This window comes from Richelia sinica FACHB-800, assembly GCF_014698825.1.
In the GTDB taxonomy this organism is placed as follows: Bacteria; Cyanobacteriota; Cyanobacteriia; order Cyanobacteriales; family Nostocaceae; genus FACHB-800.
In genome coordinates, this window is sequence record NZ_JACJTT010000008.1 from 1 (window position 1) to 115,343 (window position 115,343).

Consider the following 115,343-nt stretch of genomic DNA (forward strand, 5'->3'; position numbering starts at 1 on the left):
ACTGTTATTCAAATGTCTTTTTACACTCAATATGTCTGTTTTTATTCTCAATTAGATGTTTTCTCTCCGTAATTTCCCTCTGTGACAGTTAGGGGGCGGAAGGTGGGATTTAAGCAAGTCGCCTCACCATAATACGGATCATGGCAAGGTAGATAAAAGTCTCAGAGGTTTCGGGTAATAACTCATAATCTCTGACTATATGACTCCTACGTCGTCACGCTGCGCTATCGCCGATAACCCATCAACCAACCGTAAGTGCGTTCCACCACAAAGACGTTTTTTGAGTAAGGTAAAGCCCTTGGTCTGTTCTGGTCGAAGAACTACTTCCACCAAAACATAGAAAATCGCGTTCAAAACTTCCCAGATATCGACACTCCTGTTCGCGTAGCGTGCCGTAGGCATACTCCTGAACTTCTTCCCGAATCCCTACACCCATTAACCAACCTTTGCACTGTCCACAGAAGCTTCCGCGGCCGCTGCTAATCTATCCATAACGGCTCTACCAATGATTGCCACTTCACTGAGTGGCATCGATTTGATGTGCTTAACCATCTGGTTAACATCGGTAGTTTCCGCGATCGGTTTCATTCCCAAATAGTTGAGCAGTTCTTCCATCGTATAACCTGCTCTGGCTGCAATTTGAGCCAAGTTTTGGATGTCAGGTACAGATTCTCCCTTTTCCCAAAACTGTACCGCAGTAGCCGAAACTCCCAGAAGCTTCCCAAAAGCTCTTTGACTCATGGAGCCACGAGCAATTTTTACGACTTCAATTAGTTTGTTTCTAGCTTCTAATTCCACGGGTGTAGTATCTCTTTAGCTGAAATGATGTGTATACTTTTTAACTTGTAAAGATTTTTATTCGGCATTTACAATGTCACTTGTAAATGATAAATTTTATATAGACTTTAAATTTTAAAATTTACCTGTAACTTTTCTTCACTACAAATCAAACATACCTATTTATTTTAACTCTTATATTGCTGACAGCAAGTTAGCTGTAAAATTCCAGGGTAACGGTGCATCATGTCTCGCCAGCTACGTCATAAAATTAACAAGTATCGCCGTCAGCGTAAAAACCTGATTAGCACTCATAAGATTAAACCAGAACATTGGCAGATTTCGGAAGCAGAAGCAAAATTAGCTTTAATCGCCAAGGGTTTTAAGGTCAAGGAAATTAAGAAAATTCATTGCCTCAAGTATCAGGTCAGTATTTCCTTCTGGGATATGCAAGGAAACATTTGCTGTAGCTTCTTCAGCTATCGCATTTTTGCCCTGTGGCAGAGGGAAGTGGAAAAGTTAATTGACAACTGCCAAAGTCTCAAGGCTTGGGCAAGGTTAAATTATCTCATGAGTTATGAATTTGCCTATTACCATTATCTTGGTGAAACAGAACAGGCCCTACATCAGGCATTAGAAAACCGCTTTCTTGTGTTAAATTCAACAACACAGTCGGCGGCTTTCTCAGAGGTTGAATTACAGTAATTAGCCAGCAGCACCAGAGGCGGCTAATTCTGCTAAACGCTCTTGTTGGTCTTGGGAGATACAAGATTGGATAACTGTTTCTAGATCACCTTCCAATACAGGGTTGAGTGAATAGTTTTGACCTAAGCGGTGGTCGGTGACACGGTTATCTTTATAGTTATAAGTGCGAATCTTTTCTGAACGGGAACCTGTACCAACTTGCGATCGCCTCATAGAGGTAACAGCCTCTTGTTGTTCCCGTAATTTCATCTCATATAACTTCGCTCGCAAAATTTGCATAGCCCGTTCTTTGTTCTGTAACTGACTCCGTTCTTCTGTACAGAAAATCCGGATACCAGTTGGTTTGTGCATCAAGTCAACGGCTGTTTCCACTTTGTTGACGTTTTGTCCACCAGCACCACCAGAACGGGCTGTAGTCATTTCAATATCTTTCGGGTCAATGTGTACTTCTACATCATCGACTTCTGGCATAATCGCTACTGTAGCGGTAGAAGTATGAACCCGACCCCCAGCTTCTGTAGCAGGTACACGCTGCACTCGATGGACTCCGGCTTCAAACTTTAACTTGCTGTAAACACTGTCACCTTGAATTTCTAGAATAACTTCTTTGAAGCCACCCATTTCTCCCAAGGACTCGCTGACCAGCTTTACTCTCCAACCCTGAGTATCAGCATAGCGGGAATACATCCGCAGTAAATCCCCAGCCCAAATACTCGCTTCATCACCACCAGTCCCAGCACGAATTTCCAACATGATGTTTTTATCATCGTTGGGGTCACGGGGTAAGAGTAACACCTTCAAGCGATTTTCTAAATAATCTAGCTTTTCTTCTAGTTCATTTACTTCCAAAGCTGCCATTTCTTGCAGTTCAGGATCGCTATTGGACTCTTTGAGTACCTGACGGGCCCCGACTAATTCCTCTTGGGCAGTTTTCCAAGTTTCATAGGTATTGACTACCTCTTCCAAGGAAGAACGAGACTTGGCAATTTTTTGATACTCATCGGGATTTTTCGCAGTATCAGGGTCGGCCAAGCGCCGAGTCAGTTCATTAAAGGTTTGTTCAACAGATTTAAGTTTCTCCAGCAGATATGTTTCAGCCATAACGAGTGCAATCGCTCCTTCAAAATAACAGTTGGCTAGGGCATAAAATGATAATCGACCCAGCAGATGCAGGGTCGTCTATGGCTTACGCCACAATACGCTATCAATAGCTACAGCCAACCAGCTACTTTTTGTTATCGCCGCCAGAACTTTGAGTGCTGGACATACCGTACTTACGGAGGAAGCGTTCAACTCGACCCTCAGTGTCAATAATCTTCTGAGTGCCAGTATAAAAGGGGTGGTTTCCAGACCAAACATCAACGTGTAATTCGGGTTTAGTAGAACCAACAGTCGTCACAACTTGACCGTTGCAGTAAACCTTAGCTTCTGGATACCACTGGGGATGAATATCAGGTTTAGCCATGTTTCCTTTTGTGGTGAATCTCTTTCAAAATTATAACTTTCAGCTTTTTCCAGTTGGTAGAACTTCAGATTTTAGAATTGTAGGTTCATACAAAAGCCCAAATCTAAAATCCAAAATTGATTACCGCTTGGAGTATTGAGGAGCTTTACGAGCTTTGTGCAAACCGTATTTCTTCCGTTCTTTAGCCCGTGGGTCACGAGTTAAGTAACCTTCAATTTTCAAGGGAGAACGATTTTCGGGGTCTAATTCGCACAATGCACGAGCTACACCCAACCGGATGGAATCAGCTTGACCAGTCAAGCCACCACCTTCAGCCTTAACGAGAATGTCATACTCGTTTTCTAGACCCAATGTTTCCAAAGGGGCTTTAATTGCACCCAAGTAGTTGGGGTTAAATTGGAAGTATAAGTCTCCAGGTTTGCCGTTGACAATCAACTTACCTTCGCCGGGTACTAGACGGACTCTGGCTACAGAGGATTTACGACGACCAGTACCCCAGTAAACAGCGCGACCGCTAGTAGTTTCTGCCGCTACTACCATTAATTTTCTCCAGGAATTGTATTAATTGTAATTTCTTTTGGTTTTTGAGCCTCATGAGGATGGGTAGGCCCAGCATAAACCTTGAGTTTTGTGAACAGTTGTTTACCTAAGCTATTTTTAGGCAGCATTCCCTTCACAGCATGTTCAACAATCCGTTCTGGTAAACGCTGTTGCAGCTTGGCAAAAGTTTCTGTTTTCATCCCACCAGGACGACCTGAGTGGCGACGATAAAGTTTTTGTGTGCGCTTTTTGCCTGTCACCGCTACTTTATCAGCGTTGATGACAATGACAAAATCCCCAGTATCTAAGTGGGGAGTATATTCAGCTTTTCTCTTGCCTCTGAGAATCATGGCGACTTCACTAGCGAGGCGACCGAGGCGTTGGTCTGTAGCATCTACTACGTACCAATCGCGCTCAAGGGAATCTTGAGCAGGAAGGTAGGTTTTACTCATTTTGATTTATCCTTTGTTATTTGTTTTTGTCAGTCTTCCTTGATGAGTTATCAATCTTCTGGCTGTGGCAAAAAATAAAAAACAAAAATCAGACTGATGTTTAATTTTTCATTTCCGCTAGCTGCTGACCAAACACTAAATAAGGTTGGCTGTCGTACCAGATTTCTGGAGGGAAGGGAAAATCAGGATAGCCCACCCGCAGTAGGCATAAACCTTGAGCCGGGGCTGCATGTTTTACGTCTTCCCGTCGTTGCTGTTGCCAAATTTCGGTAAAGTTAGCAAGCGATCGCTGGCCGGAAGCCACCTGTACTAACATTCCCACCAACAACCTCACCATTCCATATAAAAACCCATTAGCCTGAATTTCTATATGGATAAACGGCCCGCGCCGACAACACTCCACTGCTTGCACCTCCACCCAAGAATGCTTCCGCGCTGAACCAGCGCGGTGAAATGCAGCCAAGTGATGTTTGCCCAGTAAAGGTTGCAGGGCAGCTTGCAGCAACGATTCATCTAAGGGTGCATAATAATAATGCCAACTAAAAGGCTTGACGAACAAGTTCGGTCTGTCCTCAGTGTAGATAGTGTAGCGATACCGCCGATAGATAGCACTAAACCGAGCGTGCCACCTATCACCCACACCAGCTGATGCCCTGATTAATATATCTGGGGGCATATAGCTATTGAGAACAGTTGCCCACTTATGAGCCGGAATTTTACTTCTCACCTCAAAATGAGCTACCTGAGCAGAGGCATGAACCCCAGCATCCGTTCTACCTGCACCATGTAAGGTGACATGATAGCCTAGAACATTAGCTATAGCGGTTTCTATTTCTTCTTGAACCGTTCTTTGGGCCTTTTGTCTTTGCCAGCCATGAAAATTAGTCCCTAGATATTGAATAACTAGAGCTACTCTTTGAGTCTTTTGCGGCTGGCTGGTGTCTAACATAGGCTTGGTCACTGGTTAGTGGATATCGGCATTGGGAACTAGGTCTTGGTAATTAATCCTTCACTCTTTCCCTATTGCTGACTCTCACTTTCACCTCTTGCCAATGACTTTATACCAATTCCAGGATCGCCATTTCCGCATTATCACCACGACGGGGAATAGTATGCAGAATGCGAGTATAACCACCTTGGCGATTAGCATAGCGGTTAGGAGCTTGTTCAAACAGAGCATGAACTAGCTGCTTATCGTAGATATAACCCAATGCTTCCCGACGTGATGCCAAGGAACCATCTTTAGCCAAAGTAATCATCTTATCTACATAGGTACGTACTGCCTTAGCTCGAACTAAAGTAGTAGTAATTCGTCCATGACGAATAAGTTCAGTAGTCAGAGCGCGGAGGAGGGCACGGCGCTGATCAGCTGGTTTGCTGAGTTTTTTAACCCGACAACGGTGACGCATAACACTAAGGAATGATTAACTGTTTTGGTTTAGCTATGTTTGGAGCTTCTTTCTTGGGGTAGAGTAATACCTAAGCGACGTTGCAAGGCTTCCACTACTTCTTCTGCGGACTTTTGACCAAAGTTTTTGATTTCTAACAGGTCTTCTTGGGTATAATCCAATAAGTCAGCCACAGAATTAACTTGGGCGCGTTTGAGACAGTTATACGCCCGCACAGACAACTGCAACTCTTCAATAGGAATTTGGGCTGTTGGGTCGTCTGGAATATCTGAACCTGTATCTGTAGGTTCTAAGGAGATATCTTTTAACGGGTTGAATAAATCTACCAAAATTCCCGCAGCTGAGGATAGTGCCTCTTGAGGAGAGATGCTGCCATTAGTCCATACTTCTAACAACAGACGGTCTTTAGTAATAGAGCCATCTCCACGAGCTTCTTCCACACTATAGTTGACTTTTCGCACTGGCATAAAAACCGAGTCAATTTGCAAAAAGTCTAGAGAGGTAGCTTCTTCTCTTCCTCGCTCTACAGTCCGATAGCCTTTGCCTCTCTCAATACGAAACTCCATTTCCAGTTTCCCACCTTCAGCAATGGTGGCAATATACTGGGTCGGATCAATAACTTCTACTTCACTGGGTAAGTCAAAATGAGCCGCTGTGACGGTGGACGGACCATTAACTAGTAAGCGGCCTATTTGGGGTTGAGAAGAATAGCTCTTGAGGATGACTTCCTTCATCCGCATCAGGATTTCCAGGACATCTTCCCGTACACCTGGAACTGTGGCAAACTCGTGAGTAACCCCAGCGATTCTCACTGCTGTAACTGCTGTACCCTCTAAATTAGAAAGTAAAACCCGCCGCAACGCGTTGCCTACAGTTGTTCCTTGTCCCCGCTCTAGTGGTTCCAGAACAAATTTACTGTAATGGCTACGACTTTCCTCTGTACTAGACTCTACACATTCTATTTGAAACTGCGCCACGGAGTAGCCTCCCTTGTTAAGGTGCTGCTAGCAGGCAAATAAATTGCCTCTCGAATTTAATTTATGCTCTGAAATGATTTTTTGGTTAAAATACCAAGTAACAGTGGCAAATGGTACACCTGAATTATTCAGAGACATTGTGCATATTTTTGGTTTTCCAAAGTTTAGCAGCCCTCCCTATGGGAAGAGCTGATCTGCTTTTCGGTCACCCTATGGTTTTGGAAGTTAACAAGCATTCTCCTAACTCCAGCAGTTGATATTAATCTGCCTGAGATAACATTGCCAGTAATGTGTGGGTGCTTGAACTTCTCCCCTATCTCGCTTAATTTGGTGAGTTTAAACTCGACGACGTTTAGGAGGACGGCAACCGTTGTGAGGAATGGGGGTAATATCCCGAATGAGTGTGATTTCCAATCCGGCACCTTGCAGCGCCCGGATAGCAGTTTCTCTCCCTGCACCAGGTCCACTGACCATTACTTCTATTTGGCGCATACCTTGGTCGATAGCTCGACGGGCAGCACTTTCAGCTGCTGTTTGTGCTGCAAAGGGAGTACCTTTTTTTGCCCCCTTAAATCCACTAGAACCAGCACTGGCCCAAGAAATGACATCTCCGTTTTGATCGGTAATGGTGACAATGCTATTGTTGAAAGTAGATTGAATATAGGCAACGCCGTTAGGTACGTTCCGTTTTTGCTTTTTGCTCCCGGATTTTTTAGTTGGTTGTCTCGCCATATTTGTTTAGTGAATTTAAGGTACAACTTGCTGCTCAAAGCAAGCAAATCAGGATTATTTACCAGGGGCTTTCTTCTTACCTGCCACTGTCTGTCTTCTACCGCGTCGGGTTCTGGCGTTGGTGCGAGTTCTCTGTCCTCTAACAGGTAAACCCATGCGATGACGACGACCTCTATAGGTACCAATGTCAATTAAGCGCTTAATGCTCATTGCTTCTAAGCGCCGCAAGTCACCTTCAACTTGATAGTTACTTTCGATTTCGCCGCGCAGGGCTGCTACATCGGCATCGCTGAGGTCTTTAACGCGGGTGTCTGGGTTTACACCTGTACTTGCTAAAATTGCTTTTGACCTGGTTAGTCCAATTCCGTAAATGTATGTCAGACCAATTTCAACACGCTTATCGCGTGGAAGGTCTACTCCGGCAATCCGTGCCACAATGAATCTCTCCCTATTGTTTTCGCAATTGCTGTGGGTAAAAACGTGATGGGTTGTCGCGCTTTTGGTTGTGATGCTAATCTGGTGCTGCTATGAATAGAATAGACAGAACCTTACCCCTGACGTTGTTTGTGCTTGGGGTTAATACAAATCACCATGACACGACCACGGCGTTTGATCACGTTGCACTTTTCACAAATTTTCTTGACTGAGGCTCTGACTTTCATGCCTTTGTTACTTGACTCCAAATAGTAAATTATAGCATTTTTAGCGCAAATATTTCAGTTAAGTAACTGGGGTGAACACCACCAGATATGGTTTATGGTAAGTTTTCTACATAAATTTATTTCTTCCGTAGTCGATAGGTAATTCTACCTTTAGTTAGGTCATAGGGTGTAAGTTCCACTTTGACGCGATCGCCAGGTAAAATTTTGATGTAATTACGGCGAATCTTGCCGGAAATATGTGCTAGGACATTAAAGCCATTATCCAAGTCAACGCGAAACATCGCATTGGGTAATGACTCGGTGACAGTCCCTTCCATTTCAATCAAGTCTTGCTTAGACAAGTGTTTTCCTCAACTCAACTATTTTTTGTTCCTTTACTGTGAAAGTAATCGGTACAAAAACACAATTTGCGAAATATATCAACAGTTTCTTAATATATCTTAGCTAAAATCAACTTGCACCCTGACTAATGAGAGAAGAGGGAGGGAGAAACTAGTAGTGAGTCAATTGATTTTTTTACTTTCACCATCTACCCTTCACCTCTGCTGATCTCTTAAGGATTGACGATTTTTTTCAATGCGGCAGTGACTTCTTCTGGGGACTGATCACCATTAACAGGGATAAGTTGATGGCGATCGCCATAATAGTTAATTAAAGGAGCAGTATCATTGCGGTAAACTTCTAGGCGACGACGAATCACCTCTTCTGTATCATCAGCCCGTCCCCGTCCTAGTAACCTGGTCACCACAATTTCATCTGGTGCATCCAAGTTAATTACCTTTTCTCCACTTTGACCAATTGTTTTCAGCAATTCCTGCAAAAATTCTGCTTGTGTTACTTTGCGAGGAAAGCCATCAAGAATCCAGCCATTTTGGGTATCTGGTTGCTTGAGCCGTTCTTCTACTAAATCTTGTACTAGTTGGTCTGGGACTAACTCGCCTTGATCCATGTAGCTTTTAGCCTTCCTTCCCAAAGGGGTTTGGTCTTGAATAGCTTGCCGTAAAATATCACCAGTGGAAATATGGGGAATATGCAAAAAATCAGCCAAAGTCTTAGCCTGAGTTCCTTTTCCTGCACCCGGTGGCCCCAAGAAGATTAATCGCGTCACTATTGTTTCACCATTCCTTCATAGCGTTGAGAGATAACGTAGGTTTGAATTTGCCTAGCAGTATCTATCGCTACGCCTACTAAAATCAACAATGAGGTAGCACCTAAACCTTGAAATGTTGGTACTCCTAAAGCTCTTTCTACTGCTGTGGGTATAATTGCCACTAACCCTAAAAAGATTGCCCCTAAGAGAGTCAGTCGATTACTGACGCGCTCTATATACTCACTAGTAGCTTTACCCGGACGAATACCAGGGATACTAGAACCCATTTTCTTTAAGTTTTGAGCTACATCTATGGGGTTAAGAATTAACGAAGAATAGAAGTAACTGAAGAAAATGATGCTAATCATGTATACCAAGGCATAAACCCAAGAGCCAGAACCACTGGGACTCAGATAGGTATTCACGATATTTGCCAATTCAGCATTTTTTGTGAAATTAGCAATTAGCAACGGCAAACTGAGAATAGCTGCCGCAAAAATAATTGGCATTACGCCGCCTTGATTAAGGCGCAAGGGTAAGAAACTGCGTTGTTCAGCTAAAACCCGCCTTCCCACTTGCCTCCGGGCAGAAATGATAGGGATACGGCGCATTCCTTCCTGGACAAAGACGATGCCAATAATGGTGGCTATAAAGACTAGTACCAGGACAATGACCCGACCAACTATTTCCCTTCCACCCACCTGTACCAAGTCGATGGTATCACCCAAGGATTTTGGCAGTGAAGCGACGATGTTGACAAAAATCAACAAAGATGCACCGTTACCAATACCTCTTTCAGTAATCAGTTCCGATGCCCACATTACGAACATAGAACCGGCAGTGAGAGCGATCGCTGTTTCCGCTACAAACAAAGGTCCTGGATTTAAGGCAAATTGCTGGAGGAATAAAGCTGAAAACGCCACACTTTGAATAACGGCCCAGCCTACAGACACATAGCGGGTGATTTGGGAAATCTTTCGCCGTCCTGCCTCACCATCATTTTTCTGTAAATTTTCTAAAGAGGGAATCGCCGCTGTGAGCAATTGGATGATAATAGACGCATTAATATAGGGCAAAATCCCCAAGGCAAAAACCCCTAAAGTAGAAAGTCCTCGCCCAGAGAAAATATCCAATAAACCGAAAATGGAATTATTGCCCGATATTGCTTCAGCAAACCTAGCTCTATCAATTCCTGGGACTGGTAAAAAGATACCCAGCCGCACCAGAATTAACATACCGACAGTTACAAGCAGCCTACCTCTCAGTCCAGCTGCTTGCGCCATCTGCATAAAAGTTTCTTGAGCCGTTGGGGCTTTATCTCGACTGATCATAGAGTGATACCTTGATACTGAAGTAAGGCGCTGACAGCGAGTTAGCTAGTATGAAAGTGCGCCCTTAGAGCTTCACACTACGACTTCGCAACTGCCACCAGCAGCTTCGATTTTGCTTTTAGCTCCACTGGTAAAAGCCGCAGCTTGCACCTTTAAGGGAACGCTTAACTCTCCATTCCCCAAAATTTTCAATGGGCCTTTAGCAGCAGTCAGAATACCTGCTTCCTGTAAAGAAGCCAAAGTTACTTCTGAGTTAGGAGGCAAAGAAGCCAGCTTCTCTACATTAATCGTAGTGTAAACTTTACGGTTAACGAGGGGAAAGCCCTTCAGTTTAGGAATACGGCGGTACAAAGGTTGTTGACCACCTTCAAATCCAGGGCGGGTACTACTACCAGAGCGTGATTTTTGACCACGCATACCCAAACCCGCACTAGCACCTTGACCCGCAGAAATACCTCTACCTACACGGCGGCGGCGTTTTTTGGAGCCTTTTTGTGGCTTAACATCATTGAGTCTCATGGGATTTTGGAGTTTAGATTTTCGATTTGGGATTGAGAATCTCTTTTTGCTTAGGGATGATTAGATCAAAAATCCAATCTCAAAGCATCACTAAATATAGAGTTTGTCTACGGACACACCCCGATCTTCAGCTACTTCCGCAAATGTCCGCAGTGTAGATAAAGCATTCACTGCTGCTCTGGCGTTGTTGAGAGGGTTGTTAGAACCCAATTGCTTGGCGAGTACGTTCCGTACTCCTGCCAGTTCTAAAACAGTCCGGACAGCACCACCTGCAATTACACCTGTACCGGGTGCAGCTGGACGCATAATCACTTTAGCACCACCACCAACACCATCAATAGGATGGGGGATGGAGTTAGCTTTAGTGATAGGAATATCAATCAGATGCTTTTTCCCGTCAGCTACACCTTTTTTCACTGCACCAATGACATCGGCAGCTTTACCAACACCGACACCAACTTGACCTTTCTCGTTACCAACCACCACAATGGCTCGGAAACTGAGTTTTTTACCACCTTTAACTACTTTGCTGACGCGACGGATTTGAATTACTCGTTCTTGCCAGTTGGTTTCTTCTTTTTTTGCTCGGCTTGCTTTACGACGACCGCTTACCATAATTTATGCTCTGTTGTTAGTTGTCAGTTGTCATTTGTCAGTTCTGAGTTCTCAGTATTCACTGTTCCCTGTTCCCTGACTCATGACTTTAGAAATCTAAACCAGCTTCCCGTGCGGCTTCAGCCAGTGCTTGAATGCGACCGTGATAAAGGTTGCCACCGCGATCAAAAACGACTTTGGTAATCCCTTTTTCTAAAGCACGCACAGCAATTAACTTGCCAACTTCGGCAGAAGCTTCGCAGTTGCTACTCGAAGATAAGGTCGATTTTAAATTTGGTTCTAAGGTCGATGCCGCTACTAAGGTGTGATGCTTAGTATCATCTATCACTTGAGCATAGATATGCTCGTTGGAGCGAAATATAGCCAAGCGAGGACGTTCTGGGGAACCGTTTACTTTCCCACGAATGCGCCGATGGCGGCGCTGTTTAGATTCTCTGCGAGTAAGTTTCATGTTTACTTCTTACCACTCTTACCAGTCTTACCAGCTTTACGTCTGACCACTTCACCTGCATAGCGAATGCCTTTACCTTTGTAAGGTTCAGGTGGACGAACGGCGCGAATTTTCGCGGCTGTATTGCCGACTATTTCTTTGTCGTAGCCACTGACGATGACGTTAGTGTTATTTTCAACGGCGAATTGAATACCATCGGGGGGCGCAATGTGTACTTGATGGCTAAAACCCATGTTGAGGACGAGGGTGCCGCCTTGTACTTGGGCCCGATAACCTACACCTTGAATTTCTAACCGACGTTGAAAACCTTGGGAAACTCCCTCCACCATATTGGCGACAAGGGTACGGCTTAAGCCGTGCAGTTGCCTGGAGGGACGGGTATCATCACGACGAGTGACGAGTAATGTATCCCCCTCCTGAGTAACAATGACGTTGGTGGGTAGTTCGCGAGCTAGTTCGCCTTTGGGGCCTTTCACTGCGACGTTGGTGCCATCAATGGTCACTTGTACTTTGGCGGGAATAGTAATTGGACGTTTACCAATACGAGACATGAATCTTTGTCCTTTGTCAGTTGCGAGTTATGAGTTATGAGTTACGAGTTTTGGTGAAGTTCACCGGAAAATTCTGATGGCGTAGTGTGGCACTAGCCATACTCCTTAACTCCTCAACTCCTTTCTTACCAAACGTAGCAAAGCACTTCACCGCCTACATTCTGGCGACGGGCTTCGCGGTCTGTCATAATTCCACTCGATGTAGAAATAATCGCGATGCCAATGCCACCAAGGACTCTTGGTAATTCTTTGCGGTTAGAGTAAACTCGTAAACCTGGCTTACTTACCCGTTTGAGTGCAGTAATTAAAGGTTGACGATTTTTACCTTTGTACTTCAAAGAAATTACTAGATTGCGCTTAATACCTTCGCCTACTTCTTGATATTCAGCGATAAAGCCTTCCTCTTGTAGCACTTTGGCAATACTACGGGTCATCTTTGTGGCTGGCACTTGTGTTGTTTGATGCCTTGCCAAGTTGGCATTGCGGATGCGCGTCAGCATATCTGCAATTGTGTCGTTAGCCGCCATCTTTTCCTCTTTAGATGAACTTATTGATCGCGAAAGGGCATTCCCATTTCCTTAAGTAAGGCCCGGCCCTCTTCGTCGGTTTTAGCTGTAGTGATAATAGAAATATCTAAACCACGGATTTGATCGATGCTGTCGTATTCGACTTCTGGGAAGATTAACTGTTCGCGTACACCCAGGGTATAGTTACCACGACCGTCGAAACTTTTAGGACTAACACCACGAAAGTCACGAATTCTGGGTAAAGAGAGGTTAATCAAGCGATCTAGAAAGGCATACATCCGTTCACCTCTCAAGGTCACCATGATACCTACAGGCATCCCTTGCCGAATTTTGAAGCCAGCGATCGCTTTTTTTGCCCGTGTCACTACTGGCTTTTGACCAGTGATTAAAGCAATTTCGCTAATGGAAGCTTCCAATGCTTTAGCGTTTTGTGCTGCTTCGCCCAAGCCCCGGTTAACAGTTACTTTCAATACCTTGGGTACTTGATGTACGTTGGTGTATTGAAACTGTTGGGTTAATTTGGGAACGATTGTCTCTTGATATAGAGTTTTGAGTTTTGCTGTTGCCATAGTTTTTGTCCTGATTTCCCTGGGCTTGGTCAGGGATGCTTAGATTTTGGATTTTAGATTTTGGATTTAAGGGTGTTAAATCTAAAATCTCACCTTTTATACAGGTTATTTATCCAGGATTTCACCAGTTTTCTTCAGCATCCTCACTTTCTTGCCTTCCGCAGTGAAAGTGTAACAAACGCGGCTAGCCACGTTTTGCTTGGTGGAATAGAGCATCACATTGGAACTATGAATTGGATACTCTCTGGTGATAATTTGGCCTGATTCCCCTTCTTGTTGGGGTTTCACATGCTTGGTCTTGATGTTGACACCTTTAACAATGACTTGGCTGTCTTGGGGTAAGGCTTTAATTACTTCCCCTACTTTACCTTTATCTTTGCCAGCAATTACTTGCACTGTGTCGCCAGTTTTGACGTGCATTTTATGAAATTTGGGCTGCTGTTTTTTAGTCATTACAGCACCTCCGGCGCAAGCGAAACGATTTTGGTGAAGTTTTTATCACGTAATTCCCGTGCTACAGGGCCAAATACCCGTGTACCTTTAGGATTCCCGTCTTTGTTGATAATCACAGCGGCATTATCATCAAAGCGAATGCTCATACCGCTATCTCGCTTCATGCCTTTGCGAGTACGAACAATAACTGCTTCCACCACATCGGACTTTTTCACAGCCATGTTAGGTGTAGCATCTTTGACAACAGCGATGATTCTGTCACCAATGTTGCCATAACGGCGGTTCCCGGCTCCTAACACGCGAATGCACATGAGTTTGCGGGCACCACTGTTATCTGCGACATTCAGATAAGTTTGGGGTTGAATCACAATTAATCTCCCTAGTGGAAGTTGTTAAGTTGATAACAACTGATTATTTTGTAGCTTTGGTAGTGAGGATTTCTGTGACTTGCCAACGCTTGGTTTTGCTCAGGGGTCTGGTTTCCTGAATGCGAACGCGATCGCCCACTTTGCATTGATTTTCTTCATCGTGAGCTTTATAGCGCCGGGTTTTCACTACAATTTTGCCGTACTTGGGGTGAGGAGCGCGGTTTTCAACAGCGACTACCACTGTTTTTTGCATTTTGTCGCTCACTACCAAGCCAACTCGTTCTTTGACTGCCATAATCTTCTACTCTTACTCCTGACCCGATTTTGCTGCCCGTTGACGTTCTGCCTCTACCGTCAGCAATTGGGCTAGGCGATGGCGGGCGTGTCTAAACTGGTGGGGTTTTTCTAATTGTCGAGTAGCTTTTTGCAAGCGTAGCTGAAACAGTTGTTTTTTAACAGCGACAATTTCCTCAGCCAGTTTCTCGTCACTTAATTCTCTAGCTTCTGAAATTTTGGGAAGAGGCATGACCTACTCCTGCTCCTGTGGTTGAGAGCGCACAATAAACTTAGTCTTAATGGGTAATTTGTAAGCAGCCAAGCGCATAGCTTCGCGGGCTACTTCTTCGGAAACACCAGCGATTTCAAACAAAATCCGACCTGGCTTAACGACAGCTACCCAAAATTCTGGGTTACCTTTACCGGAACCCATCCGGGTTTCCGCAGGACGCATGGTTACGGGCTTGTCAGGGAAAATCCGAATCCAGATTTTACCACCCCGACGGATGTAACGAGTCATGGCCCGACGAGAAGCTTCGATTTGGCGGGAAGTAATCCACGCTGGTTCTTGGGCTTGGAGAGCAAAATCCCCAAAATTGAGGGAACTGCCACGGTGTGATAGACCCTCCATACGTCCGCGTTGCTGTTTGCGGAATTTCGTTCTTCTAGGACTTAACATGGGTTTGCTAACTGGTAATTAATTGGCTGATTACCCTTCATTAGAGCGGTCTTCAAACTGCTGACGACGGCGTTGTTGTTGACGACGACGAGGCTCACGCTCCCGGGTAGCAGGTTGGGCTGGGGCTTCTTCTTGTCCAGGGATAATTTCACCCTTGAATACCCAAACCTTGATGCCAAGAATCCCGTAAACGGTTTTAGCGGTGCAGTAAGAATAATCAATGTCTGCCCGTAAGGTATGTAGAGGTACACGTCCTTCACGAGTCCACTCTGTCCGGGCAATTTCTGCACCGTTGAGGCGACCGCTAACTTGCACTTTAATACCTTGTACACCTGCTCGTTGAGCGCGTTGAATTGCTTGACGCACTACACGTCGGAAGGAAACCCGCCGTTCCAATTGTTGAGCAATATATTCTGCAATCAAATAAGCGTCAGCATCAACTCGTTGAACTTCAACTACGTTAATACGGATTTGTCTGCCACTGCCTAGGAGGTCTTGGAGTCCGGTACGTAGAGATTCAATTCCTTGTCCACCACGACCTACGACTACACCAGGTCTGGCGGTACGTACTTCTAGGTCGATTTGGTCGGCTTTGCGCTCGATTCTGACTTCGGAGATACCAGCGTTATTTTGAGCGTATCTACCTAGCTTTTGCTCAATATATTGACGGAGTTTATGGTCTTCTTGTAGCAGTTCTGGATAACGCTCAGGGTCTGCAAACCAACGGGATTGGTGTTCTTGAGTTATACCCAGACGAAAACCGACTGGATGAATTTTCTGTCCCACAAATGCTTCCTCTAAAATTTCTTACTGTACGCAATTATTTTGTCTCACTTGTTGCTTACTTGGCAGCACCAGCAGCGACGGCAACAGTGATGTGACATGTTGGTTTGCGGATTTGGTAAGCTCGGCCTTGTGCTCTGGGTTGGAACCGTTTGAGTACAGGGCCTTGATCAGCATAGGCTTGGGTAATGACTAAATCAGCCCGGTCTAAGCCAGCATTATGCTCGGCGTTAGCAGCTGCGCTTCTGAGAACCTTTAATACTGGGTCACAGGCACGGTAGGGCATAAATTCGAGGATAATCAGGGCTTCCCGATAGGAACGTCCCCGAATTTGATCTAGTACGCGACGCACTTTAAAGGGAGAAATGCGTATATAACGGGCGATCGCTTTAACTTCAGTAGTGTCAGTTGCCATAATAGTCTCCATTTTGGCCATTAAATTTAAAAATTAGTCCTTAAAAATTAAAAATGAACGACTGTTTTTTCTTTAATTTTTAATTTTTAATTTTTAATTTTTAACTTCTTAATGGCTATCTCCCTGCTTTTTTATCACTTTTTCCATGGCCTCTGTAGGTACGGGTGGGAGCGAATTCACCCAACTTATGACCTACCATTTGCTCATTTACAAATACAGGAACATGTTGTCTGCCATTATGGACAGCGATGGTGTGACCTACCATCAAAGGTAGAATTGTTGAAGCTCTTGACCAAGTTTTGACAACTTGCTTTTCGTTTTTAGCATTCAACTTTTCGATTTTTTTCAGCAGATGGTCAGCTACAAAAGGACCTTTTTTTAATGAACGACCCATAGTTTCGATTTTGGATTTTGGATTTACCAATTTTTGGATTTTGGATTTTGGATTTGACGGCTAAAAATTAATCACCCCAAATCTAAAATCCGCCATCTAAAATCTAAAATTCTAGGACTGGCGACCGCCACGACCACGTTTAGAAGCTTTACGACGACGACGTACAATCAACTTACTGCTAGGTTTCTTGGGTTTGCGTGTCTTGGCTCCTAAAGCAGGTTTACCCCAAGGTGTAACAGGCCCTGATCTACCGATGGGCGCTCTACCCTCACCACCACCATGTGGGTGGTCTACTGGGTTCATAACACTACCTCTCACCTTAGGACGGCGACCCTTCCAGCGATTTCTTCCTGCTTTACCTGCGCTTAGGTTTCTCACATCGGTGTTACCGACTTGGCCAATGGTGGCGTAGCACTCGCGGCGAATCAACCGTACTTCACCAGAAGGCAACTTCAATGTTACATAATTACCTTCTTTAGCCACTACTTGGGCTGTTGCACCGGCAGCACGGACGATTTGACCACCTTTGCCAGGAGTCAATTCGACGTTGTGAACACTAGTACCTAAGGGAATATTAGATAAAGGCAGGGCATTACCATCTTCTATAGGAGCATCTGGCCCAGCAATTACTGTTCTACCTACGGTTAAACCGTTGGGTTGAAGAATATACCGTTTTTCGCCATCTTGATAGTACAAGAGGGCAATCCGAGCGTTACGGTTCGGATCATATTCAATAGCTGCGACTTTTGCGGGAATATTCCGCTTATCTCTTTTAAAGTCGATAATTCGGTAAAGTTTTTTATGTCCGCCACCCCGACGACGGCTGGTTATCCGCCCTTGATTGTTCCGACCTTTGGCACGGTGTACTGACGTAGTCAGTGACTTTTCCGGCTCTGTTTTAGTAATTTCGGCGAAGTCGGAGATTGTTACTTGGCGAGTACTGGGGGTATAAGGGCGATAAGAACGAGTACCCATAAACGATTTTGGAGTTTGATTTTCGATTTTTGCTTGAGAAGTTGTGATGTGGGATTTTCGATTTGTAATTGTTGGTCAAATCTCCAATCTCAAATCTCAAATTCTACACGTCTGGGAAGAGGACTTTTCTAATTTTGTCTTCGTCTCCAGTCGCAACTGTGACAATAGCTTTTTTGTATTGGGGTTTAAAGCCGATGAATCTACCTACACGACGCTTTTTGCGGGGTGGTAAGGTAGTGTTGACTTTAACAACCTTAACTGCAAACAAGTCTTCTATTGCTGCTTTAATTTCTGTTTTAGTAGCTTTAGGAGTTACTTCAAAGGTGTATTTGTTTTGCTCCATCAGCATGGTCGCTTTTTCAGTGACAATGGGGCGACGCACTAAATCTGGCAGGTTGCGGGGGTCAAATTTAGCCACTGTAGACCTCCTGAATTTTTTCTAAGGCTGATGCGGTGACTACGATTTTGTCAGCGTGTAACAAGTCGTAGACGTTTAATTGGTCTGCGGCAATCAATTTTACGTTCTCGATGTTCCGCGCTGATAGCTGAACGGTTTCAGGAATTTCTGCCAGAATCAACAGTGACTTTTGATCTGGTGCAGCACCCCAACGGGCTAATGCTGCTACTAATTCCTTGGTTTTGGGACGTTGTAGTTCGTTGCTAAATTCTTCAACAACAATTAAGTCTTCAGCACGACTGGCAAAAGCTGTCCGCAAAGCTAACCGCCGTTCTTTGCGGTTCATTTTCAAGTCGAATTCTCTGGGTTTTGGTCCAAAGATGACACCACCACCACGCCACAGGGGTGAACGGATAGAACCTGCACGAGCACGGCCTGTTCCTTTTTGTCTCCAAGGTTTGCGTCCACCACCACGTACTTCTGCACGGGTTTTGGTGCTGGCTGTGCCTTGACGAGCGTTGGTCATTTGTCTAACGAGGGCGCGGTGAACGACATGCGCCGCCGTTTCTTCTTTGGCAACACGCAACTCGAACGATTGTTGTCCGACTTGCTCTCCTTGCCAATTTTTAACTACAGTTTCAACCATGTTGCATTTGTCCTTTGTTCAGTTGTCTGTTGAGCTAACAGCTAACAACTAAAACTATTTACTACCAACTGTCTTAGCGGGTACAACGTTAACTAAGGCTCCTGGTTTGCCAGGAATAGCACCTTTAATCAGCAGTAAGTTGCGTTCTGCATCTACTCTGACTACGGTGAGTTTGCTAATGGTCACACGAGTACCACCCAAGCGTCCTGCCATCCGCTTACCGGGATAAACACGTCCAGGGGTTGTACCTGCACCAATGGAACCAGGTGCTCTATGGTTTTTAGAACCGTGGGACATTGGCCCGCGACCGAAGTTGTTACGCTTTTGGTTGCCTGCAAAACCACGACCAATACTTGTACCGATGACATCTACAATTTGTCCAGCACTAAAAATATCGGCCTTAATTTGCTGACCTAATGTATATTCACCTGCATTGTCAATGCGATACTCATTCAAGTGGCGCAGTGCCGGTGCAGATGATTTAGCTAAATGACCTAATAAGGGTTTGTTCAATGCCTTGGGCTTGACTTCGCCATAGCCCACTTGAATGGCAGAATAACCGTCGGTCTGTTGTGTTTTAACTTGTGTAACAGTGCATGGCCCGGCTTGAATTACGGTGACAGGAATAGCTACTCCTGCTTCGTCGAAGATTTGGGTCATGCCCAGCTTGGTGCCGAGAATACCTACAGACACAGTTACTGGTTCTCCTTATCTATTTGCTGACCTTGGATTCGGACTACTTGAGGGCAACTTGCAGCTTGTGTCTGTTCAGGGTGGACGAGAACCTAAGAAATTTGAGTTGTATTTTTACAATACAAATTCCTGACGACGCAACAAAATGTTGTCCCTAGTGGTTGGTGAATCCGTTGAGTTTCACTGTCTGGGTCACCAGAAGGTTGATAAAACTTTCGTTGCGGAAGGTTTTATTTCTGGCAATAATGCAAAACGTGATTGCTTTGCTTTTTGTGCAGCAATGCTTTCGTCCAAGCAATTGCTCTGGCACTCTCCGAATGGTAGTAGGACTTAAGCGGCTAACCGCTCAGTATCCATTTCCTGAGTCTGATTTTAATGTCATAAACAAACATTAATGCTCAGGCTCTACTGCGTTTAATACCTTAAACTCTTGTTTGAGGTTTGCCTGTTGTTTAGGGGGCTACGGGAGTGAACGCAAGTTAGGAGCTTGTGGGGCTGGGGGTGCTAGCCTTGGCTCCTGGTTTGACCTGAAAGTTTGTTTAGTTTAGCAATCTTTCGTATTTCTGAGCTAGTTCTTTGACAATGAAGTCATTAGCTACTGATGCTGACACTGGCTGAGAGCATCGATTTTTGAAGACGGCTTCCTAATTATACTGTTTGGTCACAATCTAACAATATAAATTATTCATTTATTTTTGTCCAGCTACTCGTTTAGGAGTTTTGGTAAGCGAAAAGACAAAAACAGGAACTTATAAAGTTATTGATGGCTAAGGTTTCGCAATTTCTATAGCTTAACCTAACTTAATCTACCACTGAAGGGACAATAATAGAGATATCTAAGTGGGATTCAGACAAAAATTTATGGCACTAATTACCACTGGCAATGGTTTCATTCGCGATCTAGAAAAATTCGGCGCTCTAGGCGTTTATGTACCTCTGGAAGGGGGTTTTGAGGGTCGTTATCGCCGTCGGCTCAGGGCAGCGGGCTATACTGACCTACATATTACTGCCAGAGGTTTAGGTGATGTGGCAGCCTATCTAACTGGGGTTCATGGTGTTAGACCACCTCATTTAGGTAAAAAAAGCACAGGCAGTGGTGCTGCGGTAGGGGATGTTTATTATCTTCCACCTTTACTGGGTTCTCATCTGGAGCACCTGCCACCCAAGTCAAAGGGGTTGGTATTGTGGATAATTGAAGGACATATTCTTTCTGATCAAGAAGTGGAATATTTGTCGAATTTGTCCAAGTTGGAGCCACGGGTTAAGGTAGTGATTGAAAGAGGTGGCGATCGCACTTTCCGTTGGACTGCTCTAGAAAGAACATTGTTAGCTAGTTAGTTAATGGTCAGTAGTCAGTAGTCAGTGGTCGATATATATGGCTGTAACTGGTTACTGGCTATTGATTGAGTAAGGTTGAAAGAATTAGCAATATTTTCTTTTCCCATCAATACACAAAGAAAAACGCCAAAATATTATTGTTGGTTGGGTAGATAAAATTCTTATGAGACGTAAATCTCCTGGTAGATCAGCTACTACTTCTAGGCCTGCTTCTGGGTTTCCCACTCCTAATTTTAATTTCACCACCATAGCAATTTTGGGTGGGGTGCTGGTTTTAGGGATTGGTATTGGTATTGCTTTTAGTTCGACAACTACATTAAGTCCAACAAATGTGGCTTCCCGTGAATTTATTGACACGAAAGCACCTAACCCAGAGATTTGCGTTCAGTACGGTGCTAGTGCAATGGTGATGGATGCAAGAATTTTTGTCACTCTTAACCCATTTAATGTTTATATTGCTCAACCAAGTATGCGTCCTGGTTGTGTGCTCAGGCAAAATAACTGGGCTATTCTAGAACAAAGAAAGTTGGTGACCTCTGACCAAGTAAGAGAATGTAAGAATCGCTTAAATACTTTTGGGTTTACAGGTAATTTAGATACAGATAAGCCTGATATTAGATGTATATATCAAAATGAATCAGCACAAAACTTCTTCCTTTCTCAACCAGGGGCAGTTGCACCTTCTCAAGATACGGAAAGATTTTAAGTTGAGCATTGAAAGGTAGCAGAATAGCTTGGATGTCAACCCTAGTAGAGACGTTACATGTAACGTCTCTACATTCATTTTTACTAGATGTCTATGCCATATTACCTACTTTCTTTTAGCTGCGGCTTTGGCAGATTTGGCAGCTTTTTTTGCGGCTTTTTCTGCTTCTATTGCTGCTAGTCTAGCTTGCTCTTTTTCTTCAGCAATTTTATCCAGATAGTAGTGATAATCGCCTAAGTAAACGCGGAATTCACCATCACGAATCTCTACAATTTTATTGGCGACTTGAGAGATAAAATAACGGTCGTGGGAAACTACGATTGCTGTGCCTTCATAGTTTTGCAGTGCTTCTTCCAACATTTCTTTAGCTGGAATATCTAAGTGGTTGGTAGGCTCATCTAAAATGATGAGGTTGACTGGACAAAGCAGCATTTTTGCTAATGCTAATCGCGCTTTTTCTCCACCACTTAAGGCAGCTACTTTTTTAAATACTGTGTCTCCAGAAAATAAAAATTTACCTAAGAGGGTGCGGACTTCTTCGTTTTTCCAGTCTGGTACTTCATCATGGATAGTTTCCATGACGGTTTTCTCTAGGTCTAACGCTTCTGCTTGGTTTTGTTCAAAGTAACCGGGAATGACGTTGTGATCACCTAATTTGACAATACCTTCGCTGGGAGGTTCAATCCCCATAATCATTTTTAAAAGAGTTGATTTTCCTGCACCGTTGGGGCCAAGAAAGGCAATTCTATCTCCTCTTTCAATCAACAAATTCGCTCCTAAAAAGAGGATTTTGTCATCATAAATATGGGTTAAGTCTTTAATTTCTACTACTTCTCTACCGCTACGGGGTGCAGATGGAAAACGGAAATGCAGAGTTCTGACTCCTGCTGTGGGTGCTTCAATGCGTTCAATTTTTTCGAGTTGTTTTTCTCGGCTTTTTGCTTGGGTACTGCGAGTAGCACTAGCACGGAATCTGTCTACAAATGCTTGTTGTTTCTCTAGCTCTTTTTGCTGACGTTCAAAAGCGTTGAGTTGTGCAACTTCGTTTTCAGCTTTTTGTTGGAGGTAGGCTGAATAATTACCCAGGTAGGTTGTGGAAACACCACGTTCAGTTTCGACAATTTGGGTGCAAAGACGGTCTAAGAATTCCCGGTCATGGGAAACGATGACCATGGGTGTGGTGAGTTTTTTCAGGTAATTCTCTAACCATTCAATGGTTTCTAGGTCTAGGTGGTTGGTAGGTTCGTCGAGGAGTAATAAATCTGGTTCTTGAAGGAGAATTTTACCTAAGCTCATCCGCATTTGCCACCCACCGGAAAAGGCACTGACCAAGCGATCGCCATCTTCTACTTGAAAACCCATTTCTGGTAGAATTTTACCGATGCGTGCATCTAAGCCATAGCCGTCTAAGGCTTCAAATTGGCGTTGTAGTTTGTCTAGTTTGTGGATGAGTCGGTCAAGTTCTTCTGGTGTCGCGGTTTCCATGTCACGCTGTACCTGTGACAAAGCTAGTTGCACTTGGTTCGCTTCTTTAAAAACTGTCCAAAACTCTTCTCTGACTGTACGAGTCGGTTCAACCTCAAATTCTTGGTTGAGGTATGCTATATGTAAGCTAGCAGGGCGGATAATCTCTCCAGAGGTAGGTTCAATTTCCCCGTTGATGATTTTGAGTTGGGTGGACTTTCCCGCACCGTTAACGCCTACTAAGCCGATGCGATCGCCACTTTTGACTTCCCAGTTGATATCTTTGAGAACTTCGCCTGTAGGGTAAATTTTACTAATGTGTTCGAGTCGCAGCATGAAATATCTCTCAGGTAGGGTACGGGACGGGCAAAGTTAAATGTTGTTTTCAATCTTAACAAAATTTAATGCCAAGTTTACATGGGGTGTTCAGGGAAATATTTGGTCAAAGATGACCGATGTTTTATGCGTTGATTGTCAATTTGAATACACATACTTATGGAAGAATGATGGCAAGATGGTTAAGTTCTGGAAGTAAGCAGTTGCCAGAATTCTGGATTTTATTCTGTAGCGGCTGTGAAAAAGTATATTTGCAATCACAGTTATAAAACAATAAATGTTGTTTGGTGGGTTTTATTGCCAATCAGAATTTATCTCACAATCCAGATACATATGTGCAGAGAGGTTTAGATATTTTTTTAGTTTTTATCTAAAGCATCAATAATGATTTTCTATTATATTTAGACTGAAGATATAAAAAATCAGGATTTACCCGTATTCTAAAAACAATATGCTTTGAGATTGCTTACCTGCGGTCACAATGACGGCAATGCCTTAATATTGCCTAAGTTCTAAAAATATTATTTTTTATTTTTTTAAAATCAATTAAATCGGTTATTTAAAAACATTGCTAATGTAGATGTATATCTTCATTGCCTGATGTATGTACTTTAATTTTTGACAATATTTAAATATGTATATATCTGAGCAATAAATAGTCGATGCAATCTATGATTATGATAGATGATATTTTGGCTGAGGAAGTGAAATGTCAAATTTCGAGTTAGTTTTGAAATTGTTACTACAACTAACTATAATTTTATCTGTTTGTCGCTTAACAACTATTATTGGCAAGCGATACTTTGGTCAAGCTGATGTAGTGTGTGAAATGATAGCAGGTGTTATGCTTGGCCCTTCTTGTTTTGGGTTGATTTCACCGGAATTTCAGCAATGGTTATTTCCCAAAACTCTAATTTTGTTAGCATCAGGAGCTAAAATTCCTAACCCTTCTATGTCTATTCTCTTTGCCATTAGTCAGGTTGGTTTAATAATTTATATGTTTTTAATTGGCTTAGAGTTTAATACGGATTTAATTAAAAATAGATTAAAAAGTGCTAGTTTCGTGTCTGGAGCAGGAATAATTGCACCATTTATTTTAGGAGGAATAGCTGCTTATTTTTTATCAAATCAATCCTCTCTATTTAATGTGGATATTACACCTTGGGCAGCATCATTATATCTCGGTGCTTCTATGTCCATAACTGCATTTCCCATGTTAGCAAGAATGCTCTATGAGCGAGATATTGCCAAAACTAGTTTTGGTACGTTAGCATTAGCAGCAGGTTCCATTGATGATGCGACTGCATGGTGTTTATTGGCAATTGTTTTAGCTAGTTTGAAAGCCAATCCTAGTATAGCTGCATTTGCTATTGGTGGAGGAATTAGTTTCGTTTTATTGACTATTTTTATTGGTCGTCCTGTACTGAAGATTTTTACACATATTTTCCAGAAAGATGGAACAGTTACTATTTCCACACTTACATTAGTGTTAATTACTTTAATGTTTAGTGCCTGGTTGACTGATATTATCGGTATTTATGCTATTTTCGGGGCGTTTATTTTAGGTGCAGCTATGCCAAGGGGAGAATTTGCTCAACAAATTCAAGAACGAACTGAATATTTGACTACGGCTTTCTTATTGCCGATATTTTTTGTCTTTTCGGGATTGAATACGCAAATCGGCTTAGTTAATACACCGACTTTATGGGGAATTACGCTCTTATTAATCACGATTGCTGTTGTTGGTAAGGGTGTAGCTTGTACCTTAGCAGCTAAATTTTCTGGAGAAAATTGGCAGGAATCGGCAACTATTGGAGTGTTGATGAATGCTCGTGGACTGATGGAGTTAATTATCCTCAATATTGGACTAGAACAGGGAATAATTACTCCGACATTGTTCACAATGATGGTAATTATGGCAATTGTGACGACGCTGATGACTTCACCTTTAGTGAACTTATTGTTACAGGATAAACAAACCAGCTTGAATATTTAATTGTTAGGTAAGGTGCCAGAATATGATCACAGAGTGGAGATGAATGGTGACTGTGACTATGGTGATAAGCTGTAAATTATAACTAGTTTCCGTATTTTATTTGATTGATTAATGGTCTAAGTTATTGACAATTCTGTAATTATTTCGCTTATTTGCTCATATTTTATAATTTTCACTATAAATTGAATCTTAACAACAATTAATAACTTAATAGCAAGAAAATTTTTGTCTAGAAAAAGGTTGACAATTTTCACGGTTGTACAGAATTATCGTAGGGAAACCGGATAGTCGTTAGTGAGGAAACTATGCACACAGTTATTCTCGTTCTGGTTGAGGTACTGATTGTTATTGGACTGTCACGACTAGTAGGACTAGGATTCAAATCAATTAAACAACCATTAGTAATTGGTGAAATAGTTGCTGGGATTATGCTTGGCCCATCTTTATTTGGTCTGATTGCACCCCAAGCAGCAGCTACCCTGTTCCCAGCCGAAACAATTCCCTTCCTGAATGTTTTATCTCAGGTAGGACTCATTTTTTTCATGTTTTTGATTGGGTTAGAGTTAAATCCTAAATATTTAAATAGTCAGTTAGAAACGGCAATTTTAACTTCCCATGTCAGTATTTTAGTACCTTTTTCTTTAGGTACTTTATTAGCATTGCTGCTTTATCCCTTAGTTTCTAATGACAGTGTTTCGTTTACAGCCTTTGCCTTATTTCTGGGTGCAGCAATGTCAATTACGGCCTTTCCTGTACTGGCCAGAATTATTACAGAAAATAATTTACAAGGAACTCGGTTAGGAACCCTAGCGTTAACTTGTGCAGCAGTTGATGATGTGACGGCATGGTGTCTGTTGGCAATGGCGATCGCTGTGGCTCGTCATGGTAGTATTGACAGACAGGCTGTACTCACGATTATTGAAAGCATTCTCTACATTGGCTTCATGTTTACAGCTGGACGGTGGTTTCTCAAACGTCTCGCTACCCATTACCGTCGTACGAGAAAGTTAAGTCAGTTTGTCCTAGCTCTAATTTACATTGCGGTTGTAGGCTCTGCACTGATTACCGAATTAATCGGGATTCACTTAATTTTTGGTGCATTCTTATTGGGTGCAGCTATGCCAAAAAATGCAGATTTAGTGAGAGAATTGGCAGTAAAAACGGAAGATTTCGTTCTCATTTTCCTTCTACCTATATTTTTCGCCTACAGTGGCTTAAGGACGCAAATCGGTTTACTCAACCGTCCAGAACTATGGCTGTTGTGTATATTGGTCTTAGGAGTAGCGATCGCTGGCAAGTATATTGGTACTTATATAGCGGCCCGTGTCAGTGGTATTGATAAACGGGAAGCGTCTGCACTCGGTTGGTTAATGAACACTCGCGGTTTAACCGAGTTAATTGTGTTAAATATTGGTTTAGAGTTGGGTGTAATTTCCCCCCTGCTATTCACCATGTTAGTCATCATGGCATTGGTGACAACATTTATGACTTCACCTTTACTGGAATGGACATATCCAAAACGGTTGATTAAGTTAGATGTAGTTGATTTTGATGCAGAAACACATACAGAAACCGACACTGTTACAGAAAATCACGAAGCTTTAGCGACTCCTTACCGCATCTTAGTTCCAGTCGCTAACCCCAGTACCCAAAAAGGTTTACTACAATTAGCAGTAGCATTAGCTCAATCAGTGACAGATATGGGTGTAAACTACAGACAACAGGCAGTTGTTAACCCACTGAGCTTGATTGAATTAGAAGAAGACTATGCCTTTGAAAGTACACCGGTTGAAGCTAACCGCTTAATAACTGAACGTCGGTTACAACTAGAAGAATTAATCAACAACCTCGAACCAGCACACACACGTTCACATATTCATCCCATTGTGCGGATATCTAGTAATGTAGCTAGGGAAACTGCACAGATAGCCCAACTTGAACAACCCGATTTAATTTTAGTAGGATGGCACAGACCAGCCTTTAGTAACAACCGCTTAGGTGGAAGAGTAGGACAAATTCTCACCTCAGCACCAGTAGACGTAGCAGTATTTATCGATAGAGGTGGTGAACGCTTAGAAAGCTTACTAGTTCCCTACTCAGCGAATATTCATGATGATTTAGCTGTCATCCTCGCGTTAAGACTATTGATGAACCGTGACACTTGTATGCTGAAAATTTTACAGGTACTCAATGGCAATCACACCGCAGAGGAATTAAGCTACGAATTACAAGTAATGATTGATCAGTTACCTCATAGTGTACGCGATCGCATCGAAATCAACACCATTGCCCCACCAGAACCAATGCAAGCTGTAGTAGTTGCTTCTGAAAAAGTGGACTTAACAATTGCGGGAACTAGTCGCGCTTGGGGTATTGAACGGCAAACACTAGGAAGATACACAGATGAACTCGCTATTCAATGTCGTTCTTCCCTACTCATTACCCGTCGTTACAGTCAAGTTACCTCCCATCTAACTTCCCTATTACCGGAAGCCAATAATCAAGAAATTATTCGTCACTACTAATTGCCAATTACCAATGCAAAATCGATTATGAACCACTTCAATTTTAAATCATTAGGTTTTTATGGGGGAGCGATTACCATTGTCCTCATCCTCTTTAAAACCGTCACCGCTTATGGTGAAAATAATCTTGTTGCTTCTCCCATGCTGAACACCAGGTATAGTTTCAACTTCACCAACACCATCCCCGACTGTCAGTTACCCCAAAACCTAACTTTATATATTCAACAGTCAGGTATTTATGTCAACGCTTCCTTAATACCAGTCAAAACCAACGCAGATACAGAATCACCACTACATCTCACTGGTAAATTAAACAATCAACAATTAAATTTATCAGGAAAAATAGATAAATCGATTCTCTGTCAAAACATCCCTAAATCCCAGAAACACAATGCCTTGATTTCACTAGGAATGGCATTAATAAAGAAAGATAACATTACTGGTCAAATCAAAATCAAAAACCTCTCCTCAGCCGTAGAATTTAAAGCAATTCCCATCACTGACAAAATAACTACTAAATCAAATAGTCATTAAAATTATGAAAACTGTCTTGAGAACAAATAACGTTCTCCCTATTTGCCAACACATATTGGGAGTAACTTTATATGCAAGCATTAGTTTACACCCCAGCATCAGCTTTGCTCTACCATCTGTACAACTAAACAAATGGCAATTCAACCCCAAAGCAGAGCAACTAGAAATAGTCCTCAGTGCTGGCACCACACCAGAATTATTTTACCTACCCGAACCACCACGTTTAGTTTTAGACCTACCCAACACCAAACTCGGCAGCGTCAGCACCGCTAAAAACTATCAGGGAAACATTCAAAGAATTCGACTTTCCCAATTAAACCCCACCGTCACCCGGATTGTTTTGGACTTAGCACCCGGAATCGTCTTAGAGGCAAACCAAGCTAAACTTCAACCCTTAACAGCACAAAATCCCACACGCTGGGTCTTGCGCCCCCTTATTTCCCATAATAGCACCACTTCCCCAACTGCCAATACCCCCTTTCCTTCACCATCCATCAATCTACCACCAGCATCCAGCAACTTAACGCCTAATACCCAACAACCCTTTATTACCGTTCCTCCCCTCAACACTCAAACACCCCTTACCACATTTCCCACCCCAGCAAATGCTAATAGCGTGACCCCAACCCTTCCTCAAGAGAATACAAACATTCCTGTAATTGAATTTGGTCAACCCATACCCAGGTAAATTGTAGGGAGAGAAGAAGAGGGGAAAGAGAAGGAGAGGAGAAGGAGAAAAAATATATCTAAACTCTTGATAGCGAAGCCATACTTCTGAAACTTCTGAACTCCTGAACTCCTGTTCGCGCAGCGTGCCGTAGGCATACTCCTGAACTTCTGAACTCCTGAACTCCTGAACTCCTGTTCGCGAAGCGTGCCGTAGGCATACTCCTGAACTCCTGAACTCCTCAAATAAATGAGAAAACCATTCAATAACCAGAATTTAGCTTACACTTGCGGTTAGCAATGGTATCATTCGGGTATTACAAAAAGTAAAGGGCAATTTTACTATGACCAAAGCACCTGTTGCTCCTGTGGTGCTAGTCATTTTAGATGGATGGGGCTACTGCGAGGAGAAGCGAGGAAATGCCATAGCTGCCGCTAAAACGCCAATTATGGACAGTTTATGGGCAGCTTATCCCCACACCCTCATCCGCACATCAGGAAAAGCCGTAGGGTTGCCAGAAGGTCAAATGGGCAACTCGGAAGTTGGTCATTTGAATATTGGCGCTGGACGAGTCGTACCCCAAGAACTGGTACGAATTTCCGATGCTGTTGAAGATGGTTCAATAGCAGAAAATCCGGCGCTTGTCAAGATTTGCCAGGAAGTTCGTTCTCGAAATGGCAAGTTGCATCTAGTAGGGCTTTGTTCTGATGGAGGGGTACATTCGCATATTACCCATCTATTTGGACTACTCGACCTAGCCAAGGAACAGCAACTTTCTCAAGTGTGTATTCACGCCATTACTGATGGACGTGACACTCCTCCGACGGAGGGAATAAAAGCAATTGGGCAATTGCAAGACTACATAGACCGCGTTGGGTTAGGTCAGATTGTCACCGTCAGCGGTCGTTATTATGCCATGGATCGCGATCGCCGTTGGGATCGAGTCCAACGTGCTTATGATGTGATGACACAAGACGGCCCAGGTAATGGACTGACGGCGGTTGAAGTATTGCAAACCTCCTATGCTGAAGGTGTGACAGACGAGTTTGTTCTCCCCATCAGGATTGCCCCTGGTGCAGTGGAAGCAGGTGACGGGGTGATCTTCTTCAACTTCCGCCCCGACCGTGCTAGACAGTTAACTCAAGCCTTTGTCGCTCCAGATTTTAACGGGTTTAGCAGAGAGAAAATTGCACCCCTGTCCTTTGTGACTTTTACTCAATATGACCCAGAGTTACAAGTGTTTGTGGCATTTACACCCCAAAACTTGACAAATATTCTGGGAGAAGTCATTGCTAATCATGGACTAAAACAGTTCCGTACTGCTGAAACTGAGAAATATGCCCACGTTACCTACTTCTTTAACGGGGGTCTAGAGGAACCTTTTGCCGGGGAAGACCGGGAACTTGTTAGTAGTCCGATGGTAGCGACCTATGACAAGGAACCTGTGATGTCAGCCAAAGCTGTGACAGATGCAGCCATTAAAGCGATTGAGAAGGGTATCTATTCTGTAGTCGTCATGAACTATGCCAATCCAGATATGGTAGGGCATACAGGTCAAATTGAAGCCACTGTGACAGCGATTGAAACGGTGGATCAATGTTTAGGCCGTCTCATAGAAGCTATAGGTAAAGTAGGTGGCACTGTCCTGATTACAGCTGATCACGGTAATGCTGAATATATGCTCGATGAAGAGGGCAATCCTTGGACTGCTCACACTACCAATCCAGTTCCTTTTATTTTGGTGGAAGGTGAGAAGGCTAAAATCCCTGGATACGGCACTAACGTAGAACTGCGGAACGATGGTAAGTTAGCTGATATTGCCCCGACAATACTAGATATTTTACAGCTACCCCAGCCTACGGAAATGACCGGGCGATCGCTCCTCAAAGGGGCAGAATACGAATTACAATTTGCTCGCACCCCTCTGAAAGCCGCATTGTAAAACATATTCGAGTTAACTGTTAACCTCTAACAGTTAACTTTTCTTCGCTCCTCTCCCTTATTCTCCAAACCAGTTCAACATTAAATTGCTATAAAATTTATTAAATAACCAGGAATATTCCAGTTATTTCATCCTCAAATTTTTGCAGATAAAATTTTCAATTGCTTATGACAGTTACTAACATTGTGCAGGGTATTTGGTCATTTTCCGCCTTGGGTTTAATAGTTCTAGTATTACTACACAGCCCTAAAGGTGATGGTATTGGTGCAATTGGTGGACAGGCACAACTATTTAGCAGCACCAAAAGTGCAGAAAACACCTTAAATCGAGTTACTTGGGCGCTAACAGTGATTTTTCTGGGTTTAACCGTGGTATTAAGCGCCAACTGGTTGCCTAAATAAATCAATCATAGGGAGAGAAAAACATGGAGAAAATCTCCCCCTACTCAAAATCTAAACCTCGCCCAAAACGATTTTGGCACCGATTATTAGCAGTCCTGACTTTAATTATCAGTACAGGTCTGCTAGTCATTTTGACTAATTTTTCTACCAATGCAGTTATCCCAGAACCGGGAAAAACCATCAACTTATCTCCCCATCCTCTACCACCGACATTAGCCCAGTGGCAAGACAAAAGTAATAGCGGCGATTATTTTGACAATGTTACACCTACCAAAGTAGGTTATTTAATCTGGTCACAGTTTCCAGTGCGAGTGAAGGTAGAAACGCCAACAGGAATTAGTGAAAACCAGTCCCAAAAATGGGTTAATAGTGTTTTACAAGCTATTCAAGAATGGAACCTTTATTTACCTTTGCAGGTAGTAGAAAATTCAGAAATAGCAGATATTACTATTTACCGAAAAGCACCACCTTTACAAATTGAACCTAATCAAAAAATTCCCCGTGCGCGTTCTGCTTTAACTACCTACGAGTTATACACCAAAGACAATATTTTATCCCATCGCTTCACTATTCTTTTGAGTCCTAGTCAAACCGGGGAATATATCCCAGCAGCCGTACGTCATGAAATCGGTCACGCTTTAGGAATTTGGGGTCATAGTCCATTACCAACAGATGCTTTGTATTTTTCCCAGGTGCGTCAACCACCTGGTATTTCTGCGCGAGATGTTAATACTTTGAAGAAGGTTTATGAACAGCCAACTAGTTTGGGTTGGTAGGTTGATAGTTTTTAATACAATCTACTAAAGACCCATATCATCCTAAAGCGCAAAGCATATAATAGAAGACAATTACCAAGGAATATAGTTATGCTTTCAGCCATATTTCCACCACTGAAATTTACTGATTTTATAGAGTGGTATCCTGAAAATGGTCGTTATGAATTAATTAATGGGTGTGTATTTGAAATGCAACCAACAGGTAAACATGAAGAAGTTACTGATTTTATTGGTATATCAATAACAATAGAAAGCCAAAGATTAAAACGACCTTATATGTTCCCTCGACATGCGCTAGTAAAAGCACCTGAGTGGGAAACAGCTTATCTTCCTGATGTGATGGTAGTCAATAAAAATGCTCTTGCATCTGAACCATTGTGGGAAAAATATTCAACCATTACCAAAGGTGAATCTATTCAGTTAATTGTCGAAGTTGTGAGTACAAATTGGCGAACAGATTACGGATATAAACTCACAGATTATGAAGCATTAGGTATTCATGAATATTGGGTAGCTGATTATTTAGGTGTAGGTGGAAGGAGGTATATTGGATTTCCCAAACAACCAACATTTACAGTTTACCAATTAGTAGATGGAGAATATCAATTTCAGCAATTTAGAGGAAATGAGAGAATTATTTCTCCCTCATTTCCTGAATTAAATTTGACTGCTCAACAAATCTTTAATGCAGATGGAAATTTTACATAAATCTGCTATTAATTATGAACAATTTTAGAGACATATCATAAAGTATCAGCTTACCCCAGTTAAACACCTCTATAATGTCACAAACCTTTTATTTTTTATCTTTCAGTAAGCAGTGGAATTGTTAATTTGATATTTTGACTTTAATTTTGTAAATTCTCTCTCTGCGCCTTTGCGTGAGGTAAAAAAAGACTATTATGCTATAACTACAATAGGGAAAAAGTCGCCTTGAGACGACTAATTAATAAAAATATTTTTCAAAAATCAATTATTCACTTTGGGACTAATACCAATTGGGCTGATCTATTCAGGACTACTTCTATCTAGAATCAAAATAGTCCTACATTCAGAAATTGGGCAGTCTCAAAAGTTGCAGTTTAATCTACAGTCGAGAACACTGATCCTCTTTACTTCCTTGCACAGTGTTTCCTCCCCCTGTAGGAGCAGGTACATTTTCTTTGCATTGGAGATTACCATTAATTCTGTTATTTCTGATGGTAATTCCTCCTGTGTTTTTAAAAGCCTGCAAATTACCGCCAATTGTGTTACCGCTTGCAGCTAAAGTCGCGGTATTTTCATCAAATTGTAAATCTTGATTGATGCGTGAGTTGGCAATATTTGCTGCTTTAGATTGCTTAATTTGGATACTACCACCAATCACTGAGCTAGAATTAACAACTACATTTCTTGCATTTTCAGCTTGAATGTTGCCAATTACATTTACTGTGCTGGCTCTGAGTATAGCATTAGATTCTACTATCACATTTCCTTGAACTTTTGTTCCAGATAAAGTACAAGTAGCCCCACTAGGTACTCGAACATTATCAACTGTAACTGCACCTAATGTACTCCGACAAGCAATTTCTTCAGCTAAAACAATGGGAGAATTCGAGATAATTCCTACCGCACTTAAAAGAGCAGCTGACAAAAAAGTTTTTGTTTTCATGCTAAAACCTCTGATAACAAACTTACTGACAATAGAGGAAGATAATAGTTCCCATTTTCAGTAAATTTATTACCACTGTCATAGCTGATGATAATCATAGATAAAAGTCAATGCAAGAATATCTACAATACCTTGCACTGCCCATAATGCCGTAAAAGATGGTCACATAAAACCAAAGCCACCATTGCATCAACCATCGGTACAGCGCGAGGTAAAACGCAAGGATCATGTCTGCCCTTCCCTGCTAAAACGGTTTCTTCACCTTCTTTTGTGACCGTTTTTTGTTCCTTTCTAATGGTTGCAGTTGGTTTAAAGGCAACCCTTAAAATGATATTTTCGCCGTTGGAAATTCCCCCTTGAATGCCACCAGAACGATTAGTCACTGTTCTGATTTCACCATTTTCATCAATATAGAATTCGTCGTTGTGTTCAAAACCAGTTAATAAAGTTCCGTCAAAACCTGAACCAATTTCAAAACCTTTACTGGCAGGAAGTGACATAACTGCTTTGGCTAAATCTGCTTCCAATTTATCAAAAACAGGTTCGCCTAAACCTTTGGGAACATTCCGTACTACACATTCAACCACACCACCAATAGAGTTACCATCTCTACCGGTTTTTTCGATTAATTCAATCATGTGGTTGGCAATTTCGTTGTCTGGACAACGGACGATATTGCTTTCTACATCTTCTAACGTTACAGTATCTGTATTGACTACGCCTTCTAAATCTTTGATGCGCTTAACATAGGCGATAACTTCCACACCTGCAACTTGATGGAGAATTTTTTTAGCGATCGCACCTGCTGCCACTCTCCCTATTGTCTCACGGGCTGAAGACCTACCGCCACCTTGCCAATTTCTAAAACCATATTTAGCATCATAGGTGGCATCAGCATGGGAAGGACGGTACTTTTGTGCCATCTCATCATAATCTTGGGAACGGGTGTCTTTATTTCTGACCAAAATCGCGATTGGTGTTCCCAGCGTCTTACCTTCAAACACCCCAGAGAGAATTTCACAGGTGTCTGCTTCCTTGCGTGGGGTGGTAATCTTACTTTGACCTGGCCTTCTTCTATCTAACTCAAACTGAATTTCCTCAGCCGAAATTTCTAGTCGTGGGGGACAACCATCAATAATAACTCCCACACCCCCACCGTGTGATTCGCCAAAAGTAGTAATACGAAATAGATGACCAAAAGTGCTACCCATGATGTTGAGGAAATACAGTCTGGAATCTGTATTTTACCTAGAATCAGCCATGGGAACTAGATAATATGACGGGTGACAGGTGATAGTGAACAGGTTACAGCCTTGAAAGTCTGGTTGTGTCTGTGTTTCATTCCCTGGCTATGTTTTGAACTAACTCAGGAATGTTGATATTTTTGATGGTGTTAGGAATTGTCGATTTCTTCAGCTACTCGTTTAAGACGACGGAGTTGGGCTTGCATATCTGCCTTTGTCCAGGAAGCTGCAAAGGTGTTGAAACCCCAACTGACGATAGGGTTAGGAATTTGAAACTCAAACCGATTTAGCAGTAGTGTACCATTTTCTATTGGTTTGCATTCCCAGCGATCGCGTCCTTGGAAAAATCCGGTAAATGACCAAACCACAACACCCGGTCTTCTCACCACAACTACAGTATCTAAAGTTGGTTGCAATACAGGAATTTGAATGATAAACCGACTTTTACTACCGATTTCTGTACTCCATACCTCCCCCACAGGTTCACAGCGGAGAATAGGATTAAGCCAACAGTGCATCAAACCTAAATCGGTAAAACAATTTTCTACTACTGCGGCGTTGGCATTAATTTTAATTGATTGTTCTAATACCTCGGGCATTTTATGTTTATGATGTAATCGAATTTCACTAATTTAATATTTTGTTACCATATATTTTTGTTTATCTGGCTTTAATATTGTAATTCATATTTATTTTTTTAATAGAAATTGAAACATTTATAAATTTGGGTTATTTTTGAATCTTTCATGAGTCCAAATTTTAACTCTTATACATATATTTATTGCGTGATGAGGGTTTCATGGTTTTGATGAAATCAATTCAGCATAATATGTAATAAAGACCCATTATTGTATGGGGCATTCATGAATTACTTTGACAGATATTTTCATCAAAATTTGATATTTAATCATTTAGTTTTTGGTTTTTCATGAGACACAAGTACCTTGACAATACATTTATTGTCTTCATTCTTTACATCTAGTAAATTAGATTTAATTTCAAATCTCAAAGCTAATTTATTCTTTCTGTCAAAACGCTGATACAGATTATAAATCAGGTTTATCAGGTATTATGCACACACTTGTAACAGAATTGTTTTTTGTAAATAAATATAATATTTAGTGCTACGATAAATAGCTTTGCTTTTTAGTTTTTTTGTTAGTACAATTGATCTATGAATGTAGCAGTTCTAAAATATGGCTCGCGGTGAAATTCTCAGAAAACTCTTCAAAAGCTTCTCTCGCAATGAGAGAGAGGAGTTTTTGGCTGCGGCTAATGAATTAATTGAAGAAGAAAGAAATAAAAACCATATTCTACTGGCTAGAGATTTAGAAAAACTGCTGCAAAATGGCAATGGCTACACCAAACCCCTAGCATCTAACCTAGCTCCCTGGAATCAATTCCCTGAACCACCTAAAGATAAAGACACTGGACTAGCTTTGCTGGATGTCAAGCGATTCGACTTGACATGGGATCACATTGTACTCAGTGAAAAAATATTTGATATCCTGCAAGAAATTGTTCTCGAAAACCGTAAGCAAGACATCCTTGCAGCTTATAACCTCAAGCCCAAAAACAAACTACTGTTTTGTGGACCACCTGGTTGTGGAAAAACCCAAACAGCAAAAGTCCTCTCTAGTGTCTTGAGTTTACCCCTTGTTTACGTGAACCTGACAGCAGTATTCTCTTCTTACTTAGGTGAAACAGCAACCAATCTTCAGAAGATTTTTACCTACATAGAAAAAGGCGAATGGTTGGTTTTGTTCGATGAGTTTGATGCGATCGCTCGTGATCGAGATAACTTAAACGAACATGGTGAAGTCAAACGCCTAGTCAATAGCTTGTTACAACTCATTGATAACGCAACTAATCAAAGTATATTCGTTGCTGCCACTAATCACGAGAAACTATTAGACAGTGCAGTTTGGCGACGATTTGATGAGGTGATTTTCTTTGATAATCCAACGCTTGAATTACGCACGACTCTTTTAAGCCGCTATCTGTCTGGTATCCGTTATACTGCTATTAATCTGTGTACTTTTGCAGAACGGCTAGAAAATGCGACTGGAGCAGATATAGAGCGTATTTGTTCTGATGCAATTAAAGCCGTAATTCTGCGGGGAGAACGTACCTTGAGGGCTGATGATTTAGAAGTTGCGATAGGACGTTTTCTAGAAAGGCAAAGTATAATAGCAAACTCACAATAATCATCTTCGTTAGATCCTAATGGTAAGTCAGTTTGAACACCTTAAGTTGCCAAGAATCATAAACATAGAATTACCACGACGATTTCATGGTGGTGGAGGTGGCGGAAAACGCACTGATTTCATTGAACATGGTAAGCATTTATTAGATCAACTTTCTGGACTGACTGAAACTACCAAGCAAAAGAGCAACCCTTTCCTTCTTGACCCCAAATTAATTTTTAAGATTAAAGCTACTAAAAAACTTTCCGAGGATCTAGTTAATCAGACAGGATTAGATGTTCTAGCATTTGAGCCTGATAAAGCCATAGTTGTCTTTTCGTCTGATCTGGAGTTAAGAGAATTTAGGAGACGTTTAGAAAATTACAGCCAACTTACCGAAGGTCCCGAATATTCATATTTAGGGGCAATTGATGAGTTAGTACCCCTCGGACGTGAAGACCGCATTGGTCGTTTGTTAGAGCTAAAGCCTGTACAACCAGATGAACTTGCAGCTTTAGATTTGGAACTTTGGCACACAGGTAATCGCAAAGAAATGAAAGCATCTTTAGCGCATATTGCCGAAAAGCTAAAAGACCTTTCTAGCGATACTGCTCCTATGAAAATGACTGATAACTATGTTGGAGATTATCTGTGTATAGCTCGAATTAAAGTCACTCACGAAGTTTTAGAGTTTTTACTGGAACTGGAAACTGTCAAAGAAATTGATCGTCCTCCCCAACCTGCATTTGAAAGAACTGCCGATTATAATTTACCAATTTCCAGTTTACCCGAAGTAATTTCTCCACCTGAAGAGAATTGCGGCATTCTTGTTATAGATTCAGGTGTACAGAGTAGCCATCCATTAATTGCGCCAATACTGGGTGAAGCTGATGTATTTCCAGATCCAGGACAGCAATTAATAAAGGGTCGTGCAGAGGATGTAAATGGACATGGTACAAGTGTTGCTGGCGTTGCTATCTATGGAGATGTCGAAAACTGTATTAAAAAACTTTCATTTGATCCAACGGTTTGGTTGTTTTCTGCTCGTGTAACAAACGAAAAATGCCAATATGATGAGGATCTTCTTGTAGAAACTCAACTAGATCAAGCGATTCGTGCTTTTGTTGACCAGTATCCTAACTGCAAAGTAATCAATATCTCATTAGGCAATGCTGAACAAATTTATATGGATGGCATGAAGCAGTTTCGATTAGCAGCAAAAATAGACGAAATTGCTTATCAATACCAGCATAAAAACATTATTTTTGTAATTTCAGCAGGAAATTCTTATCATGAGGAGTTAGAGTATGAAAAATTACGAACTGAATACCCAAATTATTTACTGAATAAGAATGCTCGAATTATTGATCCAGCAACTTCTGCGATCGGACTAACTGTAGGTTCTTTATCTTATGGACGTGGTAGTACGACAGAACCTGATGATGTACGTCGTCAGGTGATCGCAAAATTGCGAGGATACCCTTCTCCCTTTACCAGAACTGGTTTTGGAGTAGATGGAATGATTAAGCCTGATGTTGTAGATTTTGGTGGAGATTTAGCATTAGACTTCAGTTATCGAGAAAGTCTAGGATTGCCTAAAGTTAGTATATTAGAAGACGCTGTAGCTAGTGTTTCTGTTGTAACTCTCTCAATCTCCAACACCGAAGATTCCCAAAGTTCTTTATTTCACATCTGTAGCGGTACAAGTTTTGCTGCACCTCGTGTAGCTAACGTTGCTGCTCAACTCTTCACAAAATATCCAAATGCCAGTTCTAACCTCATTCGAGCATTGATTGTTAACTCTGCGGTGCTTCCTAAAGAAATTCCAGATGAATTTAGTAATGGTACAGAATCTCAAAAAATTAAAAAGCAGCTACAAATCTATGGCTATGGACAAACTGATTTAGAGCGTGCAATGTATTCTGCTGAAAACTATGTTGTTCTATCAGAAGATAATATTATTATTCCAGTGGGCAAGTTTCATATTTATGAAATTCCCCAACTACCAGAGGAATTTTTTGATATAGAAGGTACTCGCACATTATCAGTTACCTTGGCGTTTGATCCTCCAACTCGTCCAACTCGTGGCGACTCATATTTAGGGGTAACAATGGAATTTAACCTTTTCAAAGGTATTCCCAAAGAAAGTGTAGTGAATGCTTATGTAGATGCCAGTAAAACAGGTAAACCTAATGAATTTGCAGAAATATCAATGGAAATTTTAAAAGAACAATATAGGGGACGTAGTATTAATGTTGATTTATCTCCAAATTCTACTCTCCGTAAGAAAGGAACTGTACAAAAAGGACACATAAAACTAACGAAACAAGCTAAAAGATACAATAATTTACCTATGACTCTGGTGGTGAGTTGTAATCGTAAATGGGCAAATCCAGATGAAATTGAAATACAGCGTTATGCTTTAGTCGTTAGCATTAGTCATTCCGATCCTCAAGTCAATTTATATAATCGTATGAGACTCCAGGTTGATCAAATTGACCAACGAGAAAGAACCCGAGCAAGGTTTTAAATACTAAAAAAGCATAGATATTGCGTACAGAGTATACTCAATGCAGTTTGTAATAACTATGAAAATATTTCCATACATCAAATACAGGTTTTATCTATTAATAGTTTATTTTTTTTAGTGACAATAATAATTTAATGTACACTAGGGGTGGGTTGAAAGAGGGTCTAGCATTTTAATCCTCTAAACGGAAAAGTTTCAACAACCATCCCAACTAGGAATAGTTCAAAATATAGGTTATTGACTCGCGTTAACCATTAAAATAGTTGCAAAAAAATATGTGTGATCATGGGAGGGTTGAAAGGAGTGCTGCGATCGAACAAATATCAATAATCAAATGATGCCCTTGCAGAAAAAGAGACTTTGTATAGTCAATTTTAAGTTCATGCGACATTAATTTGCGAAAAGCTAGTATAATTAAGTTGTCTCTAAAAAATCGCAGTTGCGACATCAATTTGAGAAAAACGACATTAATTTGCGAAAAGCGACATTTAATTTGCGAATGTACAATGGAGAATAGGAGACTCGAACCCCTGACCTCTGCGGTGCGATCGCAGCACTCTACCAACTGAGCTAATTCCCCAAAATCAGTGCTGAGTAGACTCAAGCTCTGACACAAGACATATTCTAGCACTCACTGACAGTTGGTGTAATATCCTTTCTGCCATAAATTTCCTGTACCCGTTCCAACTCCAAATCGGTGAGATAATCAACCGTCCAGTTGGCTTGACGTTGTAGCATATGGAAGGGGTAGGTATTAGCGACACCAACAACCTGCATTTTAGCTCGTTTTGCGGCTTGAATCCCCGCAGGTGTATCTTCAATGGCTAAACACTCCTGTGGTTGTAAGTTTAAATCTGCATAGTCTTTGTTCAATTTTTCTACTGCTAGCAAATAACCATCAGGTTCTGGTTTACTGGTGGTGATATCATCTCCAGAAATAATCAAGGGGAAATAGTCATCTAATTTAGCACGCTTTAATACTAATTCTATTTCTTGACGCAGGGCACCACTGACAATTGCTAGCTTGAGATGCTGGGAACGAATTTGAAAAATTAAGTCTTCAATCCCAGAATACAAAGGCAATTTGTCAAGTTTCTCCAATTCCAAAATATAGGATTGTGCTTTGCGAGTCAGTAATTGAGTTAAATATTCTTCCGTCACTACTCGTCCGCGATTCTTCAAAAGCTGCTGAAAACAAGCGCGGTCGCTTCTTCCTAAACAAGCTTGACGTTCGTCTAGTCGCTGGGGTTGGAGATTTTCTTGCACCAAAATCTCATCAATCAGCGTCAGGTGTATTGGTTCATCTTTAATGATGACACCGTTAAAATCAAATAGAACTGCCTTTAAACTCATGCCAAAAACTTAGGAAAACAAAAGCATCCCAAATATTATTATTCATTCTGGCCAGTCTTCGACACCCATCAGGAAATTTATGTAGTACATATTTCAAGGGCTATGGAGCGAAATATGGATATTTGACAGCCATAAAATAATGTATTATAAATGTAATACATAGTGAAAAATACCAAAACAGCGATCGCATCAGAATTCCTCCAGGGGATTTTGTCTGCGTTAACTTTGCTGTGCGGTTATTGTAAATTTTGAAATTAGTATTATGCCCTACGAACAATTAGAAATTAACACTCCATCTCCCGTTTTATCTTGGGCAAATCATCCTTTAGCCTCAGATGAAACTAAAATGGCCAAGAACGTAGCTTCCTTGCCATTTGTATTTAAACATGTGGCTTTAATGCCAGATGTGCATTTAGGTAAAGGTGCTTTAGTGGGGTCAGTAATTGCCACCAAAGATGCCATTATTCCTGCGGCTGTGGGAGTAGATATAGGTTGCGGGATGATTGCTATTAAAACACCATTTACAGGTGAGCAATTAGAAGGCAAACTCAAGAAAATTCGCTTAGATATAGAAGCAGCAATTCCTACAGGATTTAATGAAAATAAAGATGTAGAAAAAGCTGTAACTAATTGGCAAAAATGGCGCGAATTTACAGACTTGCATTCTGGTGTGCAAGACTTACAAAATAAAGCGATGAAACAAATGGGTTCTCTGGGGGGAGGCAATCATTTTATTGAAGTTTGTCTCGATACAGATAACCAAGTTTGGTTAATGTTGCATTCCGGTTCTCGCAACATTGGTAATAAGTTAGCACAATGCCATATTGATACTGCTAAAGGATTAGCCAGAATGGCAGCTAACAAATTACCAGACCCTGATTTATCCTATTTTGTCGCTGGTACACCGGAATTTAAAGCCTACTGGCATGACTTACAATGGGCGCAAAATTACGCTCATTTTAATCGTGATGTGATGATGGCACGGTTTAAAAAAATCGTCGAAAAACATTTAGCAGGGGGTAAAACTACTAAACCTTTGTTAGAGGTAAATTGCCATCATAATTACGCGGAAAAAGAAGTGCATTTTGGCGAAGATGTATATGTCACTCGCAAAGGTGCAGTTCGAGCGCAAGCAGAAGATTATGGAATTATTCCCGGTTCTATGGGAGCTAAATCTTTTATTGTCAAGGGTAAAGGTAATGCTCACAGCTTCTGTTCTTGTTCCCACGGTGCTGGACGATTAATGTCTAGAAGTAAGGCAAAAAATGTCTATTCTTTAGATGATTTAATTGTCCAAACCCAAGGAGTGGAATGTCGCAAAGATACGGGGATTTTAGATGAAATTCCCGGTGCATATAAACCCATTGAACAAGTGATGGCAAATCAATCTGATTTAGTGGAAGTGGTAGCAACTCTCAAGCAAGTTGTTTGTGTTAAGGGTTAGATTTGAAATGAAAAGGGACTTTTAATTTCAAATTCCCAATCTATAGTAGGTGACAGGTAACAGGTGACAGCGCTAAAAGCCTTTGGGTATCTTAGTTTTAGCTGTATTTAATGTCCTAAATACCTTGTCTACGGCTATAAAATCTAAAATGATATATGGTGCGTTATCTGTGGGTTAACGCACTGTATTTTTGTTGGTAGTAGGACAAATGTCGTTAATCATTGCTGGAGAACGTAGCGGTGTGGGGAAAACTACGGTTACTCTCACACTTTTAGCATCTTTATGTCGTCGTGGTGCAAAGGTGCAATCTTTTAAAGTGGGGCCAGATTATATTGACCCGATGTTTCATCACTATGTAACTGGTCGTCCTTGCCGAAATTTAGACCCAGTGTTAACTTCCGAAGCTTACGTCCAACGATGTTTTGAACGACATATCCAGGACTGTGAATATGCACTGGTTGAGGGTGTGATGGGTTTGTTTGATGGAGTTGGCCAAAATCATACTTCACAATTGTCAACACCATCTGTTGACTTTGCTAGTACGTCCCATATTGCCAGATTATTAGATATACCTGTAGTCCTAGTAGTTGATTGTAGCCGTTTATCTGGTTCTGTGGCAGCGATCGCCCATGGTTATTGTTCCTTTGACCCCAGAATCAAAATTGCTGGGTTAGTATTGAATCGGGTAGGAAGCGATCGCCATTTATCACTACTCAAGCAGGCCCTTACACCCCTAGAAATCCCTATTTTGGGTGTGATGCGACGACAAGACAATATTACTATCCCTGACCGTCATCTTGGTTTAGTCCCCACCTCAGAACTCTCTGAATTAGATGCAGTCATTAATCGTTTAGCAGATTTGGGTGATATTTGCTTTGACTGGCATCAATTATTACCATTGTTGCAATCAACATCAGTTCCTACTCACCCTTCTTTTCTCCCCACTCCTCAGTCTCCAGTGAGAATTGCTGTTGCGCGAGACCAGGCTTTTAATTTCTACTATCAAGATAACTTAGATTTATTACAACAATTAGGGGCAGAATTAGTTTTTTGGAGTCCTATTGCTGATGTTCAAATACCAAACAATATCCAAGGGATGTATTTTGGTGGTGGTTTTCCAGAAGTTTTTGCCCCGCAACTTTCCGGTAATAATCAAGTTTTAAATGCAGTTAAAAATGCAATTCTTCAGGGAATACCAACCATAGCTGAATGTGGTGGTCTCATGTATTTATGTGAGCAAATTCTTGATTTTCAAGGTCAAGGTTGGTCAATGGTAGGTGTGTTACCTACGATAGCAGAAATGGGTGGGAGATTAACTTTGGGTTATCGTCGTGCTGTAGCGTTACAAAATACTTTTCTGGTGGATGCGGGAACAGATATTTACGGTCATGAATTTCATCGGTCACAATTAATTTCTCCTTCCCCTAATCCTTTATTTAAAACTTACCGTTACGACTCTGAAGAAAATTTGGGATTTGAGGGTTGGTACTTACCAAATTTACATGCTTCCTATGTGCATCAACATTGGGGTGAAAATATTGAATTGCCAAAACGTTTTCTGGAAGCCTGTTTAAGGAATAGGTAATTAACGTGAAGGAATTTAAATATGACTTTCTTCCCAGTTGAGAATGATTTTTGCTTTTTCCTCTCCCTTTATACAAGGGTAATCTTCACTAGGAAAACTATTAGTTATTACCTGTTCATATTTGCATTGATCAGTCGTCAGAGCTTTTTCAATAGTTTTTTGTAAATCCTGTCGATCAAATGGTTTGATAATATAGCCACAATGTTTGATAGATTTAGCTCTTAACATTGTATTTTTATCGGTATGCGCTGTTAAATATACAATGGGAATATCAAACATTTTAGCAATTTCTCCCGCAGCAGTAATACCATCTATTTCTCCTTTCAGCATAATATCCATTAAAATTAAATCTGGTTGAATTTCGGAAACTTTTTCGATAGCTTTTTCACCAGAACTAACAACTTCTGCTACTTCATAGCCTAAAGTTTCTAAATCTTCTGCTAAGTCCATGGCGATAATCACTTCATCTTCAACTATCATAATTTTTGCCGATAACATCTCATGAATACCTGGATAAATTGCCAACACTGAATCTCATCCGAAAAGAAGTACCATGGTAGGAGTTAATTTCTAGATCACCACCAAGTTGCTTCGTCAAATTTGCGACTAATTTTAATCCTAGTGTTTTGATATTTTCTAGGGCAAAATCTGTCGGTAGTCCTACACCATTATCACTAATTTCTAGCAGAACATTATCTTCATTTAACGCCTCATATTTTACTATTATTTGCCCACACTTACCAAAATTAAATGCGTATTTAAGACAATTAGAAATAAGTTCGTTAATAATTAAACCGCAGGGAACTGCTCGGTCTATGTCTAAATAAAGTTTATCTATTTGTAATTTTAATTCGATGGTATGGAAACCTATATTGTAGGAGCGCAACAAGTTATTGACTAAATCTGGAATATATTCAGAAACATTAATTTTTGCTAATTCATCAGATTCATACAATTGTTCATGGATTAACGCCATCGTTCTAATGCGATTGTAGCTTTCTATAAATGGTGATAAAACTTGTGGATCTTGAATATACTTGGATTGCAGTTTCAGTAAACTAGAGACAATTTGTAAATTGTTTTTGACCCGATGGTGAATTTCTTTAAGCAAAACTTTCTTCTCTGCTAAAGAAGCTTTAATTTTTGCTTCTGCTTGTTGACTTTCGGTGATATCTATCCCCACCGAAACAGCAGCTTTACCTTGTTGATATTTTTGAATAACAGTTAAATAATTGCGGTTAACACCATTAACGGCTATGTCAATTAATTGAGTAGATGTGGCTGCGGAACTAGCCATAAATTGGCGCACAAATTCCACATAATTGACATTACTTTTGTGAAAGTCAATGGGTTGATTGACAAAGTCTTCTGGAGCCAGGTTAAATGAGTCAGCTAGATGACTGTTAACACCTTGGTAACGTAAATCTTCATCAACCCAAGCCACCAATCCTGGCACAGCATATAAAACTGCTTGTAATTTATCTTTAGCTTGTTGTAATTTTGATTCGCTCTGACGTAACGCTTCTTCACTGTATTTACGTTCGGTAATATCCATCACCACACCTGTCATACGTTCAGGTAAACCTTGGTCATCACAAATCACACTACCAAGACAAGCTATCCAACGCAGAGTGCCATCGGGACGAATAATCCTTGCCTCTGAGTTGTGAGGAGTGATATGTTCTAGGGCAGAGGCGATCGCTTGCTGGAAAAATTCCCTTTCTTCAGGATGAATGCAGTTGAGTAATGCTGTGTGTGTACCTGGAAATTTCCCCCGTTTAAAGCCGAAAATTGATTCACATTGTTCAGACCAAATCACTTTGTCGGTTTTGATATCCCAATCCCAATGACCCATTTGGGCGGCATTTAAAGCTAATCTCAGTCTCAGTTCACTTGCTCTCAGAGCTTCCTCTGCTTGTTTACGGTCGGTAATATCTGTAGCAACTCCACCAAAGCTGGATAATTCTCCTTTGGCATTTCTCATGACAAACGCCCGATCCCAAATCCAGCGCAGGTTACCATCTGGGTGAATAATCCTATATTCTATATCCAGTGAATGACCGGCAGCATTCTCAGCCAGCCACAGATTGACAGACTCTAAATCCTCTGGGTGAATTGACTCCATCCAAGCATAAGGCTGCTTATATAACTCTTCACGAGACTTCCCCCAGATTTGCTCGTAAGCTGGACTAATGTATTTTAATTCACTGCCATCTAAATTAATCATCCAAAAGACTTGCTCAATATTTTCGACCACTTGACGGAACTTTTCTTCACTTTCTCGCAGTGCTGCCTCTGTTCGTTGCCGTTCTATGATCTCTTCAATAACGTTAACTTGAGCTAATTCCTGAATATTTTTCGTTAATTGTAATTTTTCTGCTTGCCAGTCTGCTATTGTAAAACTAACTTGTTGTAATTCTTGATCTATGCTCGCTACTTCTTTATCTATTAACAACAAGTCATTTTGACAATTCTGAATGCGCTGCACACGCGATCGCATTTTTGATATTAAGCTAATAACTGCATCAAAATTTTGCTCAGATTTGTTGTCAGTAGATAATTCATTGACTGGCATAGGCAGAGTACATCAAATTTTTGCGAAATGTTGAAGTAGCAGACTCAAATCTAATTTAAAACACCTAATATCCGTCAACCGTATTCATAACTAAGTAGGGCTGGCTGAAGAAATTAGAAGTTCAGAAGTTCAGGAGTTGCAGAAGTTACAGAATAATTCATACCATTACTCTTTAATTCTGGCATTTTTAAACTCCTGTTCGCGCAGCGTGGCGTTAGCCATACTCCTGTCTTCTTCTCTCTGTCACCTGTCACCTGTTCCCTATCACCTGTTCCCTATCACCTACTTATCCTAAGCAGGCTTGGAATTAGCGGTATTGATGTTATCGTTGAGGCGACGAATCAAACGAGATAACTCACGAATAATATTGACAGCAATTTCTGGTGTTTCTTCAATGGCATCATATAGCTGTTCTTGGGTCAACTCCAAGCATTCACAAGGTTCTAGGGTGGTAGCAGAGGCTGAACGGGGTTGGGTGTCAAACACAGCCATTTCACCGAAGTATTTTCCCTGTTCAAATTCTGCCAATTTTGTATTGCCAATGTGAACTTTGACCCGACCGGAGACTACAATATAAAGCGATCGCCCTTCTTCTCCCTGTTGGAAAATCGAGTAATTAGCAGGATAAGATAGCTCATTCATGACCGAAGCTAGTCGGACAATAAAATCATCCCGTAATTCCTTAAAAATAGGCACTCGACGGACGAATAATAAACGGTCAACACTGGTAAGCATAATAACAATGACACAGAACAGGTAGAGCGATCGCTGAAAATATAAGTAGAGAAAAAGATGCTGATGTATTAGGGTGGAAGAAGTACGGGTGTTTTCGCAGTTTGAGTGATTGATGAATGTTGAGTAAGCGGCTGTGGCAAGGGTTAGTAATTTTTTTAGCAGTTTTACTTCTGTTCCATCTTACATCCCATCTAGTGGCAGAGGTTTTTTGGTTTCAGGAAGTTGGCTACACGCAAGTATTCTGGCTGAGGATAGTGACTCAGGGTAGCTTGTGGTTGATGGTTGTCAGTATCAGTGCTGTCTATCTATGGTTAAATTTGGCTTTAGCACATAGATGGAAATATCCTTCGTCTCATGATCTGGGAGAAGTAAAATTTAGTCAACAACTAACAACCTTTCTTAGTCCCCAATATACCAGTAGTAATAGAGCAACTAAAAGTGAAAGCCGATTTTTACCGATGAAATTGCGCTCCTTACTACCCTTGACCTTGAGTTTAAGTATATTGGTGGCATTGATACTAGCCCACTATGGGACTATTTCCCTGACTTACTGGCAAAACGGAGTAAATCAGCCGAGTAATTTAAACGTTCCTACCCTTTTTAACCTAGAAGCCATCTTCAACTGGGGAAAAATCGTCATTTCTCCAGATTGGTTTTTGGCTATAGTTTTTACTATAGCGATCGCTATCCTCATTTATCCCCAATTTTTACTATCAGCCATTGCCGTGATTCTCAGTTTGGGTTTTGGCTGGGTCATCTCTCAACATTGGTCAGAGGTTATCTTATTTTTACACCCTATTCCTTTTCAGCAATCTGAACCTTTATTTCACAAAGATATTAGTTTTTATATATTTTCCCTGCCCATTTGGGAACTTTTGGGATTTTGGTTAATGGGATTATGTTTATATAGTTTGCTAGCCATCACTTTGACATATCTATTATCAGGAAACAGCCTCAGTCAAGGAAGATTTGCAGGATTTTCACCACAGCAACAACGCCATTTATTTGGGTTACTTGGTGGCTTCATGTTGATTGTGGGTTTGAGTAATTGGTTGCATCGATATGAATTAGTTTATTCTGATCGGGGTGTAAGTTTTGGTGCCAGTTACACCGACGTGAATGCCCAGTTACCTGCGGATACAGTGTTATGTGTGTTGGCAGTAGCGATCGCATTTTATATCTTATGGCGTACAATCAAATGGCAATCGCAACATCTTCAGCAGCGCCTTCTGGTTTATTTATTGAGCTTATATAGCTTTTTATTATTGCTGGGAAACATCATTATTCCCTCTGCAATACAATCTTTTATTGTCCAACCCAATGAATTACAAAGAGAGCAAAAATACATTGCCCGGACTATTGCCATGACCCGGCAAGCATTTGCTTTAGATACTATTGATACACTCACTTTTAACCCCCAAGGTAAATTAACAGAAGCTGATATTCAAGCTAATGATTTGACCATTCGCAATATTCGCCTTTGGGGTAAAGAACCATTATTAAAAACAAATCGTCAATTACAACAAATTCGTCCCTATTATCGTTTTCCCGATGCTGATATTGATAGATATACAATCAAAACCGCAGGTAATCCCTCAACCACAGAAAAACGCCAAGTATTAATTGCTGCCAGAGAATTAGATTACAATGCTGTTCCCCAACAAGCGCAGACATGGGTAAACCGCAACTTGATTTACACCCATGGTTATGGCTTCACCATGAGTCCAGTTAACACAGTTGCACCTGGTGGTTTACCAGAATATTTTGTCAAAGATATCATTAGCAACGACAGTATTCTCAATACTTCTAGTCCAGAAATTCGAGAGAGTATTCCCATTGGTAAACCACGGATTTATTACGGTGAAATTACCAATACCCATGTGATGACGGGGACGAAAGCTAGAGAATTAGACTATCCCAGTGGGAGTGATAACGTTTATAACACCTACGATGGTACAGGTGGAATTAAAATCGGTGCTTTCTGGAAAAGATGCTTGTTTGCAGCTTATTTGCAAGACTGGCAAATGCTGTTTACACGGGATTTTTTACCAGAAACAAAGGTATTATTTCGGCGGAATATTAACCAAAGAGTACGTGCGATCGCACCTTTCCTCAAATTTGACAGCGACCCTTATTTAGTGGCTGCTGACGCAAACCCAGGCACCGCACAGGGCAATTATCTTTACTGGATAGTGGATGCCTACACCACCAGCGATCGCTATCCCTATTCAGACAGAGATAAAAATAGTATTAACTATATTCGTAACTCCGTCAAAGTTGTGATTGATGCCTACAACGGTACAGTCAACTTTTATATTGCTGATATTAACGACCCTTTAATCACCGCTTGGAGTAAAATTTTTCCCCAAATGTTCCAACCCCTACAGGCCATGCCTGAAAATCTCCGCAGCCATATCCGCTACCCTGTAGACTTTTTTAAAATACAATCGGAACGGTTCATGACCTACCACATGACCGACCCCCAAGTATTTTACAACCGTGAAGACCAATGGCAAATTCCCAATGAGATTTATGGTAGCGAACCTCGTCCTGTCGAACCTTATTATTTAATTACCAGTCTTCCCAATGTTTCCTTTGAAGAGTTTCTCCTCTTTCTTCCCTACACACCCAAACAAAGAACCAATTTAATTGCTTGGTTAGCTGCACGTTCCGATGGAGAAAACTACGGTAAACTTCTTGTCTACATCTTCCCCAAAGAACGCTTGATTTACGGTACAGAACAAATAGAAGCACGAATTAACCAAGACCCTGTCATCTCTCAACAAATTTCCCTCTGGAATCGTCAAGGTTCAAGAGCAATTCAGGGTAACTTATTAGTAATTCCCATCGAACAGTCATTACTTTACATCGAACCTATTTATTTAGAAGCAACCCAAAATAGTTTACCTACATTAGTGAGAGTAGTTGTAGCCTACGAAAACCGTATTGTGATGACCCAAACCCTAGAACAAGGCTTACAAGCCATATTTAAACCCGAACTTACCCCAGCACCAGCTATCATTCGACCAGTAGAAACAGAAATTCCTTAACTTAGAAAAAATAAAGGTGTAGGAAATAATTATTCAACCAATAATTACTCTATATTCCTACACCATCATCCAGCATGAATAAATTAATTCTGTCTTCTAGTTGCACATTAATCTATCGATAATCTGGCAAGAAGACAAATCCTTTGAGATAGACAGGATATTTGCGATAATCTTTATCGCCACCATTGGAATCAAAGTCATCTCCACCTCTGGATCTGCCTCCACCAAAGTCATCTCCACCTCTGGATCTGCCTCCGCCAAAATCATCTCCACCTCTGTTTGTTCCTCCAGGAAAATCACTATCACTCCTGGTTCTGCCTCCACTGAGTAACTCTTGTTCTTCTGTAGATAAATCTACCAAAAATCCAGATTGAGTAACTGAAGTTGACATAGTTAAGCCCTCTTTTTATGTATTCTCAGGTCAGGAAAATCCTGCCTATTCATATTTTTAAAATAAGTCTAAATCATATTCAATAAGGCTCAGGGTATAAAAATGAATCTGCTAAATTATAGCTTTTGAGCTATAAGAAATTTATGCTTTTGGCTCATGTAAAAATCGATAAATCATCTGCATTGAATTATTCTTGAATGGAGTTTCACAGAGATTAAAGAGACAGAAATTTAAAAACTCTTGCTAAAAATATGGCTATTTCTATAATTTCTTTGTTAGACTGCATTTTTCGTGATTTTATGTCTCTAAATAACGCTGCGTAACCACTTTAGCGATACCTGGTTCATATCTTCACCAATGAGGCACACTTTGGTACTGAATTGGTATTACATCTGGCATATAAACCGTGGTTTCATGACAGTAATGATTTAAGGCATAGGCGATATTTTAGCGCAATTTTAGCGCAGTAATTAATTTCTGTGTTGGCGTTTCAGAAATATATCAGGAGTAATATTTTTTATAACAGTGAATATCACCAATTAATCAAGATTTATATCAAGACATGGATTTTTATAATTGCGAAAGTTAAAATTATAACAATTAGTATTTATTGGCAATAAATTTTTCTATAAAGATAAAAAAACTACTTAATCCAATCAGGTAAATATTAACAATCTAATACCTGTCAAAAAATAGTAGATTTACATAACAGATAAAGATATGGACGACATTGATAATATTTCTTGCCTAGAGGTGCTAGATAATCTATATGATGGAATTTACTACGTCAACAGAGAAAAAGAAATAGTATTTTGGAATAAAGCAGCAGAAAAAATCACAGGTTACTCAAAAGCCGAAGTCATCAATAAACGATGTTCAGATAATATCTTGCGACATGTTGACGATTCTGGACATGAACTGTGTTGTTATGGTTGTCCGTTAGCTAAAGTTATTCAAGACGGATTACCTAGAGAAGCCACTGTTTATTTACACCACAAGCAAGGTCATCGAGTACCAGTCATCGTGAAAATTACACCCATTTACAACGCTAATCACAAGATTGTTGGGGCAGTAGAGCTATTTTCAGATGCCTCTAACACTATGAATGTGGTCAGAGAAATAGCCATTCTCCGCAGAGAAGTCTTCATAGACCAACTAACTGGTATAGGTAATCGTAAATTTGCCGATATGAATCTGCGTAATCTGTTTGAAAACCAGGAATTTTACGGCATTCCCTTTGGTATCTTATTTATAGATATTGATAATTTTAAACACATTAATGATGAATACGGCCATGAAATTGGTGACCGGGTTTTGGTGATGGTAGCCAAAACCATTGCTAGTAGTCTACGTCAGCCAGATATTGTTGCCAGATGGGGAGGAGAGGAATTTATTATTATGATTCCCAAAATTCCTGAGAATAAACTTTTAGAAATTGCGGAAAGAGTGAGAGTTTTAGTAGAAAAAACTTGGTTAGATATAGAAGAAAAAACTATTTCTGTAACAGTTTCTGTTGGTGGCACAATGTATCAAGAAACTGACACTATCTCTACATTAATTAATCGGGCTGATCAAAATATGTATTTAAGCAAAAAAGCTGGTAAGAATTGCATTTCTATCGATCATCAGTCATTATCCATAGGTCAAAACCAAATCAAGTTTAATCAAGAGTCATTCCAGCAATGGCATTAATTTTTATCAACTTCAGATATCTTCAACTAAAAATTCCCCCCACCAAACAGGTGAAGGGAAGTTTATCATCTTCTAGAAGATAGGGTTGATGCTATGAATGTACAACCCCTCATTTCTGAAAAATTTAGTAACGATTACGGCCACCGTAACCACCACCACCACCACGATTACCACCAAAAGAACCTCTATCTTCTTTTGGCTTGGCTTTGTTAACTTTCAGGTCACGACCCATCCATTCTGCACCGTCTAGTGCTTCAATGGCTGCTGTTTCTTCTTCTTCTGAACTCATTTCTACGAAAGCGAAGCCGCGTAAACGTCCGGTTTCACGGTCAGTAGGCAACTGAACTCGCTTAACAGAACCGTATTCTGCAAAAACGCTGGTTAAAGCGTCCTGTGTAACTTGGTAAGAAAGATTTCCTACGTAAACTGACATGGACTATCTCCAAGGATCATAAGAGTGTAGAGATTGATACTTCGGAGAGTAGTCTGTAAAATACCAAAAGGGAAAAGGCCTGTTAATACTAAGAACAAAGCAATAATCGCCGAATTAATCTCAAACACTATCATGACACAAAAACTAGCTGTTAGGCAGGAAATTTATAAATTCATTACTTTTGCCAATGCTAGTTAGTGGGAATCATTTAATTCGCTTAATCCGCTATTCTTTTTTCTAAATATTGACCAATCATTAACTGTTCACCAGCACGGGAAATGATGGATTGTCTGGTACGGTATTTGCTGCCAATTAACTTGATTTCTTCTTCAAAGACCGAATTATGGTATTCAGTTCGCAAACATAGGGTTTGGGAACTAGGAAAATGATATTGAGCGGTTACAGGTTTGGTTGTAGCGAAACCGCGATCGCGATACAAGATATTTCCCAACGCACCAAACAGGGTTAAACCTTGGGATTCTTTCCTAGCTTTACCGACATCTGTGCTGTCCCAAGTGACTTGAGCACCACAGGTCAAACTCTCTAAATCTGCCAAGTCGTGTAATTGAGCTAGTTTTTGCAACTCTTCACATCCCTGCTCTAAAAAGCGAATGGTGATGATGCTCTCTATTTCCCGCGTTTCACCTTGGGGAAGGGTGTAATAGCGTCGTTCGGAATGCCACTGACCCGCTGAAGCCTGGAAAAATGCCGCAATCTGCTGTTCGCTTAGAGTTTGAATAATAGTTAGCTTGGATGTCACTCGTTACCTTCCTCAGTAATTCGTGAATTTTCGCTTTTTTACTCTATAATCTGCCAATAGCTCGTCTAGCTATAGCTTATAGTATCTTAAAAAGCAATTTTTGTTTACTCTTCTTAATATAAAGGTAAAAATCTGAAAAATGCTAGTCTTATGGCGCACATTTTCCCAAAGAGCTTGGGCAAGCCCCATCACAAATAACCCATGTGCCCTGATTCATGACTTTTTACCTATTACATCTTGTAGGCAAAATTTTTATACTACTTTTATAATTGCTTCTGGTGCTAGAAATTAGATACATCCTCATCAACAGGTGATAAGAGAAAATTCTGACGTTTTTTTTAACCATAAATAGTATTCATGAATACATTTATTGCTGGTTGAAAAATTGCTGAGATATTTTCACTTTTGCCTGTAATTCATACCAACTAAAAATAGATTTTTATCAACCAGCTATTTTCAGACATCCTCTGAGGCAAAAAGCACATGATTTTGGCAGGAAAAAAGCCGCAATCAAGGGTCAAAAAACCAAGTACCAAATCTACCAGCCGATTGATGAATAACCAGACTTTATTGATTTCCTGTGTGTTGGGACTAGGATTATTAACAACTAGTTGTGGCTCACTACCTAAAGAATCAGCGGAAGCCCAATCTAGACGACCAAGGGGTGAGAAAAAAGCAACATCTGTAGATGTAGCGATCGCTCGTACCAACTTATTACGCTCCCAACCAGACTATATTGGGAATACTGCCCCTTATCGTACCGTGTCAGTGCGATCGCAAGTTGAAGGCAGACTACTAGCACTTAACCTCGATGTCGGTGATAACGTTAACAAAGGGCAAACCATCGGCCAGTTAGACGACACCTTGCTAGTTACATCCTTCAAGCAAGCCGAAGCCGAACAAGCGGCCCGCGAATCAGAAGTAGCTAGGGCCAAAACTCAAGTTAGTAATGCCCAAGCAGAAGTAGAAAAAGCCAGATTGGAACTAGTCCAAGCAGAGGCAGACTCCCAAAGGTTGCAAAAATTATATAAACAGGGAGCAATCGCCGAGCAAAGCGCCCAACAAGCCAAAACTAGAGCTAAAACCGCCGCTCAAGCCCTACGAGCCGCTATGGAGCAAGTACGCACCGAAAAACAAGCCGTAGCAGCTGCCCAAGGTCGAGTATTCTCCCAAAAAGCCGCAGTTAGTGCCACCCAAGAACGCCGTTCCTATGCCCGCCTATATTCTCCCATCACCGGCGTAGTCACAGAAAAAATTACAGAACCAGGTAACTTATTACAGCCAGGTAGCGAAGTTTTAAAAATTGCTGACTTTAGTCGCGTTAAAGTGGTGGTGCAAGTTTCCGAATTAGAACTAGCCAGCATTCAGGTTGGTCAGTCTGTACAGGTGCGGTTAGATGCCTTTCCTGGCAAAACCTTTGTGGGGAAAGTAGAACGTATTTCCCCTGTTGCAGATGCCACAGCAAGATTAATCCCCATAGAAATCGTCATCACCAACAGTGATGGCAAAATTGGTAGTGGACTCTTAGCTAGAGTAAATTTTGCCTCCCCAACACCACAGCGCGTTGTGGTGCCCCAAATAGCTATTAGCGAAAGTAAATCTAATAGCCCCACACAAACCCTGTTTACTATCCAAGAAAGAGAGGGCAAAGCTAAAGTCAAAGCCAAAACAGTGACTGTAGGCAAAACAGCCGATGGCAAAGTAGAAATTTTATCTGGGTTAAAACCTGGAGAAAAATATGTTGTGCGTAGTAGCAAACCCCTCAAAGATGGGGAGATGGTGAATTTATCAATTCTGTCAGAAAAATAGAATTTTCAATTAGCAATTTCTTGATTAAATCCTGATTTTTCAACTCCTCAAAATGCAGCAAACAAAACATCTGAGTGGATTTAGTATTAGTGCTATTTCCATCCGCCAACATATTGGTACACTCATGTTGACCTTAGCTGTCATCGTCCTGGGTGTATTTTTCATTTTACGTTTACCTGTAGACTTACTCCCGTCAATTACCTATCCCCGCATTGGTGTGCGAATTGAAGCCCCAGGCATCTCCCCAGAGGTAGCAATTGATGAAGTCACCAAACCCCTAGAAGAAGCTTTTTCTGCCACTGAAGGTGTGATTCAAGTCTTTTCCCGCACTCGTGAAGGTCAAGTCAGCTTAGATTTGTACTTTCAACCGGGAGGTAATATTGACCAGGCCCTCAATGATGCTACGGCAGCTTTTAACCGTGCTAGAAACCGTTTGCCAGACACCATTGAAGAACCACGCATATTTAAATTTGATCCGTCCCAAGCCCCTGTGTATGAACTAGCATTAACTTCAACTTCCCTCGAAGGAGTTGATTTGCGGGTATTTGGGGAAGAAGAATTAGCCCGCGAATTGGGTGTAGTTCCAGGAGTGGCAGGTGTAGACATATCAGGAGGAGTGAGAGAAGAAGTACGGGTAAATATTGACCTAGACCGTCTCCAAGCTTTGGGTGTGGGTCTAACGGAAGTTATCAACCAACTCACCAACCGTAACCAAGATATTTCTGGTGGTCGGCTTTTAGGAACAAATTCTGAACCTTTAACCCGCACTGTTGGCCGCTTTCAAAATGCAGAAGATATTAGTAATCTTTCCTTTGAAGTTACTAATCCTAACTCTAATGCTAAAAATCGCGTTTATTTGCGAGACTTTGCGGAAGTTATAGATGGTGCAGAAAAACAACGAATTTATGTTTTTCTCAATGGCGATGAAGCCGTAAAAGTCAGTATTCAAAAGCAGCCAGACGCTAATACCATCACCGTTGTGGATGCGGTGAAAAAACGACTAGAAGAATTAAAACAATCTGGTGTAATTCCCCCTGGTGCCAATCTAACACCCACTTTAGATGAATCCAAATTTATCCGTGATTCTATCGCCAATGTTACCAGTTCTGGATTAATTGGGTCAGCATTAGCAGCGATCGCTGTATTACTATTTCTCGGTTCTCTCCGCCAAACCTTAATTATCGTTCTGGCCATTCCCCTAGCTACCTTAGCTGCCATTATTTTAATGGGGTTATTTGGCTTATCCATCAATGTATTTAGCTTAGGTGGTTTAGCCTTGGGGGTGGGAATTGTGGTTGATAACTCCATTGTAATGCTAGAGAACATCGCCGAAGGGGCTGGTTTAACTCCTGGCAAAATCACCAGAAGTCGGTTAAATAAACGCCAACTGATTGACCAAGCAGAACAAAGTAGTCGGGAAGTAGAATCAGCCTTAATTGCATCTACCAGTACCAACCTTGTAGCCGTATTACCATTTTTGTTGATTGGTGGTTTTATCTCTTTATTATTCAACGAGTTAATTCTCACTATCAGCTTTGCTGTGGCAGCTTCCATCTTAATTGCTGTCACCATTGTGCCGATGTTAACTTCCCGGTTGCTGGGCATACCCTTTTCTAGTTCTCTGAGCAATTTTTGGCTATTACAAGAATTTAATCTGCGGTTTGATGCGGCAACTAGGGCCTATGGCGGCTTCTTATCAGGTGTACTGCACTGGCGATGGTTAACTATAGCGATCGCTACTATGCTATTAGGTATCAGTAGTTGGTGGATGCTGCCCCAAATTCCCCAAGAAATTCTCCCTCGCATCAACACTGGACAAGTCACCTTATTTGCCCAATTTCCCCCCGGCACACCCCTAGAAACCAATCAAAAGGTGATGAAAGCGGTTGATGAAATTCTCAGCCAGCAGCCAGAAACAGAATATGTATTTTCTAGCATTGGTGGTTTTTTCTTTGGTAGCAACACCACCGCTAATCCCCTACGTAGTTCTAGCACCATTACCCTGAAGCCAGGTAGTAGTGTAGACACCTATATAGAACGAGTTACCCAACAATTTAACAAACTCAACTTAGTCGATATTCGTCTCCGTCTTGCCCCTGGTCAAGTGCGGGGTTTAATTCTCAACAACTCCCCCACACGTAATGCCGATGTTGACCTGATTTTGCAATCTAATAACGCCCAGGCATTAGAAACTACAGGCCGTGACTTATTAGCCACCTTAGAAGAAAAAGTCACCTCAGTCAGATTTCGTCCTGATGCCGATGCACGTCAACCTGAAATCAAAATTCTTCCCGACTGGGAACGAGTGGCCAAAGTCGGTTTAAATACCAGAGAAATTGGTCAAACTATTCAAACTGCCATTGAAGGTAGCGTCCCTACCCAACTCCAACGGGATAACAGATTAGTAGATGTTCGTGTCCAATTAAACGAAACATCCGTTCAAACAGCTTCTCAATTGGCAAGAATACCTTTATTTGTAGAAGACAACTATCAAATTCGCTTAAGTGATGTAGCGACCATTGTAGAAGGTCAAGCACCAGGAGAAATTCAACGTATTAATCAACGTCAGGTCTTCTTAATTGCAGGCAACTTAACGGAAGGTGCTAGCCTCAGTCAAGCTTTAGCCCAAGTCAATCAAGTGGTGAATGATTTTGATTTACCTGAGGGAGTTACCATCCTACCCAGTGCCACCGCGGAATCAAATCAGCAATTACAATCTTCCCTGCAACTGCTAGGTGGTTTAGCAACCTTCCTCGTATTTGTAGTCATGGCAGTACAATATAACTCCCTCATTGACCCATTAGTCATTATGTTTACCATTCCCCTGGCCTTAGCAGGAGGAATTTTTGGACTCTACATCACTAACACACCCATCGGTGCTACCGTCATCGTCGGTGCAGTTTTATTGGTGGGTATTGTGGTGAACAACGCCATTATTATGGTGGAACTAGCCAATCAACTTCGAGAAAAAGACAAAATCGACCGTCAAACAGCCATTTTAAAAGCCGCACCCCAACGCCTCCGCCCAGTTTTAATGACCACCATCACCACCGTGTTAGGTATGTTTCCCCTAGCTTTAGGAATGGGGGATGGTTCGGAATTTCTCCAACCGTTGGGAATAGTCGTCTTTGCTGGCTTATCCTTAGCCACAGTGCTGACTTTATTTATCATTCCCTGTTTTTACACTCTGCTGCACGACCTACTCAGTTGGCGCTGGGCAAAACCTTTGTTGAAGTTAGTTAGTGGCAATTCATAGGATGGTATCAGGAATTCAGAAGTTCAGGAGTATGCCTACGGCACGCTGCGCGAACAGAAGTTCAGGAGTTCAGAAGTTCAGAAGTTCAGAATTATGGCTGCGCCACGCTACACGAACAGGAGTTTAAAAATGCAAGAATTAAACAGTAACGGTATGAATTATTCTGCAACTTCTGTACGGGCGGGTTTACCAAAATTCTCGTTCATAGTTGATGATATCTGTAAACCCGCCCCTACTGCCTCCTATCTCCTATCCCACCAACTCCCGATATATAGCCAAAGTTTCCTCATGAACGCGGGCAACATTCAACCATTCTAGGTTTTGTTTTGCCCGGTGCTTCCACTCTTGGAGTCTATCGGAGTTGCTTAATAACTGGGCTAAAGCTTCTGCTAAAGCCTGACTATCCTTAGCTGGTACTAATACACCAGCTTTTCCATTATCTAAGGCTTCAGGAATACCATCTACCTGTGTAGCGACAATAGCCACCCCTGCTTCTCTAGCTTCCGAAAGCACCAAAGGACAGGGGTCACGGTGGGAAGCTAGGACAAAAATATCGCCAGCTAGGAGATAGGATTGCGGTTCTGGTTGAAATCCTTCAAAATGGATGCGATCGCTCACCGCTGTTTTCTTGGCTTGAGCAACAAACATCTCTTTGTCTGGCCCATTCCCCACTAAATATAAATGCACATCAGGAAAGTCTGGCGCAATTTTCTCAAAAGCGGCAATTAATTCTGCTATGCCCTTCCGTTCATACATTCCTGCTACAGTAGCGATTGCTGGACGTTGTAATTTTAAAGGCTCATACTTGGATATTTTTCTCGTCCTTGGACTCCCCAACGTCCCATTTCTCACCACCCGCAGCTTATTTTGGTTAATACCACGCCGTACCATCGAATCTTGAACAGCCTGACTCACCGCTATGACCCTTTCTGCCAAACCCATCAATACACTGGCACGCTGGAATTCATTATGTACCGTAGATACTAAAGCATATTTATAACCCAGACGGAAAGTGCTAGCTAAAACTATCCCCGTCATCATATGGGCATGAACAATCTGCGGCTGGAATTTTTTGATCATACCTCGATACGCGATCGCTGCCTTTATTAAATTGGCAGGATTTCTACTTAAATCTAAAGAGTAATGTTGGACTCCAAATTTACATAATAATTCCTCATACTCTCCTCCCGCCGAAATTACAGCCACATCATGACCACTTTCAGCTTGTAGACAAGCCAGATCCACTGCTACATTGACAATTCCATTCCCGATTTCTTGAACATGATTCAATATATGTATGATTTGCATAACCTTTAAAAGGCATTTTAAAACTTTAATTGAGACGACAATTCCTATCTATCATATCTTTTTTAATATTTTTAATTTGTATTAAAAGCCCTATTCTTGGCTAATTTATAATCTTTAAATCACTCTTGTCGATATCTTTAAATAAAAGATTTTTTAGGAAAATTATTTTCAATTTAGTACAAAACAATTTTTCTAATATTTAACTTATTCAATTTGCATCTACGCATGATCAAAACACAGCATAAAATTTTCCAAGCATTCAGTGAAAATATCCTCATATCCATTAGCGATAAGAAACCTTTTAAATTTCTCTGCTTCACAGCAACCATCAGCCAATGTAATTGTAAATAAGCCGTAATCTCTTCAAACTTAGGAATAGATGAACGATATTTTTCATTTACTAAAGCATAAATTTTCTGCTTAACTGCCACATTGGCAGTCAACCGCTCAGATAAGGAAATTTTTTGATTAAATGCACCACTCCACATAGTACGATAGGCTAAACATTGATTCAGGAAAATTGCATCGCCGAACTGGGAAATGCGAATCCAAGAATCAATATCATCACAATTAGTATTAAATGTAGAATCCCATCCACCAGTTTCCATAAACACATCACGACGACAAGCAACTTGTACTGGTGTCCCAAAGGGTAAAACATCAAGCAGCATCCCGTAGTGAATATCTGCCTGAGGAGTGTAATAAGCTAAACCTGGCCCAAATCTAGGAGTTTTGCTCAGTTCCACACCATTACTTTCAACCTGAGCCGCAACACAAGAGCAAATCACAGCCTCAGGATGCTTTTTAATGGCTTTAGCCATTTCTTCCAAGCAATGGGGGGCAAGATAATCATCATCATCCAAAAATTTGATCCACTCACCCCTAGACTTGAGCACTCCATCATTTACCGTCGCTGCATGGCCAAGATTTGCTTGATGACGATGATAAACAACTTTATTACCTAAACTTTTGACAAAAGCTTCTGTTTCATCAGCAGAGCAGTCATCTACCACCAATATTTCACAATCTACTGTTTGGTTACATGCAGATTCTATAGCTCGCCTAAGTAAATTAACACGATTATAGGTGGTAATTACGACAGTAAATAACATATCAACATATAATTGTACCACTTTGTCAGTGTATCACTTGTATCATTTTTAATAAATCAGTCAAATTTGGTAAATTTATGGTGCATGTCGTCTGAAAAAACTTTTGGCTGGACTCTCAGGCATTAATAGTTTTATGATTAATGATCGTGAGATTTTTCAGAAGAAAAAGAAGCCATGAACGCTCAAGAGATTATCCGCTCTATAGAAGCGGAACAATTAAAGTCTAATTTGCCTGATATTTACGTTGGTGACACAGTTAAAGTCGGAGTCAAAATTAAAGAAGGCGATAAATACCGTGTCCAACCTTACGAAGGAGTAGTAATTGCTAAACGCAACGGCGGTATCAACGAAACAATTACAGTCCGTCGAGTTTTCCAAGGTGTGGGTGTTGAGCGGGTGTTCTTATTGCACTCTCCCCGGATTGAAAGCATTAAAGTTATCCGTCGTGGTAAAGTGCGTCGTGCCAAACTCTACTATCTACGCGATCGCGTTGGTAAAGCAACTCGTATCAAACAACGTTTCGACCGCGCTCTGTAATTCCCTCCTGCCCAGGAGAGAAGTCTGTACTAGTAAGCGGCATCTGCCGCTGATTTGCTTTTTCCCAAAAATTCTGTTATAATCACAAACGAATTGTGTTAAACTAGAAAAAGTTCAGCGCAATCACTGAAACCAAGATAGCTTGTGCGCTCTTAGTTCAGTTGGTAGAACGCAGGTCTCCAAAACCTGATGTCGGGGGTTCAAGTCCTCCAGGGCGCGCTCAACAGGAAAAAATATTGCCCGAAGCAAAAACGCTCATGCTTATCCAGCAAAAAGCGTCTATTATTTCGGGTATAATTATTTTTTACTAGCAGCTTTCTTGTGTCCAGAACATAAGGTCGAAGCTGAACACCTTAGTTCACTAAAACAAGGTGATAGCTATCTAAGAAACGGGGGGTACAACGACCGTGGCCAAAAAAAACGAAGCAGAAATAGCAGAAACTGCCAATGGCTTTAGCTTAAACAACTTCATCCAAGGCATTAAAGAAGAACTGGAAAAAGTAGTTTGGCCCAGTCGCAAGCAGTTGGTGAGCGAATCAGCAGCTGTGTTATTAATGGTGACGCTCTCCGCCTCTTTGATATACTTGGTCGATGGATTGTTTGCTTGGGCAGCAAAACAGGTATTCTGATGAATTCTGCAACAGACGAACCACGCGACTCGGAGTTGCAGTCTGAGGAAGCACTAGAAACAGCGATAAAAGAAGCACGCTGGTATGCAGTGCAAGTGGCCTCTGGCTGTGAAAAGCGCGTAAAAACAAACTTAGAGCAACGCATCCAAACTTTTGACGTAGCTGACAAAATCATCCAAGTAGAAATTCCCCACACACCTGCGGTGAAAATTCGTAAGGATGGCAGCCGTCAGCATACAGAGGAAAAAGTATTCCCTGGTTATGTTTTAGTGCGGATGATAATGAGTGATGATACCTGGCAGGTGGTACGTAACACCTCCCACGTCATTAATTTTGTGGGAGCGGAACAGAAGCGTGGTAGCGGCAAAGGACGCGGCCACGTTAAGCCATTACCCCTGAGTCACTCAGAAGTAGAACGTATATTCAAACAAACCAGTGAACAAGAACCAGTAGTCAAAATTGATATGGCTACAGGTGATAAGATAGTCGTGCTTTCAGGCCCATTCAAGGACTTTGAAGGCGAGGTGATTGAAGTTTCCCCAGAACGGAGTAAGCTAAAAGCTCTGCTCTCGATCTTTGGACGAGATACACCAGTAGAATTGGAATTTAATCAGGTAGAAAAACAGAGCTAAATACCAATGGCGAAGAAAGTAGTAGCGGTCATTAAATTGGCCCTGAATGCTGGAAAAGCCAACCCAGCACCGCCAGTGGGCCCTGCACTGGGTCAACACGGCGTGAACATCATGATGTTCTGCAAAGAGTACAATGCCAAAACCGCTGACCAAGCTGGTATGGTAATTCCCGTCGAAATCTCCGTTTATGAAGACCGGAGTTTCACCTTTGTACTCAAAACTCCTCCAGCATCAGTTTTGATTCGGAAAGCAGCGAAGATTGAAAGAGGCTCCAATGAACCCAACAAAAAGAAAGTTGGGAAAATCACCAGAGCACAGTTGAAGGAAATCGCCCAAACCAAACTTCCTGACCTCAATGCTAACGACATTGATGCAGCCATGAAGATTGTGGAAGGAACCGCCAAAAACATGGGTGTAACAGTCACAGATTAGGTGACAGATGACAGGTGACAGGTGACAGTAAATAAGAAAATAACTACTAACATCTGACAACTGACCATTAACAAAAACATTATCGGGGGAGAGGCTAACAGCTTCGAGATGACCCCAGGAGAAAAGAATGGTAAAAAAAGTATCACGCCGTTTACAGGCGTTGCAAGCCAAAGTAGAAGATAAGGATTATGCTCCTTTAGAAGCTTTAGCATTGTTGAAAGAAACAGCAACAGCTAAGTTTCCTGAAGCTGCGGAAGCACATATCCGTCTAGGGATTGACCCCAAGTATACAGACCAACAATTGCGGACAACGGTAGCACTGCCCAAAGGTACAGGGCAAGTTGTGCGGGTGGCGGTTATTGCTAGAGGGGAAAAGGTCACAGAAGCAACCAATGCAGGTGCTGATATTGCTGGTTCTGAAGAACTGATTGACCAAATTCAGAAAGGCATGATGGACTTTGACAAGCTCATTGCCACACCTGATGTAATGCCTCAGGTAGCAAAGCTTGGTAAATTGTTAGGTCCCCGTGGTTTGATGCCATCTCCTAAAGGTGGTACAGTAACATTCGACGTTGCAAGTGCGATCGCTGAATTCAAAGCTGGTAAATTAGAATTCCGGGCTGATCGGACTGGTATCGTCCATGTTATGTTTGGTAAAGTTTCCTTCTCGCCTGAAGATTTGTTAGTCAACCTCAAGGCGTTACAAGAAACCATTGACCGTAACCGTCCTTCAGGCGCTAAAGGTCGTTACTGGCGGTCGCTGTATGTTTCTTCCACAATGGGTCCCTCGATTCGCATCGATGTCACAGCCCTCAGAGATTTAAAACTGACCGACGCAGCATAAATTGAGATTTGAGAGTTAGGATTTGAGATTGGCAGTTGGTAACTAGAGAATTGGTTTTTCATCTATGATTAACTTTCGATCTCAAATCCAAGATTCAAAATCCACAATCCAAAATTTAATATGCAAAGCCGGAGACAGCAGGTGCTAACAGCTTAATACCCTGCCGAGGTTGCTACTTTAATCGCCTGAAGTTTGAACAACTGTTTAATCACTGTGGCGTTAAACGTAATAATCTCCGACCCCGGCCCATCAGCTGGGGTTAATTGTTTTCGGTGGGTCAGAACCAGGTGAAAATGAAGCAAGGGAGTTGGGGAAAGCAGAGAATAGCTTATACCCACTATCCATTCCCAATCATTAATCACCAATTACCAGTTCGATGATTTTGCCCTTGGAGGTGAAATAAGCATGGGTAGAACACTAGAAAACAAAAAAGAAATTGTTGCTGAACTCAAAGGCACTTTGAGCGAGTCAACTTTGGCACTGGTAATTGATTATCAAGGGCTAACAGTTGCAGAAATCACTGACTTAAGGCGGCGGCTACGTCCTAGTGGCACAATCTGTAAGGTGACAAAAAACACCTTTATGGGTATTGCCATTCAGGACGAAGAAAAATGGCAGCCTCTATCAGAGTTGCTCAAAGGTTCATCCGCCTTTTTGCTAGTCAAAGAAGACTTTTCCTCAGCGATTAAAGCGTATCAAGACTTCCAAAAAGCTACCAAGAAGACAGAACTTCGCGGTGGTGTGATGGAAGGTCGTCTGCTCAAAGAAGCTGATGTAAAAGCTCTGGGAGACCTACCATCCAAGGAACAACTCATGGGTCAAATTGCTGGTGCTATCAATGCATTAGCATCCAAGATTGCTATTGGCATCAACGAAGTTCCTGGGTCTTTGGCTCGCTCCATTCAAGCTGTCGCTGATAAAGAAAATAGCGGTAGTGCTGAAGGGTAAAAGTGAAAAGGTAATATATCTTTTCTAATTACCAATTACCAACACAAAATTCAAAATTCTTTAGGAGTTATATCAATGTCTGCTGCAACCGATCAAATTCTCGAACAATTAAAATCTTTGACTTTGCTAGAAGCTGCTGAATTAGTTAAGCAAATTGAAGAAGCTTTTGGTGTTAGTGCTGCTGCTCCCGTTGCTGTAGCTGCTGTAGGCGCTGTAGCTGCTGCTCCTGCCGAAGCTGCTGAAGAGAAGACCGAATTTGATGCAGTTCTCGAAGCTGTACCCGCTGACAAGAAGATTGCTGTCCTGAAGATTGTTCGTGAAATCACAGGTCTAGGTCTGAAGGAAGCTAAGGACTTAGTAGAAGCTGCTCCCAAGCCTTTGAAAGAAGGTGTAGCTAAGGAAGCTGCTGAAGACATCAAGAAGCGTATTGAAGAAGCTGGTGGTAAAGTCACCATCAAATAGTTATTGTTGAACTAACTTTTGTTGTTTGAGGAGTCTAAATTAGACTCCTTTTTTTATGCTGAGTTGAGTTTTCCATACCCGAATCATACCAATTCTCCAAAAGCAACCAACACATTGAGTAAACCCCTCCCCAACCCTCCCCGCTGGCGGGGAGGGTGCACGATAGCGCGGGTGGGGCAATCATCTGTTGCCAACATTTTTCGATTTGGTATCAATCAAAAATTCGGGTATTTACTCACTTAACGATTATTAGGTGTTCTTACGCCTCGACGTTCCAGCATTTCCCTAACTTGAGGGCTGGGAGTGTAGTTATAACCATAGCTAGAACGCTCCGAGTCATCCATGATTTGAGGAGTCAGTAAGACAATTACTTCTTTACGTTCATTAGTTCTGTTGGTTTGTCTAAACAAAGAACCAATTAATGGTAAATCACCCAAGATGGGTAGCTTAGTAACAGTAGTTCTATCGCGGTCTTGAATAATACCTGAGAGAATGAGTGTCTGACCATCTCGCAGACGAATTAAACCAGACTGTAGAGAACGCTCCGAGACCAAAAATATGGTTTGGGTGGAATTGTTTATAAGATTCACTTGTTGAGTTGCTTGAGGAGCTTTAACAGAGGGAGAAACAGATAAAGAAACAAAACCGTTATCGTCTATCCGCTCTATTTTTACACCTAAAGTTAGACCTACTTGTTCTTTTTCAACCGTGAAAGTCTGGGTGGTTAAGCTGTTGCTTGAGGTGATTTCGTTTTTAATATTACCTACAACTTGCTCGGTTAAGTTAACAACTGCCTGTTGACCCTCTTGTACAATTAGGGTCGGATCAGTGAGAATTTTTGCATTACCACTAGTGACTTGTGCTTGCAAGCTAGCAAGGAAACGTTTGGGGAATTGAAATAAAGTTGGTAACTCTAAGGTATATCTGTCAGGTGTACCAGCAGTTGTTGTTGTTTGGAAGCCGTAACCTGTGGGTTCACCAGTGACAGGATTAATTGCTGTGGGTACAATTTGCGTAGTGGTAGTTCCAGGTGTTCCAGGCGTGAACTGTGTAATACCTGCCGTTTTGGGATCAGAATTAACTCCTGCTACTCCTGATGGACCAGATGGATTAGACGGATTAAGAAAAACATTAGCACTACCCAGTGGATTAACAGTAACAGGAGTTTCAGTCACGCTATTTGATACTTCTGTACCAGTAGCTGGTCTAGAACCACCAAAGTTAAAAGTGGCAGCACCACCATCAACAGCAAAGTAATTATTCCCAACTCCAAAAGAGAAACTTGTGTTGTAGTCTTGAACTCCTGATAAGTTAACATCAATAATCTTGACATTCACAACCACTTGGCGACGGCGGATATCAAGTTGGGTCAATTGGGCTACAGCCATTTCCACTTGCTTGGGAGTGCCGACCAAAGTCACAGAATTTGTCCGCTCATCCCCAGATGCTTGCAAACCTCTCAATATAGGCGTTGAATCCTTATACTCTACTCTTTGAGTTTCGATTTTTCTTTCTGTAGTTGTCTGAGTTTGGGTAATTGCTGTTGTAGACGCACCGCCTACGGGTACAGCGTTCACACTGGTAACTAAGCGTTCACGGCTAACTGCACTTTCTGCACCCAAGGCGACTAAAAAGTTTAAAGCCACACCCACTGTAACTTGATTTAGTCGCAAGTTTCGCATAACGATGTCGCGGGTACTGTTGGGGAGCTTTGGCCCTACGAAAATTGTCCTTCCACTACGATTTGCTTCTAAACCACTCAGACGCAAGACATAGTTAAATACATCTTGCACTGGCTCATTTTCAATATCTAAGGAGATTTTTTGATATATCTGTTGATCACCTTTCTCTGCACTACTCTGAGTTTTTTGGTCTTCTTCTTCTCCTCCCACAAAAGCTACGTTCATCCCCGCAGCACGGGCCAATAATGATAAAACTTCTCGCACTGGTGCATCTCTTAACACTAACCGGGGTACTCTTTCTTGAGTACCCAAATCAATGACGCTGGGAGACGCATCAATATTGGCTACAGAAATATCTCCCACTGGTGGAGCAACTGCTCTGGGAAGGAAGGGAGGAGCAACATTGTAAGTCTGTCCCGGTCCAGATGGTTGTGCTGGTTTACCGTCAATGGTTACTTGTGGATTAGGTACCAGTACATCGGGTTTTTGGGCAGTGTTATTAGTATTAGTGGTTGGGTTGGCGCTAGTAGTTTCTTGAGGCGATGACGGTGGTGCTGAGGCTATGGTGTTAGTAGAAGGTGTGAAACCGAAGGTAATGTTGTTGTCCTTCCGCATCAATGGCTGACTTTGGGGTGCATCGTTGCTGCCAGTGACTATCAACCTGACGCTGTTGGAATCTAGTTGATTAACTTCTACTGATACAATCCCTGACACTGGGTTTTCTTGGCGGAAGTTTTTGCCTTGAGGGATACGTAATTGAGTATTAATAATATCAGCTACTAAAGACTTACCACGTTTAGTGGTAAAAATTTGCGGACGAGAGCCATTAGCAGTATTTAAAACCAAACTAATGCCACCATTAGCAGGAGTTAGTTTTACTTCAGTAATTTCTGTAGTTTGCGCTAATGCTGGTTGAGCAGCTAGTAATAAAACGGCAGATGTGCCTGCTATTAAACCATTAGTATGAAACTGTTTCACAGTCCATTCCTCACAACAAATAAAATTCTGTTACTGTTAGTTGAGTTGCTTAACTACAAATTAGATATTTTGTAGATGCTTGTGGAAGTTTTAGGAACTAGTTTGGTGTTGTTTTGCTAGATAATTTTTATTTCTTTTTCTTATCTTTCGCTTTAGCAGCCTCTAGTTTTGCTGCTTCTGCTTTTGCCTCCTCTGGACTTAGTGGCATCAAAGCATGGAGCTTAAAAGATGTGGTTATAGCTCCTGGCCCAATTAGTACCACTTTGTCTTTATCGTTGGCTGATGATGTTTCTGGTGGTACTAATTGGGAATTGTAGTCTTTGATAATTAATAGAGGTTGTAACCGCTCAATATTACGCATAATAGATTGCGTTTGCTCAAAGGTTCCCTCTAATTCCACATCGACGATGCTACGCTTTAATTTACTGTCTACTTCGTTGCCAAAACTACCATCAGTAATAATTTCTGGCGCTTCTGTAATGGGGACAAATTTTTTCAGTTTAGCGCGCACTGCATTACGGGGAACTCGTGCATTAGTTGATTCTACTAGTCGATTTGTATCGATTAGTAAAGTATCTAAGCTTTGTTCATTGGCAAATAAAGCTAATACTTGAGTTTGCTGTTGTTTAGCAGTGGCTAACTCTGCTTCTGCTTTATCTAGTTGTTTCGCTTGACTTCGCTTTTGGGTGACTTGTAATTGTAATTCGTTGCTTTTGGTGAGCAATTGTTGGTAATTATCCCATGCTGGCATAATCAGATTCAGAACTAGGGAACCAGCAGCTAACAGTCCAATTCCACCTGCTAACCCACCAATAATTTGTGGTGTAAAAGCTATACCAAATATTACGGGAAAGCCTGGGGAGGAAGATTGTTCTAACCCTGAGGCTTGTTCGGCAAAATTTAAATCATCGCTACTGAGTGTCATTTGGCAATGACTCCTATTTTTTGGATATTACGAAGCCTAGTTACTAGTCCAAGGGAACCTTTGCGCTCTAATTCTTGAATTAAATCAGATGCAGGCTCATTACTTAGAGAAGCTTTGATAGTATATTTAACCACTTTGGGGGGTTTAATTTTATCCTGGCCACTTTGATTATTTTTGGGTATGGTAAACGCTTCTTTTGGGGCATCTACTAATTCGGCATTAGTAATTTTACTGGTGGTACCATCCAAAAACTTAGATTGTTCTACACTCAATAAAAAGTCATTGACATCCGCAAAATTACGTGCAAAACCCTCGATTACTATATCACCAGGTAAATTTTTGGGTGTATCTGTTTTTTGAGATGAGCTTTTTCGCAAATCAACTGGTACGTGCTTGATATTTTCGATTTGCACTCTGGCAGGGATGCGATCGCGCAAATCCTGTAACATAGCTGACCAGGGACGAATTTGATCAAATACTGTGACTAACGCTGTTGTTTCCCCTTGAATGCGTTTAGACTCACCTTTGATTTTTTGAATGTTGCCAATTTTAGTATCTAATGCCTTGGTTTCTGCTTCTATTTGTCCTATTGTCTGAGTGACTTCGCCGGTTTTTAGTTGCAAAAATAACATTGCCAACCCAGTTACTGTGGGCAAAATTACACCTACCCCAACTCCTATATAGATAGGTGTTAAATTCCCTAAATCAACTTTTTGTTTAACCTTGCTTTCTGATTCTTTCAGATAGCCAGGCCGGTCTTTCAGAAAATTAATTTCTAAACTATACATATCCTCACACCTCCCGCATTCCTAGACCAAGCACTATCCCCAAACCAGGACGGTTGACTTGGGGATATTTATCTGTATCTACCTGCAATGACAAAGAACTAATCGGATCTATTTGGGTAGTTGGCAAACTTAATCGTTGGGTCAAGAATTCGTCTAGCTGTTGCAGTCCACCCCCAGGTCCAGCCAAGAGAATTTGAGCTACTTCTAAATTTTCACTTTGATTCAAGTAAAAATCTATGGAACGGCGCAATTCGTCAGCTAATTCCCCCAAAACTTTCAAAATTGCCACCATACCGGGATTAATTCCCGTCATACCTGTTCTATTACCATCTACAGGTTGGGATGAAGGAATTGTCATTCCCATTAACATATCCATATCCCTTGTTGCTGGTAAGTTCATAGCCCTAGATAAGGCTGCTTGTAGTTGATAGGTGCCAATAGGTACAGTCCGAGAAAATTGCGGCACACCATTGATAATAATGGCAATTTCTGTACTATCAAATTCAATATCAACTAATACCGCTGCTTCTTGGGGGCTAAATAACCTTAACTGGTCTCGAATAGTACGAATTAAGGCAAAACTGTTAATTTCCAAAACATCAACAGTTAATCCTGCTTCCCCAAATGTATTAAGATATGTTTCCGTCACCTCCTTCCGAGTAGCAACTAATAATACCTGTACTTTTTCGATGCCATCTTCATCTACAAAGTAACCAAGTTTCTGATAGTCTACATCTGCTTCTTCACGAGGATAGGGCAAATATAAAGCTGCTTCATGGTTTAAAACCATATCCCGCAACTCTTTATCATCCAACTCTGCCGGCACAGGGATAATACGGACAATAGCATCTCGTCCTGGCACACATGTAGCCACACGAGATGCCTTGATTTGATTTTCTGCTATGGCCTGTTGGATGATTTGTGCCATACCAGGAGGGTCGCTAATTTGACCATCAACCATCATGCCCTCTGGTACTGGCACTGTAATTAAAGATTCCAATTTTACGCCTTGGCGTTGCTTACGTAGTTGAACAATATTGATTCGTTCGGGCGCAAGTTCAATGCCAACTCCTTTATTGGATTTACCAAAAAGACTACTTAAGTTACTTATGGCTTTCACAACAGTTTTACCCGCTAGATTGCTAAATGGAAAATTTTAATACTAATTCAGAGTGATTTTGTTACCAAGTAATCTATATAGTACCGAGCGACGCAAATCAAGTAGTCATTTAAAATTGTTGCAAAATCAGTTGGAAAAACCCGATTAATTCACAAACTAGTACCACAATGATTCGATTGCCAAAATTCAAACAATTTATAATTTGGGTATTACTGGGCTTATTCAGTAGCTGGATTGTAAGTTGTAGCACTAGTAATGTTGACTCGAATTCCAAACAAACATCTGCCACAGGTGCAAATATTGAGTTTTGGACGATGCAACTGCAACCTCAATTTACCAACTACTTCCAAAGCTTAATTACCACCTTTGAGTCACAGAACCCAAGTATCAAAGTTAAATGGGTTGATGTGCCTTGGACAGCCATGGAGAACAAGATTTTAACAGCTGTCTCCGCAAAAACGCCACCGGATGTGGTAAATCTCAATCCAGATTTTGCGTCTCAGTTAGCGGGTCGAAATGCTTGGTTAGATTTGGATGGAAAAGTCTCTGAACAGGTTCGTTCCTCCTACTTACCTAATATTTGGAAAGCCAGTACCCTGAATGGTAAAAGTTTTGGCATTCCCTGGTATCTCACAACGAGACTAACTATTTATAACACTGATTTATTGAAACAAGCAGGTATCACTAAACCACCGGCCACTTACGCAGAATTGGCGCAAGTGGCACAACAAATCAAAGATAAAACAGGCAAATATGCTTTTTTTGCCACCTTTGTGCCTCAAGACTCTGGTGAGGTGTTGGAGTCTTTTGTGCAAATGGGTGTCACCTTAGTTGATGGTGAGGGAAAAGCAGCATTTAACACTCCTCAAGGGAAGGCTGCTTTCCAATACTGGGTAGATTTGTATAAAAAAGGGTTACTGCCGAAGGAAGTGCTAACACAAGGACATCGCCAAGCAATAGATTTATACCAAGCTGGAGAGACAGCTTTTTTAGCTTCTGGGCCAGAGTTTCTCAAGACTATTGCTAATAATGCACCTAAAGTGGCTCAAGCTTCAGCGATCGCACCCCAACTCACAGGAGACACAGGGAAGAAAAATGTGGCAGTGATGAATGTTGTTATTCCTCGTGAAAGCAAAAATCCTGATGCTGCCTTGAAATTTGCTTTGTTTTTAACCAATGACGAAAATCAACTAGCTTTTGCCAAAGCAGCAAATGTATTGCCATCAACCACTAAAGCTTTGTCCGATAGCTACTTTAAGGATGTACCTGCAACTGCCACAACGGTGGAAAAGGCTAGGGTAATTAGTGCCCAACAACTACAGCAAGCGGAAATATTAAAACCCAGCTTGAAAGATTTAAAACTGCTGCAAAAGGCGATTTACGAAAATTTACAAGCGGCTATGTTGGGTGAAAAAACAGTAGATAAAGCCGTAGAAGATGCTGCCCAACAATGGAATAATCGTTAGGGGCATTTCACCAAAATGATCTGATGGGCTGCTAATTCGTTGAAGAGGTAGGCATCTTGCCTACCCCACAAAAATTAATGAAAATTTGGTGAAAATCAATGTAGAAACGCGCCATCGTCACGTCTCTACAAGGGTGTCAAAACACACGCATTAGTGAGCATCAGATGTATATTCAATATCTGTTATTTGCTAGTTGCTAACGGGAATTGACTTGACCCAAAAAATGACCCAGTAAGTAAAGGGAACCACAAAGAACCACTAGGTTATTTTCCTTAGCAAAGGCAGCATCTAAAGCTGAAAATACATCTCCATAGGTGCTGCACAGGCTGAGTTGAGGGCAAATTTCATTTGCTAAATCAGCTAAATCATGAGTAGCAGCGGAATTACTATCGGGGACTGGAACTAAATATAATTGATCACCTGGTTGCAATAAGGCTTGAAAAATATCACCATGGTCTTTTGTGGCTAACATTCCCATCACCCAGGTCACGTAAGGAGAAGGAGAAGCAGCTATTAAACCATTGACATAATCACGTAAAACTGTTGCTGCGGCTGGGTTATGTGCGCCATCAATTAATAACTTATGTTCTTGCCACATCAACCATTGCATTCTTCCTGGCCATTTGGTTTTAGCCATGCCATTGATGATGGCTGATTCAGGAATTTGCCAACCTTTGTGCTGTAATACTTCAATTGTGGCTAAAGCTAAGGCAGAATTAGTTAATTGAATTTGACCCTGTAAGGGTAATGGATATTGAATTGATGGGAAATTTGCTGATTTATCAATATCTGCCGAAGAAAGATAAAAATTTTTTTGATATTCTGCCCATCCTGGTTGGATAGGATGAGACGGCTGAGGGGTGATGAGAGGAGATTGTAATTCCAAAACACGCGATCGCACTACTTTTTCTGCTGCTGGTGGCAATGGCCCTAATACCGCAGGACATCCAGGTTTGAGAATTCCCGCTTTTTCACCCGCAATATCAGCTACAGTCGGCCCTAATTGTTGCCAATGTTCCCGACTAATGGAAGTAATGACCGTCACCAAGGGTTGAGAACAAACATTAGTAGCATCTAACCTGCCCCCCAGTCCCACTTCCATCACTGCTATATCTACTTGCTGTTGAGCAAAATATAGCCATGCAGCCGCAGTAATAACTTCAAATTGAGTCGGTGATTCTTCCTTAGGGTCAATGGCATCTTGAATTTGTAGTATTATTTGACACAACTCATCAGCAACTATTGGCTGTTCATTAATGCAGATGCGTTCTGTCCAATCTATTAAATGGGGAGAAATGTAACGCCCTGTGCGATAACCTGCCTCAGTGAGAATAGAGGAAAGATAAGCACAGACAGAACCTTTCCCATTCGTACCCGCCACGTGAATCACAGGAATTTTTTCATGGGGGTTGCCGAGGTGAGCTAGGAGTTGAAAATTCCTCTCAAGTCCTAGCTTGACACCAAAATGTTGAAAGGGTTGGAGTAAGGAATCGATATTCACAAAAAGTAAGTGATAGTAGGGAATTGGTAATTGGCAGCGGGTAATTTTAATAACAATATTACCCAGCCACCAATGCCCAATACCAATTCAAGCCGAGTTTAAGCTTCTTTGTTCAAGAAATTTTGAACTTGTCTTAAAGCAGCAGCGCCAATATTAAACACAGCCCAACCAGCAGCAACAGCGATGGGTGCTAAAACAATCACTACACGAAAATCGATGTCCATATCTAGAAACCTTCTGTTAAGTAAAAATTAAAGTTTTGTCAACAGTTCTCAATTTTTATTTTTAGCCGAAGTGGGCAATTTTTCCAAATTCAATTGTAAAGAATCATGAATATCAATCAACGGGAATGGGGAATATTGTGGTTGATTGACTTTTTTGGTTGATTACTCTGTCCTGCCGTGACATTCTCGTTATGGAGAATGATGGTAATTTGGGCGTTGCCCAAACTCTTTTATCCCAATTGCCATATCAGCTATGACACTCAATTTATATTTACTGCGTCATGGAGAAACTACTTTTAGTCAAAGTGGTAATTTCTGCGGTGCAACCGATGCGGAGTTGACATCCGAAGGGATACAGATGGCACAGAGTTTTGCCGATGTTTATAAGAAATTGCAGTGGGAAGCAGTTTATGTTAGCCCGATGAAGCGCACAATTGCAACTGCCAAGCCATTTTGTGATGCTATCGGTCTGGAAATGCAGTTGCGTGACGGACTCAGAGAAGGTAGTTACGGCGAATGGGAAACTAAGAGTAAATCCTTCGCCCAAGAGAATTACGCCGAAAACTACGTAAAATGGTTAACAGAACCTGCTTGGAATGCCCCCATCGGCGGAGAAACAGCGGTAGATATTGCTAACCGTTCGATGCCTGTAATTGCGGAAATTCAAGAAAAACATCCCCAAGGTAATGTTTTAGTAGTTTCCCATAAGGCCACGATTCGCATTTTGTTGTGCAGTTTACTGGGAATTGATTTAGGACGCTATCGCTATCGGGTAAATATTTTGGTTGCGTCGGTCAGTATGCTCAAATTTGACGTTAATGGCCCTTTGTTAGAAATATTAGGCGATCGCCATCATATACCCGATCATCTTCGCTCTCGTCCAGGAACATAAGAAAAAGCTAAAATTTTTAATTTTTAATTAGTATCACCTGTCATCTACTCTAAAACCTAGATCAGTTCCCTTGCCAGCATGAACAAGGGCGAGTTTTTGATATTTTTTGGCGTGTTCTATCAGGTCTGCGGCTTCAGTTTCCGTCACTTGACGAACTACTTTCCCAGGCAGGCCAACTACCAAAGAAAAAGGCGGTACATCTTTCGTTACAACTGCCCCTGCACCAATAATACTGCCTGTTCCGACTCTCACTCCATCTAAAATTGTTGCACCGATGCCAATTAAACTGCCTCTTTCTATGTAGGCTGAATGTACCACAGCCCGATGGCCGACAGTGACATGATCTTCTAGAATTGTGGGCAGACCAGGGTCGCCATGTAAAATGGCTCCATCTTGAATGTTTGTAGATTCGCCGATTTCAATGCGTTCTACATCTCCTCTGACCACTGCGCCATACCAGATGCTGACTCCGGCTGCTATTTTAACGGAACCAACAACGACCGCGTTAGAGGCGATAAAGGCGGCTGGTGAAAAATCAGGAGATGTCCAGTAAGAAGAGGTAGACACGATAGAATATGGATATGGTACCCAGGAACACTGGAAAAACTCCAACCTTTGCGGCTGGTTGCAAAACCAGGATATCACGTGGTCTGACTTGTCTGTTCAGGCTATGGTGATAATTGTTCCCCCTGCAATTATGTTGCTGTGCGGTAGTGAACAAGTAACCTTAGGTAACAGAGCCGAAGTGTATTATTACATTTACTGGTGCTGGTGAAGACAAAACTATGTTTGTAACCACTTCATGATGAATCCAGGCTTGCAGTACCCGATATTTGGCCCGGAAATACAGTGTCCTCACTGTCGCCAAACTATTCCTGCGCTCACATTGACGGATACCTATCTCTGTCCGCGTCATGGTGCGTTTGAGGCAAATCCTGACACAGGAGAATTGATCCATCTACAATCTGGCCGTCACTGGCGTAGATGGAATGGGGAATGGTATCGTCAACACACCCATCCTGATGGGATTCGATTTGAAATTCACGAGGCGCTAGATAAGCTGTATACTCAAGGCTATCGAGCCACCAAGGTAGTGATTGCGCGACGTTATCAGGAGCTAATGAGCGGTTATTTGGAGCGTAGTACGCCTTGGCGTTCGGGACAGCCGGAATCTACAGCAGCGCGTTTATATGGATTACCAGTAGAGTTCAGTCCTGATTCGACGGAGGAACCTTGCTGGGAAGTGATTAATTTTGATTTAGATAAGGAGCCTGGGGTGCCGATACGTTACCCTTATTTCAGGTTATTTGAGTAGGGTGATTAGTCATTGGTCATGGGCACGTGACTAATGACTAAGGACTCAGGAGTAAATCATGCACCACGCTTCAATTCGGACGGCGAATATTCATCGAGCGATCGCTTTCTATGAACAGTTAGGATTTACTGTATGCGATCACTTTACTACAGGTTACACTCTAGCCTGTTGGTTGGAAGGATTAGATAGCCGCATTGAACTAATCCAAATCCCCCAGCCTAAACCAGCCCCAGATGCCTTTGCTGATGAGCATTATGTAGGTTATTATCATCTTTCTTTTGATATCACTACCATTACTGCTGATTTATCTCTGTGGCTAAACAATTTAAAAGCTAGTTTTACCCAAGCCGCTACAACCCAACCAGAATTAATCCAACCGCTGAAAATACTGTTAGAACCAACACAACAACAAATAGGCGATCGCATTTTGGAAGTAGCTTTTATTGCTGATACAGATGGCTTACCCTTGGAATTTATTCGATTTTTACAGAAATTAGGTTAATTTTGCTACTATTATGATTAATATACTCTCGCGAGTATAATAACCTTTCATTGGAATTTACCAGGGTTTCCAGACTTACAATCAAAAGCCAATTTATTTGTATGTAATAAAAATTACATACTAAGTAAATCTTTATGTCTGTTTTTTCCAGAGTGCATCAACATCGGTTTTCATTCATAGTGTTGAGTGTTTGGCTAATTGTCATGTTTTTGCTCAATCATGATTCTGCTGTTAGCTATAAACTCCCTCACTCAACTCAGGGTAATCATCAAGAATCTTTAGTATCTACAACTACTACCCAGAATAACAATGTACAGAAGACAGTGCTGGCTAATGGTCTGACAGTGCTGACCAAAGAAGTACATACTGCCCCTGTAGTATCAGTACAGGTATGGTATAAAGTCGGGTCACGAGATGAAGCAGTGGGGATCAACGGTATTACCCACCAGTTGGAACATATGATGTTCAAAGGGACAAACAGCCGCCCCATTCAGTTTGGTAGGTTGTTTAATGCCTTAGGCAGTGACTCTAATGCTTTCACTTACTACGACCAAACGGCCTATTACAACACTGCGGAACGGGAAAAACTGCCAGCATTACTGGTCTTAGAAGCAGACAGAATGCAAAACTTACTCATTAATCGGGAAAAGTTAGAGAGTGAGAAACAGGTAGTTATTTCTGAGTTGCAAGGGTACGAAAATAACCCAGAATATCGCCTCAACCGGTCTGTGATGAGGGCTTTATTTCCCCAACATCCCTATGGCTTACCTGTAGGTGGAACTAAAGCTGATGTCAAAAAGTTCACCGTTGATCAAGTAAAAAAATATTATCAAGAATTTTACAGTCCAGATCGGGCTGTACTGGTGATAGTAGGTGACTTTCAAACTGCACCAACTTTAAATAGAGTGAGAGAAGTATTTGGGAAAATTGCTAATCATCATCATTCTTCCCCTGTCTCCACCGCTGCTGTACCTCAGGTTGCTACCTCTTCCTCGACTGTAGTCCTCAAAGAACCAGGGACAAATCCACTATTAGAAGTTGTCTATCCAGTTCCCAATATCAAGGAACCAGATATACCAGCTTTGAGTGTGATGGATTACATATTAAGTGCGGGTAAAAACTCTTATCTCTATCATCAATTAGTGGAATCTGGTTTAGCTAGTGATGTGACAGGAAGTTTGAGTAGTTTACGCGCAGGTGGATGGTACAATATTTCTGTCACACCAGGACTAAATCAAGATTTACAGAACATCGAAACAGGTTTGACGAGGGCGATCGCCCAACTGGCTCAAAAAGGTATAACATCAGACCAAGTAGAACGGGCAAAAACCCAAATTTTGGCATCGGTAATTTTAAATAGCCGAGACATCAACAGCCAAGGAATGCAATTAGGTACTGATGAAACTACTACTGGTGATTACCTTTACACAGAACGCTATTTAGATGGCATTCGTCAGGTACAAGCAGCCGATGTCATCCAGGTAATCAACAAGTATTTAAAACCAGAAACAAGGGTTGTGGGTAGGTTTGAACCAACACAACCAGAATCTAAATCTGCGGACAAATCTACCCCTTCTCTCACCCAAGAAAAATTTGCTGGTGGTGCACCCCTAGTCCCGGCAGAAATGGTGAAATACTTGCCAAAGGTGGAAGAAAGTAATAGCCAATGGCAACTGAACACACCGCAGCAATACACCTTTGCTAACGGTTTACGGTTGTTGTTATTACCAGATAAAAGCACCCCAACGGTCACTTTGAGAGGTTATATTAAAGCCGGGCCAGAGTTTGACCCCAAAAATAAAGGTGGACTAGCCGCATTGGTAGCAGATAACTTAATGAATGGTACGACCACCAAAGATATGCTTACCATTGCCAAAGCTTTGGAAGACCGGGGGGCTGATTTGGAATTTGCCGCCTATCGGGAAGGGGTGAGAATTAAAGGTGTGAGTTTAGCCTCAGATTTACCAGTGCTGTTAGAAACTTTAACGGATGTAGTTAAAAATAGCACTTTTCCTGGAAAGGAACTAGAATTATCTCGCCAGCAAGCTTTAACTTCTCTGTACTCAGAATTAGATGACCCGGATAAAGTAGCAAATCGGACTTTTTTGCAATCAATTTATCCGCAAAAACATCCATTACATAACCTGCCCACAGAGGAAAGCATCAAGCAAATATCCCATGAGGATGTCCTAGACTTCAAACAAAAACATTACCGTCCAGATACAACGGTATTGGCTTTGGTAGGAGACTTTGATGTAGAAAAAGTGCGATCGCTGATTCAAGCACAGCTTGGTGACTGGCAAGTCCAAGGAAAGCCTCCAGACTTAACATATCCCACAGTTAACATGCCAGAGAAGGTAGTTAACCTCAACCCAGTTTTACCAGGGAAAGTCCAAGCCATCACCTATATGGGGTATACCGGGATTAAACGCCAAGATCCACGCTTCTATGCCGCCATGATTTTGAATCAAATTTTGGGTGGTGATACCTTATCTAGTAGATTAGGAGCAGAAGTACGCGATCGCCAAGGATTAACCTATGGCATTTATAGCAATTTCCTAGCTAGCAAGAATACAGGCACATTTCTCATCGAGATGCAGACTAGTCCTGAGGATACCAGCAAAGCGATCGCTAGCACTCGCAAACTATTACAACAAATCCATCAACAAGGAGTTACCAACCTAGAAGTAGACCTAGCCAAACGTACCTTAATTAGCAATTACAATGTGTCTTTGGCTGATCCAGAACAACTCACACACAGAATTCTCATGAATGAAGTGTATGGACTAGATGAAAAAGAATTGTTCTCCTTTAGTCAAAAAATCGAGCAAGTAACCCTGTCTCAAGTTAACCAAGCAGCACGGGAGTTACTCCATCCTGATAAAATTGTTGTAGTCACAGCAGGCCCACAAGTCGCAGAACTACAAAGCATCAGGTAATAATTTAGGAGTCAGCCAATTTTGGATTTTAATTACCGATTTTGGCTTGACTCCAACCATTGCAAACTATGGTTTGATCATCTTAAATTTCAACCATAAGCATCTAGGGTAGTAAGTTGTTGTGTGTTTAGTAAAAGTCAAAAACATCAATTATGTAGGTTGGCTTGACGCAAGGAAACCCAACATCATCAATAAATGATTTCGCTGAATTTATCTATCTTTTAAACTAGCCTAATTTGTCTTAACTGAATATTATCGAAATTATATGACCTTTCAGCTTTAGGACTTATGCAAAATTCACCTATTTTCGTCATTGCAATTGCAGGGAAGCAATCTAAAACTCATATTTTTCCTAGTCTATGTATAAGTCCTGAGTTTAAATCAAAAATTTATATTAAATGGAAATTACCAGCGTTTAATTTTTTAAAAACTTAAATTTAGCTATTGTTTAATCACAAAAAAATATTTATAATCACAGAGATACGAACCATGAAAAACTTACTCACAAATATTTATCAACATACATATTTACCCATTTATCAATGGAAAATAAACATCACAAACCAAGCCTATACAGTCGAAAAAGACTGTAAATACGGTGTAATAAAATCTTTTATTCTTGCTCTAATTACTTCTGCTTTCTGTCTTTTAGCAATAAATCCAGCTTTAGCCGCTAACTTATCCAGTGATATCTTAAAACAAACACCCACAGAAATTTCCGTGAGTTTAAGTAATGCTGCTAATGAATTGAAATTTTTACCCAATCACCTAGAATTCGTTTCTGGAAAACGCTATAAACTCCGCCTCACTAATCCTAGTCAATTAAAACATTACTTCACAGCTAAAGATTTTGCTGATGCCATTTGGACGCAAAAAGTGGAAGCAGGAAATGTCGAAATCAAAGGTGCGATTCGTGAACTAGAACTAAAACCCGGTGCAGAAGCAGAATGGGTATTTGTACCCCTCAAGCCTGGAACCTATAGACTACGCTGCACAGTCCCTGGACACACAGAAGCAGGCATGACAGGAGATATTAAGATTAGTGAATAACTCCTGACAGCTAAGAAGATAAAAATACTAAAAACTAAATACTCGTAAGTTAGTTATGTCAAAGTCTAATTTTCCTCATTCTGTCAATACTCAAGATCATCACTTACTGGAAGAGGAGGTTTTTTTAATTGGCAAAAATACGTTAACTTAAATATACTTAAATATAGATATTATTTCTCAACAAAGCTAGAAAAAACTTAATACTTCTCTGCTCACGCGCCAGTAACTACTAAATTTCCCATGAACATATTCTCTAACCTACTTTCTCAACCAGTCCAGCCAAAACCAGTTCAAAAACAACGGCGCGGTATTGAGATTAAATCGCCCCGCGAAATTGAAATCATGCGACAATCAGCGAAAATTGTGGCTACAGTCCTCAAGGAAATTGCTGAGTTAGTCCAACCAGGAATGACGACTGCTGACTTAGATGCTCATGCAGAAAAGCGCATTCGGGAAATGGGTGCAACTCCCAGTTTTAAAGGATATCACGGTTTTCCAGCTTCCATTTGCTCTAGTATTAACAATGAAGTGGTACATGGAATTCCTAGCCCGAAAAAAGTCATTCGCACTGGGGACGTGTTAAAAGTCGATACTGGTGCATATTATCAAGGTTTTCATGGTGATTCCTGTATAACCATCGCTGTGGGTGAAGTATCTCCTGAAGCTGCTAAACTGATTCGCGTAGCAGAGGAATCTCTTTATAAAGGTATTGAACAAGTTAAAGCTGGCGTACATTTAAATGAAATTGCCGGGGCCATTGAAGACTATGTGAAAGCTAATGGCTTTAGTGTAGTGGAACAATTTACTGGTCATGGTGTGGGTAGAAATTTACATGAAGAACCAGCAGTGTTTAATTACCGCACTCCAGAAATACCCAATGTCAAGCTACGTGCGGGAATGACTTTAGCGATTGAACCAATTTTAAATGCTGGGTCAAAATTTACGCGGATTTTATCTGACCGCTGGACAGCAGTCACCGTCGATAATGCTCTTTCTGCTCAGTTTGAGCATACTGTATTAGTGACAGAGACAGGTTACGAAATTTTGACGGACAGAAATCTAGTTTATAGCAATGGACAGAGCGGTTAGGACATTAACTAACAATAAAACTTAGACAGCAAAAGGCTTTTAGCACTGTCACCTGTCACCTGTTACCTGTCACCTGCTATAAGTCTGTTGAGTGGGATGAAATTGTTGAAGCGATCGCACTCGGCAAAATGCGATCGCTCTTGGTATAATCTGTAGACTGACAAGGGCGTTAACAGGTAATTACCTTGTGAGACTGACTAGACAATTAAGGTAAATTCTCACTTCTTACACCCATGTAAAAAACTAAAACAATTGAAAATAATTGAGCCACTAACTCTAATTATTGCGCTTACAAAAGATGCAGTTTTTGACATTAGTAATTGAAGTGTAAGATGAGAAAAGCTACCTGCCACTACCACGATTATATGGTTGGTTGTTCATATTAATTGTTACTCCATGAGACAAAAAAATAGTGTCAGACACCCTGCATAACTGCTTGCATATTGATTAAATGTAATCCTTTGCTCAACCAGATTCTCTCTACCACAAGCACTAAGTTGAAAATGCTTGAGGTCATAATTATCATGCCAAGTTGAGATCCTAAATTATTTATCTACTACTAATAACTAATATATTTAGTCTTTGTTAACACTTATCAATCCTGAGATAGATTGGTAATTGTGATTCCAGAAATAAGTAATTAGCCTAGTATTGAGATTATAAGTAATCAGTCATACTTGACATGAGATATTAATGAATTATTCAGTCACTAAATTGCAGCATCGGGAATTATTAACTGATTTAAGAAAATATTAAAGTTAATGGGAGAAAAGTTATGATCTGAATTTCCTAGATATAAATGTATTAAATTTTAGAGCGGTCACTTAAAAAAATCAGGATTACTAAAATCAGCAATAATAATTTTGACCATCTACATAAATGCAATGCTGACGTGAAATTGGAAAAATTTAGTTTTTACGAATACCTATATGTTTCATCTTATTTCTAAAAACTACCCAGAGGGTATGGTTTATTGATAGAGTTCCCGTATAAATTTTGTATACATTTAGTGCAAATAAATTCATGTAGAGGATTTACCCGCCAATATTTGGACACAATCAAAGTATTTTCCGCCATGTAAACTACTTTGCCTGTGATGTTGACAGAGAAACGATTCCTACCTTTGGGCTATTGTTATGAATTCAACGGATTTAGCTTTTACACCAGCTTTAGAGTTAGCGGAATTAATCCGCCGTAGGGAAGTTTCCCCCCTAGAGTTGGTGGAAATTTATTTAGAACGGATACAACGTTTAAATCCTCAATTGGGCAGTTATTTTACGGTGACAGCAGATTTAGCGATCGCTGATGCCAAAGCCAAAACCGAATTACTCACCACCACCTCAGAACTACCGCCCTTTTTTGGCGTACCAATTTCCATCAAAGACTTGAACGCTGTAGCCGGTGTAACTTGTACCTATGGCAACCCCGCACTGCTAAATAATATCCCTACCTATGATGATGGGGTAGTTACCCTGATTAAAAACGCTGGATTTATTCTCTTGGGAAAAACCGCTACTTCGGAATTGGGTTCCTATCCTTACACTGAACCCTATGGATTTCCCCCAGCCAGAAACCCTTGGAATCTAGAATACACTCCCGGTGGTTCCAGTGGTGGTGCAGCCGCAGCAGTTGCCGCAGGACTATGTGCTTTAGCCCAAGGTTCCGATGGAGGTGGTTCCATTCGTGGCCCTGCGGCTTGTTGTGGTTTGGTGGGAATTAAACCAGCGAGAGGGAGAGTCACACATGCACCTGTAGGCGATCGCTTGGCAGGAATTGCTACCAATGGCCCCATAGGTCGGACTGTGGCTGATGCAGCAGCTTTGTTAGATGTCATGTCTGGTTATGTAACCGGTGATCCCTATTGGTTACCCCAACCTCAACCCTCATTCCTCGCTGCAACCCAAGAAAAACTCAGCAACTTACGCATCGCTTTTAGTACCAGCGTTCCTCCCTTGGGAGATGCAGACCCTAACTGTCAACAAGGTGTTTTGCAAACTGTCAAATTATTAGAACAATTTGGGCACCAGATTACAGAACAGCATCTTGATTTGACCGATTTAGTCCAACCCTTCCAAATCGTCTGGCAAGCTTCCGTTGGTGCATCTGGGCTACCCGCTGAAGCATTACAATCTTTAAATCGCTTTTTATTAGCGAGAACTGGGTCTGCTGGGGAGTATTTGCAAGCAGTAGCCCAAATGCAGATACTGTCTCGGCAAATAGTCGCCTTTTTTGACCAGATAGATGTGTTGGTCTTACCTGTATATTTACATTCACCCATCAAAGTAGGGGTCTGGGCAGATTTGAGTCCAGAAGAGACCTTTGAAAATATTATTCGTTGGATTGCTCCTTGTCCGGTTGCTAATGCCACGGGACTACCAGCGATCGCTATTCCTGCGGGATTTGACAGCAATGGTTTACCCATCAGTGTGCAGTTAATCGGCAAACCCGCGGCCGAATCGACATTAATTAGTTTGGCAGCACAATTAGAAACCGCTAACCCCTGGCTACATCATCGTCCAGCAGTAGCTATATAGAAGGTGACAGTTCACAGGTGACAGGTGACAGAAAGAGTAGAGGTGAGGGGGAGGAAAAAAAAGATATTCGTCCTTGTCTCCCTTGTCCCCCTTGTCTCGCTTTCCTTGTCTCCCTTGTCTACCGCTATATGAGGAAGAGAGAAGTATAGGCAAAGGCGATCGCCTCATGTCCAAAATCGACAATTGAGCGATCGCCTTTGTTTGGTTCCGAAAATTTACATCAAGAATATTACGTCAAGCGATCGCTAGCTTGGGGGTCACATTGGCATTTTCTCACACGCCATTTTTGGTAGTTTCACCCCTCTTAAAAAGATGGGGTGACACTCCTTGCATCTCTATTTGTATCATTTATTTCCCACTATTCAAGAGGGTGATTACCCATTCAGCCTATCACCCATCCCTACAGAACTTTTCTCATGTGCCAATGATTACTTGTGGCGACAATCAAACAGATGCAAGCCCAAACGTTGAGACAATTCTTCACAGACCTTCACTCCTCTAACACTATTACCTCGCGAATCAAGAAGCGGTGAAAAAACACCAATGCCCATTTGATTAGGAACAACTGCAATAATTCCCCCACACACACCGCTTTTAGCCGGAATTCCTACTTTATAAGCCCATTCACCTGCAAAATTATACATACCGCAGGTGTGCATCACGCTGAGAATATCCTTAATATAATCACTATCTACAGCTTGTTCCCCTGTCACCGGGTTAGTACCTTTATTGGCCAAAGTTGCTGCCATCACTGCTAAATCCCGACAATTGACCATCACCGAACATTGCTGAAAATACAAATCCAGTGCTTCTTCAATATTTTGGTCAATCATGCCAAAATTCAACATCAAATGAGCAGTTGCCCGGTTACGATGTCCAGTGCTGCGCTCAGAAGTAAATACAGAAATATCTACAAATACATCACGTCCAATATAACGACGATACATCTCTAATAAGCGGTTGAGACGTTCAGTCGCTCCATTACCTTTAATTAAGCTAGTGGTAGCGATCGCCCCAGCATTGACCATCGGGTTATAAGGTCGCTTGGATTGTTCATCGAGAATAATAGCGTTAAATGCGTCCCCCGTGGGTTCTACTCCCACTCTTGTTAAAATATAGTCCCGTCCATGGTCTTCTAGTGCTAATCCATAGACAAACACCTTAGAAATTGACTGGATAGTAAATAACTGTTGATAGTCACCAACCTGGTAAATTTGTCCATCTACAGTAGCAATACAGATACTAAATAAGTTGGGATTAACTTTAGCTAATTCAGGGATATAGTTCGCTACTGCACCTGCTTGCAGCGATTTGTACTTAGAATACAAATCTTGGAGAACGTCTGGAAATATTGATGGTATTGATTCTAACTCTCCTGATTTTTCCATAATGCAGACAGCTTGATTTAAAACATCATACAAGTGGTTAAGTGAGGCATGTGTAGCTTTTATTACTTAGAAAAATAATAAATATCCTATTCTCACCATTTTTTTATTGTCTCATTATTACTTTGCTGACGATGAGAAAAAATACTTACCGCACTCCCATAATGTTGATTTTAGTAAAAATACTTAAGTCGTTACATCTAATATATACATATATATTTCTAAATAAAAAAGTGTTTTTCAGTGTACACAAGTAGTGATTATTGAAAATTAAGTGTAGTATTTCTGTAATACAAAAAATAAAAAGTCTTGATTATCAAGATATTTGAATTTCACAAATGACTATATTTGATTAACCTCATTATATTTACTGTATTTTTATGAAAAAATACAATATTTAATACAAAAAATAATTAGTAATTTTATTTACGTTAGATACTGAATTGATGCTCAGAAAATTTCAACATTTTTTGTGTAATCTTGCTCTCAGCAATTGTTAAGTTTTCATAAGAAATGGGTGTGTAAACAAAAAAAAGGCTACATGGCCAAAATTCTCAATTGAAACAGGTTTCACCCCTGTTTGGAACCCATAAATTTAGTCAACGAACCAAGACTTACGCTAAAACCCTGATCCCCAAGCCAAAAACTTCATGTTAGTCTGTTGCAGTTATGAATACAAAGTGAAAGCGGAACGAGTTCGAGTTTAAGGGGGTATCACTATTCACTGGTGAAAAACCCGCGAATCATGAAACCTCAGTTCTACAGTCGCTTTAAAATCGGACGCATGAATCAAAGACATTTGTGGACTATTGTCGCCCTGTCAACGGCTGTTTTGGGACTCCCTTCAGTGGGACGTGCTCAAACTACCAAGGGAACTGCTCTTACCTCTCAAAAATTGCCTACAGCTGATGTAGTCAAAGTGGGAGAGTATCAGACCCCCGCAGGAAATTCCACTGCCAATGCTGTGGTGACTGAAATTCATTCTCACAGCGTGGGAGGTAGGCAAGCGGCAACCCTATTCATCCGAGACATTCCTGTACTCACCTTCCTGAGTTCTGCACCAGTTTCTAGAGTGGAGACTAAAATTGGAGCTATAGGCAATTCTCAGGGTGTGCAGTCGTACACCCTTGTTAATAGCAACTCACCCAAGGTAGCCAGTATTGGGAGTGTGGTCGGTGAAACCAGCCAAACCAACTCCGTTGATGATGACCCAGTATCCAAAGCTGGTGTCTTAGCAGCTAGAATTAATCAGCTGATCCAGAACAATGTGGATGCGAGCCAAATAACCGTCAGTTGGCAAACAGGAAGCAATTCTCTAGTCAACAAGCAAGCTAAAAGCAAAAGCTCCTCTGACCAACAACAGCTAGGCGATCGCTTCATGATCAAAATCAACGGTCAAGAATTGGTGGAAATCAACCAAATCACCCGCCTAGCAGATACAACCAACAATCTTGCACAAGATGCCTTACAAGCCGCTAATCGGCTGCGGAGACTGATAGGCAATGCTTCTCCCCTGAAAGAGATCGCGAATTTACCCAGTCGCACAACAACTCTTCTTCCCAAGTTTCCCCAAGAAATATCCTTTGGTGGGGTAAAAATCAACTTTAAAGGCATAGCTTCTTGGTACGGCTACGATGGCTCTAGTAGTGCTACTGCTAGCGGTGAAAGATTTAATCCTGAAGCACTCACAGCTGCCCATCGCAGTTTACCAATGGGAACAAAAGTTCGAGTTACTAATACCCGTAACGGTCGTTCTGTGGTCGTCAGAATTAATGACCGAGGCCCATACATTGGGGGCCGAATTATTGACCTTTCTGCTGCTGCCGCTCGTATTTTAGGCATGATGGGCAGTGGCATTGCACCAGTACAAATCGAGGTTTTGGGAAGATAAAGGCAATATTGACGGTTAAAAGTGAAGGATTGAATATTAACTGTCATTTCTCTTGCCACTTCCTACTCCCTACTCATTACTCGCTCTTCACTATCACCTATATTCCCCTAGTTCATCCACCTCATCTCCCAGTTTCAGATATACACTAACGGGGGAGAGGATTGAAAAGAACTAGGGGTATTTTGTGCGCCTGCTGACAACAGTTGCGGCTTTACGCTGCTATTTAAAGGAACGTCGCTCGTTAGGATATCAAGGCGATACTACGCTAGATAGTTTATCTAGGTGGAATTATCACACCATTGGTCTAGTACCCACCATGGGTAATTTGCATCAAGGTCATTTAAATTTAATTGAACGAGCTAGAACAGAAAACTCGACAGTTATAGTGAGTATTTTTATCAATCCTCTGCAATTCGGCCCCAATGAGGATTATCAACGTTATCCCCGCACCTTAGAACAAGATTATCAGGCTTGTGCACAGGCAGGAGTTGATGCCATTTTTGCACCGACTCCGGAAGTGATGGGAATTGGTCAGAAAAGTAGAGAAGAAACTCCGGTTTCACAAGTAATCCCTCCATCTGCTATGATATCTGGCTTGTGTGGTCATTTTCGGCCGGGTCATTTTCAGGGAGTAGCGACGATTGTCACCAAGCTATTTAACTTGGTACAGCCTGACCGAGCCTACTTCGGACAAAAAGATGGTCAGCAACTGGCGATTATTAAACGCTTAGTAGTTGATTTAAATTTGCCAGTAGAGATTATTGCTTGTCCAACAGTTCGAGAACCATCTGGTCTAGCCTTAAGTTCTCGCAATCAATATTTGACTGCAACAGAAAAAGAGCAAGCAACAGTGTTGTTTCGCAGTTTACGGCAAGCTGAAGCCGCGTTTCGTGCTGGCGTGCGTAATGGTAGCGATTTAATAGCATTGGTGCGGCAAGAAATAGCCAAAGTCAACAATGTATTTGTTGAATATATTGAATTGGTTGAACCAACTACTTTAATGTCTTTAGAGGAAATTCAGGAGGAAGGAATGATAGCGATCGCTGCTCGTCTTGGTTCTACACGCTTAATTGATAATATTATTTTGCGCGATGTCTCTGACGAGCTACACCAACGCCAACCGATTATCGCTATTGACGGCCCAGCAGGGGCCGGTAAATCTACAGTGGCTCGCCAAGTTGCAACAGCACTAGGTTTAGTGTATTTAGATACGGGAGCTATGTATCGGGCTGTAACCTGGCTGGTGCTGCAAGCAGGAATAGTCATTGATGATGAGCAGGGAATCAGCGAAAGTGGTCGTTTAGCGATCGCTGAATTAGCGAACCAATGCACAATTGAATTAACCCCCTCTCAAAGCCTCCAGTCTCCCGTCCAAGTTAAAATTAATGGTACAGATGTAACTCAAGCTATTCGTACCGTTGAGGTAACATCCAAAGTTTCTGCGATCGCTGCTTTAAGTTCAGTACGTGAAGCACTAGTCAAACAGCAGCAACAATGGGGTCAACGTGGTGGTTTAGTAGCGGAAGGGAGAGACATTGGTACTCACGTTTTTCCCCATGCTGAAGTGAAAATTTTCCTTAATGCTTCTGTGAGTGAGCGCGCACGTCGCCGTCAGCAAGACTTTCAAAAGCAAGGACAACCGATAATTGATTTACAGCAGCTAGAGCAAGATATTGCTGCCAGGGACTGGAAAGATAGTAACCGCACTGTTTCCCCTCTGCGTAAAGCCGAGGATGCCATTGAAATTACAACAGATGGACTGACGATCTCAGAAGTCACTCAAAAAATTATCCACCATTACCAAGAGCGGCTGTCTCAGTTGTAAGGAATGCGATCGCTGAGTTATAGGTCAATCCCATTGGCGTGAAGTTAAATTACTCATGGATTGACTCAGCCCCACAACCTAGACAATTTTGTTGGTGAGTCATGATGTACTCACCATTATTAGCAATAATAAAAATTTGCATCTTAATTAATCCCTAAAATCAATACACAGCGTATTCAAGCTATTTTTATACCCTCTCTAGATAGAGATATTTTTTGAATTTTACTTAAAAACATCACTACTCAAAAAAATTAATTACTACGTTTAAGTTGATTATTTAAAATTTATTAAAACAACAATTATAGCTGAAGAAATTATATTTGCAAAATCCCCTTATCTATGGGGGATTCACAACTAATAGCCCCAAGTAAATTTTCAGGCAATTCTCATTGCAAAAATATCGCCACCACCAGTGACTTTTTCACTGAATAATCAAGTGCAATTGTGGTGAACACAGAATTATCTAACTTGGAAATATTGCTCTTTGTCCAAGCCAACAGACCGAAACAGAATAATTTGCCGAATTGGCAGACTATTTCATCCGAATTTACACTTTGGTAGTAAAATAACAATGTTAAGTTTTATATTCGATATTCGTGATATAAAACCAATACAGACAAAACCTGTAATTTCCGTAGCTTCGGCAATAGCTTTCAACTAGAAAACCGTAAAGAGAGGATTTCATCAAATGGCATTCGTACAAGCCCCCCTACCTTACGATTTTAATGCTCTAGAATCATATGGTATGAAAGGAGAGACCTTTGAGTATCACTATGGCAAGCATCACAAAGCTTATGTAGATAACCTCAACAAACTCACCGAAGGTACAGAACTAGCTGATAAGTCCTTGGAAGAAGTAATCCAAATTTCCTTCAAAGACTCTGCCAAAGCAGGAATTTTCAACAACGCTGCTCAAGTTTGGAACCACACTTTCTTCTGGAGTTCCTTAAAGCCAGCAGGTGGTGGCGCTCCCACAGGTGAATTGGCGGCAAAAATTGATAAAGATTTTGGTAGTTTTGACCAGTTCAAAGAAGCTTTTTCCACCGCTGCGGCAACTCAATTTGGTAGTGGCTGGGCTTGGTTGGTTGATGACGGTGGTACATTAAAAGTCACCAAAACACCAAACGCAGAAAATCCCCTAGTACACGGACAAAAGCCCCTGCTCACTTTGGATGTTTGGGAGCACGCTTATTACATCGATTTCCGCAATGCTCGTCCTGCATTCATCAAAAATTTCTTAGATAATTTGGTTAACTGGGAATTTGCAGCAGAAAATCTAGCTAAGGCTTAATACCATAGCCTAGTTGATTGTTTAAGTTATCAACGCATCTACAGTCACGAATATAGCTCGTGGCTGTTTTTAATTTGGGAAATCAGGATTTCAGAAGTTCAGAAGTTCAGGAGTTCAGGAGTATGCCTACGGCACGCTACGCGAACAGGAGTATGCCTCCAGCACGCTATGCCTACGTCACACTACGTGAACGCGAACAGGAACCTACGGAAGATGGAGAACAGGAGTTGAAAAATGCAAGAATTCAGCAGCAATAGCATGAATTATTCTGTAACTCCTGCAACTTCTGTAACTTCTGCAACTTCTGCAACTTCTGCAACTTCTGCAACTTCTGCAACTTCTGAACTCCTGCAACTCCTGCAACTCCTGCAACTTCTGCAACTTCTGTCTTCTTCCTTCTGCTGTAATTTCACCAGATGTCTGTTGATTGCCTGAAATAATTCAGTGTAGGAATCTCAGCAGATTCCGATACAATATCATCAAGAATATTTAGTTGCTCTCAAGACTATTTCAACTCTTATGGATAGCCAAACATTAGCACAATATCTAGAAAAGACTGACAGTATCTCCAAGCCTTGGTTATTAGTACAATTACGCCTGAAAAAGTTACAAGAACGGCAGCATATCCTATCAGAAAATGCCTATGCTGAAGAATTAGCTGATATTCACCAAGATTTAATGAATTTGGGTGAATGGTGGCGCGGTATAGAAAATGAAGTTTTTTAATGTATTGAGTACCCAAATATGTGATGATAATAGCCTGGGTTTTTAGCAGATTGATAGCGGTGTAGTTAGGCATGGATTATCGGGATGCAGGCGTTGATGTTGAAGCAGGCAGAGAGTTTGTAAATCGAATTAAAGATTCTGTTCACAGTACCTTTAGACCAGAGGTTTTAGGTGGTCTAGGTGGTTTTGGCGGTTGTTTTCAATTGCCAACGGGTTACAAGGAACCAGTTTTAGTGTCTGGTACAGATGGTGTTGGCACTAAGTTAAAAATTGCCCATATACTCAACCGCCACGATACTGTGGGTATAGATTTAGTGGCTATGTGTGTCAATGATGTACTGACATCTGGTGCTGAACCATTATTTTTTCTTGATTATGTAGCTACTGGGAAGTTAGACAAAGAGCAATTAACTCAGGTAGTTGAGGGGATAGCGGCTGGTTGTAAGTTATCAGGTTGTGCGTTGTTGGGTGGAGAAACAGCGGAAATGCCTGGTTTTTACCAAGCTGGAGAATACGATTTAGCTGGTTTTTGTGTGGCTATTGTTGAGAAAAGCCAAATGCTCAATGGTTCCCAGGTACAAGTTGGGGATGTGGCTGTGGGTTTAGCTAGCACTGGTGTCCACAGTAATGGTTTCAGTTTAGTCAGAAAGATTATTAGCGATCGCAATTTGAGTTGGAACGATAGACCAGAATTGTTAGGTGGTGAAACTCTGGGGGAACTTTTTCTCAAACCGACCCGCATTTATGTCCAACCTGTATTAGCCGCGTTAAAAGCAGGGTTGGAAATTCATGGCATGGCTCACATTACAGGTGGGGGTTTACCGGAAAATTTACCTCGATGTTTAGCCTCTGGTCAAGCCATTAAAATTAATCCTCATAGTTGGGAAATTCCCCCCTTATTTAATTGGTTAGCCGAAACTGGTGGTGTGAGTGCTGAAGCTATGTACAACACTTTCAACATGGGAATTGGATTTGTATTAATTGTCCCACCCCAAGCAGTAGACCAGACTATCAGCCATTTCCAGGCACAAGATATCTCTGCTGCTGTCATCGGGGAAGTTGTGAGTGGTACTGGTGAATTAATTGGACTACCGACTTGAAACAAAAAAAATTACACTTAGTCAATGTTGATTGAAAGACCTGTTTAGAGCAAACAAGTCATATTGAATCAGGGTTCTGAGTGTATTTTCAGTTTTGAGGAGAGAAGTCTTTACACAAATCATGGCAATATTGGAGACTCTCTTTATCAAAGTAATAGAAAATACTCATGACCGCGAGCTTTAAGATTTGCTAACGTAGTCTTTACATATCGACAAATTTTTTGTTGGTCATGTCTGATTAGTTATTGGGTGCGGTGTGTTGGTGTTTTGAGAATTACATAATTTTTGTTTAGAGGGGTTATGGTTGTAAATTTTGCCCGGTCTACTGCTTCCACTGATATTTTGAAGCAAGTATTCCAGAGCATTGATGCCCAAAGTTGTCCCACGCAATTTAATTTTCATATGCACACAGTTCACTCGGATGGCAAATTACAACCGAGTGTATTAATGGAACAGGCTATTTCTATTGGTTTACAAGGACTAGCAATTACAGACCATCACAATATTGGTGGTTATGAAGTAGCACAAGCTTGGTTAGAAGACTGGAAGTGGAATAGTTCTGAAGCACAGGCCCCTGTGCTGTGGAGTGGAGTAGAAATTAATGCCAATCTGATGGACGTAGAGGTGCATATTTTGGCTTATGGTTTTGATATAGAACACTTTAGTATTAGACCTTATTTACAAAGCAAACCAACAACAGGTAAAGATTATCAAGCAGCTAATGTAATTAAGGCGATTCATAAAGCGGGAGGATTAGCTGTATTAGCCCATCCTGCACGTTACAGGCGATCGCATTTTGATCTCATCCCCCTAGCAGCAGAATATGGTATTGATGGTGTGGAATCTTTCTACGCTTACAACAACCCTACCCCTTGGAAACCTAGCCTTGTTGAATCTAAGCAGGTTACTATCTTAGCGCAAGAATATAATCTATTAAATAGTTGCGGGACAGATACACACGGTTTAAGCTTATTGCGACGGTTGTAAATAAAAACCTATAAAGCTTTGGGATTTTGGATAGTGAAACATTAATTGTTAATATTTTTACTATCCAGATACCGCTATTTATATTCATCTCCATTGAGGATACATACAGCAGGAACAAGAAAACAATGACTTTGTTCTGTATTCTGAAGTTTTGTCCCTTATTCAGTTCCGATCTGCTGTATGTGACGAAAATTCAACAGATTAAAATTAAATATTCTGTTAGGATTTAGATCCTAAAAATTTTTTCTTATTATCAGCTATTACACAGTTAAATTTTAGGCATCTTAATATAGTTACGTCTTTTGCTGCGGGCTATTTTGCACGGGAGACTTATACAAATAATTATACCAATTTGCCAAAAGTAGCCAGCAGATGAATAATACCCCTTCCCAACCCTCCCCTTCCTTGGTAAGGGGAGGGAGCGCGACAGCGGGGGTGGGGTAGGTGGGTAAAGTAAAACGAATATTTTGACTATCAAATCAGAATATTTTAAATTAGTTAAAAACAATCCTCAATTTATTTTTAATCAAAATTGGTAGGGAAACTATATAGAAATTATTGATTATCTGCTTATCACGAAATTTTAATTTATGAATATAAAATCATCAAATATTAATATTTTGAAGTATTTTGGAAGGCAATAAGCATGTAGAAAATCCTGATGTTTTTCAGGCAATTTTGTAGTTATATAGAATTACCAAGATACATCTTAGGGATAGATGAATAGGGTGATTCGCCGTTGCTTTTGGTTTTTGCTGTGTTTAGGATTTGTAATCAGTTTAACGATATTTCCTCTTGGTTCAACTCCTATTCCTTCTCCAAGAAGAACTCCAATCACTACAGAAATTCGCGGCGTTTGGCTGACTAATGTTGCTAGTGGTGTATTTTTTGTTCCCTGGGGAATTGATCGGGCTGTACACCAATTAGCAAAACTAAATTTTAATACAATTTATCCGGTAGTTTGGAATAGAGGCTATACTTTTTACAAAAGTGCTGTAGCCAAAGAGATTACAGGAGAAGAAACTCAACCAATGTTGAACTTTCTCCATGGTGGTGTAGATGTCTTGGGCAAGTTGGTCAAGTTGGCAAGAAATGCTAATTTAACTGTAATTCCTTGGTTTGAATATGGGTTAATGGCTCCCAGTGATTCTGCTTTGGTACAAAGACATCCTGAATGGTTAACAGTAGGACAAGCAGGAATGAATTCTCTCCAGTCCAATTTGCCGGAAGAAATGAATGATGGCATAATCAATCGGCAAGCTTGGTTAAACCCTCTCCATCCAGAAGTTCAAGAATTTATTGGCAGTTTAATTTTAGAAGTAGTGAGTAATTATAATGTGGATGGCATCCAGTTAGATGATCATTTTGGAATGCCTGTACAGTTTGGTTATGATGATTTTACTGTGCAATTGTATGCCCAAGAACATCAAGGTAAACAACCACCAACTGACCCGTTTGATGCTGAATGGATGCGGTGGAGGGCAGATAAAATTACAGAGTTTATGATGAGAATTCACCAAGCGGTAAAAGCTGTTAAACCCTATGTAAAAGTATCTCTTTCTCCCAATTCTCATGGCTTTGCGTATAAATATTATTTACAAGATTGGGATACTTGGGTCAAGAAAGGTTTGGTGGATGAATTGATTTTGCAGGTATATCGGAATAATACAAATTCTTTCATTGGTGAATTAGAAAAACCAGCGGTGCAATCAGCGAAAAATCAAATTCCTGTGGCAATTGGCATCTCAACAGGAACCTTAGTCAAACCTGTGGATATTAACCAAATTCAAGCACAGGTGGAAATAGTACGCGATCGCAATTTTTCTGGTTTCTCATTTTTCTATTGGGAAAGTCTGTGGGGTTATATCGCTCCCGAATCTCCTCAACAACGTCGTCGGGTATTCCTGGACATGTTTGCAGCTAAAGCTTTTAAGCCTTTAACCCTGGAGAAATTGTAATGTCTGTGGCCTCTAGTCAAGCTCAAAATCGTTACTCTGGGGTATTTTTTATATTATTGTGGATTTTCGCGACCATGGGGGGATTTTTGGTGAGTTTGCTCATCGTGGAGGTGGGAGAAGCACCAGATATGCGAATCGGGGAAGCTGCTATCGGTGGGCTAGCGATCGCCCTGCCACAAAGTTGTATACTGAGAAAAACTATATCTCCTGTCAAATGGGTGCTATCTACCTTTTTCATCTGGTCACTCATTGCAGCTATTGGTATCGGTGCTTTGGGTTGGTCTGTATCAACAACTGATTTCATTCCACAAAGGATTTTCTCTGGAATTATTTCGGGAGGTATTGGTGGTTTGATGATGGGATTGGCACAATGGAGTTTAGCAATTCCTCCTTCCCTATCCTCGGCTTGGCAATGGATATTTGTGAATTCCGCAGCTTGGGCCGTGGCTTTACCCATCGGTTCCACATTGGGAATATTTTTGCGTCAAATGAGTCAGTTATATTTAGGGGAAGTAATTGGTTTAGCTGTAACTTGGATAATTGTTGCCATTGTCACAGGAATTAGCGCCGAGAAAGTTTTGACTTAAAATAGCTATATTGACTAAATTTAATCCCAGAGCCAACTCCCTCAATTTCTCTAATCTATTAAGATTTGTAACAAAAATGAAAATGTACTTTAGTTTGTAACTCTGGATATGTAAGAATCTTAAAACATTATTAACAACTAACCTCTGTACCTGCCTAAAAATTAGCTTAGGTAAGATACTTTACAAAAAGTTCCTTTGATTCAGCTTGCCTGAATGAACTGCACGTAGCTTATCTACAGAAGTAGAGAAAGAAAAAAATCACTACTAGGTAAGGGTTAAGACAACTTAGCTTTAGGCGCTAAGAAGTATTTTTAACAGTATTAATAATGAAGAGAGCGCCTATAAAAGTTATAAATATAACATAGGAACTCTTCCATGAATAGCCATTCAGTAAAATCTATCCCAGATTTGCCAAACACCGCACCGCCATTTTTTACTACAGCCATCGATGAACTGAGTAGCAGCGAGCAATTTCTTCTCAGTATGTACGATTCTGTGCAGACATCGATTTTTATTGTGGATGTATTGGACAATGGGGACTTTTGCTATTTAGCACTGAACCCCACCCATGAGCGATGTTTGGGACTGCGTTCAGAGGAAGTACGGGGGAAAAGACCAGAGGATATTCTTTCTCCTTTAGATGCGGTGCGGGTGCGTCAGCGTTACATAGATTGTGTGCGGTTTGGGCAAACCATGTCCTATGAACAATGTCTGCATTTTCAAGGCATTAGAACATGGTGGAGTACAACTCTAACACCCTTGCGGGATCATCAAGGACGAATTTATCAATTAATTGGCACCAGTAAAAATATTACTCATTTAAAACAAGCAGAATTAGCAGGTAGAATCCAAGCAGAACGAGAACAGTTGTTAAAGGATACTGCCAATAGTATTTGCCAAGGTGAAGAGTTAGAGGTAATTATTCAGCAGACAGTTTTAGAACTGCGGCAGATGCTAGAGTGCGATCGCCTGATGGTTTATCATTTAGTAACCCAGGAATCTGGAGAAATTATTGCTGAATCTACCCTCAAGCCAGAAATTTCTTTATGGGGACAAAAAATTAATGCTCCCTGCTTTTTAACAGAACACCAAGAACATTATAAGCAGGGTTCCATTCACGTTGTTGAAGATATTGCCGCTACGGGTTTACATCCTGGACAAAGAGATTTTTTGGCAGCGATTCAAGTTAGAGCTAACCTTGTAGTACCCATTATCCAACAACAAGATTTATGGGGATTATTAATAGCTCAGTATTGTTGGGAACCACATCAATGGCAACAAAGTGAAATTGATCTCTGCAAACAAATTGCATTGCAACTAGGAATTGCTATTCTACAATCAAAACTACAGCAACAAGTTCAACATTTGCAATCTCAGTTGGAATTGCAAACACAGGAACACCACAGGCAATTACAGCAACAACAAGAATTTCAAGCTTTATTATCCAAGATAACGGAAAAAATCCGCGATCGCTGGGATGTACAACAAATATTACATATAGTTACCCAGGAATTAGCCGAATTACTGCAAGTTGAGCGTTGCTACATCGAACTCTATGATGGTGAAAAAACTACCACCACAGTTAGCAGCGACTATTGCCCAGATGCTGACTACCACCAAGAATCAAGCAAACAGATTCTAGACTATCCCCATATTTATCAGCAACTATTACAAAAACAGCCTTGGCAATGTGCAGAAATCATCGCTGGGTGGAAACCTACATTAAAATTCGTCAGCCAGCTAGCCTGTCCTATTTTCGATGCACAAGGCATATTTGGCAATATTTGGCTTATCAGGACTAAAGAAGAAAAATTTGCCCCATTAGAGATTGGCTTAGTAGAGGATATAGCCAACGAATGTGCGATCGCTATTCGCCAATCCCAATTATACGCACAAACCACAGCCCAGGTCAGAGAACTAGAACAACGGGAACGCAGTAAACATGAATTTCTCAAAAACCTATCTCAAGAACTACGCACACCCCTCACTAGTATTAGCCTAGTTGCTCAAACACTGGAAGGTGTACTTACCCCCAATGGCATTATTGATTTAGACCTAGTACCCCAACTTCTACAAATTCTCCATAACGAATGTGGGAGAGAAAATAATCTCATCAATGACTTACTCACCCTAGCATCTCTCAAAACCGAACCAGACCCCCCCACATTCATAGAAATTGAACTATCAACATGGCTTCCTCCCATTGTTGACTCTTTTCGAGACGTAGCGAATTGCCAAAAACAAATATTGACATTCACCATTGCCGAAGATATTCCCTCTTTTCAAACAGATATTACCGATTTAGAGCGAATTATCACCGCACTCATCAGCCACGCTTGCCAATGTACCCCAGCTAACGAGTTCATTCAAATTTCTGCCAGCGGGAATGAAAAACTCATAGAAATCAAAATCACCAACTCTGGGATAGAAATTTCTCAAAGCGAATTATCCCAAATCTTTCAGCCATTTCACCACATTACCAAAAATGACCCTTGGAAGTCCACAAACACCGGCTTAGAACTGACCTTAGTGAAAATCATGGTGCAGCGTCTAGGAGGTTTAATTCATGTAGACAATACCGAAAATAAGCTGAATTTTACATTACAATTCCCCATTTCATAGATTTTTGACCTAAAAGACTAGCGCCGACAGTGAAAGTTTGCTATGATTACCTTCATGTGTGGGTGACTAGCTCAACGGTAGAGCATCGGACTCTTAATCCGCTGGTTCTGAGTTCGAATCTCAGGTCACCCACTGCCTTTTAGAATTCGCCAATCTTAAATTCAAAATGTCCCTTGCACCTTGGCGAAGTCTAGTTACTAGCGCCCTGCATCGTAACCGCAGTCTTGTATATTCACGCTACGTACAACTGGCAACGATTAGAGAGAATGGATTGCCAGCAAATCGGACTGTTGTGTTTCGTGGGTTTCTGGAAAATAGTAACCAGTTAAAGTTTATTACCGATATTCGCAGTGAAAAAGCTGAACAAATACAGCAAAAATCAGGTGCTGAGGTTTGTTGGTATTTTCCCAACACAAGAGAACAATTTCGGATTAGTGGCGAATTAATTTTAGTTAGTGCTAATTCTCATCCACATTTACAACCAGCAAGAATCAAAATGTGGCAAGAATTGAGTGATGCCGCACGGTTACAATTTGTTTGGCCTGAACCTGGTCAAGCTAGGGTGAAAGACCCGCAAGCATTTGCACCACCAGCACCAGATTCTACTCAACCTGTAGAAACTTTTTGTTTGCTTCTACTCGACCCCATACAAGTTGATCACCTAGAGTTGCGGGGTGAACCACAAAATAGATGGGTTTACCACCTTCAGCAAAACCAAGAATGGTCTACTCAAGCGATAAACCCGTAGTTTTTGACTTAGGATTTTTAGATTCCTGCACCGTCTAGAAATTCCTGTATGGCCTTATCTCGGAGGTTACACACAAGGGGAGTTGATTGTGGTAATTTTTCCTCACTCAACATAAAGTTACCTGCCAAAACAGGTGTTTTGATTGGGGTTTGAGATTCCTTAAGGGTTTGGATTTGTTCTTCTAAGGATTCGATGCGGTCAACTAAAGCGCGAATAACTTCTGCTTCTGAGTCTGGTAAGTTGTTGTGTTCTAGGGGAGCAACCCGAACTCCTGAACGATAGATAATCCGACCGGGTACACCGACAACTGTGCAGCTAGAGGGAACGTCTCTCAACACAACTGAACCAGCACCAATGCGGACGTTATTACCAATTTGGATATTACCTAAAACTTTCGCACCAGCACCAACGACAACATTTTCGCCTAAAGTGGGGTGACGTTTACCACTCTCTTTACCAGTACCCCCCAAGGTGACACCTTGATAAATGAGGGCATAGTCCCCGACAATGGCCGTTTCACCAATAACGACTCCCATTCCATGGTCAATAAATACCCCCTGACCAATTACAGCCCCTGGGTGAATTTCAATGCCAGTTAAAAACCGAGCGATGTGAGAAATCAGCCGGGGGATGAAGGGAATACCAATACTACGCAGCCAGTGGGCCAGCCGGTGGAACATTAGGGCTTGTAAGCCTGGATAACAAAACAAGACCTCCAACCAATTCCGGGCAGCTGGGTCACGTTCAAAGATGATGCGAAAGTCGGCACGCAGTGTAGATAGCACGAGATAGTACCCTTGGAAAGCAAAACGAGCTACTCTCTCATCTTATCGTCACTGGTGTTGTAATGTTTCATCTTCAGGAGTTCAGGAGTTCAGAAGTTCAGAAGTTCAGAAGTTCAGGAGTTCAGGAGTTCAGGAGTTACAGAAGTTCAGAAGTTCAGGAGTTCAGGAGTTCAGGAGTTCAGAAGTTCAGAAGTTCAGAAGTTCAGGAGTTCAGGAGTTCAGGAGTATGGCTACGCCACGCTGCGCGAACAGGAGTTACAGAAGTATGGCTTCTACCGATGGTGATTCAGCAAGGTTTCCACTAAGATTTGAGCCGTTTTCAATCGTTCTGGGTCTTTAGATTGAGCTACCCACGCAGCTAATTCATTGAGAGAACCATTGACTAAATGGGCAAAACCTTCTGCATCAATGGTATTGAGTTTTCCCTCTTGGACGACTGCTTGAATTGCCTGATAGAGCAAAGAAAATCCATACTGGTCAAACTCAACTAAGGTGTCTGCGGCTAAGACTGCTGGGGCTTCAATGTAGACTAACCGTCGCAAATCTCCTTGCTGGGCAATTTCTAAGAATGCCTGACAACCAACAACTAACTGTTCCCATGGGTCTTCTATGGGTTGAACTTTGGCGATGATGTATTGTGTCATCTCGTCGTAAGCTTCAGCTACCACAGCTTTAAAGACCCCTAGCTTATCTTTGAATTGGTGATACAAAGCTCCGCGAGTAATTCCCAAGCCGTTGATAATTTCCTCTGTTCCAGTGGCTGCATACCCTTTGGTGGCAAATAAATGACGCGATCGCTCCAAAATGGCACGACGGGTACGCAGGGTTTGTTCGGCTTTGGTGAGTTTGACGGACATCTTAGCTAATTACAAATAAACATTCATGCAGTATGTATCTTGACAAGAGAAAGAATGTCTCTGTATTTTAGATACATACAGATTGTATCTTTTCTGAATATGCACTTCCAGGAAATTGTCATGCCAACTGGATTGAGTATCCGCAATGCCACGAATGCAGATATCTCTTTTCTGGCAAGAATAGAGTATGAAGCCTCTCTACCACCGTTGAATCGCTGCTTTTGGGAAGATATGTTACATGACACAGATACGGGTGCATTGCCATTTATTGAGGCAATGTTAAGAGTAGGTGGTGGTAACTGGGGTAATGTGGGAGATTTCTGGATTTTGGAAGATTCAGGTAAGCCAGTAGGAGCGGCAGCAGGTTATACACCTAATCATGAGGACTACTGCCCGTTACGTCTTTCCTGTTTGAAAAAGATAGCGCAAGATTTGGGATGGTCTGTAGAAACGACCATAGCCTTTAGCGATCGCTATGAGCAATATTGGGGAGGAAATTATCAACCCGTGTTTCTGACACCCCAAGCCCCTTGGATCATTGAAAATGTGGCAGTATTGCCAGAATATCGAGGTCGAGGACTGGGAAAAACTTTACTTCAAGCCTTGTTAGCAGTGGGGCGTTCACAACAGCATTCTCATGTGGGCATCATGGTTATCAACGGCAATGATGTTGCCCGTCACACCTATGAATCTCTGGGCTTTCAACCTTACGAAACCTTTTACGCTGCATATTTTCGCGATCGCTTTCAGATCGAATTTCCAGGGGTAACTAAATTCGGTCTTTGTTTCAATTGAAATGGATTAATTCTGGTAAATGTCTGATCAAAATATCACTGTTGCGGCCACCAAGCTAGTCAAAGTTAGAGGTGTGGAATATGCCATCACAGATACAGGTGGTTCCGGCCCACCAGTCATGTTGCTGCATGGCTGGCCCGACGACAAAAGCCTATGGCGATATCAGATAGGTTATCTACATACACTTGGTTTCAGGGCAATTTCTGTAGACTGGATTGGTCATGGAGAGAGTTCAGCACCAGCAGATGTAAGACGATACCATGTAACTCAACTAGGTGCTGATACCATTGCCCTACTGGATGAGTTGGAAATAGAAAGAGTACATCTCATTGCCCATGACTATGGGGCTACAGTCTCTTGGGAAACAGTAGCTAATTACCCCCATCGCTTCCTCAGTTATTGTGCAATATCTGTGGGACATGCCGTTGAGATTCTGCGAGATATGTTGATGGGAAATGTTCTACATTATCTGTGGCTGGTTTTGCATGGTATGGATCAAGCTAGTAGATATTGGTATCTGAGTCATGGGGCCAAAAGGTTTAAAGACAAATTTGCTTCCCATCCTGATGGCAATAGAATTTTAGCCAAGCTGACTGATGGCAGTGATTCCCGGTTCTGGACGATATGGGAGCGAGCTAATCCCGCTAGCGATGTAATTTACCGCCACTTCTTAAGAGAACAACGTCATAAAAGAATAGTTGTACCGACTATGGGCATTTACAGCCGTAATGATGAATGGATGACACAAGGACAACTTTCTCGTTGTTACCAATATGTGGACGCAACATGGCGGTATGAGTCCATTGATGGTGGCCATTGGGTGCCGTTAGAGCGACCAGAGGAAATAAATCAGATACTTGGCTCATGGCTAGCAAGGGTAGGGTAAAGCAATGATTATCTACTGCATCAAATTCCAATTTTGCGGCAATTAAACAGGTGAAAATATGATGTCTTTGGGGACAATTCTTGTAGCTGGTGCTAGTCGGGGAATTGGGCTGGCTGTAGCTGAACATTTAGCATCCAAATCCCAACGTTTGGTAACTGTTTCTCGGACAGCTGCACCTTGGGGTGAATGGGTTCAGGCAGATTTATCGGTATTAGCGGGTGTGGAAAAGGTCGCCCATGCCATTGGCAGTGATCGCTTGGATGCCTTGTTATATATGGGCGGAACATGGGAGAATCACGCCTTTACCAGTCACTACAGCTTTGAAAATTGCTCTGATGCAGACATCACCAGAGTGATCACCGTAAATTTATTAGCTCCCATTCGTTTGGTTAAAGCCTTGTTACCTGCTCTAAGACGGTCAGATAATCCGAAAATTATTTTTATGGGTTCACTTTCCGGTCGTGATAACTTTTCGGGAAGAGAAGTGGCCAACAGTGCTTCTAAATTTGGATTGCGGGGTGTGGTGCATTCATTAAGGGAGGAATTGCGATCGCAGCAAATCGGTGTAACAGTGATTAATCCTGGTAATGTTGGTACGCCAGAAGTTCTAGCTGATTTGGCAGCCCATAATCTTTTGGGTGGTGAAGCAATTCCTTTAACAGACCTGTTAATGATTATTGATTGTATTTTGTCATTATCGCGTGCAACTTGTATCAAGGAAATTGATTTGCCTGCAATGTTAGGTGAAGGAGCTTGAACAGTGAAATTCTTGTGGGGGGCAACAAAGCCCACCCTAAATTAAGCAATTTAAAAGCCCATGAGCTTACCAATTACCAACTTTATTTTCGTCCCAAATTTCTAACTCCAATTCTTGTAAATAGGCGAGTCCATTTTCAACTTGTGCTGCTGTACCTTGTAAATCTAAATCGAACCAACCATCACCCACTGCGTTTGCTGCTAGTAGTGCAGCACGAATATTGATAATGAGTCCGTATTGAGATACAAGGCGAGAAATTACAGGTTCTTGGTGATAGTCAGTTGGTATTCTCAAGCGAATGCGTTTATTTATAGTTGCATCAGCCATAAAACCCCGTGCCTAATAATTTTGATATATTCCTCAGATTGTTGCGATCGTAATTAGGGAAAATTACGAATTATTCCACATCCTTAATGCGGGTTTTGCGTTCCAGAATCTCCTTCAGCACCAAGGTTACTACTGCTAATAAAGCTAACAATACAGCGGCTGAAAAAGCAGCTTCCGTTTCATATTGTTTGTAAGCGTCTTCCACAAACAAAGGTAAACTCTGGGTGGTACTAGCAATGTTACCAGAAACCACAGAAACTGCACCAAATTCACCCATGGCTCTGGCGTTGGTTAAGATGACACCGTAGAGTAAGCCCCAGCGAATACTTGGTAAGGTAACACGCCAAAATATCTGCCATTCGTTAGCACCCAAAGTTTTAGCTGCTTCTTCTTGGTCTTTGCCAAATTCTTCTAAAACAGGAATAACTTCTCTGGCCACAAAGGGCATACTGACAAAAGCAGTAGCAAGTACCATCCCAGGAAAAGCAAAGATTATTTGGATGTCATGGGATTGCAACCAAGGGCCAAACCAGCCATTTCTGCCATACAGAAGGACAATCATTAAGCCGGCAACGACTGGTGAAATAGAAAAGGGCAGGTCAATGATACTTAAAACTATAGCTCGGCCGGGAAACTTGTAGCGAGCGATCGCCCAAGCTGCACAGAGACCAAATACTGTGTTTATTGGCACGGATATTAAAGCCAACAGTAGGGTCAGCCATGCTGCATGGAGAAAGTCAGCTTTATTCAGATTGGAGAGAAAAGGCCCAACGCCATTTTTGAAAGCTTGGACAAAAACATTAATTGCTGGAATATATTGAACCAGAGCTAGGTAAGCGATCGCAATCCCAATCAACAAACCAGGAATCCAACTCTTTTTTTTCCTGCCTATTTGCTTATCTGTTGTCATATCTTCTTGACCACGCTTGTAAGAAATTAATTGCCAGTAGCAACACCAAAGAAATGGTCAGTAACACCACACCAATCACCGTTGCACCAGAATAGTCGTACTGTTCCAAACGCTGGAAAATTAGTACAGGTGCAATTAAATCTTGAAATGGTGTATTCGAGGAAATAATCACCGTTGAACCATACTCTCCCACCGCGCGGGAGAAACCCAAAGCTACACCAGTCAAAATCGTTGGGAATAAAGGTGGTAAAATCACCTTCCAAAAAGTCTGCCATTGAGAAGCACCCAAACTCCAAGCTGCTTCTTCTATTTCCTGTTCCATTTCTTGCAGTACAGGCTGCACAGTTCTGACAACAAATGGTAAAGAAATAAATACCATTGCCACTGCTACCCCTAACCGGGTAAAAGACACCTTGATGCCTAATGGTGCCAGTAAAGAACCAAGCCAACCATTATCACTGTACACAGTTGCTAGAGTTAAACCTGCGACTGAAGTTGGCAAAGCAAACGGTAAATCGACTGTGGCATCGACTAAACGCTTGAAGGGAAAATCGTATCGCACCAACACCCAAGCCACCAAGGTTCCAAATACGCCATTAAGCAAGGCAGCAAAAATAGAAGTTACAAAAGTAACATTATATGTTGCCAATGCCAAAGGACTAGTAGCTATTTCCCAAAACTTAGATGGAGGTTCCGTACTAGCTTTCAGAAACATAGCCCCAATGGGCATAAACAACATGAAAAACAAGTAGAAAATGGTAATTCGCCAAGTCCAAGGTAGGTGAATTACATAATCTAAAAACACTTTCCAGCCAGGCTGTTTTTGATCCGCATCTACGGTAGGCAATACAGTCATATAATAAGTAAAACTTTAGCAAAATGATTTCTTGTTACAGTTATTCAGTTGCCGAATTTTGCTCCTAGCAACTGACAACTGAATCCTTCCTATCAGCGTTTGATTTTAGCTTGAATTTGGTCAAAAATTCCGCCATCAGCAAAGAACTTCTGATCAACCGCAGACCAACCACCAAAATCATCAACTGTACCCAAAGTTTTAACCGCAGGGAATTTATCTACTACTTCTTTGCTTTTAGCAACCGATTCATCCACCGGACGGAAGCCTAATTTGACAAACTCCTGTTGTGCTTCTGGAGTGTAGAGAAACTTGACAAATGCTTCTGCAACCTCACGGTTGCCATGCTTATCAACATTCTTGTCAACTAACGCAATGGGATTATCAATAGAAATGTTTACATCAGGCACAACATAATCAACTTTTTCACCTTTTTGTTGTGCTAACACCACTTCATTTTCGTAGTTAATCAGAACATCTCCTTGACCCTGTTTAGCAAAAGCATCTGTAGCTTCTCGTGCATCTTTAGCCAGAATAGGAACGTTTTTATAAACATTAGTGACAAACTCAGTAGCTTTCGCATCATCACCACCAGTTTTAATCACTGAATTCCACAAAGCTAAAAAATTCCATTTAGCCACACCGGATGTTTTCGGGTCAGCAGTAATTAATTTAAGATTTTCCTTGGTCAAATCAGCCCAAGTTTTAATTCCTTTGGGATTACCTGCACGAGTAATAATAGCTGCTACAGATTTAGAGACAATTCCATTATTAGGAAATTCCTTTTGCCATCCAGGTTGAATTAGTCCGGCTTTCTCAATTTTCTCTGTATCACCTGATAATGCCAAGTGGACAACATCAGCTGCCAAACCATCAATTACCGCACGAGTTTGGGAACCAGAACCACCATAACTTTGTTTGAAAGTGACATTTTGGTTATGTTCTTGTTTCCATTTTTCCACAAATTTAGGAATGATGGCTTCATGGGCAGCTTTTGTCACCGCGAAAGAAACAAGAGTGACTTCTACATCTTGCTTTTGACTAGCTGCTGGACTTTGAGTAGGGGAACTATTCTCATTGCTACCGGTGCAAGCTGCCAGGGTAACACTGAATAGGACTCCCAGTAAAAACAAAGACACAAAGCCTTTGAGGGAATTAGACTTGAAGCGACTTGTTATATTTTGCACAGCACTTAGTAATTGTCTAAGTGGACGTTGCCACACACTCATTACTATTTCTCCTTCGATCTCCGTTAATTGATAGACATATCGTCACTGGTGAAATCATTGCGGAAGATGATTGCAGGCATCAAAAAATATCTGCAATCCAAAACTTCACTTTGACGATAGGGAATATGGGGATTGTATCAGGTTCGGGGTACTATTGCGTCCCTGTATGAATTTTTTCTGAAATTACGTCTTTTTATATATAAAACTTATTTAAAAGATTAAATATATATTTTTATCATATATTCTCGTTATCCGGTCGATTTTTTGTGGTTTTTGCCCTGCTCAACTATTGATTTTCTGGTATTTCATCTGATACGCTCTTTTTCTAGTCAAATATTACTGCAATTCGACCGACTTACAGTAGTTTATTTCTTTACCAGATGAACAGCATCTCATGACTCATAATTCCCTGAACACCACTAAATTCTTTCCCACATCCCAGACTTATAAAACATCAGCACTAATTCTCTCAGCTGGCTTGAGTGTTACCTCTCTTTTGCCATTACCTGCTATAGCGAAGCAACAATTAATTAGCCAAAGAGGTAAGAGGGTAGAAATTACTTTGGTTTCATATGCAGTGACTAAAGCTGCTTATGAAAAAATCATTCCCGATTTTGTGGCCAAATGGAAACGAGAAAAAGGTCAGGACGTAGTAATTCGTCAAAGCTACGGTGGTTCTGGTTCTCAAACCCGTGCTGTAATTGATGGCTTACCAGCAGATGTAGTCGCTTTAGCCTTGGCTTTAGACACAAAAAAAATTGAACAAGCAGGTTTAATTAACCCTGGTTGGGAACGAGAAGCACCAAATAACTCAATTGTGACTCGTTCTGTTGTGGCCTTAGAAACCCGTCCTGGTAACCCCAAAGGCATTAAAACTTGGTCAGATTTAACCAAGCCAAATGTGAAAATAGTTACTGCTAACCCGAAAACTTCTGGTGGTGCCAGATGGAATTTTTTAGCTTTGTGGGGTGCTGTGACTAAAAATGGTGGTAATGAGTCCCAAGCATTTAATTTTGTGAGACAGGTATTTCGCAATGTTGTAGTTTTACCTAAAGATGCACGGGAATCAAGTGATGCCTTTTACAAGAAAGGTCAGGGAGATGTGTTACTGAATTATGAGAATGAGGTAATATTAGCTGCTCAACAAGGTAAGACAGATACTTCTTACGCTGTACCAGCAACGAATATTTCCATAGATGCACCCGTTGCGGTGGTAGATAAAAATGTGGATAAAAGAGGCACTCGTGAAGTTTCTGAAGCCTTTGTCAAATTTCTATTTACTCCCGAAGCACAGCGTGAGTTTGCCAGAGTTGGTTTTCGACCAGTTAACTCTACTGTAGCTAAAGAAGTACAAAATAAGTTTCCGAAAATTTCCCGACTCTATACTGTCGGTAACTTGGGTGGTTGGGATGCTGTACAGAAGAAGTTTTTTGATGATGGTGGTGTGTTTGATCGGATTCAAGGTGGCCAACGCTAATTTCTGAAAATTTACTTAATTCTGGATTTCCTTGTGGGGTTTATTCCATATTTTCACGATGGCAGATGTCAGCGTGAATTTTTTATATCAATAGCAATCTCAGTATTAAACAACATTTTTTCAGTCTTCATCCTGAGAAAGGTGAAATATTTAGCATTTTTTCATTATGCAAATTTTTCATCATTTATCAGATTTTTGGGAATAAGTACCCAGGCAAAATTAATTGCACATAGTTATTGAAGAAAAAATCTCTGTAAACCTTACCTGTTCCCTGTTCCCTGTTCCCTACTTCCTCTCCTAACTATGAAATTTATTTTGCACGACTACTTATCACTGAACTAACAGCCGTGTTTATACTGTTTTTTTTTCAAAAAATACAACTTAGTGTTAAGTTAGGTAAAGAAAACACCGTATAAATTAATTTATTTCTGATTCATCCCATTTAAGCTGTAACTATGAATAATGTATACTTATTTACATCTAATCACCTCTTCAAGGAATTAGACAATCTAATTCAGTTGCAATACAGTGGCAAATTGGAAATTAGTAATTCAAAAAAACACAACTGGTGTTTATATTTTATTCATGGTCAAATAATTTGGGCAACTGGTGGGACGCAAGCCTGTAGACGTTTACGTAGACATTTAGTATTTAATATCTATCATCTTAAATGGCAGGAAATTGTTGCTGAAATAGAAGACTTAGCGCTAGATTATTGGGATTATCTATTAATAGGTAAGTTATATAAACAAAATCGGATTAGTCAAGTCCAAACTAAATCTATTGTAGAAAATATAATTAGAGAAGTTTTATTTAATTTGGCTCAAAATATTCATGGTAACAATTTAATTTATCAACAAGTAAAAGATGAAATTATTGCCTTACCAATTAATTTGACCAATGCAAATATGTTTTTGAAGTATATGCAGGAATCTTGGTTAAATTGGGTTAAATCTGGATTAACTAGCATTTCTCCTGATTTAGTAGCTGTATTGCGTCAACCAGAACTACTACAACAGGAAGTGACACCTTTAGTTTATAAAAACTTGGAACGCTTAATCAATGGTCAAAATAGTCTTTGGGACTTGAGCGTTACCATGAAGCAAAATGTGTTGCAAATCACTCGCTCTCTGTTGCCTTTTATTCGTCAAGGTATAGTAGAGTTAATCACAGTTCCCGATATACGTGTACAAGTTAATTCTGTTGTATTTCCTCAGAAATTAGGAGCCACAAATCAGGCAAATTTACCTTTGATAGCTTGTGTAGATGATAGCCCACAAATATGCAAAACTATGGAGCAGATAATTAGTGGAAAAGGATTAAGATTTATCGGTATTCACGATTCTCTACAAGCTTTACCTATACTAATTCAAAATAAGCCAAATTTAATTTTTCTAGATTTAATTATGCCTGCTGTTAATGGCTATGAAATCTGCTCACAATTGAGGAAAATTTCTATTTTTGCTCAAACACCAATAGTGATTTTAACAGGTAGTGATGGTGTCTTTGACCGGATGCGCTCTAAAGTATTTGGTGCTACTGAATTTATTAGTAAACCTGTGGATAAACATCAGGTACAGAAGATATTAAATAAATATTTATCTCGACAAGATACTGAAGAAACTACTATGCCGGTTAATTTAGCTTTTAGTTACTAAGGTGAGGCAAATGTCTGGGGTAAGCCATCTTGAAATACTAGTAGTTCTCCTGGTTGTATTGGTGTCCATACTTCATTATCTGTTAGGGGTGTAGTGGCAATGACGGCTACGCGATCGCTTGGTGTGGTTAATTCGCTAAAATCTACAGTCATATCCTCGTCAATCAAGTGAGCAGCAGCAAATGGTGCTTGTCTGATGATGTAACATAATTTACTTGAACAGTGGGCGAAAAAATGCTCACCATCAGATAGCAAATAGTTAAAAACACCAATCTCTGCTAATTTTTGACTCACTTGTAGCAGTACATCATATAACTTGGCTAGTGAGGGTTTTCCCTGAGGAAAATTTTCTCGTAAAGTATTGAGGATTAAACAGAAGGCTTTTTCACTATCAGTATTCCCAACCGGTTGAAAGACCCCAGAATTTTCAGGTGCAAAATCTGGTAAATTACCATTATGAGCAAATACCCAATACCTTCCCCATAGTTCGCGACGAAAAGGATGACAGTTTTCTAAAGCTATTTCACCTTGAGTAGCTTTGCGAATATGAGCTATGACATGGGTAGAGTGAATGGGATAGCGTCGAACAAACTCTGCAATGGGAGAATCTACCGAAGGTTGAGCATCGAGAAAAATTCGACATCCTTTTCCTTCAAAGAAAGCAATTCCCCAACCATCGCTATGCTCATCTGTTTTTCCCCCTCGTGCAGAAAAACCTTCAAAGGAAAAGCAAATATCCGTTGGTACATTGCAATTCATTCCCAGCAATTGACACATTAATTTTTCAGTTCTGAAAGTCTTGTTTTTTATTTTAATGGTTTAACTATAGCAGTCCTGTTTGGGGTGTAAATGTATTGGTGAATGCAGGGAAAAGGATATGCAGGAAAAATTTGATGATCAGACTTACCTGTAACCCAGATATTTCATGTCTTCAATAAATGGGAGGATTATTTAAGACTTTTGTTCACAACTTGGATATATCAATCAGCATGAAACACATTTCCTTCCCCCCTGCTTCTGTCCAGCTAGGAACTAACAAAACCCAGATGGTGAAACAAATTTTTGCTCAGTTATCTCTAAGAATACTTATACCTCTAGCTTTATTCGCTTGTAGCGCTTCTAACACCCAAGAACAAAGTGATGGTAAACCAGAAGTGGTAGCGACTAGCACTATTATTGCTGATTTGGCCCAGGAGGTAGGAGGGGAGGAAATTAATCTGATAGGAATTCTGAAACCAGGGACTGACCCTCATGTCTACGAACCTGTACCAACGGATAGTCGCGCTTTAGAAAAGGCCAATTTAATTTTGTATAACGGTTATAACTTGGAACCGGGAATCATTAAGTTAATGAATGCCACTGGAGGGAAAGCACGGAAGTTAGCGGTGGGGGAAGTAGTCAAACCCTTACAGTTAGATAAAGGAAAAGGAGAAATTGTACCCGACCCTCACGTGTGGGGAAGTGCAGAAAATGCGATCGCGATGGTGAATGCTATTCGAGATGCTTTAATTGAATTATCACCGGAGGATCGGCAAAAGTTTACCGATAACGCTTCCCAACTCACCACAGAATTACAACAGTTACATACTTGGGTACAACAACAAATCCAAACTATTCCCCCAGCTAAACGTAAACTTGTGACGACCCATGATGCTTTTCAATACTATGGTAATGCCTATGGTCTAGAAATAGCAGGAACATTAATCGGCATTAGTACAGAGGAACAACCAAGTGCCCAAACTGTCAAGAAGTTAGTAGAATCAATTAAAAAAATAGGTGTACCAGCGATTTTTGCTGAAACAACTATTAATCCTGCTTTAATTAAAACTGTTGCTCAAGAATCCGGTGTGAAATTAGCTGCAAATCAACTTTATTCTGATTCTATAGGTGCTAAAGGTAGCAATGCTGATAGTTACATCAAAATGATTGTAGCTAATACTCAAACTATAGTTGAGTCTCTAGGTGGTAAGTACACTCCTTTTGTGTCTAAGCAAGAATCAAAATAGCATTTGCCCACTTATTCGTCGCTAGGAATACCCCAAACTCTCTCTTGTGAAAGAACTACTTGTATCTAATTTTTTTTAGATTGGTAGTAGTAATCGGTCAGGTATTTCCTGTTAAAAAAATATGAATAAGGAACATCAAGAAAACCATCTTGAACAACCAGTGAGTCAAGATGAGTTTTCTAAAACTGAACCAAACGTTAAAAAAAGAAAGTTAACAGCTAATCCTGGAGATAGAATTGCAGATGAACCTCAATCCATAGAAGAGAAAGCTCAACAAGTTGCCATAGATGTTCCTGATATTACAGGTGACCAAATTAAAGTACCCACATATTTTGTTGTTGAATATCCTGATGGGACAAAAAAAGCACTACATCATGTGAAAGATGCGGAAGAAATTTCTGATGTGATTCGTCAAGCCAGAATGGATGAAAATGGTAATCGTATTTGGTGGTGACAATTCTTATTTGGTGTTAATTTTGATTCAATAACTACTTAGAGATGTTAACTGTAGCGTCTCTATTTTATTAGATAAAATTATCACCAGTATTAAAATATTTGTTTTATGTTTTGTTTTTTTCTCTCGTTAATTTTATAGCAGATTGGATGCAGGTAAAAATGCTAAAAGCCTTTAGGAGTATAAGTTTTAGTTGTAGCTAATATCCTAACTGCCTTGTCTAGAGCTAGATATAAAATTCATATAAATTTTTATGTTTAAGGTTATTTCCCAGCCAATGTGGGGAAATATAACAATACGGTTCATTGCCAAGCCTTCAGTTGAGCGATCGCATCAACTTGTAGCAAATGCCCTGAATCCAGTTGTTGTGCTAGGAATCCTTTAGTTCTATGGATAAATCAATTATTCAGTTAGTTGACGAATTACCAACGGATAATATTACTATCAAGGTATTAAAGGCGATAGATTTCGTTGTTCCCAATAATTGGAACAATTTGGTGGGTTTTGACAATAGTGTTCGCACCATTACAGGAGAAACAGATCCCAAGGTAATTCAAAAAATTCGCGATCGCGCTGTTTCCTTATATCATGATCCGCAAAATAATTATCAATTTGTAGTCAAACTTTATCAAACCATTGATAAAGCCGATGCAGCAATGGGAACTGCGGCTTTAGCTAATAAAGTAGCGGAAAAAATCAACTTTCTGTCTTTCATGGGTAACATTACCCCTAAAGCAGACCTGACACAAACAATTGATTTAGTCCTGAAAATAGCAGTAGAAATTATTGCTTTCTGCAAATTAAACGGCATTCCTCAACCCAACCCCCAGACATTTGCTACTTCCTTAGCTAATAACTATCAAGATGCAGCTTTAATGCGAATGGTAGCGTTAGTTTGTCTAGATGGAATTTTACCCTTAGGGCCGGATTTCTTGATCAAAATTCAAGAAACCATTAGTGGTACCAATGCTAGTATTATCACTGACAACCCCGTTTTCTTATCTGTAAACAGCGCTATTCCTGGGAATAATCCCGCTGATAAACTCGGCTTTATTTCTCAAGGTTTTAGCTCCGTTCAAGGCTGGATGAATGGTTTAGTTGCTAAGACAGGAATTACCCCACAATCTATTTCCAAGAGTCTGGGTAACTTTATTCAGCTTGCTGATGATAATTTAGATTTCGTGGCAGCATTTTTAGATCAAACTACCAATTATTATGAACATACAGGTATCCAAACTGTAGCCCGTAGTTTGATTTTAAAAGCTCATGCTTTAGTCAAAGAAGAAATTAAACAAGATGCTCCCAAAGCTACCCCAAATGCTGCTGGAAATGGGACATCAGCGAGTTTTGCCGTTGGTGCAACTGTAGAGGTTTGGGATGAAGACGATGAAGATTGGTATGAAGCCACAATTAAACAAATAAAAGGTAAAGAATACTTTGTCCATTACACTGGCTATGGTTCATCGGATGATTCTTGGATTGACGAAGATGATATTCGTATTCGCAACCATGAAGCAGCAGATAAAAATGGCTTTGCTGTCGGTCAAAAAGTAAAATGTTGGGATGATGACGAAGAAGAATGGTATTCAGCCATCATTCAAGAAATTCGCAAAGGACAGTATTTTATTCGTTACGTCGATTATGATTCATCCTACGATGAATGGGTCGATGCGGATGATATTGTTTAGGTAATTTTAGTAGGAGCGAAGCATTAGAAAGAAAGCATATAGGCACAACTTAATAATTGATGGCCACAATGCTTCGCTTGTAATTTATTCACACTAAATTACCTTACCTGTTCAGTAGGTCAATTTAATTGAAAATCAAATGTCATCTTTCAATATTGACCTACTAATTAAATTTTTTTCATCGACGCACTACAACCTTTGTCCCCACTCTAGTCCAATTGTAAATTTTGCGAGCTTGTCGGACAGGTAAGTTTACACATCCATGACTGACCGGAGTACCAAAACGATTGTGCCAGTAAGCGCCATGAATAGCATAGCCCCCATAAAAATACATGGCGTAAGGAACATCGGGAATATCGTAACCTCGACCGCGCATTCGGTGAGTACGATACTTAGAATTAATAGTAAACCGACCCAAAGGTGTGGGTGTAGAACGTTTGCCGGTGGAAGTGCGGAAGGAGTATACTAGTTTCTTTCCTTCCCAGGCCCGTAAACGTTGTTCCGATAAATCAATTTCAATCCAGCGAGGTTGGGAGATTTGTTTATTGTAATCTTCTCTGATAGTATTTGAAGCTACCGAAGCAGCTGAAGCGGTGGCTAATTGAGAGTCAACTGTTGTTGGTGATGACCAAGAAAGCAAAGTCACCAGCATTAACGCTGCACCTGTAAATACACTTCCAGAACAACGCATCAAACCACTACGAATGGAGGTTGACATGACGCTATCACCTTCTAGTTATGCGACAAAATTGTGAGTTTGTAGATGGGGTATCTAAAGCAACTTTTGTGGCTAAAGCTTTGTC

114 protein-coding genes, 3 tRNA genes, 1 pseudogene and 1 other annotated feature are annotated in these 115,343 nt (G+C 41.0%); of the genes and pseudogenes, 55 read left to right on the forward strand and 63 right to left on the reverse strand.

Features of this window, described 5'->3' with window-relative positions; genetic code table 11:
* Positions 1–109 precede the first annotated feature (109 nt).
* Positions 110–342 (reverse strand): annotated as a pseudogene (locus tag H6G73_RS08380) (hypothetical protein); the annotation flags it as partial.
* A gap of 93 nt (positions 343–435) precedes the next feature.
* The gene (locus tag H6G73_RS08385) at positions 436–798 is read right to left on the reverse strand and encodes a helix-turn-helix domain-containing protein (protein WP_190603206.1); all 363 of its coding nucleotides are present in this window, start codon (positions 796–798) and stop codon (positions 436–438) included.
* A 225-nt stretch (positions 799–1,023) separates the two neighbouring features.
* Here H6G73_RS08385 and H6G73_RS08390 point away from each other — a divergent pair, with 225 nt between their 5' ends.
* Positions 1,024–1,482, forward strand: a complete 459-nt coding sequence (locus H6G73_RS08390) for a hypothetical protein (protein ID WP_190603208.1) — start codon at positions 1,024–1,026, stop codon at positions 1,480–1,482.
* On the opposite strand, the gene prfA is transcribed toward H6G73_RS08390, so the two are convergent.
* The 31 genes from prfA to rplC form a co-directional block, all read right to left on the reverse strand.
* The gene (prfA, locus tag H6G73_RS08395) at positions 1,483–2,583 is read right to left on the reverse strand and encodes a peptide chain release factor 1 (RefSeq protein ID WP_190603210.1); all 1,101 of its coding nucleotides are present in this window, start codon (positions 2,581–2,583) and stop codon (positions 1,483–1,485) included. It lies immediately after the preceding gene.
* A 124-nt stretch (positions 2,584–2,707) separates the two neighbouring features.
* A complete protein-coding gene (gene rpmE, locus H6G73_RS08400) occupies positions 2,708–2,947 on the reverse strand; it encodes a 50S ribosomal protein L31 (protein ID WP_190603213.1) in 240 nt (79 codons plus the stop codon).
* A gap of 120 nt (positions 2,948–3,067) precedes the next feature.
* A complete protein-coding gene (rpsI, locus tag H6G73_RS08405) occupies positions 3,068–3,487 on the reverse strand; it encodes a 30S ribosomal protein S9 (protein ID WP_190603215.1) in 420 nt (139 codons plus the stop codon).
* Positions 3,487–3,939, reverse strand: coding sequence for a 50S ribosomal protein L13 (gene rplM, locus H6G73_RS08410; RefSeq protein ID WP_190603217.1), 453 nt, complete (start codon positions 3,937–3,939; stop codon positions 3,487–3,489). Before rplM ends, rpsI begins: the two co-directional genes overlap by 1 nt.
* A 100-nt stretch (positions 3,940–4,039) precedes the next feature.
* A complete protein-coding gene (gene truA, locus H6G73_RS08415) occupies positions 4,040–4,888 on the reverse strand; it encodes a tRNA pseudouridine(38-40) synthase TruA (protein ID WP_190603219.1) in 849 nt (282 codons plus the stop codon).
* 109 nt (positions 4,889–4,997) lie between these two features.
* On the reverse strand, positions 4,998–5,348 hold the full coding sequence (rplQ, locus tag H6G73_RS08420; RefSeq protein ID WP_190603221.1) for a 50S ribosomal protein L17: 351 nt from the start codon (positions 5,346–5,348) through the stop codon (positions 4,998–5,000).
* Positions 5,349–5,377: 29 nt separating this feature from the next.
* Positions 5,378–6,325, reverse strand: a complete 948-nt coding sequence (locus tag H6G73_RS08425) for a DNA-directed RNA polymerase subunit alpha (RefSeq protein ID WP_190603223.1) — start codon at positions 6,323–6,325, stop codon at positions 5,378–5,380.
* Between the two features lie 336 nt (positions 6,326–6,661).
* Positions 6,662–7,057 (reverse strand): 30S ribosomal protein S11, encoded by a 396-nt coding sequence (rpsK, locus tag H6G73_RS08430; protein WP_190603225.1) that lies wholly within the window; start codon positions 7,055–7,057, stop codon positions 6,662–6,664.
* Positions 7,058–7,111: 54 nt separating this feature from the next.
* On the reverse strand, positions 7,112–7,492 hold the full coding sequence (gene rpsM / locus H6G73_RS08435) for a 30S ribosomal protein S13 (protein WP_190603227.1): 381 nt from the start codon (positions 7,490–7,492) through the stop codon (positions 7,112–7,114).
* A 113-nt stretch (positions 7,493–7,605) separates the two neighbouring features.
* A complete protein-coding gene (rpmJ, locus tag H6G73_RS08440) occupies positions 7,606–7,719 on the reverse strand; it encodes a 50S ribosomal protein L36 (protein WP_082803684.1) in 114 nt (37 codons plus the stop codon).
* A gap of 116 nt (positions 7,720–7,835) precedes the next feature.
* Positions 7,836–8,060: a translation initiation factor IF-1 gene (gene infA / locus H6G73_RS08445; RefSeq protein WP_006276978.1), complete on the reverse strand. Its 225-nt coding sequence runs from the start codon at positions 8,058–8,060 to the stop codon at positions 7,836–7,838.
* Positions 8,061–8,272: 212 nt separating this feature from the next.
* Positions 8,273–8,827, reverse strand: coding sequence for an adenylate kinase (locus H6G73_RS08450; protein WP_190603229.1), 555 nt, complete (start codon positions 8,825–8,827; stop codon positions 8,273–8,275).
* The gene (secY, locus tag H6G73_RS08455) at positions 8,827–10,140 is read right to left on the reverse strand and encodes a preprotein translocase subunit SecY (protein WP_190603231.1); all 1,314 of its coding nucleotides are present in this window, start codon (positions 10,138–10,140) and stop codon (positions 8,827–8,829) included. The genes H6G73_RS08450 and secY overlap by 1 nt, the downstream gene beginning before the upstream one ends.
* 72 nt (positions 10,141–10,212) lie before the next feature.
* The gene (gene rplO / locus H6G73_RS08460) at positions 10,213–10,659 is read right to left on the reverse strand and encodes a 50S ribosomal protein L15 (RefSeq protein WP_190603233.1); all 447 of its coding nucleotides are present in this window, start codon (positions 10,657–10,659) and stop codon (positions 10,213–10,215) included.
* Positions 10,660–10,749: 90 nt separating this feature from the next.
* Complete coding sequence (rpsE, locus tag H6G73_RS08465) at positions 10,750–11,274, reverse strand: 30S ribosomal protein S5 (protein WP_190603235.1); 525 nt, start codon at positions 11,272–11,274, stop codon at positions 10,750–10,752.
* Positions 11,275–11,362: 88 nt separating this feature from the next.
* Positions 11,363–11,725: a 50S ribosomal protein L18 gene (gene rplR, locus H6G73_RS08470; protein WP_190603237.1), complete on the reverse strand. Its 363-nt coding sequence runs from the start codon at positions 11,723–11,725 to the stop codon at positions 11,363–11,365.
* Positions 11,726–11,727: 2 nt separating this feature from the next.
* Positions 11,728–12,276 carry a 50S ribosomal protein L6 gene (gene rplF, locus H6G73_RS08475; protein ID WP_190603239.1) on the reverse strand — a complete coding sequence of 183 codons (549 nt, stop codon included), beginning with the start codon at positions 12,274–12,276 and terminating at the stop codon, positions 11,728–11,730.
* Positions 12,277–12,401: 125 nt separating this feature from the next.
* A complete protein-coding gene (gene rpsH / locus H6G73_RS08480) occupies positions 12,402–12,803 on the reverse strand; it encodes a 30S ribosomal protein S8 (protein WP_190603241.1) in 402 nt (133 codons plus the stop codon).
* A 20-nt stretch (positions 12,804–12,823) separates the two neighbouring features.
* Complete coding sequence (gene rplE, locus H6G73_RS08485) at positions 12,824–13,372, reverse strand: 50S ribosomal protein L5 (RefSeq protein WP_190603243.1); 549 nt, start codon at positions 13,370–13,372, stop codon at positions 12,824–12,826.
* Between the two features lie 105 nt (positions 13,373–13,477).
* Positions 13,478–13,825 carry a 50S ribosomal protein L24 gene (gene rplX, locus H6G73_RS08490; RefSeq protein ID WP_217312812.1) on the reverse strand — a complete coding sequence of 116 codons (348 nt, stop codon included), beginning with the start codon at positions 13,823–13,825 and terminating at the stop codon, positions 13,478–13,480.
* Entirely contained in the window at positions 13,825–14,193 is a 369-nt protein-coding gene (gene rplN, locus H6G73_RS08495) for a 50S ribosomal protein L14 (RefSeq protein ID WP_190603245.1), read from the reverse strand. The genes rplX and rplN overlap by 1 nt, the downstream gene beginning before the upstream one ends.
* Positions 14,194–14,236: 43 nt before the next feature.
* The gene (gene rpsQ, locus H6G73_RS08500) at positions 14,237–14,488 is read right to left on the reverse strand and encodes a 30S ribosomal protein S17 (RefSeq protein WP_190603247.1); all 252 of its coding nucleotides are present in this window, start codon (positions 14,486–14,488) and stop codon (positions 14,237–14,239) included.
* 12 nt (positions 14,489–14,500) lie between these two features.
* Positions 14,501–14,719: a 50S ribosomal protein L29 gene (gene rpmC, locus H6G73_RS08505; protein ID WP_190603249.1), complete on the reverse strand. Its 219-nt coding sequence runs from the start codon at positions 14,717–14,719 to the stop codon at positions 14,501–14,503.
* A gap of 3 nt (positions 14,720–14,722) precedes the next feature.
* The gene (rplP, locus tag H6G73_RS08510; RefSeq protein ID WP_190603250.1) at positions 14,723–15,148 is read right to left on the reverse strand and encodes a 50S ribosomal protein L16; all 426 of its coding nucleotides are present in this window, start codon (positions 15,146–15,148) and stop codon (positions 14,723–14,725) included.
* Between the two features lie 30 nt (positions 15,149–15,178).
* Complete coding sequence (gene rpsC / locus H6G73_RS08515; RefSeq protein ID WP_190603252.1) at positions 15,179–15,934, reverse strand: 30S ribosomal protein S3; 756 nt, start codon at positions 15,932–15,934, stop codon at positions 15,179–15,181.
* A 55-nt stretch (positions 15,935–15,989) separates the two neighbouring features.
* Positions 15,990–16,346 (reverse strand): 50S ribosomal protein L22, encoded by a 357-nt coding sequence (gene rplV / locus H6G73_RS08520; protein ID WP_190603254.1) that lies wholly within the window; start codon positions 16,344–16,346, stop codon positions 15,990–15,992.
* Between the two features lie 115 nt (positions 16,347–16,461).
* On the reverse strand, positions 16,462–16,740 hold the full coding sequence (gene rpsS, locus H6G73_RS08525) for a 30S ribosomal protein S19 (RefSeq protein ID WP_190603256.1): 279 nt from the start codon (positions 16,738–16,740) through the stop codon (positions 16,462–16,464).
* A gap of 111 nt (positions 16,741–16,851) precedes the next feature.
* Entirely contained in the window at positions 16,852–17,715 is an 864-nt protein-coding gene (gene rplB / locus H6G73_RS08530) for a 50S ribosomal protein L2 (protein ID WP_190603258.1), read from the reverse strand.
* Between the two features lie 103 nt (positions 17,716–17,818).
* Complete coding sequence (locus tag H6G73_RS08535; protein WP_190603260.1) at positions 17,819–18,133, reverse strand: 50S ribosomal protein L23; 315 nt, start codon at positions 18,131–18,133, stop codon at positions 17,819–17,821.
* Complete coding sequence (gene rplD, locus H6G73_RS08540) at positions 18,126–18,758, reverse strand: 50S ribosomal protein L4 (protein WP_190603262.1); 633 nt, start codon at positions 18,756–18,758, stop codon at positions 18,126–18,128. The genes H6G73_RS08535 and rplD overlap by 8 nt, the downstream gene beginning before the upstream one ends.
* Positions 18,759–18,812: 54 nt before the next feature.
* On the reverse strand, positions 18,813–19,451 hold the full coding sequence (rplC, locus tag H6G73_RS08545; RefSeq protein ID WP_190603264.1) for a 50S ribosomal protein L3: 639 nt from the start codon (positions 19,449–19,451) through the stop codon (positions 18,813–18,815).
* A gap of 861 nt (positions 19,452–20,312) precedes the next feature.
* Between rplC and ndhN the strand changes: the two genes are divergently transcribed.
* On the forward strand, positions 20,313–20,789 hold the full coding sequence (gene ndhN / locus H6G73_RS08550) for an NAD(P)H-quinone oxidoreductase subunit N (RefSeq protein ID WP_190603266.1): 477 nt from the start codon (positions 20,313–20,315) through the stop codon (positions 20,787–20,789).
* A 163-nt stretch (positions 20,790–20,952) separates the two neighbouring features.
* On the forward strand, positions 20,953–21,495 hold the full coding sequence (locus tag H6G73_RS08555) for a DUF3172 domain-containing protein (RefSeq protein WP_190603268.1): 543 nt from the start codon (positions 20,953–20,955) through the stop codon (positions 21,493–21,495).
* Between the two features lie 105 nt (positions 21,496–21,600).
* On the opposite strand, the gene H6G73_RS08560 is transcribed toward H6G73_RS08555, so the two are convergent.
* The gene (locus H6G73_RS08560) at positions 21,601–23,295 is read right to left on the reverse strand and encodes an ABC-F family ATP-binding cassette domain-containing protein (RefSeq protein ID WP_190603270.1); all 1,695 of its coding nucleotides are present in this window, start codon (positions 23,293–23,295) and stop codon (positions 21,601–21,603) included.
* Between the two features lie 709 nt (positions 23,296–24,004).
* Here H6G73_RS08560 and H6G73_RS08565 point away from each other — a divergent pair.
* The 8 genes from H6G73_RS08565 to H6G73_RS08600 all read left to right on the forward strand — a co-directional run bounded on the left by H6G73_RS08565 (position 24,005) and on the right by H6G73_RS08600 (position 32,844).
* Positions 24,005–25,291: a cation:proton antiporter gene (locus H6G73_RS08565; protein WP_190603273.1), complete on the forward strand. Its 1,287-nt coding sequence runs from the start codon at positions 24,005–24,007 to the stop codon at positions 25,289–25,291.
* Positions 25,292–25,596: 305 nt separating this feature from the next.
* Complete coding sequence (locus H6G73_RS08570) at positions 25,597–27,816, forward strand: cation:proton antiporter (RefSeq protein ID WP_190603275.1); 2,220 nt, start codon at positions 25,597–25,599, stop codon at positions 27,814–27,816.
* A 27-nt stretch (positions 27,817–27,843) separates the two neighbouring features.
* Positions 27,844–28,350 carry a hypothetical protein gene (locus H6G73_RS08575; RefSeq protein WP_190603277.1) on the forward strand — a complete coding sequence of 169 codons (507 nt, stop codon included), beginning with the start codon at positions 27,844–27,846 and terminating at the stop codon, positions 28,348–28,350.
* Between the two features lie 4 nt (positions 28,351–28,354).
* Positions 28,355–29,038, forward strand: coding sequence for an AMIN domain-containing protein (locus tag H6G73_RS08580; RefSeq protein ID WP_190603279.1), 684 nt, complete (start codon positions 28,355–28,357; stop codon positions 29,036–29,038).
* Between the two features lie 322 nt (positions 29,039–29,360).
* On the forward strand, positions 29,361–30,959 hold the full coding sequence (gene gpmI / locus H6G73_RS08585) for a 2,3-bisphosphoglycerate-independent phosphoglycerate mutase (RefSeq protein WP_190603282.1): 1,599 nt from the start codon (positions 29,361–29,363) through the stop codon (positions 30,957–30,959).
* 167 nt (positions 30,960–31,126) lie between these two features.
* Positions 31,127–31,360, forward strand: a complete 234-nt coding sequence (secG, locus tag H6G73_RS08590; RefSeq protein ID WP_190603284.1) for a preprotein translocase subunit SecG — start codon at positions 31,127–31,129, stop codon at positions 31,358–31,360.
* 23 nt (positions 31,361–31,383) lie between these two features.
* Positions 31,384–32,136 (forward strand): peptidase, encoded by a 753-nt coding sequence (locus H6G73_RS08595; RefSeq protein WP_190603286.1) that lies wholly within the window; start codon positions 31,384–31,386, stop codon positions 32,134–32,136.
* A gap of 90 nt (positions 32,137–32,226) precedes the next feature.
* On the forward strand, positions 32,227–32,844 hold the full coding sequence (locus H6G73_RS08600; protein ID WP_190603287.1) for a Uma2 family endonuclease: 618 nt from the start codon (positions 32,227–32,229) through the stop codon (positions 32,842–32,844).
* Between the two features lie 379 nt (positions 32,845–33,223).
* Here the strand turns inward: H6G73_RS08600 and H6G73_RS08605 are convergent, their stop codons facing one another.
* The 3 genes from H6G73_RS08605 to H6G73_RS08615 form a co-directional block, all read right to left on the reverse strand.
* Positions 33,224–33,787: a hypothetical protein gene (locus H6G73_RS08605; RefSeq protein ID WP_190603307.1), complete on the reverse strand. Its 564-nt coding sequence runs from the start codon at positions 33,785–33,787 to the stop codon at positions 33,224–33,226.
* Between the two features lie 122 nt (positions 33,788–33,909).
* The gene (aroC, locus tag H6G73_RS08610) at positions 33,910–34,998 is read right to left on the reverse strand and encodes a chorismate synthase (RefSeq protein WP_190603317.1); all 1,089 of its coding nucleotides are present in this window, start codon (positions 34,996–34,998) and stop codon (positions 33,910–33,912) included.
* Between the two features lie 182 nt (positions 34,999–35,180).
* On the reverse strand, positions 35,181–35,630 hold the full coding sequence (locus H6G73_RS08615) for an SRPBCC family protein (RefSeq protein WP_190603319.1): 450 nt from the start codon (positions 35,628–35,630) through the stop codon (positions 35,181–35,183).
* A gap of 597 nt (positions 35,631–36,227) precedes the next feature.
* Between H6G73_RS08615 and H6G73_RS08620 the strand changes: the two genes are divergently transcribed.
* Positions 36,228–37,238 carry an AAA family ATPase gene (locus H6G73_RS08620; RefSeq protein ID WP_190603321.1) on the forward strand — a complete coding sequence of 337 codons (1,011 nt, stop codon included), beginning with the start codon at positions 36,228–36,230 and terminating at the stop codon, positions 37,236–37,238.
* A 46-nt stretch (positions 37,239–37,284) separates the two neighbouring features.
* Positions 37,285–39,747, forward strand: coding sequence for a S8 family peptidase (locus H6G73_RS08625; protein ID WP_242034148.1), 2,463 nt, complete (start codon positions 37,285–37,287; stop codon positions 39,745–39,747).
* Positions 39,748–40,254: 507 nt separating this feature from the next.
* Here H6G73_RS08625 and H6G73_RS08630 read toward each other — a convergent pair.
* Positions 40,255–40,327, reverse strand: a tRNA-Ala gene (locus tag H6G73_RS08630).
* Between the two features lie 44 nt (positions 40,328–40,371).
* Positions 40,372–41,100 carry an HAD family hydrolase gene (locus H6G73_RS08635; RefSeq protein WP_190603326.1) on the reverse strand — a complete coding sequence of 243 codons (729 nt, stop codon included), beginning with the start codon at positions 41,098–41,100 and terminating at the stop codon, positions 40,372–40,374.
* A 262-nt stretch (positions 41,101–41,362) separates the two neighbouring features.
* Between H6G73_RS08635 and H6G73_RS08640 the strand changes: the two genes are divergently transcribed.
* Both H6G73_RS08640 and H6G73_RS08645 read left to right on the forward strand, forming a co-directional pair.
* Positions 41,363–42,544: an RtcB family protein gene (locus H6G73_RS08640; RefSeq protein ID WP_190603329.1), complete on the forward strand. Its 1,182-nt coding sequence runs from the start codon at positions 41,363–41,365 to the stop codon at positions 42,542–42,544.
* A gap of 208 nt (positions 42,545–42,752) precedes the next feature.
* On the forward strand, positions 42,753–44,129 hold the full coding sequence (locus H6G73_RS08645; protein ID WP_190603331.1) for a cobyrinate a,c-diamide synthase: 1,377 nt from the start codon (positions 42,753–42,755) through the stop codon (positions 44,127–44,129).
* Between the two features lie 15 nt (positions 44,130–44,144).
* Here the strand turns inward: H6G73_RS08645 and H6G73_RS08650 are convergent, their stop codons facing one another.
* The 3 genes from H6G73_RS08650 to H6G73_RS08660 form a co-directional block, all read right to left on the reverse strand.
* Positions 44,145–44,657 carry a response regulator gene (locus tag H6G73_RS08650; protein WP_199317658.1) on the reverse strand — a complete coding sequence of 171 codons (513 nt, stop codon included), beginning with the start codon at positions 44,655–44,657 and terminating at the stop codon, positions 44,145–44,147.
* Positions 44,629–46,704: a PAS domain-containing protein gene (locus H6G73_RS08655; protein ID WP_190603333.1), complete on the reverse strand. Its 2,076-nt coding sequence runs from the start codon at positions 46,702–46,704 to the stop codon at positions 44,629–44,631. The genes H6G73_RS08650 and H6G73_RS08655 overlap by 29 nt, the downstream gene beginning before the upstream one ends.
* 291 nt (positions 46,705–46,995) lie before the next feature.
* Positions 46,996–47,439 carry a cyclic nucleotide-binding domain-containing protein gene (locus tag H6G73_RS08660; RefSeq protein ID WP_190603335.1) on the reverse strand — a complete coding sequence of 148 codons (444 nt, stop codon included), beginning with the start codon at positions 47,437–47,439 and terminating at the stop codon, positions 46,996–46,998.
* Positions 47,440–47,555: 116 nt separating this feature from the next.
* Here H6G73_RS08660 and H6G73_RS08665 point away from each other — a divergent pair, with 116 nt between their 5' ends.
* The gene (locus tag H6G73_RS08665) at positions 47,556–50,489 is read left to right on the forward strand and encodes a UPF0182 family protein (protein ID WP_190603338.1); all 2,934 of its coding nucleotides are present in this window, start codon (positions 47,556–47,558) and stop codon (positions 50,487–50,489) included.
* A gap of 112 nt (positions 50,490–50,601) precedes the next feature.
* Here H6G73_RS08665 and H6G73_RS08670 read toward each other — a convergent pair whose 3' ends face one another.
* Positions 50,602–50,880 carry a hypothetical protein gene (locus H6G73_RS08670; protein WP_190603340.1) on the reverse strand — a complete coding sequence of 93 codons (279 nt, stop codon included), beginning with the start codon at positions 50,878–50,880 and terminating at the stop codon, positions 50,602–50,604.
* Positions 50,881–51,600: 720 nt separating this feature from the next.
* On the opposite strand from H6G73_RS08670, the gene H6G73_RS08675 reads away from it, so the two are divergent.
* Positions 51,601–52,572: a sensor domain-containing diguanylate cyclase gene (locus H6G73_RS08675; RefSeq protein ID WP_190603342.1), complete on the forward strand. Its 972-nt coding sequence runs from the start codon at positions 51,601–51,603 to the stop codon at positions 52,570–52,572.
* A 124-nt stretch (positions 52,573–52,696) separates the two neighbouring features.
* Here H6G73_RS08675 and H6G73_RS08680 read toward each other — a convergent pair whose 3' ends face one another.
* Together H6G73_RS08680 and H6G73_RS08685 are read right to left on the reverse strand one after the other, a co-directional pair.
* Positions 52,697–53,005, reverse strand: a complete 309-nt coding sequence (locus H6G73_RS08680) for an RNA recognition motif domain-containing protein (RefSeq protein WP_190603344.1) — start codon at positions 53,003–53,005, stop codon at positions 52,697–52,699.
* A 217-nt stretch (positions 53,006–53,222) separates the two neighbouring features.
* Entirely contained in the window at positions 53,223–53,765 is a 543-nt protein-coding gene (locus H6G73_RS08685) for a phycobiliprotein lyase (protein WP_190603346.1), read from the reverse strand.
* Between the two features lie 483 nt (positions 53,766–54,248).
* On the opposite strand from H6G73_RS08685, the gene H6G73_RS08690 reads away from it, so the two are divergent.
* Together H6G73_RS08690 and H6G73_RS08695 are read left to right on the forward strand one after the other, a co-directional pair.
* Positions 54,249–55,574, forward strand: a complete 1,326-nt coding sequence (locus tag H6G73_RS08690; protein WP_190603349.1) for an efflux RND transporter periplasmic adaptor subunit — start codon at positions 54,249–54,251, stop codon at positions 55,572–55,574.
* A gap of 52 nt (positions 55,575–55,626) precedes the next feature.
* Entirely contained in the window at positions 55,627–58,830 is a 3,204-nt protein-coding gene (locus H6G73_RS08695; protein WP_190603351.1) for an efflux RND transporter permease subunit, read from the forward strand.
* Positions 58,831–59,079: 249 nt separating this feature from the next.
* Here the strand turns inward: H6G73_RS08695 and H6G73_RS08700 are convergent, their stop codons facing one another.
* Both H6G73_RS08700 and H6G73_RS08705 read right to left on the reverse strand, forming a co-directional pair.
* The gene (locus tag H6G73_RS08700) at positions 59,080–60,138 is read right to left on the reverse strand and encodes a glycosyltransferase (protein WP_190603353.1); all 1,059 of its coding nucleotides are present in this window, start codon (positions 60,136–60,138) and stop codon (positions 59,080–59,082) included.
* A gap of 173 nt (positions 60,139–60,311) precedes the next feature.
* Positions 60,312–61,250, reverse strand: a complete 939-nt coding sequence (locus H6G73_RS08705) for a glycosyltransferase family 2 protein (RefSeq protein ID WP_190603355.1) — start codon at positions 61,248–61,250, stop codon at positions 60,312–60,314.
* 174 nt (positions 61,251–61,424) lie between these two features.
* Between H6G73_RS08705 and rplS the strand changes: the two genes are divergently transcribed.
* From rplS to rplL, 8 genes are all read left to right on the forward strand, one after another.
* Entirely contained in the window at positions 61,425–61,787 is a 363-nt protein-coding gene (gene rplS / locus H6G73_RS08710) for a 50S ribosomal protein L19 (RefSeq protein WP_190603357.1), read from the forward strand.
* A gap of 146 nt (positions 61,788–61,933) precedes the next feature.
* A tRNA-Trp gene (locus H6G73_RS08715) sits at positions 61,934–62,006 on the forward strand.
* Positions 62,007–62,194: 188 nt separating this feature from the next.
* Positions 62,195–62,416: a preprotein translocase subunit SecE gene (secE, locus tag H6G73_RS08720; RefSeq protein ID WP_190603359.1), complete on the forward strand. Its 222-nt coding sequence runs from the start codon at positions 62,195–62,197 to the stop codon at positions 62,414–62,416.
* Positions 62,416–63,048 (forward strand): transcription termination/antitermination protein NusG, encoded by a 633-nt coding sequence (nusG, locus tag H6G73_RS08725; RefSeq protein ID WP_190603361.1) that lies wholly within the window; start codon positions 62,416–62,418, stop codon positions 63,046–63,048. Before secE ends, nusG begins: the two co-directional genes overlap by 1 nt.
* A 6-nt stretch (positions 63,049–63,054) precedes the next feature.
* A complete protein-coding gene (gene rplK / locus H6G73_RS08730) occupies positions 63,055–63,480 on the forward strand; it encodes a 50S ribosomal protein L11 (protein WP_190603363.1) in 426 nt (141 codons plus the stop codon).
* A 127-nt stretch (positions 63,481–63,607) separates the two neighbouring features.
* Positions 63,608–64,324: a 50S ribosomal protein L1 gene (gene rplA, locus H6G73_RS08735; RefSeq protein ID WP_190603365.1), complete on the forward strand. Its 717-nt coding sequence runs from the start codon at positions 63,608–63,610 to the stop codon at positions 64,322–64,324.
* Positions 64,325–64,434: 110 nt separating this feature from the next.
* Positions 64,435–64,598, forward strand: a sequence feature (ribosomal protein L10 leader region).
* 131 nt (positions 64,599–64,729) lie between these two features.
* Positions 64,730–65,272 carry a 50S ribosomal protein L10 gene (gene rplJ, locus H6G73_RS08740; RefSeq protein WP_190603367.1) on the forward strand — a complete coding sequence of 181 codons (543 nt, stop codon included), beginning with the start codon at positions 64,730–64,732 and terminating at the stop codon, positions 65,270–65,272.
* A 75-nt stretch (positions 65,273–65,347) separates the two neighbouring features.
* Positions 65,348–65,734 carry a 50S ribosomal protein L7/L12 gene (gene rplL / locus H6G73_RS08745; protein ID WP_190603369.1) on the forward strand — a complete coding sequence of 129 codons (387 nt, stop codon included), beginning with the start codon at positions 65,348–65,350 and terminating at the stop codon, positions 65,732–65,734.
* A 239-nt stretch (positions 65,735–65,973) separates the two neighbouring features.
* On the opposite strand, the gene H6G73_RS08750 is transcribed toward rplL, so the two are convergent.
* From H6G73_RS08750 to pilM, 4 genes are all read right to left on the reverse strand, one after another.
* A complete protein-coding gene (locus H6G73_RS08750; RefSeq protein ID WP_190603371.1) occupies positions 65,974–68,394 on the reverse strand; it encodes a type IV pilus secretin family protein in 2,421 nt (806 codons plus the stop codon).
* A 127-nt stretch (positions 68,395–68,521) separates the two neighbouring features.
* The gene (locus H6G73_RS08755; protein ID WP_190603373.1) at positions 68,522–69,319 is read right to left on the reverse strand and encodes a pilus assembly protein PilO; all 798 of its coding nucleotides are present in this window, start codon (positions 69,317–69,319) and stop codon (positions 68,522–68,524) included.
* A complete protein-coding gene (locus tag H6G73_RS08760; RefSeq protein ID WP_190603375.1) occupies positions 69,316–70,107 on the reverse strand; it encodes a PilN domain-containing protein in 792 nt (263 codons plus the stop codon). Before H6G73_RS08760 ends, H6G73_RS08755 begins: the two co-directional genes overlap by 4 nt.
* A gap of 4 nt (positions 70,108–70,111) precedes the next feature.
* Positions 70,112–71,227: a type IV pilus assembly protein PilM gene (pilM, locus tag H6G73_RS08765; protein WP_390839477.1), complete on the reverse strand. Its 1,116-nt coding sequence runs from the start codon at positions 71,225–71,227 to the stop codon at positions 70,112–70,114.
* Positions 71,228–71,394: 167 nt separating this feature from the next.
* Between pilM and H6G73_RS08770 the strand changes: the two genes are divergently transcribed.
* A complete protein-coding gene (locus H6G73_RS08770) occupies positions 71,395–72,693 on the forward strand; it encodes an ABC transporter substrate-binding protein (RefSeq protein WP_190603377.1) in 1,299 nt (432 codons plus the stop codon).
* Positions 72,694–72,889: 196 nt separating this feature from the next.
* Here H6G73_RS08770 and H6G73_RS08775 read toward each other — a convergent pair whose 3' ends face one another.
* Positions 72,890–74,194, reverse strand: coding sequence for a bifunctional folylpolyglutamate synthase/dihydrofolate synthase (locus H6G73_RS08775; RefSeq protein WP_190603380.1), 1,305 nt, complete (start codon positions 74,192–74,194; stop codon positions 72,890–72,892).
* Between the two features lie 98 nt (positions 74,195–74,292).
* A complete protein-coding gene (locus H6G73_RS08780; RefSeq protein ID WP_190603381.1) occupies positions 74,293–74,418 on the reverse strand; it encodes a photosystem II protein Y in 126 nt (41 codons plus the stop codon).
* A 253-nt stretch (positions 74,419–74,671) separates the two neighbouring features.
* On the opposite strand from H6G73_RS08780, the gene H6G73_RS08785 reads away from it, so the two are divergent.
* Positions 74,672–75,310 carry a histidine phosphatase family protein gene (locus H6G73_RS08785; RefSeq protein WP_190603384.1) on the forward strand — a complete coding sequence of 213 codons (639 nt, stop codon included), beginning with the start codon at positions 74,672–74,674 and terminating at the stop codon, positions 75,308–75,310.
* Positions 75,311–75,343: 33 nt separating this feature from the next.
* On the opposite strand, the gene H6G73_RS08790 is transcribed toward H6G73_RS08785, so the two are convergent.
* Positions 75,344–75,877, reverse strand: a complete 534-nt coding sequence (locus tag H6G73_RS08790) for a gamma carbonic anhydrase family protein (RefSeq protein ID WP_190603386.1) — start codon at positions 75,875–75,877, stop codon at positions 75,344–75,346.
* 238 nt (positions 75,878–76,115) lie between these two features.
* On the opposite strand from H6G73_RS08790, the gene H6G73_RS08795 reads away from it, so the two are divergent.
* The 6 genes from H6G73_RS08795 (at position 76,116) to H6G73_RS08820 (ending at position 84,739) form a co-directional block, all read left to right on the forward strand.
* Positions 76,116–76,625: a TIGR02652 family protein gene (locus H6G73_RS08795; RefSeq protein ID WP_449314287.1), complete on the forward strand. Its 510-nt coding sequence runs from the start codon at positions 76,116–76,118 to the stop codon at positions 76,623–76,625.
* A gap of 58 nt (positions 76,626–76,683) precedes the next feature.
* Complete coding sequence (locus H6G73_RS08800) at positions 76,684–77,127, forward strand: VOC family protein (RefSeq protein WP_190603390.1); 444 nt, start codon at positions 76,684–76,686, stop codon at positions 77,125–77,127.
* A gap of 134 nt (positions 77,128–77,261) precedes the next feature.
* Positions 77,262–80,066, forward strand: coding sequence for a M16 family metallopeptidase (locus H6G73_RS08805; RefSeq protein WP_190603392.1), 2,805 nt, complete (start codon positions 77,262–77,264; stop codon positions 80,064–80,066).
* Between the two features lie 489 nt (positions 80,067–80,555).
* Complete coding sequence (locus H6G73_RS08810) at positions 80,556–81,116, forward strand: cupredoxin domain-containing protein (RefSeq protein ID WP_190603394.1); 561 nt, start codon at positions 80,556–80,558, stop codon at positions 81,114–81,116.
* A 240-nt stretch (positions 81,117–81,356) separates the two neighbouring features.
* Entirely contained in the window at positions 81,357–82,205 is an 849-nt protein-coding gene (gene map / locus H6G73_RS08815; RefSeq protein ID WP_190603396.1) for a type I methionyl aminopeptidase, read from the forward strand.
* A 1,136-nt stretch (positions 82,206–83,341) separates the two neighbouring features.
* Complete coding sequence (locus H6G73_RS08820) at positions 83,342–84,739, forward strand: amidase (protein ID WP_190603398.1); 1,398 nt, start codon at positions 83,342–83,344, stop codon at positions 84,737–84,739.
* A 428-nt stretch (positions 84,740–85,167) separates the two neighbouring features.
* Here the strand turns inward: H6G73_RS08820 and glsA are convergent, their stop codons facing one another.
* On the reverse strand, positions 85,168–86,127 hold the full coding sequence (gene glsA, locus H6G73_RS08825; protein WP_190603400.1) for a glutaminase A: 960 nt from the start codon (positions 86,125–86,127) through the stop codon (positions 85,168–85,170).
* Between the two features lie 781 nt (positions 86,128–86,908).
* Between glsA and H6G73_RS08830 the strand changes: the two genes are divergently transcribed.
* From H6G73_RS08830 to H6G73_RS08885, 12 genes are all read left to right on the forward strand, one after another.
* The gene (locus H6G73_RS08830) at positions 86,909–88,015 is read left to right on the forward strand and encodes a septal ring lytic transglycosylase RlpA family protein (protein ID WP_190603520.1); all 1,107 of its coding nucleotides are present in this window, start codon (positions 86,909–86,911) and stop codon (positions 88,013–88,015) included.
* Between the two features lie 184 nt (positions 88,016–88,199).
* Positions 88,200–89,840 (forward strand): bifunctional pantoate--beta-alanine ligase/(d)CMP kinase, encoded by a 1,641-nt coding sequence (locus H6G73_RS08835; RefSeq protein WP_190603402.1) that lies wholly within the window; start codon positions 88,200–88,202, stop codon positions 89,838–89,840.
* Between the two features lie 688 nt (positions 89,841–90,528).
* On the forward strand, positions 90,529–91,131 hold the full coding sequence (locus H6G73_RS08840; RefSeq protein WP_190603404.1) for a superoxide dismutase [Fe]: 603 nt from the start codon (positions 90,529–90,531) through the stop codon (positions 91,129–91,131).
* Positions 91,132–91,389: 258 nt separating this feature from the next.
* Entirely contained in the window at positions 91,390–91,566 is a 177-nt protein-coding gene (locus H6G73_RS08845; RefSeq protein WP_206756232.1) for a hypothetical protein, read from the forward strand.
* Between the two features lie 84 nt (positions 91,567–91,650).
* Entirely contained in the window at positions 91,651–91,857 is a 207-nt protein-coding gene (locus H6G73_RS08850; RefSeq protein WP_190603408.1) for a hypothetical protein, read from the forward strand.
* 71 nt (positions 91,858–91,928) lie between these two features.
* Positions 91,929–92,957, forward strand: coding sequence for a phosphoribosylformylglycinamidine cyclo-ligase (gene purM / locus H6G73_RS08855; protein ID WP_190603410.1), 1,029 nt, complete (start codon positions 91,929–91,931; stop codon positions 92,955–92,957).
* Between the two features lie 300 nt (positions 92,958–93,257).
* Complete coding sequence (locus H6G73_RS08860; protein ID WP_190603412.1) at positions 93,258–93,944, forward strand: PHP domain-containing protein; 687 nt, start codon at positions 93,258–93,260, stop codon at positions 93,942–93,944.
* 719 nt (positions 93,945–94,663) lie between these two features.
* On the forward strand, positions 94,664–95,902 hold the full coding sequence (locus H6G73_RS08865; protein ID WP_190603414.1) for a glycoside hydrolase family 10 protein: 1,239 nt from the start codon (positions 94,664–94,666) through the stop codon (positions 95,900–95,902).
* Complete coding sequence (locus H6G73_RS08870; protein WP_190603416.1) at positions 95,902–96,489, forward strand: hypothetical protein; 588 nt, start codon at positions 95,902–95,904, stop codon at positions 96,487–96,489. The genes H6G73_RS08865 and H6G73_RS08870 overlap by 1 nt, the downstream gene beginning before the upstream one ends.
* A gap of 375 nt (positions 96,490–96,864) precedes the next feature.
* Complete coding sequence (locus H6G73_RS08875; RefSeq protein ID WP_190603418.1) at positions 96,865–99,111, forward strand: GAF domain-containing protein; 2,247 nt, start codon at positions 96,865–96,867, stop codon at positions 99,109–99,111.
* A 60-nt stretch (positions 99,112–99,171) separates the two neighbouring features.
* Positions 99,172–99,243, forward strand: a tRNA-Lys gene (locus H6G73_RS08880).
* Positions 99,244–99,277: 34 nt separating this feature from the next.
* Complete coding sequence (locus H6G73_RS08885; protein ID WP_190603420.1) at positions 99,278–99,859, forward strand: Npun_F5749 family FMN-dependent PPOX-type flavoprotein; 582 nt, start codon at positions 99,278–99,280, stop codon at positions 99,857–99,859.
* Positions 99,860–99,876: 17 nt separating this feature from the next.
* Here H6G73_RS08885 and cysE read toward each other — a convergent pair whose 3' ends face one another.
* Both cysE and H6G73_RS08895 read right to left on the reverse strand, forming a co-directional pair.
* On the reverse strand, positions 99,877–100,644 hold the full coding sequence (gene cysE / locus H6G73_RS08890; protein WP_190603422.1) for a serine O-acetyltransferase: 768 nt from the start codon (positions 100,642–100,644) through the stop codon (positions 99,877–99,879).
* A gap of 272 nt (positions 100,645–100,916) precedes the next feature.
* Positions 100,917–101,501 (reverse strand): TetR/AcrR family transcriptional regulator, encoded by a 585-nt coding sequence (locus H6G73_RS08895; RefSeq protein ID WP_190603425.1) that lies wholly within the window; start codon positions 101,499–101,501, stop codon positions 100,917–100,919.
* A gap of 120 nt (positions 101,502–101,621) precedes the next feature.
* On the opposite strand from H6G73_RS08895, the gene H6G73_RS08900 reads away from it, so the two are divergent.
* Genes H6G73_RS08900 through H6G73_RS08910 form a run of 3 tightly spaced genes read left to right on the forward strand, consistent with a single transcriptional unit; the run spans position 101,622 to position 103,939 of the window.
* Positions 101,622–102,296 (forward strand): GNAT family N-acetyltransferase, encoded by a 675-nt coding sequence (locus H6G73_RS08900; RefSeq protein WP_190603427.1) that lies wholly within the window; start codon positions 101,622–101,624, stop codon positions 102,294–102,296.
* Between the two features lie 19 nt (positions 102,297–102,315).
* Positions 102,316–103,182 carry an alpha/beta fold hydrolase gene (locus tag H6G73_RS08905; RefSeq protein WP_190603429.1) on the forward strand — a complete coding sequence of 289 codons (867 nt, stop codon included), beginning with the start codon at positions 102,316–102,318 and terminating at the stop codon, positions 103,180–103,182.
* A 58-nt stretch (positions 103,183–103,240) separates the two neighbouring features.
* Positions 103,241–103,939 (forward strand): SDR family NAD(P)-dependent oxidoreductase, encoded by a 699-nt coding sequence (locus H6G73_RS08910; RefSeq protein ID WP_199317659.1) that lies wholly within the window; start codon positions 103,241–103,243, stop codon positions 103,937–103,939.
* Between the two features lie 66 nt (positions 103,940–104,005).
* On the opposite strand, the gene H6G73_RS08915 is transcribed toward H6G73_RS08910, so the two are convergent.
* The 4 genes from H6G73_RS08915 to H6G73_RS08930 all read right to left on the reverse strand — a co-directional run bounded on the left by H6G73_RS08915 (position 104,006) and on the right by H6G73_RS08930 (position 107,258).
* Positions 104,006–104,266 (reverse strand): NIL domain-containing protein, encoded by a 261-nt coding sequence (locus H6G73_RS08915; RefSeq protein WP_190603430.1) that lies wholly within the window; start codon positions 104,264–104,266, stop codon positions 104,006–104,008.
* A gap of 70 nt (positions 104,267–104,336) precedes the next feature.
* Positions 104,337–105,176, reverse strand: coding sequence for a sulfate ABC transporter permease subunit CysW (gene cysW / locus H6G73_RS08920; RefSeq protein ID WP_190603432.1), 840 nt, complete (start codon positions 105,174–105,176; stop codon positions 104,337–104,339).
* Positions 105,163–106,032: a sulfate ABC transporter permease subunit CysT gene (cysT, locus tag H6G73_RS08925; RefSeq protein ID WP_190603434.1), complete on the reverse strand. Its 870-nt coding sequence runs from the start codon at positions 106,030–106,032 to the stop codon at positions 105,163–105,165. The genes cysW and cysT overlap by 14 nt, the downstream gene beginning before the upstream one ends.
* Before the next feature lie 92 nt (positions 106,033–106,124).
* The gene (locus H6G73_RS08930) at positions 106,125–107,258 is read right to left on the reverse strand and encodes a sulfate ABC transporter substrate-binding protein (protein ID WP_190603435.1); all 1,134 of its coding nucleotides are present in this window, start codon (positions 107,256–107,258) and stop codon (positions 106,125–106,127) included.
* 394 nt (positions 107,259–107,652) lie between these two features.
* Here H6G73_RS08930 and H6G73_RS08935 point away from each other — a divergent pair, with 394 nt between their 5' ends.
* Together H6G73_RS08935 and H6G73_RS08940 are read left to right on the forward strand one after the other, a co-directional pair.
* Positions 107,653–108,735 carry a sulfate ABC transporter substrate-binding protein gene (locus H6G73_RS08935; protein ID WP_190603438.1) on the forward strand — a complete coding sequence of 361 codons (1,083 nt, stop codon included), beginning with the start codon at positions 107,653–107,655 and terminating at the stop codon, positions 108,733–108,735.
* 455 nt (positions 108,736–109,190) lie between these two features.
* The gene (locus H6G73_RS08940; RefSeq protein WP_190603440.1) at positions 109,191–110,393 is read left to right on the forward strand and encodes a response regulator; all 1,203 of its coding nucleotides are present in this window, start codon (positions 109,191–109,193) and stop codon (positions 110,391–110,393) included.
* On the opposite strand, the gene H6G73_RS08945 is transcribed toward H6G73_RS08940, so the two are convergent.
* Entirely contained in the window at positions 110,390–111,169 is a 780-nt protein-coding gene (locus H6G73_RS08945) for a class II glutamine amidotransferase (protein ID WP_190603442.1), read from the reverse strand. The genes H6G73_RS08940 and H6G73_RS08945 overlap by 4 nt on opposite strands.
* Before the next feature lie 269 nt (positions 111,170–111,438).
* On the opposite strand from H6G73_RS08945, the gene H6G73_RS08950 reads away from it, so the two are divergent.
* The 3 genes from H6G73_RS08950 (at position 111,439) to H6G73_RS08960 (ending at position 114,540) form a co-directional block, all read left to right on the forward strand.
* On the forward strand, positions 111,439–112,398 hold the full coding sequence (locus H6G73_RS08950) for a metal ABC transporter substrate-binding protein (RefSeq protein WP_190603524.1): 960 nt from the start codon (positions 111,439–111,441) through the stop codon (positions 112,396–112,398).
* Between the two features lie 121 nt (positions 112,399–112,519).
* Entirely contained in the window at positions 112,520–112,852 is a 333-nt protein-coding gene (locus H6G73_RS08955) for a hypothetical protein (RefSeq protein WP_190603444.1), read from the forward strand.
* A 389-nt stretch (positions 112,853–113,241) separates the two neighbouring features.
* A complete protein-coding gene (locus H6G73_RS08960; protein WP_190603447.1) occupies positions 113,242–114,540 on the forward strand; it encodes a Tudor-knot domain-containing protein in 1,299 nt (432 codons plus the stop codon).
* 178 nt (positions 114,541–114,718) lie between these two features.
* Here the strand turns inward: H6G73_RS08960 and H6G73_RS08965 are convergent, their stop codons facing one another.
* Positions 114,719–115,258, reverse strand: coding sequence for a L,D-transpeptidase (locus H6G73_RS08965; RefSeq protein ID WP_190603449.1), 540 nt, complete (start codon positions 115,256–115,258; stop codon positions 114,719–114,721).
* Positions 115,259–115,343: the final 85 nt, after the last annotated feature.

What these genes read in the sequence shown, in the direction of transcription:
- H6G73_RS08560 (WP_190603270.1), bottom strand. Translation starts at nt 23,295, where the DNA reads ATGCTGCGACTCGAACACATTAGTAAAATTTACCCTACAGGCGAAGTT.
- H6G73_RS08805 (WP_190603392.1), top strand. Translation starts at nt 77,262, where the DNA reads ATGTCTGTTTTTTCCAGAGTGCATCAACATCGGTTTTCATTCATAGTG.
- H6G73_RS08655 (WP_190603333.1), bottom strand. Translation starts at nt 46,704, where the DNA reads ATGCCAGTCAATGAATTATCTACTGACAACAAATCTGAGCAAAATTTT.
- H6G73_RS08645 (WP_190603331.1), top strand. Translation starts at nt 42,753, where the DNA reads ATGTCGTTAATCATTGCTGGAGAACGTAGCGGTGTGGGGAAAACTACG.
- H6G73_RS08615 (WP_190603319.1), bottom strand. Translation starts at nt 35,630, where the DNA reads ATGCCCGAGGTATTAGAACAATCAATTAAAATTAATGCCAACGCCGCA.
- H6G73_RS08605 (WP_190603307.1), bottom strand. Translation starts at nt 33,787, where the DNA reads ATGAAAACAAAAACTTTTTTGTCAGCTGCTCTTTTAAGTGCGGTAGGA.
- rplF (WP_190603239.1), bottom strand. Translation starts at nt 12,276, where the DNA reads ATGTCTCGTATTGGTAAACGTCCAATTACTATTCCCGCCAAAGTACAA.
- H6G73_RS08755 (WP_190603373.1), bottom strand. Translation starts at nt 69,319, where the DNA reads ATGACACTCAGTAGCGATGATTTAAATTTTGCCGAACAAGCCTCAGGG.
- truA (WP_190603219.1), bottom strand. Translation starts at nt 4,888, where the DNA reads ATGTTAGACACCAGCCAGCCGCAAAAGACTCAAAGAGTAGCTCTAGTT.
- rpsS (WP_190603256.1), bottom strand. Translation starts at nt 16,740, where the DNA reads ATGGGTCGTTCATTAAAAAAAGGTCCTTTTGTAGCTGACCATCTGCTG.
- rplS (WP_190603357.1), top strand. Translation starts at nt 61,425, where the DNA reads ATGAACGCTCAAGAGATTATCCGCTCTATAGAAGCGGAACAATTAAAG.
- H6G73_RS08950 (WP_190603524.1), top strand. Translation starts at nt 111,439, where the DNA reads ATGGTGAAACAAATTTTTGCTCAGTTATCTCTAAGAATACTTATACCT.
- H6G73_RS08770 (WP_190603377.1), top strand. Translation starts at nt 71,395, where the DNA reads ATGATTCGATTGCCAAAATTCAAACAATTTATAATTTGGGTATTACTG.
- nusG (WP_190603361.1), top strand. Translation starts at nt 62,416, where the DNA reads ATGAATTCTGCAACAGACGAACCACGCGACTCGGAGTTGCAGTCTGAG.
- rplA (WP_190603365.1), top strand. Translation starts at nt 63,608, where the DNA reads ATGGTAAAAAAAGTATCACGCCGTTTACAGGCGTTGCAAGCCAAAGTA.
- rplQ (WP_190603221.1), bottom strand. Translation starts at nt 5,348, where the DNA reads ATGCGTCACCGTTGTCGGGTTAAAAAACTCAGCAAACCAGCTGATCAG.
- aroC (WP_190603317.1), bottom strand. Translation starts at nt 34,998, where the DNA reads ATGGGTAGCACTTTTGGTCATCTATTTCGTATTACTACTTTTGGCGAA.
- H6G73_RS08910 (WP_199317659.1), top strand. Translation starts at nt 103,241, where the DNA reads ATGATGTCTTTGGGGACAATTCTTGTAGCTGGTGCTAGTCGGGGAATT.
- H6G73_RS08900 (WP_190603427.1), top strand. Translation starts at nt 101,622, where the DNA reads ATGCCAACTGGATTGAGTATCCGCAATGCCACGAATGCAGATATCTCT.
- H6G73_RS08555 (WP_190603268.1), top strand. Translation starts at nt 20,953, where the DNA reads ATGAGACGTAAATCTCCTGGTAGATCAGCTACTACTTCTAGGCCTGCT.
- H6G73_RS08845 (WP_206756232.1), top strand. Translation starts at nt 91,390, where the DNA reads ATGAATTATTCTGTAACTCCTGCAACTTCTGTAACTTCTGCAACTTCT.
- map (WP_190603396.1), top strand. Translation starts at nt 81,357, where the DNA reads ATGAACATATTCTCTAACCTACTTTCTCAACCAGTCCAGCCAAAACCA.
- cysW (WP_190603432.1), bottom strand. Translation starts at nt 105,176, where the DNA reads ATGACAACAGATAAGCAAATAGGCAGGAAAAAAAAGAGTTGGATTCCT.
- rpsQ (WP_190603247.1), bottom strand. Translation starts at nt 14,488, where the DNA reads ATGGCAGTCAAAGAACGAGTTGGCTTGGTAGTGAGCGACAAAATGCAA.
- H6G73_RS08830 (WP_190603520.1), top strand. Translation starts at nt 86,909, where the DNA reads ATGAATCAAAGACATTTGTGGACTATTGTCGCCCTGTCAACGGCTGTT.
- H6G73_RS08965 (WP_190603449.1), bottom strand. Translation starts at nt 115,258, where the DNA reads ATGTCAACCTCCATTCGTAGTGGTTTGATGCGTTGTTCTGGAAGTGTA.
- H6G73_RS08915 (WP_190603430.1), bottom strand. Translation starts at nt 104,266, where the DNA reads ATGGCTGATGCAACTATAAATAAACGCATTCGCTTGAGAATACCAACT.
- rpsH (WP_190603241.1), bottom strand. Translation starts at nt 12,803, where the DNA reads ATGGCGGCTAACGACACAATTGCAGATATGCTGACGCGCATCCGCAAT.
- H6G73_RS08850 (WP_190603408.1), top strand. Translation starts at nt 91,651, where the DNA reads ATGGATAGCCAAACATTAGCACAATATCTAGAAAAGACTGACAGTATC.
- rpmE (WP_190603213.1), bottom strand. Translation starts at nt 2,947, where the DNA reads ATGGCTAAACCTGATATTCATCCCCAGTGGTATCCAGAAGCTAAGGTT.
- H6G73_RS08935 (WP_190603438.1), top strand. Translation starts at nt 107,653, where the DNA reads ATGACTCATAATTCCCTGAACACCACTAAATTCTTTCCCACATCCCAG.
- H6G73_RS08940 (WP_190603440.1), top strand. Translation starts at nt 109,191, where the DNA reads ATGAATAATGTATACTTATTTACATCTAATCACCTCTTCAAGGAATTA.
- H6G73_RS08955 (WP_190603444.1), top strand. Translation starts at nt 112,520, where the DNA reads ATGAATAAGGAACATCAAGAAAACCATCTTGAACAACCAGTGAGTCAA.
- H6G73_RS08640 (WP_190603329.1), top strand. Translation starts at nt 41,363, where the DNA reads ATGCCCTACGAACAATTAGAAATTAACACTCCATCTCCCGTTTTATCT.
- H6G73_RS08870 (WP_190603416.1), top strand. Translation starts at nt 95,902, where the DNA reads ATGTCTGTGGCCTCTAGTCAAGCTCAAAATCGTTACTCTGGGGTATTT.
- H6G73_RS08700 (WP_190603353.1), bottom strand. Translation starts at nt 60,138, where the DNA reads ATGCAAATCATACATATATTGAATCATGTTCAAGAAATCGGGAATGGA.
- H6G73_RS08780 (WP_190603381.1), bottom strand. Translation starts at nt 74,418, where the DNA reads ATGGACATCGATTTTCGTGTAGTGATTGTTTTAGCACCCATCGCTGTT.
- prfA (WP_190603210.1), bottom strand. Translation starts at nt 2,583, where the DNA reads ATGGCTGAAACATATCTGCTGGAGAAACTTAAATCTGTTGAACAAACC.
- rpmJ (WP_082803684.1), bottom strand. Translation starts at nt 7,719, where the DNA reads ATGAAAGTCAGAGCCTCAGTCAAGAAAATTTGTGAAAAGTGCAACGTG.
- purM (WP_190603410.1), top strand. Translation starts at nt 91,929, where the DNA reads ATGGATTATCGGGATGCAGGCGTTGATGTTGAAGCAGGCAGAGAGTTT.
- H6G73_RS08570 (WP_190603275.1), top strand. Translation starts at nt 25,597, where the DNA reads ATGCACACAGTTATTCTCGTTCTGGTTGAGGTACTGATTGTTATTGGA.
- H6G73_RS08665 (WP_190603338.1), top strand. Translation starts at nt 47,556, where the DNA reads ATGTTGAGTAAGCGGCTGTGGCAAGGGTTAGTAATTTTTTTAGCAGTT.
- H6G73_RS08800 (WP_190603390.1), top strand. Translation starts at nt 76,684, where the DNA reads ATGCACCACGCTTCAATTCGGACGGCGAATATTCATCGAGCGATCGCT.
- rplD (WP_190603262.1), bottom strand. Translation starts at nt 18,758, where the DNA reads ATGGTTGAAACTGTAGTTAAAAATTGGCAAGGAGAGCAAGTCGGACAA.
- H6G73_RS08675 (WP_190603342.1), top strand. Translation starts at nt 51,601, where the DNA reads ATGGACGACATTGATAATATTTCTTGCCTAGAGGTGCTAGATAATCTA.
- H6G73_RS08695 (WP_190603351.1), top strand. Translation starts at nt 55,627, where the DNA reads ATGCAGCAAACAAAACATCTGAGTGGATTTAGTATTAGTGCTATTTCC.
- H6G73_RS08885 (WP_190603420.1), top strand. Translation starts at nt 99,278, where the DNA reads ATGTCCCTTGCACCTTGGCGAAGTCTAGTTACTAGCGCCCTGCATCGT.
- H6G73_RS08390 (WP_190603208.1), top strand. Translation starts at nt 1,024, where the DNA reads ATGTCTCGCCAGCTACGTCATAAAATTAACAAGTATCGCCGTCAGCGT.
- H6G73_RS08635 (WP_190603326.1), bottom strand. Translation starts at nt 41,100, where the DNA reads ATGAGTTTAAAGGCAGTTCTATTTGATTTTAACGGTGTCATCATTAAA.
- rpmC (WP_190603249.1), bottom strand. Translation starts at nt 14,719, where the DNA reads ATGCCTCTTCCCAAAATTTCAGAAGCTAGAGAATTAAGTGACGAGAAA.
- rplV (WP_190603254.1), bottom strand. Translation starts at nt 16,346, where the DNA reads ATGGCAACTGACACTACTGAAGTTAAAGCGATCGCCCGTTATATACGC.
- H6G73_RS08705 (WP_190603355.1), bottom strand. Translation starts at nt 61,250, where the DNA reads ATGTTATTTACTGTCGTAATTACCACCTATAATCGTGTTAATTTACTT.
- rpsK (WP_190603225.1), bottom strand. Translation starts at nt 7,057, where the DNA reads ATGGCGAGACAACCAACTAAAAAATCCGGGAGCAAAAAGCAAAAACGG.
- H6G73_RS08860 (WP_190603412.1), top strand. Translation starts at nt 93,258, where the DNA reads ATGGTTGTAAATTTTGCCCGGTCTACTGCTTCCACTGATATTTTGAAG.
- rplR (WP_190603237.1), bottom strand. Translation starts at nt 11,725, where the DNA reads ATGAAACTTACTCGCAGAGAATCTAAACAGCGCCGCCATCGGCGCATT.
- glsA (WP_190603400.1), bottom strand. Translation starts at nt 86,127, where the DNA reads ATGGAAAAATCAGGAGAGTTAGAATCAATACCATCAATATTTCCAGAC.
- rpsI (WP_190603215.1), bottom strand. Translation starts at nt 3,487, where the DNA reads ATGGTAGTAGCGGCAGAAACTACTAGCGGTCGCGCTGTTTACTGGGGT.
- rplO (WP_190603233.1), bottom strand. Translation starts at nt 10,659, where the DNA reads ATGAGACTCAATGATGTTAAGCCACAAAAAGGCTCCAAAAAACGCCGC.
- cysT (WP_190603434.1), bottom strand. Translation starts at nt 106,032, where the DNA reads ATGACTGTATTGCCTACCGTAGATGCGGATCAAAAACAGCCTGGCTGG.
- H6G73_RS08760 (WP_190603375.1), bottom strand. Translation starts at nt 70,107, where the DNA reads ATGTATAGTTTAGAAATTAATTTTCTGAAAGACCGGCCTGGCTATCTG.
- gpmI (WP_190603282.1), top strand. Translation starts at nt 29,361, where the DNA reads ATGACCAAAGCACCTGTTGCTCCTGTGGTGCTAGTCATTTTAGATGGA.
- H6G73_RS08565 (WP_190603273.1), top strand. Translation starts at nt 24,005, where the DNA reads ATGTCAAATTTCGAGTTAGTTTTGAAATTGTTACTACAACTAACTATA.
- rplX (WP_217312812.1), bottom strand. Translation starts at nt 13,825, where the DNA reads ATGACTAAAAAACAGCAGCCCAAATTTCATAAAATGCACGTCAAAACT.
- rplE (WP_190603243.1), bottom strand. Translation starts at nt 13,372, where the DNA reads ATGGCAACAGCAAAACTCAAAACTCTATATCAAGAGACAATCGTTCCC.
- H6G73_RS08960 (WP_190603447.1), top strand. Translation starts at nt 113,242, where the DNA reads ATGGATAAATCAATTATTCAGTTAGTTGACGAATTACCAACGGATAAT.
- H6G73_RS08600 (WP_190603287.1), top strand. Translation starts at nt 32,227, where the DNA reads ATGCTTTCAGCCATATTTCCACCACTGAAATTTACTGATTTTATAGAG.
- rplM (WP_190603217.1), bottom strand. Translation starts at nt 3,939, where the DNA reads ATGAGTAAAACCTACCTTCCTGCTCAAGATTCCCTTGAGCGCGATTGG.
- secG (WP_190603284.1), top strand. Translation starts at nt 31,127, where the DNA reads ATGACAGTTACTAACATTGTGCAGGGTATTTGGTCATTTTCCGCCTTG.
- H6G73_RS08680 (WP_190603344.1), bottom strand. Translation starts at nt 53,005, where the DNA reads ATGTCAGTTTACGTAGGAAATCTTTCTTACCAAGTTACACAGGACGCT.
- H6G73_RS08865 (WP_190603414.1), top strand. Translation starts at nt 94,664, where the DNA reads ATGAATAGGGTGATTCGCCGTTGCTTTTGGTTTTTGCTGTGTTTAGGA.
- H6G73_RS08690 (WP_190603349.1), top strand. Translation starts at nt 54,249, where the DNA reads ATGATTTTGGCAGGAAAAAAGCCGCAATCAAGGGTCAAAAAACCAAGT.
- H6G73_RS08820 (WP_190603398.1), top strand. Translation starts at nt 83,342, where the DNA reads ATGAATTCAACGGATTTAGCTTTTACACCAGCTTTAGAGTTAGCGGAA.
- H6G73_RS08895 (WP_190603425.1), bottom strand. Translation starts at nt 101,501, where the DNA reads ATGTCCGTCAAACTCACCAAAGCCGAACAAACCCTGCGTACCCGTCGT.
- H6G73_RS08875 (WP_190603418.1), top strand. Translation starts at nt 96,865, where the DNA reads ATGAATAGCCATTCAGTAAAATCTATCCCAGATTTGCCAAACACCGCA.
- ndhN (WP_190603266.1), top strand. Translation starts at nt 20,313, where the DNA reads ATGGCACTAATTACCACTGGCAATGGTTTCATTCGCGATCTAGAAAAA.
- H6G73_RS08595 (WP_190603286.1), top strand. Translation starts at nt 31,384, where the DNA reads ATGGAGAAAATCTCCCCCTACTCAAAATCTAAACCTCGCCCAAAACGA.
- H6G73_RS08785 (WP_190603384.1), top strand. Translation starts at nt 74,672, where the DNA reads ATGACACTCAATTTATATTTACTGCGTCATGGAGAAACTACTTTTAGT.
- rplK (WP_190603363.1), top strand. Translation starts at nt 63,055, where the DNA reads ATGGCGAAGAAAGTAGTAGCGGTCATTAAATTGGCCCTGAATGCTGGA.
- H6G73_RS08575 (WP_190603277.1), top strand. Translation starts at nt 27,844, where the DNA reads ATGAACCACTTCAATTTTAAATCATTAGGTTTTTATGGGGGAGCGATT.
- H6G73_RS08670 (WP_190603340.1), bottom strand. Translation starts at nt 50,880, where the DNA reads ATGTCAACTTCAGTTACTCAATCTGGATTTTTGGTAGATTTATCTACA.
- H6G73_RS08580 (WP_190603279.1), top strand. Translation starts at nt 28,355, where the DNA reads ATGAAAACTGTCTTGAGAACAAATAACGTTCTCCCTATTTGCCAACAC.
- H6G73_RS08660 (WP_190603335.1), bottom strand. Translation starts at nt 47,439, where the DNA reads ATGCTTACCAGTGTTGACCGTTTATTATTCGTCCGTCGAGTGCCTATT.
- H6G73_RS08810 (WP_190603394.1), top strand. Translation starts at nt 80,556, where the DNA reads ATGAAAAACTTACTCACAAATATTTATCAACATACATATTTACCCATT.
- H6G73_RS08840 (WP_190603404.1), top strand. Translation starts at nt 90,529, where the DNA reads ATGGCATTCGTACAAGCCCCCCTACCTTACGATTTTAATGCTCTAGAA.
- rplB (WP_190603258.1), bottom strand. Translation starts at nt 17,715, where the DNA reads ATGGGTACTCGTTCTTATCGCCCTTATACCCCCAGTACTCGCCAAGTA.
- rplP (WP_190603250.1), bottom strand. Translation starts at nt 15,148, where the DNA reads ATGTTAAGTCCTAGAAGAACGAAATTCCGCAAACAGCAACGCGGACGT.
- H6G73_RS08905 (WP_190603429.1), top strand. Translation starts at nt 102,316, where the DNA reads ATGTCTGATCAAAATATCACTGTTGCGGCCACCAAGCTAGTCAAAGTT.
- H6G73_RS08930 (WP_190603435.1), bottom strand. Translation starts at nt 107,258, where the DNA reads ATGAGTGTGTGGCAACGTCCACTTAGACAATTACTAAGTGCTGTGCAA.
- H6G73_RS08795 (WP_449314287.1), top strand. Translation starts at nt 76,116, where the DNA reads ATGAATCCAGGCTTGCAGTACCCGATATTTGGCCCGGAAATACAGTGT.
- rpsE (WP_190603235.1), bottom strand. Translation starts at nt 11,274, where the DNA reads ATGGTAAGCGGTCGTCGTAAAGCAAGCCGAGCAAAAAAAGAAGAAACC.
- H6G73_RS08620 (WP_190603321.1), top strand. Translation starts at nt 36,228, where the DNA reads ATGGCTCGCGGTGAAATTCTCAGAAAACTCTTCAAAAGCTTCTCTCGC.
- rplL (WP_190603369.1), top strand. Translation starts at nt 65,348, where the DNA reads ATGTCTGCTGCAACCGATCAAATTCTCGAACAATTAAAATCTTTGACT.
- H6G73_RS08945 (WP_190603442.1), bottom strand. Translation starts at nt 111,169, where the DNA reads ATGTGTCAATTGCTGGGAATGAATTGCAATGTACCAACGGATATTTGC.
- rplJ (WP_190603367.1), top strand. Translation starts at nt 64,730, where the DNA reads ATGGGTAGAACACTAGAAAACAAAAAAGAAATTGTTGCTGAACTCAAA.
- secY (WP_190603231.1), bottom strand. Translation starts at nt 10,140, where the DNA reads ATGATCAGTCGAGATAAAGCCCCAACGGCTCAAGAAACTTTTATGCAG.